Genomic DNA, 112630 nt, shown 5'->3' on the forward strand with positions numbered 1-112630 from the left:
GCGCGACCCTTTCCTTGCCGCCGCCGCGCTGAATGGCGTGAACCTGTCGATTGCGCTGTTCCTTCTGCCCGAGTCGCATCGGCCGGAGCGCAAGCCGTTCGATTGGCGGGCGCTGAACCCGTTCGCGCCGCTGCGCTGGGCGCTCACCTTTCGCGCACTCATCCCACTGCTCGCGGTGTTCTTGCTTGTTAGTCTCGTCGGCCAGACCTACAGCACGGTCTGGGTGCTTTTTGTCACAGATCGCTTCCGCTGGACCGGAACCGACATCGGCCTTTCGCTGGGCGTATTCGGCGCACTCGTGGTCATCGCGCAGGCTTTCGCCATTGGCCCGGTCACACGGTGGCTCGGCGAACGCGGCACGCTGCTCCTCGGCATCGCCTGCGAGACGGTCGCCCTCCTCATCCTCGCCTTCGCACAGGCGGGCTGGATCGCCTTCGCGTTGATACCACTGATCGCATTCGGCGGGATCGGCGTGCCCGTGCTGCGATCACTGCAGACGAACGCCGTCGATCGCGAGCGTCAGGGGCAATTGCAGGGCGTCATCGCCAGCTTCGTCAGTCTGGCGGCGATCTTCGGCCCACTTGTCTTTAGTTGGATTTACGCTCTGTCGTCGCCGGGCTGGACCGGACTTGTGTGGATCGTCGGGGTAGCGATCTACGCTCTCGCAGTGCTGATCGTGCTCACTGTTCCGAACAACGCCGGCCAGCGGCCATAGCGATCCAACAAAACGCTGAAGTAAACGAGATCGCTTCAGGCCGGCTTTGCGATGGGTCGACAATCTTCCAAGATGTTGGGCCTGGAAGGCCGAGCTAGTTGCCGAGCTTGATGCCGGCATCCTTGATCACCTTGGCCCACTCGGGCGTTTCTTTCTTGATGATCGCGGTAAACTCGGCCGGCGTGTTGCCGACCGGCTCGAGGCCAAGTTCGTCGAACTTCTTGCGCACCTCCGGCATCGCCAAGGCCTTGACGGTTTCTCCGTGCAATTTATCCAGAACATCCTTCGGCGTGCCGCTCGGCGCGATCAGGCCGAACCACGGCACGGCCTCGAAGCCGGGAAAGCCGGATTCCGCCATGGTCGGCAGGTCGGGCGCCAGCGCCGAGCGCTTGATCGAGGTGATGGCCAGCGCGCGCAATTTCCCTTCGCGCGCAAGCGGTAATACGTTCACGATATTGGCGAACGACATGCTGATTCGGTGGGCGAGCAGGTCCGGCATCATCGCCGTGGTGCCGCGATAAGGCACCGGTCTAATATCGACATGCGCCATGTATTTGAACAATTCGCCGGCCAGATGCTGTGACGTGCCCACGCCGGCATGGCCATAGGAAAGCTTGCCCGGCTCGGCTTTGGCGAGCGCCACCAGTTCCGCCACGGTCTTGACCGGCAGCTCGGGCGGAACGGCTAGCACGTTCGCCGCGATGAATACCTGCGAGATCGGTGCGAAGTCCTTGAGCGGGTCGAACGGCAGTATTTCATACAAGCTCGGATTGATGACCAGCGACGAGTTGCCGCCCATCAGCAGCGTGTAGCCATCGGCGGTCGCCTTGGCGACGCGATCGGTGGCGATGTTGCTGCCGGCGCCGGGAATATTCTCGACCACGAACGGCGTGCCCCAGACTTCCGAAAACCGGTCGGCAAGAATGCGAGCCACAAGGTCGGGAGCCGTACCGGGTGTGAAGCCGACCAGGATTTTCGTCGGCCGGTTCGGATAACTCGATTGCGCTGATGCCGTCTGCGCCGCGAGCAGCACAAGCAGGGCGGCGAACAGGTTCGCAGCGAGCTTCATCGTTTCCTCTCACGTCCCGCATGACCGTTTGCCCGGTCTTTGCTGTCGGACTTGACGGCAAGTGTGACACCGGCGAACAGCGCCCGCAAGGTGGCCCCCCGCGACATCGCATGAGCTTGCTTCGACGGCCCACAATTCGTTGCTTGCGTCTCTCGGTGTGCATCGAGGAACGGCAGCGTCCGGGTGAGCGATGCGTGGTGAATAGCTCGGCGCGACTTCTCTGAAAATCCTCTACCGGTCCGCGTTCTTGTCGGCGAACAATGAGGAGACCAGGGCTTTGCGCTGAACAGCCTTGCGAAGCTGGACGATAATCAGGCCGGCGACGCCAACTTCCATCATGACCGACATTAACGGAATCAGCGCGGCGGCTGACGTCGGGGCTACAGAGAAACGCAATCCGCTCAAGATTGAATCGGTGATGACGGAGCCAATCAACGGGCTCGCCGTCGCTACCGAAAGGAGCAGACAGAGATTCAACTGACGTTCATAGCCGCCGCGCAGCGTCGCCGAGACCCGGCGGCTGCCAATATAGACCCAGCCAAGGATGCCGACGACCAGCGCCACCATGAACCCATAACGATCGATCGCCGGCCCGATGGTGTTGAACCCGAGCCAATCCGCAGGCAACCGCCATTGCAACAGCTCGTACAACGCGCCACGTCCCTTCATGAGGACGAGAATCGCAGCGATCGCGAGGATCAAAATACCGCCGACCCGTCGCGCCTGTTGCAACAGGGACAATGGTGCATACTGCCGGGCGATCTCCCTGGGATCTCCGAACCTCGCTATCGCCGCGGCGTCCTTTGGGTCATCGCCTCCATCCTCACTGATGGCGTCCAGGAGATGATCCTCAACCTCTCTACGCACACGTCGCGACAACTCCGGGTCGAAGCTAAGCTCGCGGGTTAACTGGTCGAGATGATTAGTGACCAGGACGGACGGTTGCATGGCTGATTTTTCCTAACAGACCACCGATCGCCTCCGCAAAGCGCTGCCAGACCGCACGCTGATCGGCGAGCGCCCGACGGCCTCTGCGCGTCAGAGAATACACCCGTCGCTGCCTGCCCGATTCACCCGCGGTCCAGCGGCTGTTCAGCAAACCGCTTTGCTCGAGGCGATGCAGCGCGGGATAAATGGTGCCTTCCGGCAGATCGAATGCGCCACCGCTGCGGTGGCGAATTTCCTGAATAACGGCGTAGCCGTGGGCCGGCCCGTCCGCCAGCGCGGCGAGCACGATCATGTCAAGATGCCCTTTGAGCATTTCGCCTTCCATGAACTTGAGCTTATCCCAGTAAAGCGAGGCGTCAACGCTGACCCCTTTGTCCGTTAGGACGCCGGGCTGCCGCTAGACGCCGCGGAAAACTGGTGGGCGACCCTCGCGGAGCGCGCGTTGAGATTCCTTGAAATCCTCGGTCTGTTGCAGGCGAGAGAAAGTCGGTTGTACTGCTGCGAGGGCGGTCGTTTCCTCAGCGGCGAGCGCCTGGCGGGATGAAGCCAGTGTTGCGCGTACGCCAAGCGGCGCAACGGCGGCAACTTTCTTCGCCAGCTCGATGGCGACATCCAGCTGCTTGCCAGGCGGCGTCACCTCTTGAACAAGACCCATGCGGTGCGCTTCTTCCGCACCCCAGGTATCGCCAGTCAGCATGTAGCGCATCGCGTTGGCCCAACCTGCCTCGCGCGTGAAGCGGACAGTGGCGCCGCCGCCTGGAAAACTGCCGCGCGTGACTTCGGCCTGGCGGAACACCGTATCGCTCGCCGCCACGCGGATATCGGCGGCAAGAAAGTACTCGTGACCAGCGAATTGCGTGCCGCCCTGAACGGCGACCACGAGAGGCTTGGTGCGAATTGGCGGGGCCAGTTCGAGGATGCTGATAAAATCCGGATCCTTGACGGGGATGATACCCGCTTGCACGGCCGCGATGAACGCGGGTGGATCGATTCCCATGGAAAAATCGGGGCCGATGCCATGCAGGACGGCGACGCGGAGGCCATCGTCGTGCTCGAGCTGATACAAGGCTTTACCGACGCCGATGATGATCGCGGGATCGATCAGGTTTCGCGTTTGGGGCCGATCGATTCCAATCAACAGCACCGGGCCGCGTTGCTCCGTCCTGACCTTGCCGGCGCCGGCCGTCGGAGCGGGTGCTGTCGGGGTAGGCTGTACCTGCGTCTGGGTTTGCGCTTGCCCGCTGGAAATTCCGGCGGCCAGGGTGACGGCACCGAGACCGGCCGTCATCAGGTCGCGGCGATCGATACCGGGCAGAGGTCTGTTGTTGCGGGAGGTCGTCATGGCTCACCTCATCAGGACAAGGGAATGACGTCTCTACGATACCTCGTGCTTCGATACCTCGCCATACTAGGCTTCATCGTGTTGGGGTTCAAGCTGAACCGCCGCCGGCGGGCATTCACGTATTCGCGATTGGGTGACGATACGGACAGCCGGGGCAACTCACGCGGTAGAGGCAATTTCGTGCTGGAGCGATGATGGAGAATCGGCGGAATATTCCGCCCGAAAGACGGCGCTTGCGGCCGAGCACGCAGGTGCAATAGCGTCGGCGTATTGGACCGAAAGGCGATTGGATTGGCGGAATACGCTATCGCTGTTCCACCCCTACGGACTGGCAACCACCGAAACCGACATTCGCCGATAGTGGCCGTTTGACGAGTTCGCGCCCCTTGGGGCGGCTCACGAGACCTGACGATAGATCGGCCTTCAGCCGTGATACGCAAACAGCTCGATGGGGTCGTTGAAGCCGCGGACCGGATATTCGCCGACGCGTTCGAGATCGAAATCGCTTTTGACGAAGTCGGCGAACGCGCGGGACAGCAGCACCGTTCTGCCCAATTGCTTGGTGAGGGTTTCGAGACGCGAAGCCATGTTGACCGCAGGACCGATGACCGTGAAGTCGAGCCGGGTGCGCGATCCGATATTGCCGTACATGACGTCTCCGACGTGGACGCCAGTGCCGTAATTCAGCGGCGCGCGACCGGTTTCGCCATTCCGTTCGTTCAGCGCAACCATGGCCTGACGGGCTTCGGTCACCGCATGCAGCAGATTTGCGCAGGCCGACGGCTGGCTGAGCGGAAAAATGGCGAGCAGACCGTCGCCGATAAATTTCAATATTTCCCCGCCATGTCGCGCAATCGGCTCCGACATCGCGTCGAAATAGCCGTTCAGAAGATCAATGACGTCATCGCGCGGCCAGTTGTCGGAGATCCTGGTAAAATCGCGCAGATCGCAGATCATGATGGCGGCGCGTACCGTCGTCCCGCTTCCGCGCCTGGTGGCGCCGGCCAGAATGAGCTCGCTGGCGTGCGACCCGACATAGGTTTCGAGCAGCGTTCGCGCCAGCCGGTTCTTGATACGGATTTCGCTGACCAGCGCCAGAACCGGCAACAGTTTCGACAGGCCGGCGAGATGCGCGTCGTCGAAACCTCCGGGCCGGTCGGTTGCAAAGGTCACGATATGCCGCTTGCCGAGCGTATGATACAGCGGCCAGGCCACATAGTCGGTCAGGCCTTTTGCCCGCATCTCGTCATAGACGGCGTGCTTGCGACCCAGCGAGGGATCGCGTTCGAGATTCTCTCGCACCTCGGTCGCACCGTCATAAATTTCGTTGGCGGGACTGCCGATGTATTCGGATCGCTCCCTGACATCGTAGTCAACTCTCGCAAGCTCGGCCTCGCGCATCCCGTCGGCCCACATCATCCGGGCGCCAAGCCATTGCGGATGATGGATCAGGACATGCAGCGTCGCCCGCTTGACCGGAAAGCCCGCTCGCTGGAGCCGGACACACAGTTCGGCGAAAATATTGTCAATGAAGCGCTCGTCGCGCGTGTGGTTTGCCAGCCAGTGCATGACGTCGCTGTCAGAAGGCGCGGTGACGAGATCGATGTTCGGTGTCGCGTCCATATCTTGCTCCTGAGCGCTGGATCGATGGTACAGGATATGTCGTGTCCCGGCCCGGCGGCGTCAACCGAGTCCGCCCCCCAATCTGCCTGCGCGTATGGGGTTGGCCGTGGCTCGCCGCGCGTCAGGCGCGAGAGGGCGCAGCGGTGGCGCGTAGGGCGCAATCGCACCAGCGTATTGGGCCGAAAGGGCAGTGGATTGGCGGAATACGCTAGTACTACTGAGTCAGAAGGTCGCGGCCGTCTGATTTGAGAATCACTTAACGTAGAGCTTCCCATTGAGAAACAGGAGGTTGGGATGGCTCTTCGGGAAGCGAAGGGTGTTCAAGCGCGTTTTACGCGGTATATCGAGAGTCTTGTCAGCGTGATCGGCCACGCAGATCGGGCAGGCCCGTTGCGCGACTATTGCACGGGCCTAATTGTGTCGGAAGCACGCAAGAGCGTTGAGCCGATGGCGGCGATCACAGCGCCGGATCGAACGGGCGCACAGCATCAGTCCTTGCTGCATTTTGTCGGCCAAGGGCCGTGGTCGGACGAGGTGGTTCTGGCCAAGGTTCGCGAGATGGTGTTGCCACAGATTGAACGGCGCGGACCGATCACGGCGTGGATTATCGACGACACGGGCATTCCCAAAAAGGGGCAGCACTCGGTTGGGGTAGCGCACCAATACTGCGGACAACTTGGCAAGCAGGCGAACTGCCAAGTCGCCGTATCGTTGTCGATTGCCAACCACGCGGCGAGCCTTCCTGTGGCCTATCGGCTGTATTTGACGAAGGATTGGGCTTCGAACGAGGCGCGTCGGCTCAAGGCGAAGGTGCCAGAAGAGATCTGCTTCAAGACCAAGCCGGAGATAGCGCTTGAGCACATCCACTGGGCCTGTGAGACCGGCCTTCCTGGCGATGTGGTGCTATTGGACGCGGGCTACGGCCACGACTCCAAACTGCGCGCCGGCATCACAGCTCTCGGGAAGGCCTATGCGGCAGCTATACAGCCGCAGACCTTGGTGTGGGCGCCGGGCATACGGCCGGGCCGTGCCCCGAAGAAGGGCCGCCGGGATGCGCCTGATACGATCTCGGTCAAAGAGCTTGCCCTCGGGCTGCGTGCGAAAGCATGGCATACGATCGAATGGCGGGAGGGCACGAATGCACGGCTCCGCTCGCGGTTTGCCCGCGTACGGGTTCACGTTGCATCGAGCCATGAACAGGCTGAGAAGCCGGCAAAAGAGTGGCTGCTGATCGAATGGCCCGAGGGAGAGGATGCGCCGACCAAATACTGGTTGTCGACCTTGCCAAAAAGCATTCCGTTCCGCGATCTGGTCGACACGGCCAAACTGCGCTGGCGCGTGGAGCGTGACTATCAGGAACTCAAGCAAGAGCTCGGTCTCGGTCATTTTGAAGGTCGAGGATGGCCAGGCTTTCATCATCACGCCACGCTGTGCATCGCTACCTACGGGTTCCTGATCTCCGAACGGGAGACGATTCCCCCCTCAGGACTACGTAGCGCCCGGCTGTTCCCGGAGATTGTCGTATCCGACGGCTATCGACCCAGAGGATCCTCCATTGCGGCCTGAGCGACACATCCCGAACTCAATCGCAACGATGCGCCGTAGGCTCATCGACGCCATCGTTAAACGCCTGCCACGATGTCCCTGCTGCCACTCTCTCAACGCACCGTATGCAAGGCAGACCCGATAAATGACACAGTAGTACTAGCGCTATTCCGCCCTACAGACTGCATCCGCTTCCGCGGGATCGCGTTGCTGATTGTGTTCGTCAGGCCGGATTCTACATCGCCATCAAATGCACCTTTTCAACTAAAAACGAGTTTCGCTTTCTGAAACTCAATTTAGTGGTGCGGGCGCATTATGGACCTACCTTGTGCAAAGACCGGCATGCTGGAACTGCTGCTCTTAACGCCCTTCCGCGGCCATGTGGCGCAAACACAAGGTGAGGAATGAGTCATGAGCTGGATGTTCGACAATGTCGGACGTTTGATGGCCCGGTTGCAGAAGCCGGCCAACCGCAGCGAGCCGTTCACTCAAAACGATCCGAAGGCACTGCGCGACACCCTTCGACGCGGTGACGTTTTACTGGTTGAGGGAAAAAGTCGCATTTCCGGCGGCATCAAATATCTCACCCAATCAACATGGTCGCATTCGGCACTGTATGTCGGGCCGATGGCGAGCGCCGCAACCGAAGGCGAGCCGCACGTCCTGATCGAAGCCAATATCGACGAAGGCGTCGTGTCCGCGCCGCTGTCGAAATATCTGCATTGTCAAACCCGTATCTGTCGACCGGTGGGCCTGAGCCAGGCGGACTGCGAAGAGGTCTGCCGCTACGCCTGCGAACGCATTGGTCTCGGCTACGATTTCAAGAACGTCATCGACCAGATGCGCTATCTATTCCCATGGCCAGTGACGCAGCGTCGGCGCCGCCGGGCGATCGCGCTCGGCTCCGGCGATCCGAGCCGTATCATCTGTTCTTCGCTGATTGCGCAAGCATTCGACGCCGTGCGTTACCCGATCCTGCCCAAGATCACGCGCGTCGAGAGCCAAACGGCGCAGCGCGAGATCGCCGAGATCCGTCACTCGTCGCTCTATGCGCCGCGCGACTTCGATATTTCACCCTACTTCATGATCGTGAAGCCCACGCTCGCGCGCGGCTTCAACTATAAAGACATGGTTTGGGCCGACCTTCCCCAGGATCACACCGCACAGCTTACGCTCGCTCCAGAGATCGAAGTCCCAATCGCAGAAGCGGCCTGCGCCGGAGTTCCCGGATGAGGCACTGAGTTGCGCAACGCTTTTGCCGCGACGGCGAACCCGGCGGCCCAAGCGAGAGTCGTTGTCATTCCCCCCACGAAATCGAGGGCCGTTGAACGAGGCGGTCGCAGGGCCGCCGATCGCCGTCCTCTCGTCAAACACAAATCTGGAGATTGATATGTCCAAGCCGCGTCTACGATTGATCAATTGCTCGAACGGCGTCCGACTCGGAGGAAGGCCCCGGCATCACGGCCGCAGCTTCCGACCTTTGGTTATTCAGGGAGGCGCGCGAGCGAAATCCGCCCCCGGAGTAAGCGCATGGGAAGCTGCACTTGAACTGATGATTCTCAGCTTTTCTATTTACAATACAAATTGCCGTGCCTTCCTGCAGGCGAGTATCACAATGCTTGAGGCCTATGATCGGACTGATCCTGAAAAAGACCAGTTAAAATGACACCGCCCACCTGACTCGCGTTCGACCAGCCGTGGAGAACACGGAGTGGTCGGCCATGTTCGCTCGACGCGCCGCGATCAGGTTGTTAAGCCCGCCTCCGCAGGGAGACTTTGAGTCGAGCCATGACTGTTGCGATCGAGATGGGACACACGACGGCAGGCGCCCCGGCGACTCTAGACCTTGAGGAACTGCTGGCGACCCGCCTGCTGGTGCAGGGCAATTCGGGCTCCGGCAAATCCCACCTGCTGCGCCGGCTGCTGGAACAGAGTGCCCCCTGGGTACAGCAGACCATCATCGACCCCGAAGGCGACTTCGTGGCGCTTGCCGACCGTTTCGGCCACCTCCTGATCGATGCCGAGGACCATACCGAGCGGGGCCTGCAGGTCGCCGGCGAGCGAGCGCGCATCCATCGCGTCTCTACGGTGCTCAATCTCGAGGGGCTCGACGCCGAGAACCAGATGCGGCGCGCCGCCGCCTTCCTCGGCGGCCTTTTCGAGGTCGCCCGCGACCACTGGTACCCGATGCTGGTGGTGGTGGATGAGGCGCAGCTGTTCGCGCCGGCAGTCGCCGGCGAGGTTTCGGACGAGGCGCGCAAACTCTCGCTCGGCGCCATGACGAACCTGATGTGCCGTGGCCGCAAACGCGGGCTTGCGGGGATCATCGCCACCCAGCGACTGGCGAAGCTCGCCAAGAACGTCGCGGCCGAGGCGTCCAATTTCCTCATGGGCCGAACCTTCCTGGATATCGATATGGCGCGCGCCGCCGACCTTCTGGGCATGGAACGGCGACAGGCAGACGCCTTCCGGGATCTGGAGCGCGGGCAATTCATGGCGCTGGGACCGGCCCTCTCCCGCCGTCCGCTGGGGCTGCGCATTGGTCCAACTGATACCACGCCGCGCAACGCGACCCCGCGCCTGATGCCTCTGCCGGAAGCGACACTGGACGCACGCGCCATCATCCTGGCAGCGCCGCCGCCCGAGAATAATCGGCCCCAGCGCCGGTCGTCGCCGGACCTCCTCGGCCAGCTCATGGCGGCGAAAACCGCGGCGCTGGAGATCCGTCCCGAAGCGGCGGAACAGCCACTCAGCGCTGAGGAACTGGCGGAGCGGCATGAGCGAGTGGACCGTATTCTGCGCGCCGTCATGGCGGAACCCGACGCGGGATTCCGTGCCATCGGCGTCCTCTATCAGGAGTTCGTGGTCCGCTGCCGAATTGAGGGCCTCGGTTCGACCGTGCCGGACCTGGCCGACTTCCGTCGCATGCGGACGCGCGCCCGCGCCGGGCTCGGCTCCGATATGGCAGACGATGACGGGTGGCAGGATGTCTCGGTCCGCGCCTCACTTCTGCCGGAGGATATGCAGGGCGTCTTCATGATGATCGCCCGCGCCGCGAAGGAAGGGTGGCCCTGCCCGGGCGATGCAGCAATTGCCCGCGCCTACGGCTCGCATTCGTTGCGCCGCGCACGGCGTCTGCTGACCTACATCGAGGAGCAGGGCCTCATCGTTTGCCAGCTTGACGGTGCCGGTCGGCGGATCGTGACGCTCGTCGAACTGGCCTGGGCGACGGCACCTGGCGACCCCAATGCCGAGGAGCTGCCGGCGGAGCAAGGCTGCAGCAGTTCGCCTCTATGATGCAAAGGTCGAGCGCGCACTCAGAAAACACCACTCATCAAGCCGAGGCTGTCTGAGGCCGCGGGCGCCAGCCATATTGCGGCCGTGAGTTGTGGTGCGGGAACGACAGGCTGGCATGGATTTCCTCTAGGCTTTCAGATGATGAGGTGTTGCAGCCGGGTTCCCTGGAACGGACGGGCTTCCTCCGTTCCATATTGGAGCACTTCAGCTCTTTCCAGGGTAATGAGACCGCTCGACATCATGCCGTCCAGCACAGGCAGGAAACTGTCGATTTTTTCCTTGGAGTCGATGATCTCAACCACGACAGGCAGATCCTGCGACAGGCGCAAAAACTTCGTGGAATGAACACGGCTCGAATGGCCGAACCCGATATGGCCGCGCAGAACTGTTGCACCGCCGAGGTGCATCTCCCGCGCCTTCAGGACAATTGCCTCATGAAGAGGACGACGCTGAAATTTGTCGTTCTCTCCAAAAAAGATACGGAGCAAGACGGCTTCCCGCGGAATTTGCATTTTCCTCCCCCATTTCTGGTTGGTACGGCATTTTTCCGGTTATCCATTCCCACCCGCGTCCGAGCCTTCGCTAAAACGCCTCCCCCTTTTGCTATTTTACGACCCGAACGGGGCAAGATGCCAACGCTTTGAACGCAGGGCCGGAGCCATCGTTCGCGTTCAGTTTCACGCCGACCATGAAGGCCGAGCCAGTCCTGGAATCTGCTGCGTCCGGCGGTGCCGGCTAGGCATCGGCGGCCTTATCGAGGCCGTACTGCAGCACCTGGAGTTTCTCCAGCGTGACGAGACCGCTATCCATCATCCCGTCAAGGACAGGCAGGAATTCATTGATCTTCTCTTCGGAATCCACGATTTCAATGACCAGGGGCAAATCCAGCGAAAGGCGAAGAATCTTGTCGGTGTGGACGAGGCTCGATTTGCCGAAGCCCATCGGACCGCGCAACACGGTGGCGCCGGCGAGGTGCATTTCGCGCGCCTTCATCACAATCGCTTCATAGAGCGGACGATCGTCGAATTTATCATTTTCGCCGGTGAAAATCCGCAGCAGCACGGCTTGTTTCGGTAATTGCATTTTCGGTTTCCTCACAAACGATTGAGGCGCGACGCCAGCGCATGACCGATCCATACACCGGCTATCCAGGTGATGGCCGAGACCAGCAGATAAACGAATGCAGTCTGGACTTTGCCGGACTGTACAAGTCGCAGCGTCTCGAGACTGAACGCGGAGAACGTGGTGTAGCCTCCACAGATGCCAACCATGACGAACAGCCGCTGCCGCGCGCTGACAAACAACCTGCCGTCGGGGCCCGTCAGCGCAGCATAAAATCCGATGACGAACGAGCCGGTCACGTTGACGAACAATGTGCCCCAGGGAAAACCGTCGCCAAATTGGCTCACGAACAGAACGGACACCAGAAAACGTGCCACAGCGCCGACGATGCTTCCGAGCGCGACCGAAATATAAGAACCGGTCTTGTTCCAGAATAGTTGCCACCAGGAGGGACGTCGCATGCGAGAAGGCGGAGGTTTCCCGGTCTGGCCGCTCCCCGGCAAACTTGATGAAATGTTGTCCTGCATTGCCGAGTTGCCCTTCAGCCTAAAACGTGGACGCCGGCCGCAAAGCCGCCGGTGACGGCAAGCAGGCAAAGAGAAAGCGAGAGCGCCATATTCCCTGCGGCACGCATCATGTCGCCGTCGCGCGCGAGTGCCAGAGTTTGAAGGCTGAAGGACGATACCGTGGTGTAGGTTCCGAGGATGCCAATCGCCGCGAATTGCCAGGGCCTCACGGCCGCGAAAATCCCATGGCTGGCAGCCGATGCAGCGAGGATGCCAAGCAGAAAGGCGCCGCTCACATTGACGGCCATTGTTCCCCAGGGAAATGTCTCGCCGACACGCCGCGCAACAAGGCCGGACAGCCAGAATCTCGCTGTCCCGCCGACCACGCTGCCGATGGCAACCCACATCACTCCGTTGATAGTGTCCACCGCACGCCTCTGCTTTTTATCAAGTTACTCGCTGCTCAAACCTTGTGCCGGAATCTTCTCAATGGTTATTTCAAAGCGCATGATCGCATCGTCGTCTGCATTTTGTCGTCTGCATTCTGTCGTTTGCATTTTTCTTGCCAATGCTCGCTCGCCAACAACAAACACGCCCGCCCGTCGGCGCGCCATCTCTGGTTGGCACACGACGCAGCACTCTTACTTCGCGGTGAGACGGCCAAGGGGCCTGAGCGGACATACCACAACGGACTAACCCTCCGCATTCTCGACGCGGCAGGAGTCATCAGCCCTCAGGCGGTTTTGGGGAACCCCATCCCCTTTGATATGTAAATACTACTAAACGATGTCAAACCAGGGATCAATGTCCGCCAACAACACCCACACTTTTGTGGGGGGCGGTGCATCCGCCGGCAAGCGATCAACGAAAATTTGAGGTTAAATAATACGTCACGATCCCGGCGCACCAATACGCAAGACAGCGTATGTGCTGATCGCCGAAACGAACATTTCGACGAGCCTGGGGATGGAATGGTCCAGGACCAGGGCTTTCCTCAGGAAAGCCTCGGCCGATGAGAGGGGCTCTGCCGGATGACCATCACCGTTCGCTTCCAGCCACAGCCACCTACCTCACCCAAAACCCCGGCAGCGCCGGCTCCAGCCTTCCACCGATCCGCACCGGCGCGATCTTGAGCGCGAGGCCCGTCGCGTCGTCGGTCTCGACCGCGACACCGCTCAGCGTCGCTGCGCCGAGCGCCGGTTCGAATCTCCCCGAGGGAATGCCGGTGAGAAAACGCCGCAGCGGCTCGTCCTTCTGCATCCCGATGATCGAATCATAATCGCCGGTCATGCCGGCGTCGGTCATGTAGGCGGTGCCAGCCGGCAGGATCTGGTGGTCGGCGGTCGGCACATGGGTGTGGGTGCCGACCACGAGGCTGGCGCGGCCGTCGCAGAAAAACCCGATGCCCTGCTTTTCGCTGGTGGCTTCGCAATGGAAATCGACAACGATGGCATCGGCCGCGGCGCGCAGCGGACAGGCTTCGAGTTCGCCGTTGAGGACCGCGAACGGATCGTCGAACGGCGTCATGAAGACCCGGCCGATGGCGTTGATCACCAGCGCGCGCCGGCCGTTTCTGGTGTCGACCAGCGCGGTGCCGCGGCCCGGCGTGCCCTTCGGAAAATTCGCCGGGCGAATCAGCCGCGGGGCGCGCTCGATGAACACCAGCGCCTCGCGCTGGTCCCACGAATGGTTGCCGAGCGTGACGACATCGGCGCCGGCATCGATGAATTCCTGGTAGATCGCCTCGGTGATGCCGAAGCCGCCGGCGGCGTTCTCGCCGTTGACGATGACGAGATCGAGCGCCCAGTCGCGGATCAGGCCGGGCAGATGTTCTGAGATAGCGGTGCGCCCGGCCCTGCCGACCACGTCACCGACGAAAAGAATGCGCAAGTCATGAACTCCGGAAATCGTGCAGTTGGGTTTCCGTTAGCACATAATCCAGCGCCACGTCGTGCTGCAGCGCCGGCACGGCCTCGACTTCCTGCGCCGCGAAGGCGATGCCGATCGCCGTGACGGCTTTCGATTTGCGCAATTGCGCCAGCGTGCGGTCGTAATGACCGGCGCCGTAGCCGATGCGATGGCCGGTCCGGTCGAACGCCGCCAGCGGCACCAGCACGATGTCGGGAATGATTTCGGCCGCGGCGGGCGACGGCTCGAGAATGCCGAGCGGCCCGCGCAGCAGTTTGTCGCCGGCAAACCAGGCCCGAAATCGCAGCGACTGGCCGCGCGCTGTTATCGCCGGCAGCGCCAGTCGCGCGCCCTGCGCGGCGAGGGCCTGCATCAGGGAAGTCGGATCGATCTCGCTGCGGATCGGCGAATAGCCTGATACAACGGTGCCGTGCCTGATTTCAATCGGCAGTCCGCGCAACGCGATGACCTCGGCCGCGGCGGCGCGCTGCTCGCCGCTCAACGCATCGCGCCTCGCCAGTGCTGCGGCGCGGAGATCGGCTTTTTGCGGAGGGTTCGACATTCGCCACCGTCATGGCCGGGCTTATCCCGGCCATCCACGATTTACTTCATTCGCAGATTAAAGACGTGGATGCCCGGGACAAGCCCGGGCATGACGAAGACTAACAGAGAAAAGTGCGAAGCCGCGATGGCCGTTGGAGCGCTCGATCCCGGAGTTCCCTACGAAAGTAGGTGGGCACCATGTGACCAAGTCCACGGACCTGGCCAGGGACAGTTCCCTGAAGGATCGATAAGGCCCCGGGGATATATGGCTCCTGACGCGCGACGCAGCTTCGCCTGGTCAATGTAACCACGCTTGGATCAAACCGCCAGCGTTAAGGCGGGGCGATGTGCGGTTCAGCATCAGCCGATTGCGACACCGCCGCCGATGGTGCGGTTCAGGACCTGGGTGGTCTTCTCGATGCGATCGGCGGCGGAGTTCAGCGCATTGGTCACCGCGGTCTGCGTCGCCCTGGCGCGATCGGCCGCCGCCGCGCGGACGCCGCGCAGCGCCTCGAGTTCGTTTTCGAGGTTGCGGATGCGATTGCTGGCGTCGAGCAATTCGTCGCACGCCGTCAGCGCCGCCATCACAGTCAAGCGCGCGTCGCCGATCTCGCCGAACTTGCCGCGCAGACTTTCGACCCGCGATTCAAGACTCTCGGCGAGCTTCAACAGCCGCACCTCCTGCCCCTCCTCGCACGCCATCCGGTATTGCCGGCCGTTGATGGTGACGTTGATATGACTCATGAGGATTCTCCGGCATCGAGGACGGAGCGGATGGTGCCGATCGCCGCATCCAGCCGTTCGGCGATCTCGCGATTGGCGCGCTCGAGCCGGCGCGATTTCACCAGCGATCCGTCGAGTTCGTCGGCGAGCCGCGATCGATCGGCGCCGAGCGCCTGAATCCGGGTCGCCAGTTCATTCTCGTCGCGATCGGCTTCGCGCCGCCGCTCGACCGCGCTTTCCAACGCCTCAAGCGCCGCCATCAGCCGCCGCGTCGCGGCGTCTAGATCGGCGGTGGTTGGCTCGGGCATGCCGGAGCCGTTGGCGGAAGGATCGCTCATGAATGACAGCACGGACCTTGCTGGGCCGGCCGCACAACAAAATCCGCGGTCCGGCAACCGTTTAGGCGTCGAAATTTACGTGGCAAGCGAGGCCAGCGCAACGCCGCTGCAAAGCTATGCACCGCAAAGCAACTTTTTGGCCCCGCAGTGCGTTTCACTGCCTTGGACTCCGGGAATACAGGTGCTATCCAGCCCTGAGTTCCCGTTGCCCACCAAGGCCTGTGCCGCGGCAATCCGCCTCAACGGCGGATCGTCACCAAGCACCTCATTTCAGACGGATTTTCATCATGACGCGCGTCGATCATTCTCGTATGGCCAATGCGATCCGTGCCCTGGCGATGGACGCCGTCGAGAAGGCTAAATCCGGCCATCCCGGCCTGCCGATGGGCGCCGCCGACGTCGCCACCGTGCTGTTCACGCAATTCCTGAAATTCGACGCCGCCGACCCGAAATGGCCGGACCGCGACCGCTTCATCCTGTCGGCCGGTCACGGCTCGATGTTGCTGTATGCGCTGCTGTATCTCACCGGCAACACGGAAATGACGCTCGACGAGATCAAGCGCTTTCGCCAGCTCGGGTCCAAAACTCCCGGGCATCCCGAGAATGCCCTCACCTCCGGCGTCGAGACCACCACCGGTCCGCTGGGCCAGGGTGTTGCTTTCTCGGTCGGTTCCGCACTGGCCGAGCGGCTGCTGGCGGCGGAGTTCGGCGAGGATATCGTCGATCACTATACCTACGTGCTGTGTTCGGACGGCGATCTGATGGAAGGCGTCAGCCACGAGGCGCTGGCACTCGCAGGACATCTGAAGCTGTCCAAGCTGATCTTCCTGTACGACGATAACGGCATCACCATCGACGGCCCGATCACGCTGACCGACAATGTCGACCAGGTGGCCCGCTTCAAGGCCCATGGCTGGAACGCCGTACATGTCGACGGCCGCGACCAGAAGGCGATCGCCGAAGCGATCAAGCAGGCGCAATCGTCAGACCGCCCCTCGATGATTGCCTGCAAGACCACCATCGGATTTGGAGCGCCGACCAAGGCGGGCACCTCGAAGGCCCATGGCGAGGCGCTCGGCGCGGAGGAACTTGCCGGCGCCAAGAAGGCGCTGGGGTGGAATTACGGCCCGTTCGAGATTCCCGACGACGTGCTGCAGGCGTGGCGCGCCGTCGGCAAGCAGGGCGCCAGCGCCCATGCCGACTGGAACCGGCGCTACGAGGCGATGCCCGCCGCTCAGCGCGACGAATTCCAACGCCGCGTGATTGACCGCAAACGCCCGGCGGCGCTGCCTGACGCCATCCGCAAGCTCAAGGACAAGCTCATCGCCGAGCCGCCGACGGTAGCCACCCGCAAGGCGAGCGAACTGGCGCTCGACGTGCTGGTCCCCCTGATGCCGGAACTGGTGCTCGGCTCGGCCGATCTGACGCCGTCCAACAACACCCGGACCAAGGGTTTGAAGGAAGTGACGCCGGACGATTTCAGCGGCCGCTACCTGCATTACGGTATCCGCGAGATGGGCATGGCGGGGGCCATGAACGGCCTCGCCCTCCATGGCGGCTTTGCGCCGGCCGGCGGCACCTTCCTGTGCTTCACCGACTACGCGCGGCCTTCAATGCGGATCGCGGCGCTGTCGCATGCGCCGGTGGTCTACATCATGACCCACGATTCGATCGGACTTGGCGAAGACGGCCCGACCCATCAGCCGGTCGAGCACCTCGCCGCGCTCCGCGCGATGCCGAATTTGCGGGTTTTCCGCCCGGCCGACACCGTCGAGACCGCGGAATGCTGGCAGCTGGCGCTCGAAAACACCAGCGGCCCGACGGTGCTGGCGTTGTCCCGGCAAAACCTGACCCCGGCGCGCACGGTCGCCAGCGCCGACAATTTGTGCAGCCGCGGCGGCTATGAACTGATCGCCGCGCAGGGCGAGGCCAAGGTGTCGCTATATGCATCGGGTTCGGAAGTCGAGATCGCCATCGCCGCGCAGAAGCAACTCGCCGAGCGCGGCATCGCGACCCGGGTGGTGTCAGTGCCCTCGCTCGATCTGCTGCTGGAGCAGCCGAACGCGCAGCGCAAGGCGATCATCGGCAAAGCCCCGGTCAAGATTGCGATCGAAGCCGCGGTCCGGTTCGGCTGGGACGCGGTGATCGGGCCGGATGGCATCTTCATCGGCATGACCGGCTTCGGCGCCAGCGCCCCGGCCAAGGATCTTTATCCGCATTTCGGCATCACCGCCGCGGCGGTGGTTGACGCTGCGACAAAGGGCCTGCAAGAGGCCTGAATGCGCAGTAGCGCGACCGAGACCTATGGAACTATGATGCATTGCAGCGTTGAACTGTCGGGGGCTTGAAACCGGCCCTGAAACGGTGAAATACGCGCCAAAGATGGAATCATCGAACATTTAGGGAGAAATTGAATGGCAATCCGGGTCGCTATCAACGGATTTGGCCGCATCGGCCGCAACGTATTGCGAGCCATCGCCGAATCCGGCCGCACCGATATCGAAGTGGTCGGCATCAACGACCTCGGCCCGGTCGAGACCAACGCCCATCTGCTGCGTTTCGATTCAGTCCATGGACGTTTCCCCGGCACCGTCACGGTCGAAGGCGACTCGATCAGCGTCGGCAATGGCAAGATCAAGGTCTCGGCCGAGCGCGATCCTGCCAAACTGCCCTGGAAGGAACTCGGCGTCGACGTCGCGCTGGAATGCACCGGCATCTTCACGGCCAGGGACAAGGCCGCGCTGCATCTGACCGCCGGCGCCAGGCGCGTGCTGGTATCGGCCCCGGCCGAAAACGCCGATGCGACCATCGTATTCGGCGTCAACCACGACAAGTTGACCAAGGATCACCTCGTGGTTTCCAACGGTTCCTGCACCACCAACTGTCTCGCGCCGGTCGCGAAGGTCCTGAACGACACCGTGGGCATCGAGAGCGGCTTCATGACCACGATCCACGCCTATACCGGCGACCAGCCGACGCTCGACACCCTGCACAAGGACCTCTATCGCGGCCGCGCCGCCGCGATGTCGATGATCCCGACTTCCACCGGTGCGGCCAAGGCGATCGGCCTGGTGCTGCCGGAACTGCAGGGCAAGCTCGACGGCGTCGCGATCCGCGTCCCGACCCCGAATGTCTCGGTGATCGATCTCAAGATCGTGGCTTCGCGCAAGACCGACGTGAAGGAAATCAACGAGGCGATGAAGCGTGCTTCCGAGCAGCAGCTCAAGGGCATCCTGGGCTACACCACCGCGCCCAACGTCTCGATCGACTTCAACCACGATCCGCATTCATCCACCTTCCACATGGACCAGACCAAGGTGCAGAACGGCACGCTGGTGCGGGTGATGTCGTGGTACGATAACGAATGGGGTTTTTCCAACCGCATGGCGGATACCGCCGTGGCGATCGGGAAGCTGCTGTAAGAAAATTTACCGTCATGCCCGGCCTTGTGCCGGGCATCTACGTCTTGCTTTTTCGAGGCAAAGACGTGGATGGCCGGGACAAGCCCGGCCATGACGCGGGAAGCGCAGCATGACAAAGACATTCCGCACCCTCGATGACGTCGACGTGAAGGGCAAACGCGTGCTGCTGCGCGTCGACCTCAACGTGCCCATGGAAAACGGTCGCGTCACCGACTTGACCCGGCTCGAGCGTGTTGCGCCGACCATCACCGAGATATCCGACAAGGGCGGCAAGGTGATCCTGCTGGCGCATTTCGGCCGGCCCAGGGGACGCGACCCCAGGGAGTCGCTCAAGCCCGTCGCGGCCGCGCTGGCCGAGGTGATCAAGAGGCCGATCGGCTTTGCCGCCGATTGCATCGGGGACGTCGCCAAACAGGCCGTCGCCGCGATGAAGGACCGCGAGATTCTTTGCTTGGAAAATACCCGTTTCCATCAGGAAGAAGAAAAGAACGATCCGGCGTTCGTCGCCGAACTGGCCAAACTCGGCGATATCTGGGTCAACGACGCCTTCTCGGCGGCGCACCGGGCGCACGCTTCGACCGAGGGCCTCGGCCACAAGCTGCCGGCCTATGCCGGACGCACCATGCAGGCTGAACTCGACGCGCTCGGCAAGGCGCTGGAGGCCCCGACCAAACCGGTGATTGCGATCATCGGCGGCGCCAAGGTCTCGACCAAGATCGACCTTTTGGAAAACCTCGTCCGCAAGGTCGATGCGCTGGTGATTGGCGGCGGCATGGCAAACACCTTCCTGCACGCCCAGGGCGTTCCAATCGGCAAGTCGCTGGCGGAGAAGGATCTGGCGGCCACCGCGCTGCGGATTATCGAGAAGGCGGACGCCGCGAATTGCGCCATCATCCTGCCCGTGGACGCCGTGGTCGCATTTCACTTCGCGGCCCATTCGCCGTCCCATGCCTACGGCCTCGATGCGATCCCGCCCGACGGCATGATCCTCGACGTCGGCCCGCAGTCGATCGAACGGATTCGTGCCGCGATCGACGACGCCGCGACGCTGGTCTGGAACGGCCCGCTCGGGGCCTTCGAGATGCCGCCATTCGACCGCGGCACCGTGGTGGCGGCACGGCACGCGGCGGAGCGGACCAGGGCCGGCAAGCTGATCTCGGTGGCCGGCGGCGGCGACACGGTGGCGGCGCTCAACCAGGCCGGGGTGGCCGGCGATTTCACCTATGTCTCGACCGCCGGCGGCGCGTTTCTCGAATGGATGGAGGGCAAACCCTTGCCGGGCGTCGAGGTTTTGAAAATAACTTAGATTTGGCCTGAGCGGCCTCTGAAGCCCCAACGCGGAGAACAGAACACATGGCTCGAATTACGTTGCGTCAATTGCTCGACCACGCTGCGGAGCATGAGTACGGCGTGCCGGCCTTCAACATCAACAACATGGAACAGGCGCTCGCCATCATGGACGCCGCCTCCAGCCTTGATGCGCCGGTCATCATCCAGGCCTCGCGCGGCGCGCGGTCCTACGCCAACGACATCATGCTCCGGCACATGATGGATGCGGTCACCGAAATCTATCCGCAGATTCCGGTCTGCGTGCACCTCGACCACGGCAACGGACCCGATACCTGCATGACCGCGATCCAGGCCGGCTTCACCTCCGTGATGATGGACGGCTCGCTGAAGGCCGACGGCAAGACCGCGGCCGACTGGGATTACAATGTCGGGGTCACCAGGACGGTCACCGACATGGCCCATCTCGGCGGCATTTCGGTGGAAGGCGAACTCGGCGTTTTGGGGTCGCTCGAAACCGGGATGGGCGACAAGGAGGACGGCCACGGCGCCGAGGGTAAGCTGTCGCACGACCAGTTGCTCACCAATCCCGACGAGGCGGTCAAGTTCGTCAAGGAGACCAAGGTCGATGCGCTGGCTATTGCGATGGGGACGTCGCACGGCGCCTACAAGTTCACCCGCAAGCCGGACGGCGACATTCTGGCCATGAACGTGATCGAGGAAATTCACCGCAAGCTGCCCAACATGCATCTGGTGATGCATGGATCGTCCTCGGTACCGCAGGACCTGCAGGACATCATCAACGCCAATGGCGGCAAGATGAAGCCGACTTGGGGCGTGCCGGTTTCCGAGATCCAGCGCGGCATCAAGAACGGCGTCCGCAAGATCAACATCGACACCGACAATCGCATGGCGATGACCGGCCAGATCCGCAAGGTGCTGCGCGAGGACCCGAGCGAATTCGATCCGCGCAAATATCTCAAGCCGGCGATGGAAGCGATGGCCAGGCTTTGCAAACAGCGGCTGCAGGAGTTCAACACCGCCGGCCAGGCCAGCAAGATCAAGAAAGTGCTGACCACCGCCGAGATGGCGAAGCGCTACACCAAGGGCGAGCTCGACCCGCAAATCGCGTGACAGGCGGCCATTCCCGGGCCGGCCGCCAGCCTCCCGGCGCCGGGGTGGGCTTTGGCGCGGGTTTAGAGCAGGTTTAGAGTTCGTTTTCTTGGGGATTGCCTGAGAACGGTCTATTTTAACTCGCACAGAAACAGCGCTCTGGAGGAGGCATCGATGAATCTCGCCGATCTCAACAAGGTCGCTCGGGCCGTGGTCGCACCGGGCAAGGGCCTGCTCGCCGCCGACGAATCCACCGGAACCATCAAGAAACGCTTCGACGCCATCAATGTCGCATCGACCGAGGAGTCGCGCCGCGACTATCGCGAGATGCTGTTCCGCTCCAGCGAAGCCATGAACCGCTATATCTCCGGCGTCATCCTCTATGACGAGACCTTCTGGCAAAAGGCCGAGGACGGCACGCCGCTGGTGAAGCTGATCGAGCAATCGGGCGCGATCCCCGGCATCAAGGTCGACGAGGGCACCCAAGCCTTGCCGGCCTGCCCGGGCGAACTAGTCACCGTCGGGCTCGACAAGCTCGCCGAGCGTCTGAAGAAATATTACGAAGGGGGTGCCCGGTTCGCCAAATGGCGCGCGGTGATCGATATCGGGCCGCAGATTCCGACCATGACGGCGATCCGCGTCAACGCCCACGCGCTGGCGCGCTACGCCGCGCTATGCCAGGCCGCGCAGATTGTTCCGATCGTCGAGCCGGAAGTCCTGATGGACGGCGACCACGACATCGACCGCTGCTATGAGGTGACCCAGCGCGTTCTCAACAAGACGTTTCAGGAATTACGCGTTCAGCGCGTCGCGCTGGAAGGCATGATCCTGAAACCAAATATGGCCATCCCCGGCAAGAAAAGCGCGAAGCAGGTGTCCGCCGAAGAGATCGCGGAGAAAACCGTCCGGCTGTTGAAGAACTGCGTCCCCGCGGCGGTGCCCGGCATTGCCTTCCTGTCCGGCGGGCAGTCCGACGAGGAGGCCACCGCGCATCTCAACGCCATGAACCGGATCGGCGGCCTGCCGTGGCCGCTCACCTTCTCCTATGGCCGCGCGCTGCAGGCGGCGCCGCAGAAGGCGTGGGCGGGCAAGGCCGGGAATGTCGCCGCGGGCCAGCGGGCGTTTACCCATCGCGCGCGGATGAATTCGCTGGCCAGCAAAGGTGAATGGCAGGCCGATCTGGAAAAGAAGGCGGCATAGATTTGGCCACCAAACCCGTTCCGCGGCGCCCCGTGCCGCGTCTCTATCTCGCGACGCCTGAGGTGGACGATCCCGCGCTGTTGCTCGCGAGCCTGCCGGGCTTGCTGGCCGGCGCCGATGTCGCCGCCTTGCTGCTGCGGCTGAAACCGACCGACCAGCGCACCATGATCTCGCGGGTCAAGGCGCTGGCGCCGGCGGTCCAGGGCAGCGGCGCCGCGCTCTTGCTCGACGGCCATGTCGAACTGGTCGCCCGCGCCGGCGCCGACGGCGCGCATCTGACCGGTATCGCGGCCATGGAGGATGCGCTGCCGACATTGAAGCCCGACCGCATCGCCGGCGTCGGCGGATTGACGACACGGCACGATTCGATGGCCGCGGGCGAAGCCGGCGCGGATTACGTGCTGTTCGGCGAGCCCGATGCGCGGCAACAGCGGCCTTCGGTGGAGGCGATCGCCGAGCGCCTGCAATGGTGGGCCGAACTGTTCGAGCCGCCATGCGTCGGCTTTGCCGCCTCGCGCGAGGAGGCTTACCAATTCGCCGCCGCCGGCGCTGATTTCGTTCTGGTCGGCGATTTCATCTGGAATGATTCGCGCGGCGCGGCGGCGGCATTGATGGACGCGGAGCAGACGATCAGGCAAGCCTACGCCGCCATGCCCGGAACCGCCAAAGTCGAACAGGAATGACGCCGGAAATGAAGATCCTGCGTCCCGTACTGATCCTCGCGAGCTGTCTGCTGTTGACGGCAAACGCGGCGGCGCAAATCTCGCTGACGCCGCCGGCCGCGCAACCGCCGCCGGCAGCAGGCAAACCGGAGCCGAAGGTGAAACCGCACACCATCGCCAGGAAGCCCGCCGCTTCCGCCGCGACGGCGAAGCCCGCGGCAGCTCCGGTGGCGCCGGCCGCGACGGTGACGCCTGCGCCTGTGCCCGACAACCCCAATGTCGATCTGGTGTACGGCGCCTATCAGCGCGGGCAATACAAGACCGCGTTCGATCTCGCGACCAAGCGCGCGCAGGAAAACGGCGATCCGAAGGCGATGACGATGCTCGGCGAACTCTACGCCAATGCAATGGGCATCAAGCGCGACTATGCGAAGGCGGCCGAGTGGTACAAGCGCGCCGCCGACGGGGGCGACCGCGAGGGCATGTTCGCACTGGCGATGCTTCGTCTCGGCGGCCGCGGCGGCCCCGTCAACCGCGAAGAGGCGGTGAAGCTGCTGGCATCATCGGCGAAACTTGGCGAACCGAAGGCGGCGTACAATCTGGCGCTGCTCTATCTCGACGGACAGACGCTGCCGCAGGACCTCATGCGCGCCGCGCAACTGCTGAGCATGGCCGCCGACGCCGGCAATCCGGAGGCGCAATACGCGCTTGCAACCTTCTACAAGGAGGGCACCGGCGTCGCGAAGGACGTCGAGAAGTCGGTCCAGCTGCTGAAGGCGGCTTCGCTGGCCGACAACGTCGACGCCGAGGTCGAATATGCGATCGCGCTTTACAACGGCACCGGCACGCCGAAGAACGAAGCCGCCGCGGTGGCGCTGCTGCGCAAGGCCGCCCGGCAAAACAGCCCGATCGCCCAAAACCGTCTCGCGCGGGTGCTGGTGACCGGACAAGGCGCGCCGATGGACAAGATCGAGGGCCTCAAATGGCACCTGGTGGCGAAAACCGCCGGGAAGGGCGACCCCATGCTCGACAAGGCGCTGGCCGATTTAAGCCCCGAGGACCGCGCCAAGGCCGAGGCGGCCGCCCGCAAATGGCTCGGCCTCAAATGATCCGTCTTGACGCCACCCCAACCGCAGGGCACCCACTGGGAGCGTGATCAGCGGCGTCCGATCGCGTTCAAATGATTAGAGAATTCCATCCAACCCGATCCTGACCTGACGCTCAGGTCGCCTTGAGCCGAGATCATGCTGCATTCAGCCCTTATCAACGTCATGGTCAAAGCCGCGCGCCGCGCCGGCCGCAGTCTCAAGCGCGACCTCGGCGAGGTCGAAAATCTCCAGGTATCGCTGAAGGGGCCGGCCAACTTTGTCAGCCTTGCCGACAAGCGGGCCGAACAAATGCTTCTCGAGGACCTCACCAAGGCCCGGCCGGGTTACGGCTTCATCGGCGAGGAAGGTGGAATCCGCGCAGGCGACGACAAGACCCATACCTGGATCGTCGATCCACTCGACGGCACCACGAACTTCCTGCACGGCATTCCGCAATTCGCGATCTCGATCGGCCTGCAGCGCGAGGGCACGATCATTGCCGGCGTAATCTACAACCCCGCCAATGACGAGCTCTACATCGCCGAACGCGGCAAGGGCGCCTTCCTCAACGAGCAGCGGCTGCGTGTCGCCGGCCGCCGCAAGCTCGGCGACTGCGTGATCGCCTGCGGCCTGCCGCATATCGGCCGTGGCGACCATGACCTTTCGCGCCGCGAGATGACCGAAATCCAGAACCGGGTGGCCGGCCTGCGCCGGTTCGGCGCCGCCTCGCTCGACATGGCCTTCGTCGCTGCGGGCCGGCTCGACGGCTATTGGGAGCGCAATCTGCAGCCATGGGACATGGCGGCGGGGCAGATCATGGTACGGGAAGCCGGCGGCACCGTCAGCGGCATGGCAGGCGACGACGACGCGCTGAAGTCCGGCAACGTGATCTGCGGCAACGAATTCATCCACGCCGAGCTGGTGAAGATTCTGAAGCCGCTAGGGAAGTAAGTTTGGTTGATTAACGAAACCGTCATGCGCGGGCTTGACCCGCGCATCCATCAATCTTCACGAAAAGCATTTTCAAAAGTGGATGGATTGCCGGGTCAAGCCCGGCAATGACGAATTGACTTAGCTATACCGCCCTCATCCGGTAATGGCTGACGCCCCATTCGCTGCCGTCGGCGTAGCCGAACAGCCCGGCCGTGGCGAGGAAGAACCAGCGCCAGCGCCGCATCCATAACGCGGTGTCGCTGCCGTAGACGTTGCGCAGAACGGCTTCGATCTCCTCGCGGTGCGAATCGAAATTGCCGAGCCAGTCGAGCGCGGTGCGCTGATAATGTGTGCCGCTCCAGCGCCATTCCTTCTCGACCTCGAACAGGTCGGCATATTGCCGGATCAGATGATGGCTCGGCATTACCCCGCCGCTGAAGAAATGCTGCGCGATCCAGTCGTCGCCGTCGGCGCGATCGAACCGATAGGCGCCGGACCGATGGGTGAAGATGTGCATGAAAAAACGGCCGTCCGGCGCCAGCCATGAGTTCACCCGCGTCATCAATTCACGCCAGTTCATGACGTGCTCGAACATTTCGACCGATACGATGCGGTCGAACCGCCGCTGCGGGTCGAACACATTCTTGTCCGACGTGACCACGCGGATATTTTTCAATCCGCGCGCCATAGCCTCGCGCTCGATATACTCGCGCTGCGAGTGCGAATTCGACAGCGCGGTCACTTGCGATCTCGGAAACTGCCGCGCCATCCACAGGGACAGCGAGCCCCAGCCGCAGCCGAGTTCGAGGATCGATTGCCCGTCGGCCAGATCCGCATGTTCGACGGTCTGGCGCAGCGCTTCTTCCTCGGCCTCCTGCAGCGTCGACTGAGGCTCCTTGTAGAAGCACGACGAATATTTGCGGTTCGGACCGAGCACGGCCGCAAAGAACGCCGCCGGCACTTCGTCATGCCGGGTCTTGGCCTCATCGCCGTGTTCGGCGATGGCGCGCGCCGCCATTTCGTCGGCAAACAAGGCGTCGCGGTCGGCGCTGTCATGGGCCAGCCGGGTCGCTGTCCGCGAGCACAGCCGCTGGATCGCGGCGCGGATCACGAGGTCGGGCAGCGGCACCCGTTCGGCGGTGCCGATCATCGTGGAGATGAAGCTCATGTGACCACTCCCTTTCGCGGTGGCAGCGGGAAGAACATGCTGGTGCGCGACTGACAGTCGTGAGAGCGCGCGCCGCGCGAGCGCACCATCTGCCGGATCGCCATCAGGGCCGCGACCAGCCACTGCGGTGGGCCCGGCGCGCCGCGGGCATCGGTCACACCGCGCTGGCCGCACCGACCAGCCCCCACCGAAAAGGTCCAGATGGTATCGACCCGGCCGGAATTGCCGGTGCGCTGCTGGACAAGCCAGGCAATGGCCATCAGGATCGAAAGCGACAGCGCGATCCCGGCCAGGGCTTCGAGGTACAAAACCGTCATACGAAAATCCCGCTAAAAGCTTCAGGCGCCAAACATTTATGAAATACGCCTTAGTCTAAGCCCGGTTTGAGGCCGAAGTTCCATGTTTCCGACGGGGGACGGGGCGCAACTGGCCTTTTCTCCCGCCGCTGCTGTGCCATATTGGTCGAAATCGTTTCCCGCCCCAACAGGTGACAATCAGCCCAATGCCTTCAGGCCCGTCTTCCCGCTCCGCGATGGAGCTCGAGCTGACCAAGCTGTCCTCGCCACGGATTTTCCTGGTGCGGATGCTGGTTTTCCTGGTGCTGTGCGCGCTGGTGATGATCGTGCTCTACAAGCAGATCGTGCTGGCTTTCTTCGCCAATCCCGGCCTCAACGCGCTGATCGGCGCGGTGCTGGCAATCGGCATCATCCTGTCGTTCCGCCAGGTGATCCGGCTCTATCCGGAAGTCGCCTGGGTCAACAATTTCCGTATCGCCGATCCCGGCCTCGCGATCGACCGGCGCCCCACTCTGCTGGCGCCGATGGCGGCGATCCTCGGCGGCGAGCGAACCGGGCGGATGACGATCTCGCAGCAGACCATGCGGCATCTATTGGATTCCATCGCCACCCGGCTCGACGAAGCCCGCGACATTTCCCGCTACATGACGGGCCTGCTGGTGTTCCTCGGGCTGCTCGGCACCTTCTGGGGCCTGATCGAAACCGTCGGCTCGGTCGGCAAGGTGATCGACAGTCTCAAGGTGGGCGGCGACGCCGGCGCATTGTTCGAGACGCTCAAGGAGGGTCTGGCCGCGCCGCTCGGCGGCATGGGCATTTCGTTTTCGTCGTCGCTGTTCGGCCTTGCCGGTTCGCTGATTCTTGGCTTCCTCGACCTGCAATCGAGCCAGGCGCAGAACCGGTTCTACACCGACCTCGAAGACTGGCTCGCCTCCACGGTGCGGGAATATTCCGGCGAGACCGCTCCCGGTTCGAGCGGCGAACTCCAGGCGATGGTCGACCGGCTGCGGCTGACCCTGGAAGAAGGCGGCACGAGCCGCGGCACCACCGTGGCGATGGCCAATCTCGCCGAGGCCATTCAGGGCCTGGTCGCGCATATGCGGACCGAGCAGCAGATGATCCGCGAATGGGCCGACGGCCAGGGCGAACAAAACCGTGAGATCAAGAAGTTACTTGAGCGGATCGCGCGCCAGCCGGAGAAGAATTAGTGGGACAATATCGTGCCCCTGCGGAGCAGCGTGAAGAACGCTGCACCGCATCCGGGAAACGAGTTAGCGGAGAACTTTCAAATGGCCCTCGCCCGTGCTCGCCGCAACGAATCCGGATTCAACTACTGGCCGGGCTTCGTCGACGCGTTGTCGACGCTGGTGCTCTCGATCGTGTTTCTGCTGTCGGTGTTCCTGGTGGTGCAGTTCTTCCTGTCGCAGGAAGTCACCGGCAAGGACAAGGCGCTGGAACAGCTCAACGCCAAGATCGCGCAGCTGAACGACCTGTTGTCGCTGGAAAAACTCGGCAAGCTCAATCTCGACGACCAGGTCTCGCAGCTGCGCGCGGGGTTGGCGTCAGCGGAGGCCGACCGCGATCGCATCAAGGGACTCTATGAAGGCCTCGCCGGCGCCGGCAATGACGCCGCCGGCCGTGACACCGAACTCAACAAGGCGCTGGATTCCGAGAAACAAGTATCGGCGCGCGCGCTGGCGCAGATCGAGGTGCTGAACCAGCAGATCAGCGCGCTGCGCCGCCAGCTGGCGGCGCTTGAGGAAGCGCTCAACGCTTCGGAAAATCGCGACAAGGAGTCGCAGGGCAAGATCGCCGATCTCGGCCAGCGCCTGAATGTTGCCCTGGCCCAACGGGTGCAGGAATTGTCGCGCTACCGTTCGGAATTCTTCGGCCGCCTGCGTACCATTCTCGGCAACCGGCCGGACATCCGGGTCGTCGGCGACCGTTTTGTCTTTCAGTCGGAGGTGTTTTTCGACACTGGACAGGCGCAATTGCTGCCCGAGGGCCGCGCCGAACTCGACAAGCTTGCAACCGCGCTGATCGACCTCGACAAGCAGATCCCGGCTGAGATTGCCTGGGTGCTCCGGGTCGACGGCCACACCGACGTGCGCCCGATCAACAGCCCGATCTTCAAGTCGAACTGGGAATTGTCCTCGGCGCGCGCGATCTCGGTGGTGCAGTACCTGGTTTCGCTCGGCGTGCCTCCGCAACGGCTGGTCGCCGCCGGCTTTGCGGAATTCCAGCCGCTCGACACCGCCGCGACCGAAGAGGCCTACAAGCGCAACCGGCGCATCGAGTTGAAGCTGACGGAACGGTGAGGATGGTAAAGCGCCATCGATTCGTCATTGCCGGGCTTGACCCGGCAATCCATCAAGAAAGATTGCTACGAAGTGGATGGATGCCCGGATCAAGTCCGGGCATGACGGCGTTGCTTTGATGGGCACTCCCTATCAGTTGCGCCCCTACCGCGCCGAGGACGAAGACGCCGCGATCGCGTTGTGGCAGCAAACCTGGCAGCAGGCCTATCCCTCAATCGACTTCGCCGCGCGTGTAACATGGTGGCGCGAGCGCTGGCGCCAGGAACTGGTGCCGAATGCGGCGATCGTGGTGGCTGAACAGGCGAGCGCGCTGGTCGGGTTCGTGACCATCGATGGGACAGGCTACCTCGATCAGCTGGTGGTCGCTCCCGATCGCTGGGGTTCGGAAGTCGCCAACGCGCTGGTCGATGAATCAAAGCGCCTGTCGCCCGAGCGCATCACGCTGCTGGTCAACAAGGACAACGCCCGCGCCATCCGCTTCTACGAGCGCAACGGCTTTGCGCGAGCTGGTGAGGATATCAATCCGACTTCGGGACGGCCAGTGCTGAAGATGGAGTGGAAGGGGTAGCTGCTCTTTCTTCCCTTCTCCCCTTGTGGGAGAAGGTGGCGCGGACGAAGTCCGTGCCGGATGAGGGGTAACGGCCTATCGAGAGACCGAAACCCCTCACCCGTCTCGAATTCGCTACGCTCATTCGAGCCACCCTCTCCCACAAGGGGAGAGGGGAAGAAACTACACCCCCTCGAACTGCAATCTCGCCAGCCGGGCATAAAGCCCGTTGGCGGCGACCAGCGAGGCGTGGGTGCCCTGCTCGACGATGCGGCCCTGGTCCATCACCATGATCCGGTCGCAGGACAATACCGTGGCGAGGCGATGGGCGATCACCAGCGTGGTGCGGTGGCGCATCAATTCCTCCAGCGCGGTCTGCACCAGCGTTTCGGATTCCGCGTCGAGCGCGGAGGTTGCTTCATCGAGCAGCAATAGCGGCGCGTCGCGCAGGATCGCGCGCGCAATGGCGATGCGCTGGCGCTGGCCCCCCGACAGCGTCACGCCGCGCTCGCCGAGCTGCGACTCGAAACCGCCCGGCAGGCGGCGGATGAACTCGCTGGCGTGGGCAAGATCGGCGGCGCGCTCGACCTCGGCGTCACTGGCATCGGGCCGGCCGAAGCGGATGTTCTCGCGCGCGCTGGTGGCGAAAGCGACCGAATCCTGCGGCACCAGCGCGATGCGCGCGCGCACCTCGCGCGGATCGGCGGAGTGGATCGGCACGCCGTCGAACGAGATCGTGCCGGACAAGGGATCGTAGAACCGCAGCAGCAGGTGAAACAGCGTGCTCTTGCCGGCGCCGGAGGGGCCGACGATGGCGACCTTCTCGCCGGCGCGCACGGTGAGCGAAACGCCGTCGACCGCCATCGTGCCGGGCCGGGTCGGATAGGCGAAGCTGACATTGTCAAAACTGACGTCGCCGCGCGCCGGGACCGGCAAGGCGCGCGGCGATGCCGGCGCTGTGATCGCCGACTTGACGCGAAGGATTTCGAACAATCGCTCCGATGCGCCGGAGGCCGCCGAAACCTCGCCCCAGACCTCGCTGAGCTGGCCGAGCGCGGCCGCGGCGAAGGCCGCATACAGGACGAACTGACCGAGCCGGCCCGGGCTGATGGTCCCGGTCAAAACGTCATGGGAGCCGACCCACAGGATCGCCACGACGCTGGTGAAGACGATGAAGATGATGATGGCGGTCAAAACCGCGCGGGCGCGGGTCGAGGTGCGCGCCGCCTCATAGGCCTGTTCGACTTCGCCGCCGTAGCGCGCATTGGCCAGCGGCTCGCTGGTATAGGCCTGCACGACGCGGATGGCGCCGACCAGTTCGGAAGCATAGGCGCTTGCCTCGGCAAGCGTATCCTGGGCATTGCGTGACAGCCGCCGCACCCAGCGCCCGAACGCCACCAGCGGCAGCACGATCAACGGTATCGCCAGCAGCACGAAGCCGGAAAGCCTGGGGCTGGTGATGACCATCATCGCGGTGGCGCCGAAGAACAGCATCAGGTTGCGCAGCGCGACCGATACCGAAGCGCCGGCCGCCGATTTGATCTGGGTGGTATCGGCGGTCAGCCGCGAGATCAGTTCGCCGCTGCGCGACAAATCGAAGAATGCCGGCGACAGCGAGATCAAATGTGCGAACACGTCGCGCCGGAGATCGGCGACGATGCGCTCCCCGATGGTCATCACCAGATAGAACCGCGACGCGCTGGCAAGGGCCAGTACCGCGACCACCGCGATCATCACGCTGAAATAGCTGTTGATCATGGCGATGCCTTCGGGCGTGAAGCCGAAGTCGATCATCCGCCGCACCGCGACCGGCACCACAAGGGTCGTGATCGCGGCGATCGTCAGCGCGATCAGGGCCAGGAACGCGCGGCCGCGGTAACGCGCGACGTAAGGCGCCAGCGCCAGCAGCGGACGAAGCCGGGCGGTGCGCTTCGCCGGGGAAACCAGCTGCGCACCGTCTGGGGAGGCCGCCGCCAGTTCCGACGGCGTTTCGCCATGCCGGTCGTCAAGCCGTTCAACTGCGCTCATGAGATCTGGACCAATCGTTGTTACCACCCAGATAGGCCCGGCTGCCACCGCTGGCAAATCCGGAACATACTTGGCTTGTTTTAGGGGCTTTGCTGCGCTATAGAGCGGCCCAAATCCGCCCCCACAGCCATCGAAATACAGGCGCCGGCGCGCCGAAGGATCTGCCATGAAAGCCGCAATTCACCCGGAATATCATATGATTACGGTCGTGATGACCGATGGCACCGAATACCAGACGCGTTCGACCTGGGGCAAGCAAGGCGACAAGCTGAACCTCGACATCGACTCCAAGTCGCACCCGGCCTGGATCGGCGGCGCCCAGCAGCTCCTCGATCGTGGCGGCCGCGTGTCGCGGTTCCAGAAGAAGTTTTCCGGGTTCCTCAAGAAGGAGTGATCGGCCTCAAGACTTCTTTCTTGAGCCGCCAGATTTCTTGAGCTGCTTGTCAAAACGCCCCCTGCTCGATCGGGGGCGTTTTTGTTTGTCCCGTCATGGCGAGAAGCAGCACGAGGAAGTGATCCGGAGACCGAAAAGGGTCTCGATCGCTCCGTCACTCCCTTCCTCGCGACGACAGAGTCGACAAAAGGCGGAATTATCGCTCGAACGCCGCCTTCAGGCGGTTGAGCTGCGGCACCAGCGGATTGCCGATCGCGGCGCGCTCCGCCGCCGGCGCGTGGATGGTGGTGTCGAGGCGACGGACTTTGGTCTGCAGCGTCATCGAGCGGGCGATCAGGTCCTGCAATTGCTGGGGCAGCTTTTCCAGCATTTCCTCCGCGCCGGGTTCGGCGGCGCTGAGCTTGACCTTGGTCTTTTCGCGATTGGCTTGGGTCAGCGTCATCTCGCCTTCCTTGACCGCGCGGTGCAGCAGCAGCCACGATGCCAATTGCATCAGGCGGGTGGTCAGCCGCATGCTTTCGGTCGCATAGGTGAGGCTGACGGAGCGGTCGAGCGCCTTGGCTTCGGCGCGGCCGGCGCCGTCGAGATAGGCGGCAGTCTCCTCGACCAGGTCCATGCCTTCCCGGAACAGGGTGCCGAACGCCGCGGAATTGGTAAGCCGTTCGCTGAACTGCAGAAGAGCGGCCTCGCCTTGCGAACGGTCCGACATAGTTAACGCCTCACACAACTGTTAACGCCGCCGGCCGGAAACCGTGGCGGCTTATGATGAACAAATCATTGCGCGGCCGTGGACGAGAGTCCAGCCGCAAGACTTTTTATGGTTTCCAGCTGGTGCGGCGACGGGCGGAAAACGCCCAAAAAAAGAGCCGCCGTTTCCGGCGGCTTTTGAAGTTGATAACAGGGAGGCGTCAAACAGAGTGGACAGGAGCCACTCGGTGTCCAAACCAGGACAATGCAGTCATAACTGAGAAAGCTTAATCGATCGTAAACGAACCATTTTTTTCAGGTTTCGTTTGCCATGTCGGCCATTGGCCGAGTGCATAACGATACGAAAAGAGCGCACCGCCTTTCCCCGTCGTGCCCGGGCTCGTCCCGGGCATCCACGTCTGTTGTAACTGGAAAAGAGAATACGTGGATGGCCGGGACAAGCCCGGCCATGACGGCGGTGGTTGCAAAGCAATCCCCGAATGTCAGATAGCCTTCACGATTTGAAAAAGCTGTTGGCCGCGTCCTTCGATGCGCGCTTTTTGGTCATGGCCAGTTGCAGCCGCTCGATCTCCGACGTCAGCAGCGCGATGCGTTCGGTCAATTCCTCGACCGAGAGCAACGACAGGTCCTGCCCGATCTCATGGGTGACTTTCTTCCTCGGCTTGTCGTCTTCCTCGATGGCCATGTATCCTCCTCCGTGTTCAGCGGACCGTGAAACGGTTGCCAGCCCGAGCCCGGCTGGCTAATCAGATGCCTCTTCAAATTCTTAGCGTTTGGCCGAGGAAAAATCATGGAAAAGCTGCCCGCGCAAATGACCGTTGTCGGCATCAGCAAGCCCGGCGGCCCGGAAGTGCTGTTGCCCGAGACCCGCAGCGTGCCCGCGCCCGGGCCGAACGAAATCCTGATCAAGGTCGCGGCCGCGGGCGTCAACCGGCCCGACGTCGCGCAGCGATCAGGCTCCTATCCGCCGCCGCCCGGCGCCAGCGATCTGCCGGGCCTTGAAGTCGCGGGCGAAGTCGTCGTGGTCGGCGCCGATGCCAAAAAGCACAAGCTTGGCGACAAGGTGATGTCGCTGGTCGCCGGCGGCGGCTACGCGCAATATTGCATCGCGCAGGACGCGCAGGCGATGGCGGTGCCAGCGGCGTTGTCGATGCTGGAGGCCGGCGCCATTCCGGAAACGCTGATGACGGTCTGGCACAATGTGTTCGAGCGCGGCGGGCTGAAGGAAGGCGAGACCATCCTAATCCATGGTGGCTCCTCCGGCATCGGCACCATGGCGATCCAACTCGCCAAGGCATTCGGCTCCAGGGTGATCGTCACCGTCGGATCGAAAGAAAAGGCCGACGCCTGTCTCAGGCTCGGCGCCGACCACGCCATCAATTACAAGACCGAGGACTTCGTGGCCGAGGTCAAAACCGCCACGTCAGGCGCCGGCGCCAATGTCATTCTCGACATGGTCGGCGGCGACTATGTCGAGCGCAATTATGACGCCGCCGCGGTTGATGGACGCGTCGTCCAGATCGCGCTGCTCGGCGGCGCCAAGGCGACGGTCAATGTTGGCAAGCTGATGGTAAAACGGCTGCACCACACCGGTTCGACCCTGCGCCCCCGCAGCAACGCCGACAAGGCGGCGATGGTCGCCGCCATCGAGGCCAAGGTGATGCCGCTGCTGCGCGAAGGCCGCGTCAAACCCCTGATGGACAGCACATTCCCGCTGCAAAAGGCCGCCGACGCGCACCGGCGGATGGAAAGCAGCGAACATATTGGCAAAATTGTGTTGTCGGTTTAACGCCCGCCAACGATGGGCGGCGGGAAACCCTTTGATTTCCCTCGCTTTCATGTCATTTAATCCGCAGCCTGGGCGGTTCGCCTCGTCCGGAAACGTTCGTTCATCGCGGAGAACCGACATTGCGTCTGATCAGGTGCCTCGCGCCCATCGCGCTGGGCCTCATGATGTTTGCGGCCGCGCCGCCGGCGCGCGCCCTCGACGCCGTCAGCGTCCGCGGTGACGCGCCTGCGATCGATCTCACCGCGGTGCTCGATCACCGGCGCAGCGACACCGACCGCATCCAGGTCTCCACCGCACCCGGCACCGACGGCATCGTCCGCCGCATCGAAGTCCGCGCCCGCGAGGGCGGACAGAACTGGGTGGTGTTCGCGCTTGCCAACAACACCGACGACCAGCTCGATCGCCTGATCGTTGCACCCCACTATCGCGTCGTGTCGTCGGGGCTGTTGTGGCCCGACCTTGGATTGTCCCGCATCGCGACCATCACGCCGTCGACCGGCGACCGCCCGGAACGGCAAGAGAGCGCGACCGCGGACATCTTCCGCATCACGCTCGATCCCGGCGCCGTCATCACCTTCGTCGCGGAATTGCGCACCGATAAATTGCCGCAGCTCTATCTGTGGGAGCCCGACGCCTACAAGGACAAGGTCAACTCGTTCACGCTGTACCAGGGCATCGTGATCGGCATCTCCGGCCTTCTGGCGCTGGTGCTGACCATCCTGTTCGTGGTCAAGGGCAGCATCATGTTTCCCGCCGCCGCCGCACTGGCGTGGGCGGTGCTGGTCTATATCGGCGTCGATTTCGGCTTCTGGGGCAAGGTGCTCGACATGTCGAACAATGCCGAGCGGGTCTGGCGCGCGGCCGGCGAGGCGATCCTGGCGGCGACGCTATTGGTATTTTTGTTTGCCTATCTCAATCTCAGCCGCTGGCATGTGCGCTATTCCCATATCACCGTCGGCTGGCTCGCCTTTCTCGGCTCGCTGGTGGCGCTGGCGCTGTTCGATCCGGCGGTGGCCTCCGGCATCGCGCGGATGTCGCTGGTGCTGATCGCCTTCGCGGGCTTCGCGCTGATCGTCTATCTCTCGACCCACGGTTTCGACCGTGCGGTGCTGCTGATCCCGACCTGGTTCCTCCTCGTGGTCTGGGTGATCGCGGCCGGCATGACCGTCGAAGGCAGCGTCACCAACGACATCGTCGGGCCCGCCCTGCTCGGCGGCCTGGTGCTGATCGTGATGCTGATCGGATTTACCGTCATGCAGCACGCCTTCGCCGGCGGCGGCGCCACCACCGGCGTCGTCTCCGACGTCGAGCGCCGCGCACTGGCGCTGACCGGCTCGGGCGACCTGATCTGGGACTGGGACGTCTCCGCCGACAAGGTGTTCACCAGCCCCGAGACCGAGAGCCTGCTGGGCCTGAAACGCGGCACGCTGGAAGGTCCGGCCGCGAAATGGCTCGAGGTGCTGCATCCGCTCGACCAGGACCGGTTCCGCGCCGCGCTGGACAGCGTGCTCGACCAGCGCCGCGGCCGGCTGGTGCAGGATTTTCGGCTGCGCACGCCGGACGGCCATTTCATGTGGTTTGCGCTGAAGGCGCGCCCGGTGGTCGGCTCCGACGGCGAGGTTTCCCGCGTGGTCGGCACCCTGACCGACGTCACCGAGAGCAAGAACGCCGAGGAACGCCTGCTGCACGACAGCGTGCATGACAATCTCACCGGCCTGCCGAACCGTAAATTGTTCATCGACCGGCTGGGCGCGGTCGCCAATTTCGCCAAGACCATGCCGAACCTGCGGCCGACGCTGATGGTGATCGATCTCGACCGCTTCAAGCAGGTCAACGATTCCGTCGGCATCGCAGTCGGCGATTCCATCCTGCTGACGCTGGCGCGGCGGCTGACCCGCATCCTCAAACCGCAGGACACGCTGGCGCGGCTTGCCGGCGACCAGTTCGGCCTGATCCTGATGTCGGAACAGGACCCGGCGCGCATCACCGCCTTCGCCGAGACCATTCGCAAGACGATCCGTGCCCCGATCGCCTTCAACGACCGAGAGATTTTCCTCACCGCCTCGATCGGGCTTGCGCTCTCCGATCCGCAGACGCAATTGTCCGACGAGATCATCAAGGACGCCGAGCTGGCGATGTATCATTCCAAGCGGATCGGCGGCGACCGCATCGATGTCTACAAGCCGGCGATGCGCGCGCGAAAAACCGACCGGCTGACGCTGGAATCCGAATTGCGCCGCGCCATCGAGCGCGAGGAAATCACCATCCTGTACCAGCCGATCGTGCGGCTGGAAGATCGCTCGATCGCCGGCTTCGAGGCCCTGGCGCGCTGGGACCATCCGAAATTGGGCCGGATGTCGCCGGTGGAATTCATCTCGATCGCCGAGGAAATCGGCCTGATCGTCGATCTCGGCATGTTCGTGATGGACCAGACCGCCAAGCAGCTCGCGATCTGGCAGCGCGCGATGCGGTCGCGCGAACCGATTTTCGCCAGCGTCAACGTCTCGTCGCGGCAATTGCTGCGGCACGACCTGATCCACGACATCCGCACCGTGCTGTCGCGCTCCTCGGTGGCGCGCGGCACGCTGAAGCTTGAATTGACGGAATCGCTCGTGATGGAGAACCCGGAGCACGCGGCGCAGATGCTGACCCGGATCCGCGAACTCGGCACCGGATTGTCGCTGGACGATTTCGGCACCGGCCATTCGTCGCTGGCCTATCTGCAGCGCTTTCCGTTCGACACCATCAAGATCGACCAGTCCTTTGTGCGCACCACCAGCCGCGGCACCCGCCCGGTGATCCTGAAATCGATCATCGCGCTGGCGCACGACCTCGGCATGGACGTGGTCGCCGAGGGCGCCGAGACCGATTCCGACGCGGTGGAGCTCTATCAGTTGGGCTGCGAATACGCGCAAGGTTTTGCGTTCGGCGAGCCGATGGATGCCGACGCCGCGATGCGGCTGCTCACCGAAGAGCGGCTGGAAGCGGCGAGCTAGCTAGCTTTCGTCGTCCCTGCGAAAGCAGGAACCCATAACCCCCGGCGGTTATTGTAGCGACAGATAGTCAATTGCCACTTTTCAAAACATCAACGGCACGGCGTATGGGTCCTGCTTTCGCAGGGACGACGCATGTTTGAGTTATCAGGCGAAGCTAGTCGCCCCTACTTCATCCGCTTGAACCGCACACTCTTGCCGTCCGTCAGCCTTGTCGCGATGTAGCCGCCGGCGAGGCAGGCCTCGCGCTGCGGCATCTTCTCCTGCGGGCTGCGCAGGGTTTCCCACCATGACGCGCGGTGCGAGGCGCGCGGCAGCGCCGCGTCGATGATCTCTTCGATCTGCTCGAAGCTCAGCACGAACTCGGGCAGCTTCTGCTTCTTGAGATAATCGCGCAGCGCGTCGTAATCGTTCACTTCTTTTCCCCGGGCCTCAAGATAGCGGCTCACATCATCCAAGATTCGCGCTTCGCACGCCCCGGAATGACTTCGTCACTTCTTCAGATACTTCTTCATCTCGTCGCGCAGACCGTCGCGCAGGTCCGCGCGCGTCATGGCGAAGGCGATGTTGGCGCGGAGGAAGCCTGCCTTGGAGCCGCAATCGTGCCGCTCCCCCTCGAACTCCACGCCGTAGAAGCTCTGGCTTTTCGAAAGGCCGATCATGGCATCGGTGAGCTGGATTTCGCCGCCAGAGCCGCGCTCCTGGGTTTCCAGGATTTTGAAGATTTCCGGCTGCAGGATGTAGCGCCCGGTGATCGACAGATTCGACGGCGCGGTGCCCTTGGGTGGCTTTTCCACCATGCCGTCGACCTCGAACATGCGGCCGTGCGGGTGGCGTTTGCCGACGCCGCAGATGCCGTATTGATGCGTCAGATGCGCGGGCACTTCTTCCACCGCGATCAGGTTGGATTTATCGCCGAGCTTGCCTGCGGCCTCGATCATCTGCGCAAGACAGCCCGGCGTGTTCAGCACCAGTTCGTCCGGCAGCACCACCGCGAACGGTTCATTGCCGACGATGTCACGCGCGCACCACACCGCGTGGCCGAGGCCGTGCGGCGCCTGCTGGCGGGTGAAACTCATGGCGCCGGCCTCGGGCTGGTCGCGCGCCAGGATCTCCATTTCGGCCTTCTTGCCGCGTGCGGCCAGCGCGGCGTCGAGTTCGTACATCCGGTCGAAATGGTCCTCGATCACGCCCTTGTTGCGGCCGGTGACGAAGATGAAATGTTCGATGCCGGCTTCTTTGGCCTCGTCGACCACATACTGGATCAGCGGCTTGTCGACGATGGTCAGCATTTCCTTCGGCATCGCCTTGGTGGCGGGCAGGACGCGGGTGCCGAGGCCGGCGACCGGGAAAACGGCTTTGCGAATTTTCATGGGACTATCGGGGTGCCTGTGGGAGAGCCTGCGGTGATGCGTTCGATCGCATGTGGTAGCCGGTTTGCAGCCGGGAACAAAGGCGGATGTATGAACAGTGAACTTCTGAAGCTGAACGGTAAATCGGCGCGCTCAAGTCCGTTCCCTCCGCCCAGGCGGGGCAGGTCAAAGCGGGGACAAAATTCCGGCAACAAAACCTCGCCATTGTTAATCCATTCGCAACCGTGACAAGGCCTCCTGAAACCGGGATAATTCAGACGGGTGGAACATGACGCAACGGACCGGACTATTGGCGAGCAAGCGAAGCGGCGCAGTCATCCTGGCGGCAGCGCTGTTGCTGAGCGGCGGGGCGCGCGCGCAGTCGACCGGTGGGCCCCTGAGCTTCCTCGACAACATCTTCACCGGATCGAAAGGCGGCCAGTCCGCTCCGGCGGCCCAGCCGCCGGGCACTTCGGCGCAGGGTGCGCCAGCCGTCAGCGGCGCGCCGTTGCCATGGAGCGGCGAGGACGGCGCCTCCGGCCATCCGCTGATGACCGCGAGCGCGATCCGCGAAGCCGCGGCGAATTTCGACAATTGCGTCGCCTCGATGTGGCCCGACGCCGCCCGCCGCAACATCTCGCAAGCCAATTTCGAGCGCTTCACGGCGGGGCTCACGCCCGATCTGCGCATCATGGATCTGATGGATTCGCAGCCGGAATTCACCAAGTCGATCTGGGATTACCTCGACATCCTGGTGAGCGACGCCAGGCTCGCCAGGGGCCGCGAAATTCTCGCCAAATACAAACCGCAATTCGACGCGACGGAAAAAGCCTACGGCGTCGACCGCTATACCATCGCGGCGATCTGGGGCATCGAATCGAATTACTCCACCCAGATCGGCGATCGCAGCGTATTGCAGTCCACCGCGACGCTGGCCTGCATCGGCCGGCGCCAGAAATACTTTCGGGATGAATTTCTCTCGGCGCTCGAAATCCTGAACCACGGCGATTTGCGCCCAGAGCAGATGCGCGGCTCCTGGGCCGGCGCGTTCGGCCCGACGCAATTCATGCCGACCGCGTTCAAGCGCTATGCCGTGGATGCCGACGGCGACGGCCGCCGCGACGTGGTCGACGATCCAGCCGATCTGATCGCCTCGACCGCCAACAACCTGAAAAAGGACGGCTGGCAGCCCGGCCAGACCTGGGGCTACGAGGTCGTGGTGCCCGCAGGCTTCAACTACATGCTGGCGGATCGCGCCCAAGCGATGACGATCGCGCAGTGGGAACATCTCGGCCTCAAGCGCGCTGGAATCCAGCCGTTCCCGCATCCGGCCGAAAAAGCCTATCTGCTGGCGCCGGCCGGGGCCGAGGGCCCGGGTTTCCTGATGCTGCAGAATTTCCGCGTGATCATGAAATACAATCCGGCGGAGGCTTATGCGCTGGCGACCGGCCACTTCGCCGACCGCTTGCGCGGCGGCGCCCCGTTCGTGCAGCCCTGGCCGCGGCAGGAACGCGAATTGTCCCGCGCCGAGCGGCTGGAACTGCAGCAGCTTCTGGCGCAGCGCGGGTTCTATCGCGGCACCCCGGACGGCCAGTTCGGTGGCGAGACGCGGGAGGCCCTGCGCGGCTTCCAGGCCTCGATCGGGGCCCCCGCGGACGGATTTGCCTCCTCCGATGTGCTGGAGCGGCTGCGGGGGCGGTGATGCGAGGCTTCGGACCCCGCCGCTAACCCTAAACACGACATTTCCGCAGCGCCCTTGACGGCGGCAGCCGACGCCCGGTTTATGGCGCAAAATCTGCCCGCTTGCGGTCAGATTCCGCTATTATATCAGTTGTGACACGATTGATTTCATTGCGACCGGGCCGCATGCTGAAACCGAAGACCTTTTTGCGCGTGTTCACCGAGACCGGCCCGCTGATCGCGCTGGCGGTGGCGGTCGCGCTATTGGTCGGGATCGCCGCACCGGCGTCGGCGCAGTTTTTCAATTTCGGCGGACCGCCACGGCCGCAGCCGCAGCCGCGCGCCAACAGCGGTGGTGGATTCGGCGGCTGGTTCGGCGGCGACCTGTTCGCGCCATTCCAGCAGCAGGCGCCAAGGCGGATCATCCGCGAGGATTTTTCCAAGGCACCACCGCCGGAGAAGCGCGAGGCCGTGGCGGAGCGCAACGTCATGGTGCTCGGCGACGGCATGGCGGACTGGCTCGCCTATGGGCTCGAGGAGGCCTATGCCGAACAGCCCGACATGGGCGTGATCCGCAAGCACAAGACCGTCTCCGGCCTGATCAAGTATCAGCCCAAGGGCGATCCGGCCGACTGGGCCGCCGCCGCCAAGGGCATCCTCGCCACCGAAAAGCCGGACGCTATCGTCGTCATGCTCGGGCTCAATGACCGCGTCGCGATGCGGGAGCCCGCGGCCGAGAAATCCGACGGCAAGTCTTCGGACAAGAAGAGCGACAAGAAAGACGCCCGCGTCAAACCGGAGGCCAAGCCGGCGGACCCGAAATCAGGGACCACCGCGCCTGGCGCGGCCGACGCCGCGAAGCCCGACGACAAAGCGGTCGATACCGAATTGCCCCCCGAGGATGCCGCCGACAACGACGCCCCGCCGACCATCACCCCGGAGAAGAGCACGCGCTCGCCGAACGGCATCTATCAGTTTCGCGAGGAGCGCTGGGTCGAACTTTACACCAAGAAGATCGAAGAGATGATCGGGGTTCTGAAGTCCAAGGGCGTGCCGGTGCTGTGGGTCGGCCTTCCCGCCGTATACGGCGCCAAGGGAACGGCGGACATGCTGTTCCTGGATTCGCTCTATCGCGACGCCGCCGGCAAGGCCGGCATTACCTATGTCGATGTCTGGGACGGCTTTGTCGACGAGGCCGGGCGCTTCCTGCAGAAGGGTCCGGACTTCGAGGGCCAGCCCCGCAAGTTGCGCTCCGACGACGGCGTGTACTTCACCAAGTACGGCGCGCGCAAGCTTGCGCATTATGTCGAGCGCGAAATCACCCGGCTGTTGGCGGCGCGTTCCGCGCCGATCGAGCTGCCGACCGAACCGGCAACGCCCGACGCCAATGCGCAGCCCGGCCAGCCGGCGCCGCGTCCGCTGGCGGGACCGATCCTGCCGCTGGTGGCGTCCTCGGTCGGTACCGATCAATTGCTCGGCGGTCCCGGCTCTCGCCCGGCTGCGGTCGACGCGCTCGCCGCGCGCACGTTGGTCAAGGGCGAGCCGCTGGCGCCGCCGGCCGGCCGCGCCGATGATTTTGTCTGGCCGCGCCGCGAAGTGGGACGCGAACAGATCAAGAGCGAGACCCCGGTGGCATCGGTTTCACCGGACGGAACGGTTGCGGCGCCGACGACGCCGCCGAAGCCGAAGAAACCTCGTCCGATTCAATCCGCCACGCCGTCGCTGCCGATTCAATCCGGCACACCGTTGCTGCGGGACTTTTTCAGCTTTGGCAACACGCCGCGCCAGCCGCCGCGTGCACCCGCGGTGCCGCGCCCGCCGGGCAATGTCGGACGTTCGGCCTCGACCCCAGGCTTCTTCACGTGGTAATTGAATCCGGGTCAGGGCGTGCGCAGGCGCGAACCCGGAATCTCGGCTACGCTAACCTCTCGATTCCGGTACACGCGAAGACGCGCGTCCCCGCAATGACGTCAGCCCCTAATAGCGCCAGCGCGGCGGCGGCCGGCGTGGCGGACGCGTCATCAGCATCGCCAGCGCAAAGCCGATGCCGCCCGCGATCAAAAGCGCGCCGAGCGGATTGTCCTGCACTTTTTTCGCCACGGCCTGCGAGCCGTCGCGGAGGGTGTCGCCGCTGTTCTCATAGGCATCCCTAGCATAGCTGGCGGCGGCATCCGTAGCATCACGCGCCGCATCCTTCGCCTGCCCATACAGATTTTGCACCGTGCCCGTGGCCTCACGTGCGTGTCCCGCTGCCTGGGTTTGGGCATTGCCGGCGATATCGCCGACAGCGCCCTCGAGCTTACCGGCGATATCCTTTGCCGAGCCGGCGATCCGATCCTTGTCCATCGCAGTCGCTCCTTGTTGTACGCATTCCGGTCGAAATCGGTTCCGTCGCCGAGTCACGTCCGGCACCTGCTTTTGCGAAATGCGCGTGTTGAGATGATTCTCACCGAGCTAACCGGCGAGGTCCGTTCCAGTTCCGGAATACCTTGCGGCAGTGCCCGGCAAGCGTTGAAGCCGCACACGGCGCGGGAAGCCCGCCACCTGCTCGTTGAAAACGATCGAATTCGACCGGCCGTCACACTCCCGCCGTAAGCAGCAGGTCTCTTTCAACAGTGGCTTCACGATCATTTTTCCGTTGCGCCGGCCCGCGAGAAGGCCCTGGCGACTTCAACGGGCGGCAAAAAGCTCGATCCCAAAACTGACGCATTACCGAAGCGGTATTTCCCGACCGAATTTTAGGTAATTGATGACAGACCGTTCTATTGGCCTTGAAGGCGATGGGGCCGGATCGGAAAGCAATCAATCCCCTGGCTACGACCGCGCACCGGCCGGAGAGCGAACAGATTTCGACCCTGTCAGGCTGGGATCAACGGTGTCCCGCGCGCTGCTATTGCTGGTCTTCGTGGGACTCTTCTTTGTTTCGCTGATGATCGTTTCGAACGTCGCGATAAATTTCCACATCAGCACCTACGGCCGAAAGGAAGGCGTCGCTGCGATGCTGGTCGTCACCGTGGTAATCGCCGGCGCCTTCGTATTTTCGCGATTCAGCTTCGGATATCTGGCTGGATTTTATCTTTTCGCGATGATGGCCGGCTATTTCTGGTTCAACATCTTTGGAACGTTGGGGTATGACCGGCGCGTCGCGCTGATATCGGCTATCGCATCGATTGTTCTCTTTTTGGCGCCGGTGCTTTTGATCACAAGGCCGGCGAGGAGATTTTTCACACTGCCTCACGCCGTGCTCGACCTGCTTCCGGCCTGCATTTTCCTTTTGTCGGCGGTGGTATTTCTGCTGACCGCGTTAAACGGGGTTCGCCTGGCGGGGCTGACCGACATGTACAAATACCGGGCTACGCTCCATCATTCCCAATTATTCGAATATTTTGTCGGCATTTTTTACGGTGCCCTGCTGCCGTTCACGTTCGCATGCTCGCTCGCGCGCAAACGATGGCTGATGCTGCTGGCGCTGTGTGCGTTGTCGCTGCTGTTTTACACCGTAACGCTCACCAAGGTATCCTTGTTCGTTTCGTCGCTTTTGATTTTCTTCGCGATCCTGAGCGCATATTTCGAGGCGAGAGCTGCCGTGATTCTCTCGCTGCTTCTGCCCACGGCCGTCGGCCTGCTCGCGCGACAATTCAATTCGGATATTGCGTTCGAGGTGTTCGGGTTTCTGAGCTTCCGAATGCTGGCCATTCCATCGATCTCGCTCGATCACTACTACGTCTTTTTTGCCGATCACCCGCTGACCCACTTCTGCCAGCTCTCGTTCATGAAGGGGATCACGGACTGCCCCTACTCGGATCAACTCGGTGTCGTACTGGCGAACTGGTTTCGTTTGGGCAATTTGAATGCGTCGCTGTTTGCGACCGAGGGGGTCGCATCGGTTGGTGCGCTGTTCGCGCCGATTTCCGCGCTGGTCTGCGGCCTGATACTTGCGATCGGCAACAACGTCAGCGCCGGCCTCCCGAAACCGTTTATCTTTGTTTCGGCCGCCACGATCCCCCACATTCTGCTCAACGTGCCGCTTGCGACGACATTGCTGTCGCACGGATTGGGCCTTCTTTTCCTGCTCTGGTACGTCACCCCGCCAGACTATTTCGAACAGCCCGCGGTTCCCGTTGCCCGCCAAATCTGGCGCCGGTTCGGGCGGGGGCCACCGAATAAGTTCACCGGCAGAAACGTGTTGCCGGCGGCGGCGGAGCAAGCGGGGTCCTTCAGAGAATGAGGCCGCCGTCGACCACCAGCGTTTGCCCGACGATATAGGACGCCAGCGGCGATGCCAGAAACAGCGCGGCGCCGGCCATGTCGGCCGGCGTCCCCAGCCTTTTCAGGGGTATCCGCTCGATCGCGCCCTCAAGCCGCTTCGGATTTGATGTCGTCACCCTGGTCATCTTGGTATCGACGAGGCCGGGTGCGATGCCGTTGACGCGGATGCCATCCTCGGCCCACGCTTGCCCAAGCGTTCGAGTAAGCCCGACGGCGCCGTTCTTCGAGGCATTGTAGGCCGGGTTGCCCTTGGTCGAATGATAGGCCGCGGTCGAACTAACGATGATAAGCGAGCCCTTGGCCGTCTTCAGCAACGCATGAAATCGAGTCGCGCAGGCCATCAGACTGATCAGGTTGACCTCGAGGACGCTTCGAAATCCCGCCATTTCGAATTCGCCGCGCCGGTAGATCACCGCGCCCTGCGCCAGCACCAGAACGTCAAGCCGTTCGAACGAGGGTTTGAAATTCTCGATGGCGCTGGCATCGCCGACATCGAGTTGCGCGTAATCGAGGCCTTCGAGATGCGATCCCTCGGCCGGCGAATAGTCGGCGGCCGCGGCGCGGGTGCCGCAGACCTGCACGCGCGCGCCGTTCGCCCGAAACGCTTGCGCGATGCCGTTGCCGATGCCGCTGGAGCCGCCGACCACGAGAACCTGCCTGCCGCTGAAATCCAGTTCGTTCATCGCGCCCTCGATCGTCTTTGGCTACGTTCAACCAAGCCGCCTATGTCGCACGCGGCCGGTTGACATCGCAATGTCACGGAGTAGTTTTTTACCAAATGGAGCGGAGCAACCGCTCATCTCGACCAGGAGAAACGCCATGACGGTCTCGATCCGGCAGCTTCATCCGCATTTTTTCGGCGAGGTCTCCGGGGTGGATTTGCGACAGCCGCTGACGCCGCAAGAGGCCGCCGATATCGAAGCCGGCATGGACAGATACGCCGTGCTGCTGTTCCGCGATCAGGACATATCGGACGAGCAGCAATTGGCCTTCGCGCGCAATTTCGGCAAGCGTGAGAATGCGCGCGGCGGCACCGTAACCAAGGAGGAAGATTACCGGCTCACCTCCGGCCTGAACGACGTCTCCAACCTCGGCAAGGACGGCAAGCCGCTGCCGCGCGATCACCGCACCCATTTGTTCAATCTCGGCAACTGCCTGTGGCATTCCGACAGTTCGTTCCGCCCCATTCCGGCGAAATTCTCGCTGCTGTCGGCGCGCGTGGTGAACCCCAAGGGGGGCAATACCGAGTTCGCCGACATGCGCGCCGGCTATGACGCGCTCGACGACGAGACCAAGGCCGAGATCGAGGATCTGATCTGCGAACATTCGCTGATGTATTCGCGCGGCTCGCTGGGCTTTCTCGATTACACCGAGGAGGAAAAGCAGATGTTCAAGCCGGTGCGGCAGCGGCTGGTGCGCACGCATCCGGGGCACGGCCGCAAGTCGCTGTATCTGTCGTCGCATGCCGGCGGCATAGTCGGCATGACGGTGCCGGAAGCACGGCTGTTGCTGCGCGACCTTACCGAGCACGCCACCCAGCCGGAATTCGTCCACGTCCACAAATGGACGCTGCATGACCTCGTGATGTGGGACAACCGCCAGACCATGCACCGGGTCCGCCGTTACGACCAGTCGCAGCCACGCGACATGCGCCGCGCCACTGTGGCCGGCACCTCGCCGACGGTGGCACAGCAGGCGGCGGAGTAAAGGCTCTCGTCATACGCGGGCTTGACCCGCGTATCCATCAATCCTGATGAGGGGGTTTCTCGAAGTCGATGGATTGCCGGGTAGCGCAGACAAGCTTACGTAGTCTGCGCAAAGCAGACTACTATGCCCGGCAGTGACAAGTCAGGCATGCCCGGCTTCGTTCGACAGCATGCCCGGATCGATCCCGATCTTGCGCAGTGCCCGCTGGTATTTTTCCTCGACGTCGCCGCCGAAGATCAGGTCCGCATCGGCGTCGCAATGCAGCCAGCCATTGTCCTGAATTTCGGTTTCGAGCTGGCCCGGCGCCCAGCCGGCATAACCCAGCGCGAGGATCGCATGCTTCGGCCCGGCGCCCCTCGCAATCGCCTTGAGAATGTCGACGGTTGCGGTGAGGCAAATTCCGTCATCGATCCGAAGCGTCGCGTCCGCAATGAAGAAATCGCTCGAATGCAGCACAAAGCCGCGGCCGGTATCGACCGGTCCGCCCTTCAGCACCTTCATGGTCTCGGCGTTTTCCGGCAGCTTGATCTGGTCGGCCTTCTTGATGATGTCGAGTTGCACCAGCAATTCGGGAAAGTCGATACTGCCCGCCGGGCGGTTGACGATGATGCCCATGGCGCCTTCGGAGGAATGCGCGCAGAGATATATCACCGAACGCTCGAAGCGCGGGTCACCCATGACAGGCATGGCGATCAGCAACTGACCGTCGAGGTAGCCGCGGCCGGCCGAATTGTCGCCGGCGCCGGCAGCCTTGCGGCGAACAGTTTTCGCTTTTTTGCCTTCAGGGCCCATCCGCAAGGCACTCTCGGTTTGATGCATCCTGATATTGGGTTTCGGTTCTGTCAATCAAGCTTCCTGCCGCCTTTAATCATCACAAGCAATTCAATGGTTTGCGCTGCAACCTGGCTGTAAAGACACCTCATGATGGTCATAGTTCCCATGCGTGCCGCGCTCGGCTTTGCCGCAACTTTGGTTGCGTCGTCCCTCGCCATCGAGGCGCGCGCCCAGGATGCATCGCCATGGCAGCGGGATGGACACTCCGCGGTCCGGCTGCTGGCGGGATCGCGCAGCGGCGCGGTGCTGCTAGGCGGCATCGCCTTTCAGCTTCAGCCGGGATGGAAAACCTACTGGCGGACCCCCGGCGATTCCGGCGTGCCGCCCCGCTTCGACTTCTCCAAATCGGAAAATATCGAGGCCGTGACGGTGCTGTGGCCGGCCCCGACGAAATTCGACGACGGCGCCGGCGGGCATTCGCTGGGTTATCACGACCAGATCGTGCTGCCATTGCGCATCGTCGCGAAAAATGCCGACAAGCCGGTGACGCTGCGCGCCGACATCAACTACGCGGTCTGCGAAAAACTGTGCATTCCCGTTGAAGCCAATACCGAAATCCCCATCGCCAGCGCGGCCAGCGCCGAGGACAGCGCGCTGTTCGCGGCGCTGGATACCGTGCCCAAGCCGGCCAATGTCGGAGATCCCAATCCGCTGACCATCCGCGACGTCAAGCGCGAGGGCAAATCCACGGTGCTGGTCGATGTGGTGACGCCCGACACCAGGGCGCTCAGCCTGTTTGTCGAGGGGCCGACGCCGGACTGGGCGCTGCCGGTTCCGAAATTGCTCGAGCACAGCCCGCCCGGGGTCAAGCGCTTCGCCTTCGAACTCGATGGCCTGCCTCCGGGCGCCAGTCCCGAGGGCGCGGCGCTCAAATTGACCCTGGTCGGCGGCGAGCACTCCTACGAATTCAATATCAATCTGGAGTAAGTCCCGGCACGCCGGGACTCGTATCGCGTGATGTCGCGGTTCAAGCACACTGACAGATGCCTTCTGCAACAAGTAACGCCGAAGGCTATGGACGACGTGGAGAGGCGACGACGCCCCACCCAACCGAATCTTAACGAATAGTTGATAGGCCGATCACCGCCGCCGTATTCAGCGGTTGCCTTTCGAGGTTTGCCGCTGTGGCCGTGATGGACGCTCAATCCGAAACAGCTCTGTCCCGAGGAGTGATCGCGCGGGTGCGATCGATGCTCGGCGGCTTGCTTGGCGGATCCAGCGAAGCTTCGGTCACCAGACGGCTTGCCGGCATCATTTTCATGATCCGCGTCATCAGCGCGGCACTGGCCTATCTTTCGCAAATCCTGCTGGCGCGCTGGATGGGCGGTTCGGATTACGGCGTCTATGTCTATGTCTGGACCTGGGTGCTGCTGCTCGGCAGCATGATGGATTTCGGCATCTCGGCTTCGGCGCAGAAAATCATTCCGGAATACCGCACCCGCGGCGAACACGCCCTGCTGCGCGGCTTTCTCTCCGGCAGCCGCTGGATGACTTTTGCCGTGTCGGTGGCCGTCTCGCTGTTGCTGGCGGGCGTCGTCAAACTGCTGTCGCCGTGGATCGACGCCAACACGATCCTGCCGCTTTATATCGGCTGCATCACGCTGCCGGCCTTCGTGGTGGCCAATACCCAGGACGGCATCGCGCGCTCGCACGACTGGATGCGGCTCGGATTGATGCCGCAATTCATCGTCCGGCAATCACTGATCATCGGCTTCACCGCGGGCGCCTTTGCGCTCGGCTTTCATCTCGGCGCCACCGCCGCGATGCTCGCCAGCGCCGCCGCGGTGTGGATCGCCATGATCGGGCAAATGATCGTGCTGAACCGCCGCCTCGGCGGCCACATGGAGTCCGGTCCGAAAGCTTACGATTTCCGCGGATGGCTCGCGATTTCGCTGCCGATCCTGCTGGTCGAGAGTTTTTACCTGCTATTGTCCTACACCGACGTGCTGGTGCTGCAGCAATTTCGCTCGTCGGAAGAGGTCGGCGTCTACTTCGCCGTGGTGAAGACGCTGGCGCTGGTGTCCTTCATTCATTACGCGATGTCGGCAACGACGGCGCACCGCTTTGCCGAGTACCACGCCCTCGGCGACAAGGCCCGGCTCTCGGCCTACGTCGCGCATGCGATCAAGTGGACGTTCTGGCCGTCGCTCGCGGCGACCATCCTGTTGCTGGCATTCGGCAAGCCGCTGCTGTGGCTGTTCGGACCGCAATTCGTCACCGGCTACGACATCATGTTCGTCGCGGCGATCGGGCTCGTGGTGCGGTCCGCGATCGGCCCGGTCGAGCGGCTGCTCAACATGCTCGGCCATCAGCACATCTGCGCGCTGGCCTATGCGCTCGCGTTTGTCATGAACGTAGCGCTCTGCATCGCGCTGGTGCCGCGTTTCGGCGGTCACGGCGCGGCAGCCGCGACCTCGATCTCGCTGGTATTCGAGACCGTGCTGCTGTTCTGGATCGTGCGGCAGCGGCTGGGGCTGCACGTGCTGGCGTTCGGGAAGCGGGACTAAGATCTCTCCGCGTCATGCCCGGCCTTGTGCCGGGCATCCACGTCCTTCTTCCTTCACCGCAAGCAAGACGTGGATGGCCGGGACAAGCCCGGCCATGACGAGTGCAAGTATCGAAGAAGCAACGGTTTAGCTTTACTCCGCGGTCCAGCCGCCGTCGATCGAGAGGTTGGCGCCGGTGATCTGCGCCGCGTCGTCGCCGCAGAGAAACAATGCCAGTGCTGCGACCTGCTCGGAGGTGACGAACTCCTTGGTCGGCTGGGCTTCCAGGAGCACGTCCTTGATGACCTGCTCCTTGGTCATGTTACGCGCCTTCATGGTGTCGGGAATCTGCTTCTCGACCAGCGGCGTCCAGACATAACCCGGACTGATGCAGTTGCAGGTGATCTTGAAGGTCGCAAGCTCCAGCGCCACGGTCTTGGTCAGGCCGGCGATGCCGTGCTTGGCCGACACATAGGCCGACTTGAAGGGCGAGGCCACCAGCGAATGCGCGGAAGCCGTATTGATGATGCGGCCCCAGCCGCGCTTCTTCATGCCCGGCACGGCGGCGCGGATGCCGTGAAACGCCGACGTCAGGTTGATCGCGATGATGGCGTCCCACTTGTCGATCGGGAATTCCTCGATCGGCGAAACGAACTGGATGCCGGCATTGTTGACGAGAACGTCGACCGAGCCGAACGTCTTTTCGCCCAGCGCGACCATATCAGCGATCTCCGCAGGCTTGGTCATGTCGGCCGGCGAATGGACCGCCTTGACCTTGAAATCCGTCTCGATGCCGGCGCGTTCCTTCTCGATGTCGGCGGGCGCGCCCATGCCGTTGAGGACGATGTTGGCGCCGGCGCCTGCAAAGGCGCGGGCATAAGCGAGCCCGATGCCACTGGTCGAGCCGGTCACAACGGCGGTCTTGCCTGTCAAGATACCCATTCACTACTCCTGTTTGCCTTCGAGGGTTTCGGCGCCGTCGCCGGTGAGATCGTAAGTCACCATGGTTTCGCCGGATTGCGGCCGCTCCAGCCAATCCTCGTGGCGCATCGACCGATTTACGTCGCGCTCGCCCGCGGCCCAGTGCTCGACCATGCCGACGTGCGAAAAATCATAATCCTTGGAGGACGACTCGTAGTTCTTGCTGCGATAGATCAGGTGCACCACGGTGACGGTGTTTTCCCTGGCGGCCTTGCGCAGGATCTCGACCGACGGATCGTTCTTGAGATCGTCGGGCAATTTTTCGATCAGTTCGCGCAGCGCCATGCGGGCGTTATGGATCTGCCTGTTCTTGTCGGTATTCATCCGGGTGCGGCTGGAATAGCGGATGTCCTTCTCGCGCTCCGCGGCCGCGAGCAGCGAAACCGGCAGCGGACCGCGCGCGCTGAACAAATCGACCTGGAAGATCAGGAGGTCGTTGTTGACTTCCGCATCCAGCACATAATCCAGCGGCGTGTTGGAGGCGAGACCGCCGTCCCAGAAGTGCTCGCCTTCAATCTCGATGGAAGGGAAGCCCGGCGGCAACGCGCCGGAGGCCATGATATGTTCCGGCCCGATCTTCTTGCCCTGCTCCCTGAATTCGAAATTATCGAAATATTTGAAATTGCCCGTGGTCACGCTTACCGCGCCGACGCTGAGCCGGGTCGTCAGATCGTTGATCCGGTCGAAATCCACCAGCCGTTCCAGCGTCGCGCGAAGCGGGGCGGTGTCGTAATAGCTCTGCGACTGCGGGGTGCCCTGCGGCCAGAGCGGCGCCGGCGGGAAACGCGGCTGGAAAAACCCGGGAACGCCGAAGGTGGCGATCAGGGCGGCGCTGGCTTCGTTGAAAACGGAACGCCCGCGGTCGCCCGATGTGACGGGATTCCAGGGCACCGGCGCCGACACCAGGTCCCAGAATTCCTTGAGCCGCCCCACCCGCTTTTCGCGCGGGTTGCCGGCGATGATCGCGGCATTGATGGCGCCGATCGAGATGCCGGCGATCCAATCCGGCTCGAAATCATGATGGCACAGCGCCTGATAGGCGCCGGCCTGGTAGGAGCCGAGTGCGCCGCCGCCCTGCAGGACAAGCACGCGCTGGGCCCTCGCAGGCGTCTTTTCCGGCGCCGGATTGGAAGTATCCATGATGACCGTCGATCAATTATGAAAATGCCGCTTCACCGTGGCGCCTGTTCGAGATGGCGTCAATCGGCGAGGCGGGAACGAGCGGTCACGCCAAGTTTATCGCGGATCCGATGATGCCAGAATGAGCGTCCAGAACACCTTGTATTTGGTATTCGGAGCATAGCTCGCCGCGATGCCCAATTTTGTGACACCGTTTTTCAGCATATTGGCCCGGTGCGGGGGCGAGTCGCGCCAGCCCGAAAACGCTTCCGCCAGGGTGTGATAGCCGGCGGACACGTTTTCCACCGCCAGGGTCGCCGGATATCCCGAGGCATTCAGGCGTTTCTCCAGCGGCGCCTTGAGGTCGTGGTCGAGCTTGTTGTGGCTGGCCATGGCCTGCGACTGCGATTCCGCGAGCTTCGTGAGTTCGGGGTCGACCACCACGGCACCCAGCCCGTTGTTCTGCCGGTAGAGCGAGATCATCGAGGCCGCAGCCTGGGAATCAAGCTTGGCCCCGGCATCGGCCATGCTGAGATACATCGACGGCTGCTCGATCGGCGCCTCCGCCGCACAGCCGCCCAGTGCCAAAAGCCCGATAACCGCGAACGCCCCGCGCATGATCCAAAGGTTCCCCAAGTTGCATGCGGTTGTTGCATACCAACCGTGGCTGAATGGTGAACGGCCGCCCAAATTCGAACGTGATTCCGGGGCGCGCGTTACTCCCGTGCGGCGAAAATCCGGTAGCGCCGGGGCTGCAATCCCACGATATCGCCGGGGCGAAGCTCCCGTTCACGGGGGGCATCGATCTCAATCACGGTCTTGCCCCCGGACAACGCGATTTCGGCGCGCTGGATCGGCCCGAAACTCCGGACATGCCGCACCGCGCCCTCGAGCGCGCCGCTGCCGGCCGGCCCGACCTGCATGTCGTGGCGGCGGACAAATAATTTCGAGGCGCCGGAAGCCGCACCTTCGGCCGCGATATTCAGCGCCTTTCCGCCGAGCCGCACGCAACCGTCGCTGATATCCACCGGCAGCACGATCGATTCGCCGATGAAGCCGTGCACGAACGCGGTGGCGGGATTGTCATAGACTTCGCCGGGCGTGCCGATCTGCTCGATACGGCCCTTGTCCATCACCACCACCCGGTTTGCGACTTCGAGCGCCTCTTCCTGATCGTGGGTGACGAAGATCGAGGTCACGTGGATTTCGGAATGCAGCGAACGCAGCCATTGCCGCAGTTCCTTGCGCACCTTGGCGTCGAGCGCGCCGAACGGTTCGTCGAGCAGCAGAATGCGCGGTTCGATCGCCAGCGCGCGCGCCAGCGCAATCCGCTGGCGCTGGCCGCCGGACAGCTGGCTCGGATAGCGATCGGAAAGCCAGTCGAGTTGCACCAGATCCAGCAATTCCCTGACCCGCGCACGGATGCCGGCTTCATCCTTGCGAACCGCGCGCGGCTGCACCCGCAGTCCGAAAGCGACATTCTCGAACACGGTCATGTGGCGGAACAGCGCATAGTGCTGGAACACGAATCCGACATGGCGTTCGCTGGCGCCGCGGGCGAGCGCGTTCTCGCCGTCGAACGAAAGTTCGCCGGCGTCAGGCCAATCCAGCCCCGCGATGATTCGCAATAGCGTGGTCTTGCCCGAGCCCGACGGCCCGAGCAGCGCCACCAATTCGCCATCGGCAACTTTCAGATCGACATGGTCGAGCGCGGCGAACGCGCCGAACCTCTTCACGATATTCTTGACTTCAATCGCCACGCGGGAATTGCCCTTCGTCCAGATGCCGTTCGAGAATGGTTTTCGCCACCAGCGTGATCAGCGCCAGCATCGCAAGCAGCGACGCCACCGCGAACGACGATACGAACTGGTATTCGTTGTAAAGAATTTCAACCAATAGCGGCATGGTGTTGGTCTCGCCGCGAATATGCCCCGATACCACCGACACCGCGCCGAATTCACCCATCGCGCGCGCGTTGCACAGCAGCACGCCATACAGCACGCCCCATTTGATGTTCGGCAGGGTAACGCGGAAGAACGTCTGCAGGCCCGATGCACCCAGCGAGATCGCAGCTTCTTCCTCCTGCGTGCCCTGTTCCTGCATCAGCGGAATCAGCGCGCGCGCGACGAACGGAAAGGTGACGAAAATGGTGGCCAGCACAATGCCCGGCATCGCAAACAGCACATGGACATTATGGCTTTGCAGCCATGGCCCCCAATAGCCCTGCGCGCCGAACAAGAGTACGAAGACCAGACCCGAGATTACCGGACTGACCGAGAACGGCAGATCGATCAGCGAGATCAGGAAGGTCTTGCCGCGAAAGTCGAATTTTGCAATCGCCCATGCCGCGACCAGGCCGAACGCCAGATTGAGCCCGACCGAAATCGCGGCCACGCCCAGCGTCAGCTTGATCGCCGCGCGCGCTTCCGGATCTGACAGCGCCGAGAAATACGCACCGATCCCCCTGGAAAAGGCTTGCGCGAACACCACGACCAGCGGCAGCACGACGAACACGGTCAGGAAGATCACGGCGATCGCGATGATCACAAGGCGAATGGCTCGGGGCTCGGTACGCAGGTCGTCCCGTGCCGAACTCAATGAGGATTGCGGCAGGTTCATTTCGTCAGCCTTTCAATGCGCGGGAATGCGCACTTGCGCCCAGCGCTGCAGGCGATTGACCGCGAAGATGATCAGGAACGACGCCACCAGCATCACGACCGCGATCGCGGTGGCGTCCGCATAACGAAATTCCGAGAGCCGGATCACGATCAGAAGCGGCGCTATTTCCGACACATTCGGCAGATTGCCGGCGATGAAGATGACCGAACCGTACTCGCCGACGGCGCGCGCGAAAGCCAGCGCAAAGCCGGTCAGCAGCGCCGGGATCAGACTCGGCAGGATCACTTTGGAGACGGTATGCCAGCGGTTGGCGCCGAGGCTCGCGGCGGCCTCCTCGATTTCGACGTCGAGGTCGATCAGCACCGGCTGAACCGTCCGCACCACGAAGGGTATACCGATAAAAATCATGGCGACGAAAATGCCGACCGGCGTGAACGCCACCTTGATGCCGAGTTCGGCAAGCGGCGCGCCGAGCCAGCCTTTCTGCGCGAACAGCGAGGTCAGTGCGATTCCGGCGACGGCCGTCGGCAACGCAAAGGGTATATCGACGATGGCATCGAACAGCCGCCGACCCGGAAACCGATACCGCACCAGCGCCCAGACGATGATCGTTCCCATCACGAGATTGACGGCGGCGGCGGCAAAGGCGAGCCCAAACGATATCCTCAACGCATTGAGGGTGCGGCGGCTGGTGACGATGCCCCAGAATTGGTCGAGGCTCAGTTCCGAGGTCTTGAGAAACAGGCCGGCGAGCGGGATCAGGATGATGACGGAGAGCCACGTCAGCGTCAGCCCCATGGTGAGACCAAACCCCGGCAATGTGCTGCGTCGTGCCGCCGCTGCGCTCACATTGCCCTCAGCTTCCCGCTTCGCAAATCAGTTCTTGTAAATCTGGTCGAAAATGCCGCCTTCGCTGAAGTGTTCCTTCTGCGCCCTGGCCCAGCCGCCGAACACGTCGTCGATCGTGAACAGTTCGACTTTCGCGAACGAGGTTTCGTATTCCTTGGCGACCTCTGGATCGCGCGGACGATAGGAATTACGTGCGGCAATTTCCTGACCTTCCCTGGAATACCAGTATCTCAGATAGGCCTCGGCCACCGCGCGCGTGCCCTTCCTGTCGGCAACCGCATCGACGACCGCCAGCGGCGGCTCGGCGAGGATCGACAGCGGCGGCGACACGATCTCGAATTTGTCCTTGCCGAATTCCCGCTGCGCGAGGAACGCCTCGTTCTCCCACGCCAGCAGCACATCGCCGACGCCGCGCTCCACGAAGGTGACGGTCGAGCCGCGCGCACCGGTATCCAGCACCGGCACGTTCTTGTAGAGGTCGCCGACGAATTGCCTGGCCTTGTCGGCGGAACCGAATTTCTTCAGCGCATAGCCCCAGGCCGCCAGGTAATTCCAGCGCGCGCCTCCGGACGTTTTCGGATTGGGCGTGATGACGCTGACATCGGGCTTGACCAGGTCGTCCCAATCCCTGATGCCCTTGGGATTGCCCTTGCGCACCAGGAACACGATGGTCGATGTGTAGGGTGAGGCATTCAGCGGCAAACGCTTCTGCCAGTCCGCGGAAATCAGGCCCCTGCCGGTGATCGCGTCGATATCATAGGCAAGCGCGAGCGTGACGACATCGGCCTGCAGGCCGTCGATCACGGCGCGCGCCTGCGAACCGGAGCCGCCATGCGACTGCTTGATCTCGACGCTCCTGCCGGTTTCCTTTTGATAGGCTGACGCGAACGCCTTGTTGAAATCGACATAGAGCTCGCGGGTCGGATCGTACGACACGTTGAGCAGCGTCACGTCGGCAGCGAACGCCGCGCCGGTCCAGAGCAGTGCCGCGGCGACGGCCAGAACACGACGGATCATCTCGATCTCCATTCGGCTTGACGACGGCATTGTCGTTACAAGAACGAGGGACATAACTCAGGATGAACCGGCTCCAAGTCAACGAAACCGCATTTCATTGTTGACGGCGGCGCAGCGTCCTTTTGCTATGAAGTCCTGGCGGTATGGATGCCGCATTCTGTCTTGGCCCTGCCGCGCCAGCGGCCGGCGCGCGCATCTTCATCCGGCGAGGTCCGGCTGGTGCAGGGCATGCAACCGACCGACAGATAACCCAATGCTGCGAGCGGATGCGGCGGCAGGTTCGCAGTCGCGTAGATCGCCTGGATCTGTTCGCGCGAAACGTTGGCGAATGGATTGAATTTCAGCCGGGCGCCGTCATCCTCGACGACGGCAATCGCGGCGCGGACGCCGCCCTGAAAACGCTTGCGCCCGTTGATCCAGGCGCTGAACGGCGCCAGCGCCCGTGCCAGCGGCTCGACTTTGCGGATCCGGCAGCAGGCATCGGGATCGGAGAACCACAATTCGCGATCCGGATCCTGTTGCGACAGCGTGTCCTCGAGCGGTTTGATCGACCGGACATCGCGCAGGCCAAGCGTCGCGATCAGGGTGTCGCGATAGGCGAGCGTTTCCTCGAACAGCCATCCGGTGTCGAGAAAGATCACGGGGATCGCCGGATCGACGTCGGCCATCACCTTGAGCAGCGCCGCCGATTCGGTTCCGAACGACGACACCACCGCCAGATGCTCCCGACCGACGGTATGCAGCGCGGCAGCGACTACCTCCGCAGGCGAAGCGTCGCGAAGCGCACGATCGAGTCCATCGGCCGCCGGCAAGGCATCGGCTGCACGCTCCGGCAACAACTGATGGACAAGTGCATTCATCGGCCGGCGCTTTCCGAATGACGCAACTGCATCCGTCGGTGCAATGCGGTGATGCGGCCGTCGCCGGTCGGCTGGTAGAACACCGAATAGCGCTTTACGGTGGCGGCGAACGCTTCCGCGTCGCTTTCCTTCTTGACCTCGAAGACGTCGAAGCCGGCGCGCAACATGAATACGAACTGGTCGCGCAGCACCTGGCCTGTGGCGCGCAGCTCGCCCTTGAAACCGTGGCGTTCCCGCAACAGACGCGCCTGGCTATAGGCACGGCCGTCGCGAAAGGTCGGAAATATCAGCGCGACGACCGCGAGCCGGTCGAGATAAGGCACGAGATCGTCGACGTCGCGATTGTTCGGCCAGATCACGCCGGTTTTCCCGACGCGGCGTGACAGAGCCTCGGGATCGGCAAGAAATCGCGCGGCCGAAATCAGGATCGCGTCATTGCCCGGAAGTTCGGCATCATCGGCGACATGGACGAACGCGTCGCCCGATATTTTTCCGTTCTTAACGAGTGGCATAGACGCGTTCCCTGAATGGTTCGACGCCGAGCCGCTGGACGGCGTCAATGAAAAGCTCGTCGGGCCGCGCGCGCAGCGCAAGGTAGGCCTCGACAATATCCTCGACCACGTCGGCGACTTCGCCATAGGGCACGGCGGGTCCGATCAGGGTGCCGACCGCGGCGTGTTCATCGGCGCGGCCGCCAATCGTGATCTGGTAAAATTCCTCGCCGTTCTTCTCGACCCCGAGAATGCCGATGTGACCGACGTGATGATGGCCGCAGGCGTTGATGCAGCCGGAAATATTGACGTGCAGCCGTCCGATCAGGTTGGCGGTGTCGTGATTGGCGAAGCGCCGCGTCAGTTCCTGCGCGATCGGAATCGAGCGCGCATTGGCCAGCGCGCAATAATCCAGCCCCGGGCAGGCGATGATGTCGGACACCAGGTTGACGTTCGGGGTCGCCACGCCGATCTTGTCCAGCGCTTTCCACAGCGTCGGCAGGTCCCGCCGCGCGACATGGGGCAGCGCCAGATTCTGCTCGTGGCCGACGCGAATTTCGCCGAAGGAATATTTGTCGGCGAGATCGGCGATCGCGTCCATCTGGTCGGCGGTGGCATCGCCGGGCGGGCCACCGACCGGCTTTAACGACAGCGTCACGATCGCATAGCCCGGCACCTTGTGGGGAAAGCTGGAATTCTTGCGCCATGCCTCGAACTGCGGGTCGTGCGCCGCCTTTTTCAGCTCCTCCGGCATATGCGGCAGTTTTTCGTAAGCCGGATAGCTGAAGCGCGAGCGGATGTCCTCGATCACGGAATCATCGATCGCCAGCGCGCTGTCGCGCATCTGCAGCCATTCATCTTCGACTTCCCTTGCGAACTTCTCGATGCCGAGCTCATGCACCAGGATCTTGATGCGCGCTTTGTAGATATTGTCGCGACGGCCGTACTGGTTGTAGACGCGCAGGATCGCCTCGACATAGCTCAACAAATCATGGCCATGCACAAACGGTTTTATGGTCTTGCCGATGAACGGGGTGCGGCCGAGGCCGCCGCCGACCAGGACCTCGAAGCCGGTTTCGCCGGCTGCGTTTTTGTGCAGGCGGAGGCCGATATCGTGCACCTTGATGGCGGCGCGGTCATGTTCCGACGCGGTGATCGCGAACTTGAACTTGCGCGGCAGAAAGGAGAACTCCGGATGCAGCGTGGTGTACTGCCGCAGCAGTTCGGACCAGATGCGGGGATCCTCGATCTCGCCGGGCGCCACACCGGCCCACTGATCCGAGGTGACGTTGCGCGTATTGTTCCCCGAGGTCTGCATGGCATGGATGCCGACCTCGGCGAGATCTGCCAGCGCATCCGGCAATTCGGCGAGCTTGATCCAGTTGAACTGGATGTTCTGCCGGGTGGTGAAGTGGCCATAGCCGCGATCATAGCGCCGCGCGACATGCGCCAACGCGCGCAATTGCTTCGACGACAGCGTTCCGTACGGAATCGCCACGCGGAACATATAGGCGTGCAATTGCAGATAAACGCCGTTCTGCAGCCGCAGCATCTTGAATTCGTCTTCGGTGAGTTCGCCGGACAGCCGGCGCTTCACCTGATCGCGGAATTCTTCGACGCGCTCGTTGATGATCGTGCGGTCGAGTTCGTCATATGAATACATCGGAGAGCCTTATGCCGGAACCGGAAGATCGATGGTGACGCCCTTTGACCGGATGAATTCGCGCAGATTGCCAGGCTTGATCGCACCGCTTTCCCTCACTTCGACCGGCGCGATATAGGCGCCGACCGCGCCGACATCGTCGGCGACCGATTCGGCGAGCAGCGCGCGGGCTTCGTCGGAGGTGCGAACGACCGCCGCATCCGACAGCTCCGGCGACCAGCCCTGTTGCGAGGTGCGATAGATCACGACACCATCCCGGGTGCGGTTGGCGGTCACCATTGACGGCCCGGTGATTCTGATTTTCTTCTGTTCAAGGGGGAGGTCATTCGGCAGCTTCCAGCAGTTGTGAGATCACATGATTGAGATTCTGGTGACGCCATGGCGCGGAGTGCGCGACCACGTCGCCGATGATGAGGATGGCGGGTCCGCCGTCGATCTTTTCGATCAGATCGGGCAGTTCATCGAGCGTTCCAACCGCCGCCTGCGCATCGCTCCGCGTCACCCGCGCGAACACGCCGACCGGGGTCTGCGGCGAGCGCCCCGCGGCCAACAGGCCGGCGCGGACATATGGTGCCGCGGTCATGCCCATATAGACGACGACCGTCATTTTCTCGTCGGTCAGAACCGACCAGTCGACGGTTTCGGCGTCCTTGGCCTTGTGCGCGGTAAGGAAGGTGATGCGCAGCGCCTCGTGCCGCAAGGTCAGCGGCACTTCGAATTGCGCGGCGGCGCCAAGCCCCGCGGTAATTCCCGGTACCACCGAATAAGCGACGCCGGCCTGCCGCAACGCTTCCACTTCCTCGCCGCCACGGCCGAACACAAAGGGGTCGCCGCCCTTCAGCCGCACCGCGCGCTGTCCCGACCTCGCCGCCTCGATCATCAGCTTGTTGATCGCGGGCTGGCCGATACCGGGCTTGCCGACGCGACGGCCCACCGGCACGCGCGCAGCATCGCGACGGGCGCGATCGAGAATTTCCGGCGACACCAGTTCATCGTAAAAAATAATATCGGCGTCCTGCAGCGCGCGCAGCGCCTTGACGGTGAGCAAGTCCGGATCGCCCGGACCGGCGCCGACCAGCGTCACCCTGCCGTCGACCCCGCCTGACGCCTGCGCGCCCGCAAAGCCGGACGGATCTGAAATATCTTTCAGCGCGGCTTCCGCTTCTCTCTCGCGTCCCGCGAGCACCAGCGCACCGATCGGACCGTCGACAACGCGCTCCCAGAAACGGCGGCGCAGCGGAAACTCGGGAATGCGGTCATGAATTGTCTTGCGCCAGCGCCCGATGAAGCCGGCGAGATCGCCGATTCGAGCAGGCAGCACGGCCTCGATGCTTTCGCGGACACGGCGCGCCACCACCGGCGAGGTTCCCCCGGTGCCGACGGCGACCACCACGTCACCGCGGTCGACGATGGCTGGAAAAATAAAAGTCGAATGGGCGAGATCGTCCATCACGTTCACGGGCAGCCCGACCGCCTTCGCCCGCGCCGACATCGCAGGTCCAACGTCGCCGGCGCCCGCGCACAGGACCGCAATCACACCACCGAGATCGGCAGCCAGCGGATCGCCCTTGGCAAGCTCAATCCGCGCTGCGTCGGCGGCCGCTAGCCCGCTCACATCATGGTGACCATCGGTCGCGTGCCACCGAACGCGTGCGCCCGCCGCTGCCAGCAGCCGCAACTTCGCCCGCGCCAGGTCGCCGGCGCCAACCAGCAGCACCGGACCGACTTGCAGATCGAGAAATACCGGCAGGAATCGCATGCGACACTCGCTTGCCCCACTTGCGGGGTTGACTGGAATTATTTTCTATATATGTCTCGCTCAGCGCCTGCAAAGGGAAGATTTTTTCTTCTCTGTTGCACTGCAACTATGGAATTATCGCCTTCATAGACCAAGGGGCAGAGATGCATCTTCTCGACAACGACCAAGCAGAAGACCGGCTGGGTCGGGCGGACCCGACCTGGGAATATTCGGTCCCGGATATTGCGACCCATGGGCGCTTCGATCAGCCCACCATGGATCACCTCGACTCCCTCGAAGCCCAGAGCATCTACATTTTCAGAGAAGCCTTCGCGCGGCTGAAGAAACTCGCGCTGTTGTGGTCGCTGGGCAAGGATTCCAACGTGATGATCTGGCTGGCGCGCAAGGCCTTTTTCGGCCGCGTGCCGTTCCCCGCCTTGCACGTCGATACCGGCAAGAAATTTTCGGAGATGTATGAGTTTCGCGATCGCTACGGCAAGGAATGGGAACTCGATCTCAAGATCGAACCCTGCCCGCCGCTGGAAACCATCGATCCGACCTTGCCGCCGGCCGCGCGATCCGCCGCACGCAAGACCGAAGGGCTCAAACTCGCACTCGCCAAATATGGCTTCGATGGATTGATCGCCGGGATTCGCCGCGACGAAGAGGCCACCCGCGCCAAGGAGAGGGTATTCTCGCCGCGCGGCACCGAAGGCGGATGGGACGTGCGCGATCAGCCGCCGGAATTCTGGGACCAGTTCAACGCTTCGCCGCCGCCGGGCGCGCATTTGCGCATTCACCCCATCCTGCATTGGACTGAGGCCGATATCTGGGCCTACACGCAGCGCGAAAACATCCCGATCATTCCGCTTTATCTGGCGAGGGACGGCAAGCGCTATCGTTCGCTGGGCGATCAGGACATCACCAATCCCGTGGCTTCGACCGCTTCGAGCATCGAGGAAATCCTGATCGAGCTCGACGGCACCAAGGTGCCGGAGCGGTCGGGCAGAGCGCTCGATCATGAAACCGAAGATGCCTTCGAGCGGCTGCGTGTCGCCGGCTATCTCTGAACCGACATTGAGTTGAGTGATCAGATGAACATGCTCGTTCCAACAGCGACATCGGCGACGCCCAACGGCACCACCCGCCCCCAGGTCCGCATCGTCATTGTCGGCCATGTCGATCACGGCAAGTCGACACTGGTCGGGCGTCTGCTGCACGAAACCGGCAGCCTGCCCGAGGGCAAGCTCGAAATGCTCCAGGCCGTCAGCGCGCGACGCGGCATGCCGTTCGAATGGTCGTTCCTTTTGGATGCACTGCAGACCGAACGCGACCAGGGCATCACCATCGACACCACGCAAATCCGATTCCGCACCCGGTCGCGCGACGTGGTGCTGATCGACGCCCCCGGTCACGCCGAATTCCTGCGCAACATGATCACCGGCGCCTCGCAGGCAGACGGCGCGGTCCTGATCATCGACGCGCTGGAAGGCGTGCGCGATCAGACCCGGCGCCATGGCTATCTGCTGCATCTTCTCGGCGTCAAACAGGTCGCCGTCGTCGTCAACAAGATGGACCGGGTCGATTTCAGCGCGGCGCGATTTGACGAGATAAGCAACGAGATTTCCGCGCATCTCATCGGTCTCGGCCTCACGCCGTCGGCGGTAATTCCGATTTCGGCGCGCGACGGCGACGGCGTCGCGGCGCGCACGCCGCGGATCGGCTGGTACAAGGGGCCGACCGTGGTCGAGGCACTCGACGCGCTGGAGCCGGCGCGGCCGCAGGAGCGGCTTCCGCTGCGGCTGCCGGTGCAGGCGGTCTATAAATTCGACGACCGCCGCATTGTCGCCGGCCGCATCGAATCCGGCAACCTTGCCGCCGGAGACGAGATCGTCATCATGCCCGCGGGCAAGGTCGCAAAAATCAGGACTGTCGAGGGCTGGCCTGCCACGGCCGTCAGGGAACGCCAGAGCGCCGGACGATCGGTCGGCATTACGCTCGATCGCGAACTGTTCCTCGAACGCGGCGATGTGATCGCCCATCTCGGAAACAGCCCGCGCGACACCAGCCGAATGCGCGCGCGTATTTTCTGGCTGCATGACAAGCCGCTGACGGCAGGCGCCTCCATCCTGGTCCGGCTCGGCACGCGGGAGACCCGCGCCACCGTGGTTGCGATCGAGAAGGCCGTCGATCCCGGCGAACTGACGAGCGTGGAGACAAAGTCGATTGCGCGAAATCATGTCGGCGAAATCGACATTGCGCTGGCGCACCCCACAGCCGCCGATCCCTATACCGACAATCCCCGGACCGGACGGCTGGTGATCGAGGTCAATGGCCGCATCGCCGGCGGCGGCCTTGTACTGTCGGTCGATGCCGGACAACGCGCCCTTCCGGTCGATATCGTGCCGGTGGAATCCGCGCTGCGCCCCGACGAACGCTCGGCGCGCTATCGCCACAACGGCGCGGTGGTCTGGCTGACGGGATTGCCGGGCTCGGGCAAATCTACGCTGGCGCGCGCGCTGGAACGCAGGCTGTTCGGCAATGGCGGCTCGCCGATGCTGCTGGACGGCGATACGCTGCGCGCCGGACTCAACAGCGATCTCGGTTTCTCCGCCGCCGATCGCAGCGAGAATATTCGCCGGCTGGCCGAAATCGCGGTTCATCTCGCGCGCAACGGGCACATCGCGATCGTCGCTGCGGTCTCGCCTTCGGCCGAAGACCGCGCTGCGGCGCGCCGCATCGCCGATACCGCGTTCCGTGAAATCTATGTCGCGACCCCTGCGCAAGTGTGCGAGAGCCGCGATCCCAAGGGCCACTACGCCAAGGCGCGCGCCGGCACGCTGCAGGCATTCACCGGAATCGGCAACGATTACCAGCCACCGGCACACAGTGAGTTGACGATCGACACCTCGGCGCGCTCGGTCGCCGATGCGACCGACGAAATCGAGCGGATGCTGGCGAGATCGGGCATTCTGTTCGACGAACTGGTCGATCTTGCCACCAACATCTGAAGCCTTATTTGAACCTTTCTTCCCTGCCCTTGTTATGGGCAATCGAGGGCTGCCAAGGGCCTTCTCAGGGGCCCGGCTTTAGCGCTAAAAGGCCTCCGAACATGGCCCTTTACGGTGCCACTTTACCATTTTGACCCCAAAAACTGCGCTTGGTCGCCGTTTCCCGCGAGAAATCTCAACATGAATCGTATCGATGCCCATGGACTGAAAATCGCTCCCGTTTTGTTCGATTTCATCGCCAGGGAGGCGACCCCCAAAACCGGAATTTCCCCCGACGCGTTCTGGGCCGGTCTCGCCGCCATCGTCCAGAATCTCGCGCCGAAAAATCGTGAGCTGCTCGCGGTCCGCTACACCTTGCAGGCGAAAATCGACGGTTGGCATCGCGCCAACAAAGGCAAGCCGTTCGACATCAATGCGTATACCGCGTTTCTCAGAGAGATCGGTTATCTGCTGCCGGAGCCGGCGACCCACAAGGTCGAGACGTCAAATGTCGACGAAGAGATCGGCAAGCTCTGCGGACCGCAGCTGGTCGTGCCGCTCACCAATGCGCGCTACGCGCTGAATGCCGCCAACGCGCGCTGGGGCAGCCTCTACGATGCGTTCTATGGCACCGATGCGATTCCGCACGAAGCCGGTGAAGGTGGCAAGGGTTTCAACAAGGCCCGCGGCGCCAAGGTGGTTGCGAAAGCAAAGAGCTTCCTCGATTCCGCCGTCCCGCTGGCGACCGGAAGCCACACCGACGTGACTTCCTATAGCATCATCGCCGGACAGCTCGCGGTCAAACTGAAGAGCGGCAACGCGACGACGCTGAAATCGAATGAGCAGTTCGCCGGCTATCGGGGCGATGCGGCCGCGCCGGCCGCCATCCTGCTGGTCAACAACGGCATGCATATCGAGATCAAGATCGACCGCGGCCACATGATCGGCAAGGACGATCCGGCCGGCGTCGCCGACATGATCCTGGAATCGGCTGTCAGTACGATTTTGGACATGGAAGACAGCGTCGCGACGGTCGATGCCGAAGACAAGGTGCTGGTCTATCGCAATACGCTGGGCCTGATGAACGGTACATTGTCGGCCGATTTCGAGAAAGGCGGCAAGACGCTGACGCGCGCGCTCAACGCCGACCGCGTCTACAAGACGCCGGACGGCAAGGAACTCACGCTGCATGGCCGCAGCCTGCTGCTGATGCGCAATGTCGGCCATCACATGTTCACCGACGCCGTGCTCGACTCAACCGGCGCCGAAATTCCCGAAGGTATTCTCGACGCCGCCGTCGCCGCCCTGCTCGCGATCCACGATCTCAAGGGCGGCTCGAAAACCCGCAACAGCCGCACCGGCTCGGTCTATATCGTCAAGCCGAAGATGCATGGCCCCGACGAGGTTGCGTTGACCTGCGAGTTGTTCGGGCAGGTCGAGAAGATGCTGTCGTTGCCTGAAAACACCATAAAGGTCGGCATCATGGACGAGGAGCGCCGCACCACGGTCAATCTCAAGGCCTGCATTCAAAACGCCACCAGGCGCATCTGCTTCATCAACACCGGCTTCCTCGACCGCACCGGCGACGAGATCCATACCTCGATGGAAGCCGGCCCGATGATCCGCAAGGACGACATGAAGGGCAGCGCCTGGATCAAGGCCTACGAGGACAGGAACGTCGACATCGGCCTGATCGACGGCTTGCCCGGCCATGCCCAGATCGGCAAGGGCATGTGGGCCGCCCCGGACAAGATGGCGGACATGCTGGCGCAGAAGATCGCGCATCCGCAGGCCGGCGCCACCACCGCGTGGGTGCCATCACCGACCGCGGCGACCCTGCACGCGCTGCATTATCACCAGGTCAACGTGCAGGCCCGCCAGCAGGAACTGGCCAAGGGCGGCCCGCGCGCCAAGCTGTCCGACATCCTCACCATCCCGGTGTCGCAATCGAACTGGGCGCCCGGCGATGTGAAGCAGGAAATCGACAACAACTGCCAGGGCATTCTCGGCTATGTGGTGCGCTGGATCGATCAGGGCGTCGGCTGCTCCAAGGTGCCCGACATTCACGACGTCGGCCTGATGGAAGACCGCGCCACCTTGCGTATCTCGAGCCAGCATCTGGCGAACTGGCTGCATCAGGGCGTCATCACCAAAGACCAAGTGATGGAATCGCTGAAACGGATGGCGGTCGTGGTGGACGGGCAGAACAAAGGCGATCCGCTGTACCGGCCGATGGCGCCCGGTTTCGACGGCGTCGCTTTCCAGGCGGCGTGCGATCTCATTTTCAAGGGACGCGAGCAGCCGAACGGCTACACCGAATACATCCTGACGGCGCGGCGCAGGGAAGCCAAGGCGGCGGGCTGATCATTCAACACGAATGTTCCCGCGGAACGTTTGAATTGCCAACCCGTTGGAAGGCCATCTCAACTCCAGAGGAGATGACGATGGATTGGAACCGGGTTGAAGGCAACTGGAAGCAGTTCAAGGGCCTCGCCAAGGAAAAATGGGGCAAGCTCACCGACGACGATCTCAACGTGATCGAGGGTCGCCGCGAGCAGCTCGAAGGCAAGCTGCAGCAGCGCTACGGCTTCGCCAAGGATCAAATCCACAGGGACGTGGATGACTGGTTCAGGACGCTGAAATAGGTTTCCCGGATCGGAACGGGTCATTGCGAGCCGCCGGCTCGCAATGACGGGAAGCCTCCGCTGCCTAGAATACCGCTATGTATTTCAGCAATGAGATCACGCCGAGGATGATCACGATGATCCTCGCGATCTGCTTGGCGCGGCCGTCGATCGGCAACATGTTGATTAGATAAAGAACGAGAATAACGACGAGAAATGTAATCAATACGCTGATCAGCATCCGGAAATCCCCCTGTCATCGAAACCGTGCAGTCCTGCTTCAACGCGCATCGTGCCCCTGGGTTCCAGACATGGAACCCGCGCTTTGACAGATCGACAAAGTCACGCAATTTCCGGGAAAAATCCGCGCCCGCCTACTGATCACTCCGACTCCACCTGCGGCCCGCGCTGATAGCGCGCGCGGACCTGTTGCGAGGCGGGCGAGAAATTCAGCGATGCGCCGCGTCTGTCGGCGCCCTGGCCGGCAGCCAACGTCCCGCCGGCGCCCACCACGATGTCACCCTTGCGCAGCGTCGGATCGTTCTCGATCTTGACCGGCGCCAGACCGATCTGGTCCTTGCCGTTGCAGGTGCATCCGGCGACGATCTCGTTGCGGTAGCGAAACGCGTTCGGCAATTCGGAATAGGGCTTTCCGGTCTCGGTAGCGGCATCGTCGATATTACCGCCGTAGACGACCTTGGTTTCGCTCGCCGGGCAGAAGCTGTTGCAGGAGGCGGCCCGGCTTTGGTTGTCGGGGGCCGAGATCGGGAAATAGCGCCCGTCGCAGGTGCGCACGCAATAGGCCTGACCGCCGCCGGAATAGGCCGCGCGCGCACGGGCTTCATCCTGCGGGCCGGCTGGATTCCCAAACGGCAGGCGGATCAAGGGCGCATGCGACCGGCCGCCGGTGAACGCACCGAACAGCGCGGAGAGAAAATCTTCGGCGTGAGCAACCGGCGCCAGCGCCGAGGCGCACACCAGCGCGGCCGTACCCAATGCCAGTCTGCCTGATCTTCCGACCATGTTCGCCTCCGGCAACGAGGTTGCCAAGTTCAGTACAGCGCCGCCGCCGAAAGGTTCATCGCCTGACGGCCCGAGGACAATGTCGTCACCACGGGACGCGATGCCGCCGGCGTCGGCCGGACATTGATCGTGCCCGCGACGGTTCCAGTGCCCGTTCTCCTGGCTTCGAGATGCGGCGCATTCTTCGGCAGCACCACGACCTTGGCGCCGACGTTGACGCGGCTGAACAGGTCGGTGACGTCTTCATTGGTCAGGCGGATGCAGCCCGAGGAGACGAACTTGCCGATCGTCGAGGGATCGTTGGTGCCGTGAATGCGATAGTCGCTGGAGCCGAGATACATGGCGCGCGCGCCCAAGGGATTGCCGGGGCCGCCTGCCATGAAACGCGGCAGATAAGGCTGGCGCGCGATCATCTGCGCGGGCGGATGCCAATCCGGCCATTCCGCCTTGCGGCTGATGGACTGCACGCCGGACCAGGTGAAGCCCTCGCGGCCGACGCCGACGCCGTAACGAATGGCGCGGCCCTGGCCGAGCACGAAATACAGCGCGGTGTTGCCGGTATCGATGATGACGGTGCCGGGCGCTTCGCGAGTGTCGAACGCGACGACGGCGCGCCGCAGCCGCTCCGGAACCACGCTTCCATCGCCGCCTTGATGTGTCAGCGCGGGATTGACCGGCGCGGCCATGATATTGTCTGACGGAAATCCGTTTTGCGATGTGGAAGCGTAGCCCAGCACCTGCGCGCACGCCGTGCTGGCGAGAAAGGTGGGCGCCAGCAACAGAGCGCCTGCGAAGATCAGCGCGTTGGTCACGCGCGGCGATGGCCTCCGAATGCCTGCGAAGGTCTGTGTCATGAGCTGCCCCGTTCGATGATGCGCATCGTGTTGATGCTCTGCAAAATCAAACGCGACCGATGCTCCACGGTTCCGTCTCGATTCAAATACAGCGGAACCTGTCAAGAACGCCCCGCTTCACGTTTCCGCGATGGAACTTTTTAGGCTGGCGCCGGTTATGGCGGCCAGAGGTCGGTTCGGTGCGCGATGTCGCGGCTCCCGTCAGATGTCGCTGTAGCGCGGGGAGAGCGAAGTGCGTGTCCTTCCCAATGACGCGGTGGGTACGCCGCTGCCTGACAGCAAAGCCGAACTGCCGCCGGTGATCCGCCGCGCCGAGGTGGTCGCCTTCGCGCTGGTCGCGCTGCTGGTGATCTGCGTCGTCGTCGTTCTCTATGTCGCCAAGGCATTCTTTCTTCCCGTGGTAGCGGCCTTCGTGGTCGGCACCATGCTGTCGCCGGCCGCCGGATATCTGGAGCGGCATCATATTCCCAGGGCGGTTTCGGCGGTTTTGCTCGTGTTCGGGGTCTGCGCGGGTGCTGCCTTCATCGTCGGCCTGATCTCTTCACCCCTGATGGAATGGACCACGAAACTGCCGGAGCTGGGATCGCGGCTGAAGGATAAGCTGCACGTCTTCGACCGGCCGCTGGCGCTGTGGCAGGAACTGCAGAACTCGCTCGGCGGATCAGACACGCTCTCGACCTTCCAGATTCCTAAATTCGACTGGGTGCAGCCGACGCTCGAATTTCTGTCGCCGACCTTCACCGAATTCCTGCTGTTCTTTGCGACGCTGGTGCTGTTCATCGCGAGCTGGCGCGACCTGCGCCGCGCGCTGATCATGAACTTCGCAGACCATGCGGCGCGGCTGCGTACCCTGCGGATTCTGAACGAGATCGAAGGCCAACTTGGCGGCTATCTGCTCACGGTGACCATGATCAATCTCGGCGTCGGCGCCGCCACCGGCATCATCTGCGCGGTCACCGGCATGCCCAACCCGGCCGGGCTCGGGGCGCTGGCCGCGACCTTGAACTTCTTTCCGATCATCGGCCCGGTGGCGATGTTCGTGATTTTGACGGTGGTCGGCGTGATCGCGTTCTCGACGCTCGGCGGCGCCGTGATCGCGCCTCTGGCGTTTGTCGGGCTGACGTTCCTCGAAGGTCATTTCGTCACACCGGCCATCATCGGCCGCAGGCTCGAGCTCAACGCGCTCGCGGTGTTCATGGCACTGGCGTTCTGGACCTGGCTGTGGGGACCGATGGGCGGCTTCCTGTCGTCGCCGCTGTTGATCGTGGCGCTGATTTTCAAAGAGCATCTGATGCCGGTCGAATCGCCGCAGCTGCCGCCGGACTGACCCGTTTGGCGTGACGGAACTTCCGGGAAACCCGGGCGTTTGTGCGTTACCTGACTTCAGTATTTTGGGAGCTTTTGATGTCGAGTACGGATGGCGAAGCCGGAATGCGAAACCTGACGGATAAAGCAACCTATGAACGCCTCGAAAAGGATGTAGCAGCCGTGAAAAACGATATCTCAGCCCTGACCGACCAGATCACCGAGGTGCTCAACTCGTTCGCCGGCACCGCCAAGAAGCAGGCGCGGCGCGGCTACAAGCAGGCCCGCGCCAATGTCGATTCGGCGGTCGACGATATGTCGGAGCGCGGCAGCGCCATGATGGATGCCGCGCAGGACGCGGCCTATTCGATCGAGGAATCCCTGGAAGACGTCATCACGCAGCGGCCGCTCGCGACCGTCGGCCTGGCGCTCGGCCTCGGCTTCCTGATCGGCGTGACGTGGCGCCGCTGACGTCAGGCGCCTCGCTCGCAATGGCCGTCGCGGCCGGATGAATTTCCTTGATTCGAACGGCGGCGCGGCAAGCGCTGTCGGTTTTTCTGCCAGCATTATTTTGAACGGGCTTTCAGATGTTTCAGCGCATGATCGATGATTTCAAGGACTCGACCGGCACTGCCTTGCGCCTGACGTCGCTGGCGGCCGTGGCGGCAGTGGCGCTGTTCGTTACCGCGTCGTTTCTGTGCGCCGCCGCCTTCGTCTACGTGCTGCAGAATTATGGACTGATCCAGGCCTGTCTCACCGGCGCCGGGATTTTCCTTGTCGTGACCCTGATCGCCGCCGGCGGCTACATGGTACGCAAAAACCGGGTCAAGGCCCACGCCAAAGAGACCGCGAAATCCGCGGTGCAGACCGCATTGGCCGATCCCATGCTGGTGGCCGCCGGCATCCAGCTGATCCGCGCCATCGGCATCAAGAAGCTGATCCCGATTCTGGCGGTCGGCGGACTGGCACTGGGATTGATGGCCAGCCGCAACGCCGCCGCCGATCAAACGGACGAAGCGCCGGCGGAGTGATCGCGGGAGATGGGCTCTCAACGTTCCGCGCATGCAGGGACTCCTTTTGCTCCAAGGTCGTCATCCCCGCCACCGGGTCTCGCCTTCGGCGAGCCCCGGTGGCGGGGACGACCGTTGAGAGTATGGTTGGCCGTCATTGCGAGCGAAGCGAAGCAATCCATGGAGCAACAAGAAAGAAAGAGTGGATTGCTTCGCTTCGCTCGCAATGACGGCAGGACACAACTTCGCGATCTCGCCGCATGTTGTGCGCGAGGTTTGGCCTGCTCGTTCCGCCCTCTTCAATCAGAGGGCGCAGGGAATGCCGGGCGCCCGATGCACCCGCAGCCTCGTGTGCGCTAGGGTAGTAAGTATGCACACGAGTATTCACAGCGAGTCACCGGAATCATCCGGCATTCCCCGCGCAATGGTTTACGGCTTATACCGTGCTCTCCCCGGTGATCGGCTTTCTTGCCACCGTCGCCGGCGGAGTTGCCTCCACCGACTTGACACCAGCGTCGGGGTGTCAGGACCACACGTCTTCGCCGTCCGCGTTGGCAACGCCCGTCAAGCGCGCCGTCGCGTCCACCGCCCCCCGCCCCGCGTCCGTGACGTTCGCGAAACGCCCCTCTGAGTGGAACAGGATGGCGGGGGATATAGAGGTGATTTGGGTCGGGCGTCAAGAATGATTTCTGAAAATCAGAAGCGGATGGGAGGGGCAGCGGAGACCGGCGCCTCGCCGGTGATGGCGAAGCGCAGATGCAGCCCCCGTCATTCCGGGGCGATGCGAAAGCATCGAACCCGGAATCTCGAGATTCCGGGTCTGGTGCTAACGCACCATCCCGGAATGACGGAGTCTGCCCGGAATCTCGAGATTCCCCGATGTGCAATGGCACATCTGAGGTCTGGTGCTAACGCACCATCCCGGAATGACGGAGTCTGCCGGAATCTCGAGATTCCGGGTTCGCGCTAACGCGCGCCCCGGAATGACGGGGGAAATTCTACAGCACCGGGAAACCGGCAAAGCCGCTCAGGTGACGCAGCGGCCGGGCTCGAGCTGCCTGGCGGCTTCGGTCAGCACGCTGGCCACGGGCTCGCAAGCCACCGCCATCTTCCGGTCCAACCACTTTGTCACCGGCGGCCCCGAAGACCCGTTGCGGGCCTGGACGACCGGGAGGCGGATCAGGATCGAGGTATTGGAAATACCCTGCAGCCGAAGCTGGATCGTCCGCATCGGTATGGCCGGTCCGGCCACGGCGGCGGCGCGATCGGTCTTGGTGGCGCGATTGATGGTAGTGGGGGCCGTGCCCTCGTCGACCTGCAGGCCGCCCGAGAGATCGCGGCCGGACGCGAGTTGCACCGCGCCAAGGCTCAGCGCCACGGCGAAAACACCGAAAATTGCTTTTGAAATCTGTGGCATGTTCTGCCCGCCGTCCAAACTATCGCCCCACGGCGATCAGCGACACAACGCAAGCGGAACCGCCACGGTTCTCCCGGCGCGCGATCACTTAACCGTGTTTAAAAAAATTTTGCGGAGCCGGGAACGACTCCGGGGGCCTGGGAGTCATCCCGGCAGCCGGTCTTCCCCCCTGCCCCATTGATCGGCGATGTAGGGCGCGGCTGTGGTGATGCCAGTCGCGCCCTGCTTTTATTTGCGTAATCAGCGCAAAAACCACTGAACCGCCCCACCCTTAGTTCTCCGCACGCACCTCGACATCGAACGGCTTTACTTTCTTTCCTTTGGGCAAAACCTTCCCGGCCTTTCTTTTTTGCTTTTCGAGCGCCGCCTGGCAGAGCGAACGCACGTGCGCGCACCCGCGAGCGGCACTGGCCGCGCATGCTCTGGATCCAACTTGTTGGGCGATTATTGGTAGGCGCGGGCGGCGACCTATGTCGACGACATCCCGGCGCCGTGCACCGCCGGAGCGAGTGCAACTCCTGTAAATCTCACGGGCTCATCCTCGCTATGTGCCGGCGAAGCCGACAACTGCGGTCAGGACGATTTGTCGCACCGAACGGTTCTACTTTCTTCCCTTTGGATAAAAACCTTCCCAGCCATTCTCTCTTTCGGGCGACCCAGCCGATAGGGCTACCGACCGCTTGCGGACGCACTGTCGACACCCGCGAGCCGCAGTGGCAGAGGTATGTTCCGACCCAAATTGTAGGCCGATTTGCCTACGCGCGCGAAGCGCGGTTTCAAAGCGGTATGCCCGCAGGGGATCGGGCGCCAGACATAGACTACGGTATCGAAATAAGCAGCCCCAGGCTCACGCCAAGCGATTGCTCATGCCCCCTGCTAAATGAGTAACTGTAGGACGGCTCCAAAAACCAACCGTACTTTCGATCCGAGGTGGGCCAAAACATGAAGTCGAGCGCGAACTCGCCGGCAATTTTGGTTCCCTCCGGCGAGAACGTCCATTGTGGTCCAACGCCGACCATAAACTCAACTTTGTCTGAAAGGGTGAACGGCTTCTTGAATAGCAGATCCGTATCCCATTCGCTGCGCCCACCGCGGAACATGGGAGCAACACCTCCCTCGATTTCGAGCCATTCCTTGATGGGAGTGAACTCAACGGCAAGCGAAGGGCCGAAGCTGGAAGCGCCGGGCAGTCCCCATTCACCGGCAGCGCCAAGTTCAACGATAGCGGTCGGCTCCTTGTCCTCGGCTTGCGCGCTCGCCGTGAACAGGAGTGGTGCAAAAATTAGCAACAACTTTCGTCGCCAGACCATGCTTCGTATCTCTCAGGATCATAAGCCAAACGACGCCAACAAATTACGCAGCGAAAGCTACGACGGCCGCGATGGCGTCGGCGCGAAGCGCAGTTCGTGCATGCCCGACGTTACCTTCTCCAAAGCCATCATCGAACCTTGACACCGCTCAGCTGTGCGCGTGCCACCATCACGCCGCCCGCCGCGATGGCGAGTGCGGCGGATACGACGAGAAAGCCGCCGGTGAAACTGCCGGTCGAGTCCCTGATGCGGCCGATCACAACCGGAACCAGCGCGCCGCCGATACTGCCGACCATTCCGATCAGACCAATTGCGCCGGGAGCGCTGTCGCGAGAGAGGTAGGATTGCGGGATGGTCCAGAATACCGCCTGGGTCCCGTACACCCCGACGTTCGCGACCATGAACCCGATGATGATCAGGACGGGGTTCGGCGCGAACGCGGCGATGGCGAAGCCGGACGCCGCCAGCAGCAGGGTGCAGCAGCTGTAGATGAACCTTTCGCCGAGACGGTCGGAGTGGCGGCTCAACAGGATCATGCCGACAAGTCCCGCCAGCGGAGGAATCGCCGTCACCATCCCGACCTGGGAATTCGGCAGGCCAAATGTCTTTATGATCTGGGGGAGCCAGGAAAACAGCGAAGCCAGGCCGCAAAACAGTCCGAAATTGCACAGCGCGAACAACAGCACCATCGGCTTCAGCAGGGTCCTGAGCAGGCTTCGGTCATGGATGACGCCCCGGTCCCGGGCGTCACGTTCGATCTCCGCCGCCAGCCAGGCTTTCTCTTGCGGGGTGAGCCAGTTCGCCTGGCGCGGCCGGTCCGTCAGATAGAAAATGCCGATCACCCCGAGCAGAATCGTCGGGGCACCCTCCAGAATGAAAAGCCACTTCCAGCCGGCAAGGCCGAGCACACCGTCGAGATCCAGAATTGCCCCTGAGATCAACGAACCGAAAATATAGGAGATCGGCACGGCATAATTGAACATCGCGTTGTAGCGGGCGCGATAGGCGAAAGGGAACCAGAGGCTGAGAAACAGCATCACCCCGGGAAACAGCCCCGATTCCGCAAAACCGAGGAACGCCCGGAACGCGTACAGACTCCACGGGCCCTGCGTGAAGGCCATCAGGACTGTGGCAATTCCCCACAGCATGGCGATTCTGGTCAGCGTCACCCGCGCGCCAAAGCGCCCGAGAATGAGATTGCTCGGAATCTCGAACATCGAATAGGTGAAGTACATCACCCCAACCGCGATGCCGAACATCTGCGCATTCAGGCCGAGGTCCCTGTTCATCGAAATGGCGGCGAACGAAATGTTGCCGCGATCCAGAATCGCCAGGAAATAGAGCGCCATGACGAACCACATCAGGCGCCACGCGACTTTTCGCACGACGGCGTGCCCGACGACGTCAGACTTCGGCTCGCTTGAGTCTTGAGCCGCTACCGCCAGATCGGACACATCGGTTTCCTCTGTCGTCGTTATCAGGCGCCGGGCTCGACGTTCGCTCGGATTTTTCGGATCAGATACTGTAGAAATCGAGGACGGCCGGAACCTTGTCATTGACGAGAATGATCTTCTTCTTCGCGATCCGCCACGTGTCCCCTTCTCTGGAAAGGACATGTTCATAGCGCCCAAATCGCGTGTGTTCCTTCGCCGTCCGCGGATCGTAGACGTGCACCGCGAAAGTGGCTTCCGTCTCGACATACGCCGGCCCCCCGGCGCGCAGCTCCACATTGCCGATCTGGTGCAGCGTGCGCGGTAGCGGCAGGGCCGTGATCGACTTGCGGGATTCGATACGGGCGATACGCTCCTCGAGCCCCAGACGGGTGCTGTGAAAGATCAGCGAGACTTCGGTCTGGGGATCCGCAGTGGTTTCGTACTCATCGCGCCAGGCCGGCAGCCAGTAAACCGCATCCTCCCGGTACATTGCGACCCACGCGTCCCATTCGTGCCTGTCGAGGTGGCGCGCTTCCTGGAACAGGAAAGCCGCGGCTTGCTCAAGGTCTCCCATCAGATGGCTTTCGCAGCGGCGCGTTCCATGAGACGGCGCCATTCCCGATACCCGGCGTAGAAGTTCGTCTCACCGCCAAAGGAAACCGATCCGAAGGCCGACTCCGCCGGGGAAACGCCGAGTTCCGCCGCATGCCGTCCATTCTCCATGCCGGCATCAGCCGCGCCGCGGAGATAGCCTTGCGTGCAGCCCGCCTGCTCGGCCTCGTACCCCGACTGGCAGAATTCGTACATGACATTGTCGTCCGAACCCGCAAGGCCGGTGGGATTGAAGAAATCCTCGTAATTGCGAATGCGAAGTGCGCGCGCGGCCGCCGGCTCTCCCACCGGCGCGAGGCAGTGCGATACCATTTCGGTCTTGTTGGCTGCGAGAGGACGCCAGGTGCGAATCTGCGCCGACGAGATATCGATGACCTGAAGGTTCGGAAAAATGGTCAGATTGCGCTGTCGCAGCATCCACTTCACGCGCTCCGGCCCGACGCGCTTTCGCACCGCGTCCAAAATCGCCGGATCCGATGCCAGCGGCCGGCCATACAGCGCCGTCTGCTTGATCGACCAATTGACGGCGTGTCCATGGTCGAAGTTGAAGCTTCCCTGTCCCTCGCCTTCGGACGGATCTTCTTTGCTGAAGCCTGCCTCCGAACCGGCACCCGCCGCGCGTTTCTTCAGGATGTCGACATAGGAGGCGTGGGTAGCTCCGAAGTGGTAGTAATCCAATCCGTTCTCGAATTGCAGCTTCCAGTTCGCATCGAAGGTGTAGGTAAATTCACCCGGCACCACTTCAACCTGTCCGGTCGGGCTTTGATCGATGACGAGATCAAGAAACGGTCTTGTCTCGCCGAGAAAATCATCGAGATCGGGAACGTCAGCCGAAAGGCTCGCAAATATGAAACCACGGTAACTGTCGAGCCGCGCCACGCGTATCAGGTCGTGATCGGCATCGTCGAATGCTGGGGGATACTGACCGGCCGCGCGTTCCGGAATGGCAACGTTGCGGCCGCCGCTGTCGTACGACCATGCATGGTAGCGGCAGACATGCAATTTCCTGTTTCCGCGCCTGAACGGGCACACCAGCGTGCCTCGATGGCGGCAGGTGTTGAGAAGGCAGTTGATCTTGTTGTCCTGATCCCGAGACAGCAACACCGGATGCCGGCCGATATGGGTGGTGATGAAGTCGTGCGGATTCGGTATCTGGGATTCAAGGCCGACGAAAACCCAGGTCGCCTCGAAGATGTGCTTCATCTCCGCTTCGTAGACTTCAGGATCGACAAAGGCGCGACGGTTGATCTGGAAGATATGTTCGGCGGGCCGATCATCGACCAGCCCGGCAATGGCCTGCAGGTTGCTATCGTGGCGCATGCGTAGATTCATGACTTCCCCCACCTGGCCCTGTCCCGCGCCGCGCGGTCTTTTGCCACGCTGCCTCCAACGACGGAGAAGCACCGCCGCTTTCCCGTGTTTCACTGCGGACTATCACATCATTTCGCCGCCCACTCCAACTGTCGGAGCAAGCCCAACATGCGCCAGGCGAAGGGCTCGGCATTTCATCCGCGCATGATATCCGCCGCCAGGCGGATTTGCGTGGGCGAAGAACCGTGACGCGCGCGCCGCCTTGCCCGGCCATTTTTCGCCGTGGTATAATCAGTAACCATGTGAACGGCGCTGGGTCGTTTGCGTGGCGCAGCAGCGCCAGATCGGAGACATGGCGATGCGTGCTAGATTTTCCCTCTCATTCGAAGATGCCCGGACGGTTGCGGCGGCTTGTCTGGAAGCCGCGCGGCAGCATGACGCGGAGGTCAGCGTCGCGGTGGTCGACGACGCCGGGGTCCTGCTTCACTTTTCCCGCATGGACGGCGCGCGGGCCTACACCGTCGAGCTTGCCTCCCGGAAAGCCCGCAGCTCCGCCAGCGTCGGCGTTCCAACCAGCGTGATCAAAGCGATAGATGCTGGTGGCGGTGGTTTCCCCGTCCTGCACGAGGGACACTGCGCCGGGGCGGTCGGCATATCCGGCGCGAAGCCGGAAATCGACGAGATCATTGCTCAGGCCGGGATTGCGGTGCTGGCCGCCTGACGTTGCGCAAAAAAATCCGGCGCGCCATCAGGCACGCCGGATTTGTCTTATCGCAAATAGCCTGTCGGATCAGGAAGCCGCCGCCCTTGGCGAGCGGTTGCGGGAGTTGCGCTGGAAGAACAGCGCCTGGCTGGCGACCGCCGACACCATCGCCGGCTGGAACGGCTTCGAGATCAAAAACGCCGGCTCGGGACGCTCGCCGGTCAGGAAGCGCTCGGGATAGGCGGTGATGAACACCACCGGCACCTCGAACACCCGCAGCAGCTCGTTGACGGCGTCGAGGCCCGAACTGCCGTCGGCGAGCTGGATATCGGCGAGGATCAGGCCGGGCTTCTTGTTCTTGGCAAGCGCAACCGCGTCGGAATGGGTGCGGGCGACGCCGATCACGTTATGGCCGAGGTTCCGCACCAAGGCCTCGAGATCCATCGCGATGAAGGTCTCGTCCTCGATGATCAGCACGTCGGTGGCGATTTCGGCCGCCATCTCGCGCCCGGCGGTATCGGCCAGTTTTCGGGTCTCGGCGACGTCAGTGCCAAGGATATAGGCTACCTCCTCCTCTGAGAAGCCTTCCAGCGACAGCAGCAGGAAGGCCTGGCGCGGCAAGGGGGTGATGTTGGAAAGCCGGCGTTCCGGCGGCATTGGCAGGGTCGTCACCTCGGAATCGTCGTTGAGGGAGACCGAATTCCAGATCTGGGTAAACAGCCGGAACAGCCCGGCGCGGGGGCCGTGCTGCTCGTCGAGCAGCGAGCTATCCTGCAGCAGGGCCTCCAGCATGGCTCCGACATAGGCGTCGCCCGACGACTGGTTTCCCGTCAAGGCGCGGGCATAGCGCCGCAGCAACGGTAAATGTTCAGCAACGAGCTGTGATCGGGTCATCCCCACTCCATGATTGTCTTGGGTCAAAACATCCTGTTGGGGTGACCCGGTTCCCCTGACAAGCTGACTACGTCCCAGCCCGACAAAAGTTCCATCATCTGGCGGAACTTTCCGGCGAAGTTCGAATTAGCCCCCGTGACAGATGCGGCAAAGGCTTCAAAATCGAAGATAATTCTGGAGCCACAGGGACTTAACTCTCGGGGAAGCGTGGAACAGGTCATGAAAGATGTAAAGTCTCAAGCCAGCAAGAGTGCGGCACCGGGCAAGCAGGGCGGCCTCAACGCCGAGATTCAGTCCAGAATCGGCCACCAACTACGCGCCATGTACGACGATGTCGTGCGCCAGGGGGTGCCGGACCGGTTCGCGGAGCTGATCCGCAAGCTTGATGTGGCCGAGCCCGACACCCAAATAGGACAAGCGGGCGATCAGGCGATCAAAAATGACGGGAGGGATTAATGCCTCTCACCGATACCCTTCGCGACGACATCCTGGCGTCGGTCCCGAGCCTGCGTGCGTTCGCGATCTCGCTTTCCGGCAATGGTGACCGCGCCGACGATTTGGTGCAGGAGACCCTGCTCCGCGCGCTCGCCAACATCGACTCGTTCCAGCCCGGCTCGAACCTGCCGGCGTGGCTGTTCACGATCCTGCGCAACCTGTTCCGCTCGGACTACCGCAAGCGGCGGCGGGAGGTGGAGGATGCCGACGGCAGCTATGCCAAGACGCTGAAAACCCAGCCGGCCCAGAACGCGCATCTCGAATTCGAGGAGTTTCGCGCGGCGCTCGACAAGTTGCCGCAGGACCAGCGCGAAGCGCTGATCCTGGTGGGCGCCTCCGGATTTTCCTATGAGGACGCGGCGGCGATCTGCGGCTGTGCGGTCGGCACCATCAAAAGCCGCGTCAACCGCGCGCGCTCGAAACTCAGCGCGCTGCTCTATGTCGACGGCGCCGAGGATTTCGGCCCCGACGAAACCGTGCGCGCCGTGATCGGCGGCAGCGGCGGGTAATACTCGATCATCGCACTCGACGCGCGTTCAGCACGCACACCAGAATCCGTCATGCCCGGCCTTGTGCCGGGCATCCACGTTTTGGCACCCAGGCAGGAAAGACGTGGATGGCCGGGACGAGCCCGGCCATGACGATTATTTTCAAATTGCCGGGCGAGTGTCTGAACACGGGCGATTGATTTTCAACTACCGCGCCGGCTTCAGCGGCGCCGAGAATTGTTCGGTGCGGTCGCGCTCGCTCATGTCGATCACGGTCTCCATCGGCGCGGTCAGCTCGTAGACGTAGCTGACGTCGGTAAAATACCGCTTCGATACGCCGCCGAGCGCTTCCGGCGCGACGCGGTCGAGCAGGATGACGCCGAAATCGCTGTCCTCGCGGCGCGTCGCCGCACTGGTGTTGAATTCTTCCCAGCGAAAATGAAACGTGGTGTCGTTATCCTCGCCGTTCACTTCCCAATGCGCGACGATGTGGGGGTGCTTGCCGACCAGCGACAGCCCTTCGTCGGAATGCGACGCCAGTTCGAAGAACAGCAGCGACAGGCTTTGCGCGGCCCGCGCGCTGACGGCGATATCGGGACCGCTCACCGCGATGCGCTCGGCGTGCGGGATCGCGCGCGCCTCGAACAGCCCCTTCAGTTTCACCCCCTGCCACTGGCTTTCGCTGAGCAGCGAGACCACGTTCGACATGGCGTGGATGCGGCCGATCAGGAGTTCGCGGGCGACGTCGATGTCGGACCCGTGGCGCAGCGTGCGCGTCACGATCGACTGGATCACCGCGAGGATGTTCTTCACCCGGTGATTGAGTTCGTCGATGACAGCGGTCAGCCGGCGTTCGAAGCCGATCCGCACCTGGATTTCGCGGCTGAGCCGCAGATTATTGTAGGCGACATATCCGAACAGCCCGCAGACGATGCCGGTCAACGCCAGGCCAATCGCGGCCACGACGGCGGCGGTCTGCTCGGCGCGCTTGGCGGCGTTGGTCTTGGCGTAATAGACGAGCGACCAGTCGCGGTCTCCGAACGTCACCGTCCGTGTCATCGACGGAGGGGGCCCTTCCGGCGACGCCGATCTCAAGGTGACGACACCCCGATGGTTGGCGATCAACTCGTCGTTGGGATTGCGGGGATCCTTCAGCACCACCGCGAACAGCGACAGGTCGTCATTGGTCAGCATCAGCGATGCCAGATCATAGGAAAATGTCACGAAGCCTGCCGGGGTGGTGTCGCCTTCCGGCTGCACGGGCGCGGCAAGAACCAGGCCGATCGGCCCGTCCGGACTCAGCAACGGAACCGGATCGGACGCCACCGGTTTTCCCTCGGCCATGGCGTGGTCCAGCATCGCCCCCAGGATCGGCTGCTGATCCAGCGAACGGCCCGCGAAAGCCATGGTCTCGGGATTGCGGGGCTCGACGTCCATCAACACATCGACCGGCTTGTCGAGGGACTTTGTATCCAGGGGATGATCGTCGAAGCTGCGGATTGTCGGATTGGGAAATCCCGCGCGGGCGAGCTCGGCACGCGCGGCATCCAGTTCGCTCGGCTTGATCCGCGCGATCCAGCTTGCGACCACGAAATCGGTCTTGAAGGCATAGATCGAGGCGCGCAGCGGCTGCAGCATATTGGCCTTGATCACGGAAGGCGTATGGAACAGGCCGGAGGCGACGCGCGCGAGCAGTTCGCGCTCGGTCAGCCGGTCCTGCACCAGGCTGGCGTGAACGTCGATCGCGCGCGCCAGCGCGATGCCGTCGACGGTGAGCTCCTGATCATGGACACGGTACGCCGCAAGACCGGAGAGCAGTACTCCGATGAGCGCGATAAAACCGATGATGAAACCCAGCCGAACCACTCGCTTACTCGAAAATGAGGAGTTGGCGAACAAACAAACGAAGCATCGGAGGCCCGCCGCAGCGGCAACGAATCGAAACAGTATGATGACCAACCGTCTGACATATTGGAGGAGCAAGCATCAGTACGCAACTGCGGTTGGCGACGAGGATGAACAGGGTTTGGCTACAAGTGTTGTTCTGGCAAAGGCAGAGGGTGTTAATCACAGCCGATCGACTTTGTTCCACCCAGGGCCAAAGTTTCTGGAAGTGCTCACGCCCGCCGCGCTGCCCGCCACAAGTGTTAACGAATCCGTCAGCCGGCCTTGGCGCGCGCCGGCGGGCTGAGACCACCCTTGGCCTCGATAAAGCCGATAATGCGGTCGAGGCCTTCGCTTTTCCGCAGGTTGGTCATGACGAACGGCCGCTCGCCGCGCATCCGTCGCGCGTCGGTGTCCATTTTTTCCAGCGAGGCGCCGACATGCGGTGCGAGGTCGATCTTGTTGATGACGAGAAGGTCGGACCTAGTGATGCCGGGGCCGCCCTTGGAGGGGATCTTGTCGCCGGCCGCGACGTCGATCACGTAAATCGTCAGGTCGGCCAGTTCGGGCGAGAAGGTGGCGGCGAGATTGTCGCCGCCGGATTCGATCAGCACCAGATCGAGATCCGGAAATTTCGCGCGCATGTCGGCGACCGCGGCGAGATTCATCGAGGCGTCCTCGCGGATCGCGGTGTGCGGGCAGCCGCCGGTCTCGACGCCGGCGATGCGGTCCGGCGTCAGCGACCCCGAGCGCACCAGGAATTCGGCATCCCACTTGGTATAGATGTCGTTGGTGATCGCGGCGATGTCGTAGCGCTCCCGCATCGCCTTGCAGAGCAGGTCCATCAGCGCGGTCTTTCCCGATCCGACGGGACCGCCGATGCCGATGCGAAGCGGACCGTGTGTGTTGGACATGTCAACGGTTCTTTCTATTTTGTCGTCCCTGCGAAAGCAAGGACCCATATCCACCGGCGGATCTGATGAGCGAGGGTCTCTGCCACCGCGCCAAACCGATAAGGCACGGCGTATGGGTCCCCGCTTTCGCGGGGACGACCAAATAAATAATGCGCAGCGCCATCATGACCGAAACAATCTCGTGTACTGCGTCTCGTGCCGCATACCCGCGAGATCGGCGCGGAAGGTGGCGCTGCCGAGATCGTCGAGCGAGGCCTCCAGCGCCCGTTTCGCGGTGGCGACCACGACCGGCTCCAGCAAAGCGAGCACGCGCTGGCTGTCGGTCTGCCCGAGCGGCACCAGCCGCGCGCCGGCGGAGATCCAGTTCGACGCCAGCGCGTGAAAGAATGCGTGCATCGTCGGCGCCAGCGGGATCGCATGCGCGGCGCTGACGACGCCGACCGCGACCGGATAGACGATGGCACCGTCGCAACGCGCGATCATCGGCTCGAGGCCATCGCAATTCCACGCCGCGCGCGCGATGTCGATGAAGGCGCGGCCCTGCGCCGAGGTTTCCAGCTGACGCTCGCGCGAGGGCACGAAGGCGGCCGCAAGCTCAGCGACGTCCCGCAGTCCCGCCGCATCGTCGGACGACGCGGCCCGGTGCGCGTGCGCCAGAAACACCCCGTCGCAAAATCCCGTTCCATCGGCGAGCATCGATGCCAGCCAGTCACGCAACGAGGCGGCATCGCCGATGTCGCCGGCTTCCACCGCCCATTCGATGCCGCTGGAATAGGAGAACGCACCGACCGGAAAAGCCGGCGACAGCCAGGTCATCAGCCGGTACAGCGCCGCCGCCTCGCTCGCGTTCATGGCGCTTCGATCAAGGGTCGGCAGTACCGGATCCTGGCTTTTAGCGTCCACCGCGAGGCGCCGCCGCGGCCGGGGCGGCGGCTTACTTGTGGTCATGAGCATGGGAATGGCCGTGATCATGGTCATGCCGGTGGTCGTGATCGCAATGCCCGTCATGGTGATGGTGCTCGCCATGATCATGCGATGAATGACCGTGCGCGGCGTGGTCGTGGGGATCGTTGTCCGGCGCGTGCGCATGACCGCCGCCGGCATAGGCGCCGCCTTCCGGATCGAACGGCGCTTCGATCTCGATCACGCGGGCGCCCAGCCCCCTGACCATCACCTCGATCACGTGATCGCGCCGGATCCGCAGGGCTTTTGCCATGATCTGGGTCGGCAGATGCCGGTTGCCGAGATGCCAGGCCACCCGGATCAGATGGTGCGGGTCGGCGCCCCTGATCTCGATCAGCGACTCGGGTGCGGCGACCACCTCGATCAGCCTGTTATCCTCGAGCACCAACGCGTCGCCGCCGCGCAGCGCGACCGCGTTTTCGAGGTCGAGCAGAAATTCGAGCCCGCGCGTGCCGGTCATCGCCATCCGCCGCCGGTGACGATCGTCGAAATCGAGCACCACGGTATCGGCGGCTGGCTCGCTCCAGCGATACTGCGCGTGGACTTTTGTGGCGCGGATCATGCCGACATGCTCACAGCTTCTCGACCTTGCCGTCGCTGATGATCTCGATCACGGTCGGCGATACTTTCAGCGGCGCTGAATATTCGCGCCAGACTTTCATGTGCGGCGCCCGGCCGTGCGCATTGAGATCCTCGCGGGTTTCCCAGCGCTCCACCACCACGAACAGATTGGGGTCGTTGATGCTGGTATGGCTGTCATAGGAAAGGCAGCCTTTTTCCTTTCGGGTGGCGGCGATGCATTCCTGCGCGCCCTTGATGAAAGCGTCCCGCGATTCCGGTTTTACCTGGCTGGTGGCGACGACATAAATCATGACATTTTCTCCCGGTTCTTTTTTGATCAGCGGACGTCGACTTTGGCCGGCGTAATGATCTCGATCTTCGGCGGCGCGGTCAGGCAGTTTGCGGCGACGCGGCCGAACGCCTTCATGTGATCGGCGGCGCGGTGCGGCACCAGCGCCTCGGCGCTTTCCCACTGCTCGACGAACACCATTTTGGCCGGATCGGTGACGCTTTCATGCATGTCATAGGCGATATTGCCGGGCTCCTTGCGGGTTGCCTCGATGCAGGCGGTGGCGGCCGCAATGAATTCGGCGCGCGTTTCAGGCTTCACGGTCAGTGTGGCGACGACGTAGATCACGAAAATCCTCCCGGTCTTTTTTGGCTTGAAGCGCCGGGGGCGACCTTAGCGCAGAAGCGCGACCAGACGCAAAACCGGTACCCGCTTTTGCTGATCGCGCTCTAGAACATGAAATAGCGCTGCGCCATGGGCAGTACCTCGGCCGGGGCGCAGGTCAGCAGTTCGCCGTCGGCGCGGACCTCGTAGGTTTCGGGATCGACCTCGATTTTCGGCGTGGCGCCGTTATGAATCATGCTCTTCTTGGAAATGCCGCCACGGGTATTTTCCACCGCATAGAGCTTCTTGTCGATGCCGAGCTTCTTCGCCAGTCCCGAGGCCACCGCCGCCCCGGAGGAGAACACCACCGAGGAGGCCGTCAGCGACTTGCCGTAGGCGGCGAACATCGGCTGGTAATGCACCGGCTGCGGCGTCGGAATCGACGCGTTGGGATCGCCCATCGGAGCCGCGATGATCGAGCCGCCCTTGATGATGCAGTCGGGCTTGACGCCGAAGAAGGCCGGCGACCACAGCACGAGATCGGCAAGCTTGCCCTTTTCCACCGAGCCGATCAGTTTTGAGACGCCGTGCGCGATCGCGGGGTTGATGGTGTATTTGGCGATGTAGCGCTTGACCCGGAAATTGTCGTTGCTGCCCTTGTCCTGCGGCAGCGAGCCGCGCTGCTTCTTCATCTTGTCGGCGGTCTGCCAGGTCCGGATGATGACTTCGCCGAGCCGGCCCATGGCCTGCGAATCCGAAGACATCATCGACAGCGCGCCGAGGTCGTGCAGGATGTCCTCCGCGGCGATGGTTTCCTTGCGGATCCGGCTTTCGGCAAACGCGAGATCCTCGGCGATCGAGGGATCGAGATGGTGGCACACCATCAGCATGTCCAGATGCTCGTCGATGGTGTTGCGGGTGAACGGGCGCGTCGGATTGGTCGAGGACGGCAGCACGTTTTTCAGGCCGGCGATCTTGATGATGTCAGGCGCGTGGCCGCCGCCGGCGCCTTCGGTGTGGAAGGCGTGGATGGTGCGGCCCTTGAACGCCTTGACGGTATCCTCGACGAAGCCCGACTCGTTCAGGGTGTCGGAATGGATCATCACCTGGATGTCGTGATCGTCGGCCACCGAAAGACAATTGTCGATCGCGGCCGGCGTGGTGCCCCAGTCCTCGTGCAGCTTGAGCGCACAGGCGCCGGCGTTGATCATCTCCACCAGCGCCGCCGGGCGCGAGGCGTTGCCCTTGCCGGAGATGCCGAGATTGACCGGAAACGCATCGAACGACTGGATCATCCGCGCCATATGCCAGGGGCCGGGCGTGCAGGTCGTCGCAAAGGTGCCGTGCGACGGCCCGGTACCGCCGCCCAGCATCGAAGTGACGCCGGACATCAGGGCGTGCTCGATCTGCTGCGGGCAGATGAAATGGATGTGGCTGTCGAAACCGCCGGCGGTGAGGATCTTGCCCTCGCCCGCGATGACGTCGGTGCCGGGGCCGATCACGATGGTGACGCCGGGCTGGATATCCGGGTTGCCCGCCTTGCCGATGGCACTGATAAAACCTTCCTTGATCGCGACGTCGGCTTTGACGATGCCCCAGTGGTCGACGATCAGCGCATTGGTGATGACGGTATCGGCCGCACCCTGCTTGTTGGTGACCTGCGACTGGCCCATGCCGTCGCGGATCACCTTGCCGCCGCCGAATTTCACCTCCTCGCCGTAGACGGTGAAATCCTTCTCGACCTCGATGATGAGGTCGGTGTCGGCCAGCCGCACCCGGTCGCCTGTGGTGGGTCCGAACATATCGGCGTAGACGGAACGTTTTATCTTGACGGCCATCATCGGGCTCCATCGGCGGAAGGAAGATCGAAAGGCGCGCCAACCAAATTAGAAACGAACGGAGCGCTCACAGCGTGCTCCTTGCCAGCTTGACGGTTTCCTCGAAGGTCCGATCGAGCATCGCATTGACGCCGAAGCATCCCGCAACGACTTTCTCGGCGAAAGCGACGTAATCGCAGAGATCATCGCGCTCGTCCTGCGTGGGCCGGGGCAGGATCCGCGCGCGAATGTTGCTGATCTTGTCGGCGATCTTGATCAGTTTGGCGCCGGGCGATTTGTGCGGGGCATCGGCGATCTGCCTCTGCCGGCGCTGGCCCTTCGGCAGGGTCATATCGTCGGTCACCTCGACCACTAGTGCTGCGACACGTTGCCCGAATTTTTCAGCCAGTTCCTGCTGCGTGGTTGGCGTGTCCTCGATGGTGTCATGCAGCCAGCCGGCGGCGACGAGTTCGGCATCCGCGCCTTCGGTCGCTATCGCCAGCAAGTTCGCGACCTCGGCGAGGTGGTTGATATAAGGCTCGTTGCCGCGTCCCTTCCGCTGCATGCCGCTGTGACGGCGCGCCGCGAGATCGGCAGCTTCGGAAACCAGACGCAAGCCCGTGAGCATGACTTCACAGCTTCCCCATCACGTCACCACGAAAACCGTAGACGACACGCTTGCCGGCGAGCGCGACCAGCTGCACGTCGCGGGTCTGTCCGGGCTCGAACCGCACCGCGGTGCCGGCGGCGATATCGAGCCGCATGCCGCGGGTTTTCTTCCGGTCGAACTTCAGCGCCGGGTTGGTTTCAAAGAAATGGTAATGCGAGCCGACCTGGATCGGACGGTCGCCTGAATTGGCCACGGTCAGCGTCACGGTCTTGCGGCCGGCGTTGAGCTCGATCTCGCCGTCCTGGATGAATAGTTCGCCGGGGATCATGTTTCCTCCTCCGTCATTCCGGGGCGCGTGTTGGCGCGAACCCGGAATTTCGCGCTGATTACCTCTGGATTCCGGGTCCGGCGCTCCGCGCCGTCCCGGAATGACAGCATAAACCTCATCGGATCGGCTCGTGCACGGTGACGAGTTTTGTCCCGTCCGGGAACGTCGCTTCGACCTGGATGTCGTGGATCATTTCGGCGATGCCATCCATGCACTGCGCGCGGCTGATGACCTGCGCGCCTGATTGCATCAGCTCGGCCACGGTGCGGCCGTCGCGCGCGCCCTCGACGATGAAATCGGAAATGATCGCGACGGCTTCCGGATGGTTGAGCTTGACGCCGCGCTCGAGCCGCCGCCGCGCCACCATCGCCGCCATTGAAATCAGAAGCTTGTCCTTTTCGCGGGGAGTAAGATTCATGCGGGCACTCTGAGCATTTGAACGACCTAATTGAGCCACAGCCGCGGCAGCGCTGCAGCAGAGGCGCGGCCGAGCACCGCCATCATGTCGGCGCGAAGCCGGGCCGCATCTTGTGCACAGAAGCGGGCCATTGCAAACCCATTCCAGGCGGACACGCCGACTTCGCCGCCGAACCTTTCGGAGAGCTCGCGAATCCGCTCCACCAGCGCCGCATCGCCCGGCACGATCAACGCGGTGCCGACGGCCACGCCGCCTTTTGCGATCGCGGGCCGCCCAAGCTTCTCGCCTATATCGCCGTCGAGCCGAACGGTTTCGGCGAACACCAGCCTGCCGCCGCGCCGGAGCCGCCAGCGGTCGACGAATTCGCCCTGCCGCATGCGTTCGCCCATCGCCGCGCGGCCGAACACCACGATTTCGCAAAGCAGGAGCGAAGCGCCTTCGGCGAGGTCGATATCGATCCGGCGCGACACCCGCGCCCGGTCGAACAGAATGGTCTCCTGCGGCAGCCAGCTCAGGTGCGCGCCGTCGGCGGCCTTCAAGGCGATGTTGAGTTGCGCGGCCGGGCCCTGGGCCCGGTAGACTTTTTCCGCCGCCGCCGTCGTTACCGTCAGGCGCGATTCTTCGCCGGCCGCGATATCGATGTCGAAGCGGTCGCCGCCGGCGACGCCACCGGCGGTATTGACGAAAACCGCCGAAAGGCCCTCCGCCTCCGGCGAAGGGAAGCGGACGCGCAATGAGCCGGATTCATGCAGATGGCGGCGGCGGGTGAGGCCGTCGACATGCTGCACGTCGAACGTCACCGTGCCTCGGGCACGGTTGGCCGCAAAGATCGCCGCAGCCGCGCGCGTGGTATCGGTCCGCATCCGCCCCGCACTCTCTCCCCCGGAAGGGTGCGCGACCTCCGCGGTCGCGCCACAAACCCTGTTATAGCGCCATCTCGCGGCTGATCTCGCCGGGATCGAGGTGAGCGCGATCGCAGGCGTATTTGACCGCGCCCCGGTCCATGACCACGAAATTGTCGCCGAGCTCGCAGGCAAAGTCGAGATATTGTTCGACCAGGACGATGGCGATGTTGCCGAGGCTGCGCAGATAGGAGATCGCGCGCGCGATGTCCTTGATGATCGACGGCTGGATGCCCTCGGTAGGCTCGTCGAGCAGCAGCAGCTTGGGCCGCATCACCAGCGCGCGTCCGATCGCGAGCTGCTGCTGCTGGCCGCCGGAGAGATCGCCGCCGCGGCGTCCCAGCATCGACAGCAGCACCGGAAACAGCGAGAACACGTCATCCGGAATATTGCGGTCCTCGCGCTTCAACGGTCCAAAGCCGGTCTTGAGATTTTCCTCCACCGTGAGCAGCGGAAAGATCTCGCGGCCCTGCGGCACGAAGCCGATGCCGCGCCGCGCCCGCTCATAGGGCTTCAGCCCCGAGATGTCGGCGCCATCGAAGGTGATGGAGCCGCCGGCGATCGGGTACTGGCCGACCATCGCGCGCAACAGGCTGGTCTTGCCGACGCCATTGCGGCCTAGCACGCACATCACCTTGCCCGGCTCGGCCGAGATCGAGACGCCGCGCAGCGCCTGCGCCGCGCCGTAATAGAGGTTGATGTCTTTGACCTTGAGCATGTGGTGCGTCCCTCAGAGGGCGAGTGGCGAATGGCGAATAGCGAATGGTTAAACAGCAATTTCCATTCGCCATTCGCTACTCGCCATTCGCCCCTTACCTCCCCAAATACACTTCGATCACCCGCTCATTCGACGAAACCTGATCGATGGTTCCTTCGGCCAGCACCGAGCCTTCGTGCAGGCAGGTCACCTTGACGCCGAGTTCGCGGACGAAGGTCATGTCGTGCTCCACGACCATGATGGTCTTCTCGCGGTTGATTTCCTTCAGGAGTTCGGCGGTCTGGTGGGTTTCGACGTCGGTCATGCCGGCAACCGGCTCGTCGACCAGCAGCAGTTTCGGATCCTGCGCCAGCAGCATGCCGATCTCCAGCCATTGCTTCTGGCCGTGCGACAGGCTGCCCGCCAGGCGGTTGCGCGCGTCGGTCAGACGAATGGTTTCCAGCACCCGCTCGATGCGTTCGGACTCGTCCCTGGTTTCGCGCCAGAACAGCGTATCCTTGACGCGATGATCGACGTTGAGCGCCAGCAGCAGATTGTCCTCGATGGTCTGGCTCTCGAACACCGTCGGCTTCTGGAATTTCCGGCCGATCCCGAGTTCGGCGATCCGGGTTTCGTCGAGCCGGGTCAGGTCGGTGACGCCGTCGAACAGCACCTCGCCCTCGTCCGGCTTGGTCTTGCCGGTGATGATGTCCATCATCGTGGTCTTGCCGGCGCCGTTGGGGCCGATGACGGCGCGCATCTCGCCGGGAGCCAGCGTCAGCGACAGATTGTTGATGGCGTGAAAGCCGTCGAACGAGACGTGCACGCCGTCCAGATAGAGCAGCGCGGATGTGGCGCGGGAGTCCATGACGTTCATGCGCTCACTCCGCCGGATTCCGGTTCGCTGATGCCGTCTTCGCGCGCCGCACTCTCCGCATTGGCCGACAGGCGTTGCGCCTTCCACGGCTCATACCAGGCATTGAAGGTGCCGATGATTCCCTTCGGCAGCAGCAGCGTCACCAGGATGAACAGCGCACCCAGCATGAACAGCCAGTACGGCGCCAGCGGGCCGGAGGTGAATACGGTTTTCGCGTAGTTGACCACGATGGCGCCGAGCGCCGCGCCGATCAGCGTGCCGCGGCCGCCGACCGCGACCCAGATCACCGCTTCGATCGAGTTTGCCGGCGCGAATTCGCCGGGATTGATAATGCCGACCTGCGGCACATAGAGCGCGCCGGCGACACCGGCCATGCAAGCCGACAGCGTGAACACGAACAGCTTGTAGGATTCGACGCGGTAGCCGAGAAACCGGGTGCGGGATTCCGCGTCGCGGATCGCGATCAGCACCTTGCCGAGCTTCGATGTCACCACCGCCCGGCAGATCAGGAATCCCACGATCAGCGCCAGACAACTCAGCGCGAACAGTGCCGCGCGAGTGCCATCGGCCTGGACGTTGAAGCCCAGAATATCCTTGAAATCGGTGAGGCCGTTGTTGCCGCCGAAGCCGAAATCGTTGCGGAAGAACGCCAGCAGCAACGCATAGGTCATCGCCTGCGTGATGATCGAGAGATAGACGCCGGTGACGCGGGAGCGGAACGCCAGCCAGCCGAAGCAGAAGGCGAGCAAACCCGGAACCAGCAGAACCATCAGGGCGGCGAACCAGAACATGTCGAAGCCATGCCAGTACCACGGCAGCTTCGGATAATTCAGGAACACCATGAAGTCCGGCAACACCGGATTGCCGTAGACGCCGCGGCTGCCGATCTGGCGCATCAGGTACATTCCCATCGCATAGCCGCCGAGCGCGAAGAACGCGCCATGGCCGAGCGAGAGAATGCCGCAATAGCCCCAGATCAAATCGATCGCGAGCGCGAGAACGGCGTAGCAGACGTATTTTCCGAATAGCGCCACCAGATAGGTCGGCACCTGAAAGAACGAGCCGGCCGGCAGCAGCAAATTCGACAGCGGGATCAGAACGCCGAACGCGGCGACCACGATCAGGAACACGGTGGCGCTGCGATCCAGCGAGCGCGTGAGCACGTGCGGCATCATTGGCGACACGCTCCCGCCGACGCCCGCGGAGAGACCCCCACCGCGGCCCTCCCCCGCAAGCGGGAGAGGGAGTCGAGCTGCGATGCGGCGCGAGTTCTGCTTACAAAAATCGGCGTCATGCTTCCACCGCCCGCCCCTTGAGTGCGAACAGGCCGCGTGGGCGCTTCTGAATGAACAGGATGATTAGGACCAGAATGGCGATCTTGCCGAGCACGGCGCCCGCGACCGGCTCCAGGAACTTGTTGGCGATCCCAAGCGTGAACGCGCCGACCAGCGTGCCCCAGAGATTTCCGACGCCGCCGAACACCACCACCATGAAGGAGTCGATGATGTAGCTCTGGCCGAGGTTGGGGCTGACATTATCGATCTGCGACAACGCCACGCCGGCAATTCCGGCGATGCCCGAGCCCAGACCGAAGGTCAGCGCATCGACGCGCGAGGTCGCGATCCCCATCGATGCCGCCATCCGGCGGTTTTGCGTCACCGCGCGCATCTCGAGGCCGAGGCTGGTATAGCGCAGCATCGCCAGCAGGATGACGAATACCGCCAGCGTGAAGCAAAGAATCCACAGCCGGTTGTAGGTGATGGTGATCTGTCCGAGCTCGAACGCGCCGCTCATCCAGGAGGGATTGCCGACCTCCTGGTTGGTGGGGCCGAACATGGTGCGCACGGCCTGCTGCAAAACCAGCGACAGGCCCCATGTCGCCAGCAGCGTCTCCAGCGGGCGGCCGTAGAGAAAGCGGATAATGCTGCGCTCGATCAGGATACCGATCGCGCCGGCGACGATGAAGGCCATCGGCACGGCGATCACCAGCGAATAGTCGAGCAATCCGGGAAAGCTGCTGCGGATGGTTTGCTGCACCACGAAGGTGACATAGGCCCCGATCATGACCATCTCGCCATGGGCCATGTTGATGACGCCCATCACCCCGAAGGTGATGGCAAGGCCGATGGCCGCAAGCAGCAGCACCGAGCCGAGCGACAGGCCGTACCAGGCATTCTGCACCATCGACCAGAGCGCGAGGTTGCTTTGAATCGCCGAGGTCGCATTGGCCGCGGCGTGCGCGATCGCCGGCGGCTGGTCTCCGGTCAACCCGGTCAGCAAAGCGAGCGCTTCCTGATCGCCGCGCGCCTTGATGGTGGCGATGGCCTCGAGCTTCTCGGCGTCGGTGGCGTCCTCCTTGAACAGCAGGATCGCCGCGCGCGCTTCGTTAAAGGCCAGCTTGGCGCCCTTGTTGGTCTCCTTCTGCAGCGCACTGTCGATCGCCGGCAGCATGGCTTCGTCATGGGTCTTGAAAACCGATTGCGCGGCCTGGATTCGTTTGGCGGGATCCGGCGACTGCAGCGTCAAACTGCCGAGCGCGGCCTCGACGTGGCGCCGCAGCTTGTTGTTGAGGCGCACGGCGGCGGCGCTGTCCGGAATGCTGGCGACCGGCGCGCCGGTCAAGGCGTCGATGATCGTGGCGTCGGGTTGCGTGACGTAGATTTTTTTGGTGTCGGGATCGGCCATCAACCGGCCGTCCTGGAGCGCGCTGACGATGGTATAGGCCAGCGGATTACTGCTGGTCGCGAGCACATCCACGGCATCTTCGGTATCGGAAAACTCGTCGTTTGCGAACTTGCCCACCGCGTCTTCGAACGGCCCCGCCATCGCAGGCAGCAGGGCGGCGAAAATCAGCAATATGGCGAGCGGGAGCGCACGGAAGTTTCTAAAAAAATTGGCAAGCACTGGACGACCCCGGCAGCAGCAGAAGGAAGGCGGCGGATATCGCCGCCTTCCCTGGTTTGTTGGGAGTAGAGGATCGTATCAGGAGCCCTGACCGCCGCACTTGTTGGTCTTGGTGTTGTAGTTGCCGCACTTCTTGCCGACCCAATCGCCGATCAGATCCTTGGAATCCGGCAGCTCCTTCGACCACGCATCGCCGGCGACCAGACCGGGCGTCTTCCACACCACGTCGAACTGGCCATTGCCTTTGATTTCGCCAATGAACACCGGCTTGGTGATGTGATGGTTCGGAAGCACCTCGGCCACGCCGCCGGTGAGGTTCGGCGTCTTGGTGCCGGGCAGCGCGTCGATCACCTTGTCAGCATCGACCGACTTGGCCTTTTCGACCGCCTTCACCCACATGTTGAAGCCGATATAGGTCGCTTCCATCGGGTCGTTGGTCGTGCGCTTCGGGTTCTTGGTGTAGGCCTGCCATTCCTTGATGAACTTCTCGTTCGCCGGGGTCTTGATCGACTCGAAGTAGTTCCAGGCGGCGAGATGGCCGAGCAGCGGCTTGGTATCGATGCCGGCGAGCTCTTCCTCACCCACCGAGAAAGCCACCACCGGAATATCGGTGGCCTTGATGCCCTGGTTGCCGAGTTCCTTGTAGAAGGGAACGTTGGCGTCGCCGTTGATGGTCGAGACCACGGCGGTCTTCTTGCCGGCCGAGCCGAACTTCTTGATGTCGGCGACGATCGTCTGCCAGTCGGAGTGACCGAACGGCGTGTAGTTGATCATGATGTCTTCGTCCTTGACGCCCTTCGACTTCAAATAGGCTTCAAGGATCTTGTTGGTGGTGCGCGGATAGACGTAGTCGGTGCCGGCGAGCACCCAGCGCTTCACCTTTTCTTCCTTCATCAGGTAGTCGACGGCAGGGATCGCCTGCTGGTTCGGCGCCGCCCCGGTATAGAATACGTTGCGCTCGCTCTCCTCGCCTTCGTACTGCACGGGATAGAACAGGATCGAGTTCAGCTCCTTGAACACCGGCAGCACGGATTTGCGCGACACCGAGGTCCAGCAGCCGAACACCACCGAAACCTTGTCCTTGGTAATCAACTCCCGGGCTTTTTCCGCGAACAGCGGCCAGTTCGACGCGGGGTCGACGACCACGGCCTCGAGCTTCTTGCCGAGAACGCCGCCCTTCTTGTTCTGCTCATCGATCATGAACAGAACGGTATCCTTCAGCGTGGTTTCGCTGATGGCCATGGTGCCGGAGAGCGAATGAAGGACACCGATTTTGATGGTGTCATCGGCTGCCTTGGCGGAAGTAAATGAGGCCAGGCCGAGAACCAGCCCGGCGGTCGCCGCCAGCCAGCGGCGGCGGCTCAGAGGCGTCGCTATATCGAGTTGAGTAAGCATGAGGTGTAATCTCCCTGACGCAGGCGTTCAAACGCTGCGAAACGGCCCCACGGCCGCCTGCATTAACGGAATCGCAAGAACCATGCCACGGGGCGGTCACGGGTTAACCGGATGGGTTCGTTGAGGAATTTCGTCTTATGGCGCGAATGGCAGGCGCTCCTGCCTAATATTTGCACTGAAAAAATGTATGCGTAATCAGCATTATGTATAAAAAATAAGCGAATCTGATCGGTTGTCTAAATTTACGGCACTCGTTCCATTGCCCTACAGCGCGCGGCTTGGGCTCTCTGGGACTAAAATGGCCGTTTCGGGGCTAATTCTTAACCGCGCCGACGCCTCATTGACAATTCACCTTGAAAGCGCCGCGTTCATGTTCCATATCAAGCCCACGACCCAGGGAATCACCGGGTCACTGCGAGCCGCGTGTTCTGAGCCCGTCCAACGGTTTCTGGCTTGCCCCTTCAGCTAACCAAAACCGACGCCCCCAACACGCGGGTGTCTCCGACACCCCTCGCGCGCTCCTGGCGGACAATGCCGGGCGCCTGCCTTTTATAATGGAAAGAACCCGCCTTTTGACCTCCTTTCAGGATTTCGGCCTCGCCGATGCCATCTCGCGTGCGCTCAAAGAAGAGAATTACCTCACGCCCACGCCCATTCAGGCTCAAACCATTCCCATCGCACTCACCGGCCGTGACGTCGTCGGCATCGCCCAGACCGGCACCGGCAAGACCGCAGCCTTCGCGCTTCCGATCCTGCATCGCATTCTGGAAAATCGCATCAAGCCGCAGCCCAAGGCCTGCCGCGTGCTGGTGCTCAGCCCGACCCGCGAATTGTCCGGCCAGATTCTCGAAAGCTTCAATGCCTACGGCCGTCACATGCGCCTGACTTCGTCGCTGGCGATCGGCGGCGTCCCGATGGGACGTCAGGTCCGTTCGATCCTGCAGGGCGTCGAAGTCATGGTCGCCACGCCCGGCCGCCTGCTCGATCTCGTGCAGAGCAACGGCTTGAAGCTCGGACAGGTCGAGTTTCTCGTGCTCGACGAGGCCGACCGCATGCTGGACATGGGCTTCATCAACGACATCCGGAAGATCGTCGCCAAATTGCCGGTCAAGCGGCAGACGCTGTTCTTCTCGGCGACGATGCCGAAGGATATCGCCGAACTCGCCGAACAGATGCTGCGCGACCCGGCGCGGGTGGCGGTGACGCCGGTCGCCTCGACCGTCGAGCGCATCACCCAGCGCATCATTCAGGTCGATCACTCGGCCAAGCCGACCTTGCTGGCGCAGCTGTTGAAGCAGGAGACGGTCGATCGCGCGCTGATCTTTACCCGGACCAAGCACGGCGCCGACAAGGTGGTGAAAGGCCTCGCAAGGGCCGGCATCACCGCGGACGCCATTCACGGCAACAAGTCGCAGAACCATCGCGAGCGGGTGCTGGCGGCATTCCGCTCCGGCGAGATCCGCACCCTGGTCGCCACCGACATTGCCGCCCGCGGCATCGATGTCGACGGCATCAGCCATGTGGTAAATTTCGACCTTCCCAACATCCCCGAGACCTATGTCCATCGCATCGGCCGCACCGCGCGCGCCGGCGCCGACGGCGTTGCGATCTCGCTGGTGGCGGGCGCCGAGGAGATGACGTATCTGCGCGACATCGAAAAACTGATCCGCATCGCATTGCCCCGGGAAGACCGCCGCACGCCGGGTCATCGCGACACCGCGCCTGCGCCCGCGCAGCATCGAGGTGCGCGATCCGGGCCGCGCGCGCACGCCGCCCGAGGCAATGAAGCCGCGCCTGGTTCGAAAGGGCCTCGCCGTCACCGCCGTCCCGGTGGTAATAATGGCGGCGTTCCGCCAACCGGCCGGCACGAGGTCAACCGGCCGGAGCAACGTCCGCCGCAGAGCAGCGGCAAGGCTGAGGGGATGCAGGGCGTCGCCTTTTTGCATCGCGAAAGCCGTCCGAACACCCGACCCAACCGCACCCAACGGCCGCGCTAGCCGTCGATCGATCTGGAGATAAACATGGCTAAAGAAGAGCTGATCCAGTTCGAAGGACTGGTGACCGAAATCCTTCCCGACGCACGTTACCGCGTGCAGCTCGATGCCGGGCACGAGATCGTCGCCTACACCGCCGGCAAGATGAAAAAGAACCGGATCAAGACCCTGGCGGGTGACCGGGTGACGATCGAGATGTCGCCGTATGACCTGGAAAAAGGCCGGCTCATCTTCCGCCACAAGGACGAGCGTCCCAGTGGCGGAGCCCCGCGTGGTGCCCCGCCGCGCGGCCAATTCCGCCGCAGATGAGCGCTCCGGCGACTGCTTCAGAATCGCGCGCGACAGAACGTCTCATGCGCGAATCACGGCGTTACGATGGCGAAACTGCGCCGATCAAAATATCGTGCATGCCAGCATTGTTTTGGGGGCCGGCTTCGAATAATATAGTGTTTATCGATTTTCGGCTGGACGACATTAGCTATCCACCGGTACAGCCGGTTTAGACGCTGACGACCCTTCCAAAAATTCGATCTCACCAGCCCATCGCAAAGTGGGCTTCTATATTGTCTATCTTGAGAAGGGACTATCCCGTGAGCATGGGAACCGTGAAGTGGTTTAACGCAACCAAGGGCTTCGGCTTCATTCAACCGGATGACGGTGGCAATGACGTGTTCGTGCACATCAGCGCCGTCGAACGCGCCGGACTTGGAACACTGCGTGAAGGCCAGAAGATCAGCTACGAAATCGTGGCGGATCGTCGCTCTGGCAAGTCTTCGGCCGACAATCTGCGCGCCGCTGGCTAAGCGAATTTCATTCAGTCCCGAAAGCGGGGCTGACGGAATTCGATCTGCACCAAATAAAAAAGGCCGTGCTCGCAGCGCGGCCTTTTTCTGTTTGCGTCTTCTGTTCGCGACAGGCGCGATCCGGTTTAAAGCGTCGTGCAGGCCGTAGCGGGGCTGTAAAACACGCAGGTCGACTGACGCGGCCGCGAGTAGGAGACATCGCTCAGATTGACTCCGGCTTTCCCCATCACATAGCCGATCGTCGGCGTATAGAGGTAGCTGACCTCGCTGAAGATCAAATACGAGCCGCCGACCGCGATCGCCGTCGGTATCGAAACGGAGGACCTGACCGCCCGCGCCGTCCCTCCTTGACAGGAGTAGCTCCATTGTACTCGCGCCTGGAGCGTGGCGGGATCGACATACAGTTCCGAGATCGTGGCTTTGGTTGGCGTTGCGGAATACGGCGTCAGAATCGCCGCGCTGGCGGCGCAAAAATTGGCTAAATCGGGATTGGCGGCGACCGTGGTCGACTGCGCGGTCAGATCGGACAGGGTTTGCGCCACCAGCGTGACCTTGCGGTCTACGGCCACGGCGGAAGAAAACTCCACCGTACCGAAGAACATCACCAGCATGATCGGAACGACGATGGCAAACTCTGTCGCCGCGATGCCGCGGCGATCTTTCAACAGGCTGATCGCGGAGTACCGCGCGCGAAGCCACATCCTCTTCGATATCGATTTCATCGCTCTGCCCTAGTTAGGGTAAGGCTCGTTGCGAAACGCCGCGGTGGCGGTCAACAACCGTTTGCTGCCTGCCAAATTCGAAATGTTGTAGCCGAGCCCGGTGACGAACAGCGGCCATTGATAGAACAGGCGCACCACGACGATGTCGCCCGGACCGCCGGGATTGTACTGCATGTTGTTGATGAAGTTGTTGCTGGCGTCGATCTGGCTGTTGATGGTCACGTTGGTGAATGCCGGATACCTCTCGACGTCGACATAGACGTTGGCGCAGCTGAACAGCGCGGAAATCTGGCTGCAGACGTAGGATTGAAACTGCGCCTGCGTGTAGGAGGCGGTCTGCGCCTGTCCGGTCTGGATCATGCGCGCGGAATCCTGGGTGATGGTCTCCAGCACCTGGCTGGCGAAGAACATTAACCCGGTCTCGATGATCGCGAACAGCAGCGCAAAGAACACCGGTGCGACCAGGGCGAATTCAACGGCGGCCGAGCCCCGGCGATTGCGGCGAAACCGGTAAAAAATGGTTCTGACGGAGGCTGTCGAAACAGCGGGCGGCGGCATCGTGGAATCCCCAGGCGGCAGCAATAATCTTGCCTGCGAGATTTACCCGAAACTGATTGTTGAAGTGTTTCGCCGCATCGAAGCAGGCCGGGCCGCACCGTTAACCGCGTATTGACCGTCTTAACCGGTTTAGTTCGTCGGCTTGGCTGCCGCGCTGGCGCTGCCGCTGGCCTGGCCGCTGAGCGAGCCGGCCTGGTCGATGGTCGATTTGAAGTAGCTCTCGCCGTCGCCAAGGGTCACGCGCCGCTGACAGATCGGCATGCAGCTATAGGACTCGCGGTCGACGCCGCGATAGATCGTGACGAGCTGATCGGTGGGGCCTTCGACCTGAATGATGCGGTCCACCAGCACCTCGCCGCTGCGGTCCATGGCAATGAAATTGGTGGCGCCGTAGCCCTTGCCGGTAACGACGACGATGCCGCCGGTCTGCAGCGTGACGTCGGCGATCAGCGGGTTTCCGACCACGATGGTGGCAACACGGGTGGGCAGTCTGACCAACTTGGCCTGATCGACATTGACCGCGATGGCCTCAGCCGTAGGCTCGGCAAAAGCAACTGCCGGCCAAACAAGCATTCCGACCGCCAGCGACCGGACGACCAAAGACGCGCGCATGCGCGTACGCAGGGACCACAACGACATACTATACCTCGGGGCGTTGACAAGCCGGCTAAAGCGATACGCAGCAGAACCGGCGCCCGACCGGGCAAATCTGACGCCAATTCATGAATGAACTGCAAACGGGGCTTAAGAAACCGGCCCTGAAGTCCATTGCCGAAACGGGTAGGCCAATTGTCCGACAATCTCGGACGGCATCTGCTCGTCCTTGCCGTAATTCTCGGGCAGCCTGTTTTCCGGCATCCGGAAAGTCCCGAACAGGATATCCCAGATCGGGAACGTGCCGGCAAAATTGGTATCGCCGCCCTCTTCGAGCGCCGTGTGATGCCAGCGGTGAAACACCGGCGTCGCCAGCACGTATTTGAACGGGCCCAGCGTCCAGTTGAGATTGGCGTGGACGAACGCCGAATGGAATGTGGTGAAGGGCCCGACCCAGAGCATGATGTTGGGCGAGATCCCCGCCATCAGCAGGATGACGTCGATCAAGATGGTTCCGAGGAACAGGTTAACGGGATGAAAACGCGCCGCCGAAATCCAGTCCAGTTCTTCGGACGAATGATGGATCGCGTGATACTTCCAGAAGCCGCCGCCGTGAAACAGGCGGTGCAGCCAGTACGCCATGAAGTCAGACGCCGCCAGGAACAACAGGCCCTGGAGCCAGAGCGGCAGATGGGACAGCGGACCGTGGCCGTTGTCGTAGAAGGCGATCAGCTCGTCGGCGTCGTAAATCTTGAAGACAACGCCGGCGCCGAGCACGAGCAGCCCGATCCGCAGCACCCGCGCGAACAACGGCACGAAGAACCAGTAACAGATGTCGGTGACGAGTTCGCGCTTGCGCCACCAGGGCGTTCCGGGGTTGCAGGCCCAGAATTGGGTCAGCACCGAGAATAGGAGGGCCAGTCCGATCGTGATCGGTACGACCTTGGCGATCGTCTGGCCCAGCATCTCGACGACTTCCAGGGGCAGGTTGGACATACTGGCCTCATCTGATCGGGGATCTCAGGGTTACCCCGCCCATGTTTAAAGAGCCATGAATCCGGGCCAATGACGCCTCGCGCGTCACCCTGACAAAGACGATCGCCTTTTGCCGACTGGCTTAATTTTAAATTTACTCTGCTCAACAACAGCCGGTTCCAGTCGTGTTTACGCGATCGAATTAACCGCGCCGCAATTTCCCGATCCTAGGGTAACGCCATGGTCACGGTGCTGAGAACGCCGTTGAGACCAAACGTTAGTTCGACCAGCCACGTGTACACATGGAGTTTACCTATGAAGAACCTGATTGCGCGTTTCGTGAAGGATGAATCCGGCGCCACCGCCATCGAATACGGTCTGATTGCGGCCGGCATTTCGCTCGCGATCATCGCCGTGGTCAACGGCCTCGGCAGCAACCTGAACAACAAGTTCACGTCGATCAATTCCTCGCTGAAATAAGCGACGGTTACGAGCCAGCATCAAAGGCCTCGGCGATTCCGGGGCCTTTGTTGTTTCCCTCCGATAGCGATAGCGTAAATATGCGTAAACCTGCGGTGGTCCCGGTTGCGGCAACAGAAGCGTCCCCCTCCGCCGGCAGGCGGGGCGCGGTGGAAATGGTCTGCCTCGCGCTGGCGCTGGCGCTTGTCACCCTCGCCTCCCGGATCGCAAGTATCTGGTAAGCCGCCGGCCGTTTCCCGATTGTTCATCTCTGGCCGCTAGACTCGGGACTCGATGCTGCGACCCCGCGTCAGCCACACGGGCTGTATAACCTCATGATCCTCGACATCGCGCGCCTTCTGCTGTTTCCGGCCCTGATGGCGTTCGCGGCCGCGAGCGATCTTTTCACCATGACGATTTCGAACCGGGTGTCGCTGGCGCTGGCGGCGGGCTTCCTCGCGCTCGCGCCGTTCAGCGGCATGGGACCTCACGACATCCTCTCCCACCTCGGCGCCGGCGCAGCCGTGCTCGCGGTGGCATTTGCCTGCTTTGCCATGGGCTGGGTCGGCGGCGGCGATGCCAAGGTCGCGGCCGCCGCGGCGCTCTGGTTCGGCTTTGGCCATCTCCTGAACTATCTGCTTTATGCCTCGCTGTTCGGCGGCGCCCTGACATTATTGTTGCTGCAGTTCCGGCAATGGCCGCTGCCCTACTTGTTCGCCGGCCAAGCCTGGCTGCTCAGGCTGCACGCCAAGGAAAGCGGAATTCCCTACGGCATCGCGCTCGCGATCGGCGCACTGACGATTTACCCCGAGACCGACTGGATCAAGGCGGTCGACCTGGCCCACTTCACCCTTCCCTGATCGGGCCTGAGTAAACCCGGCGTTAAGTTGATTTAGATACGCCTCATTAACCATGCTTTGACGAATAGCTGGTCAACTCCCATCACGGCGGCGGAAGCGTCGCGGCGTAATGTGGAAAGTGAAGCGTATGAATACCGCACGCATTGTGGTCCTGACCATCGCTGTCGGCGCCGGTGGCATTGCCGCATATCTGGCGAGCGGGTCCGACAACAAGGCTGCCCCGACCGCGCCGGTTGCCCAACTGCAAACCGTGGACGTACTGGTGGCGAAGTCCGACATCGGCCTTGGCCAGACCGTGACGCCCGAGGATATGCAGTGGCAGACCTGGCCGGCCGCGACCGCCAGCAACAGCTTCATTCGCCGCAACGAACGCCCCGATGCAACGACCCAGGTCGCCGGATCGATCGCGCGCGCGCCGTTCATCGCCGGCGAACCGATCCGCGAACCGAAGCTGGTCAAAGCGCCCGGCTCCGGCTTCATGGCGGCGATTCTGCCGACCGGCATGCGCGCCGTTTCCACCGAAATCTCGCCGGAAACCGGTGCCGGCGGCTTCATTCTGCCGAACGACCGGGTCGACGTCATTCTTTCCAAGCACGAGAAGAACCCGGACCACGCCGGCCCATCCGACGTCGTCAACTCGGAAATCATCCTGAGCAATGTTCGCGTGCTCGCGATCGATCAGGCCCCGAAGGAAAAAGACGGCCAGAATGCCGTGGTGGGCAAGACGGTCACGCTTGAATTAAAGCCCGAGCAATCCGAGACGCTCGCCCGCGCGCGCCAGAGCGGCACGCTGTCGCTGGCGCTGCGCAGTATTGCCGATCTCAACGCCGTCGAGACCAGGTCCGACGACGAGGGTCCCAAGCGCGGCGACAGCATCAATGTAGTTCGCTACGGCGTCTCAAGCCCGACCACGACACAGAAGTGACCATGAGGACGTACGACATGAAATGCCGGGGAAATCAGCTGCTGATGCGGGCCTTCGTGGTCCGCGCCCTGTCGTTTTCGGCGGTCGCGGCGCTGACGCTCAATCCGGCTTTGACCCCGGTGGTGGCGAGTGACTATCGCGCCGTGGCACCGGTCGCCGCCGACGGCCAGATGAATGCGCGGTTTCTGGCACTCGGCGTCGGCAAATCCGTCGTGATCGATTTGCCGCGTGACATCAAGGATGTCCTGGTCGCCGACCCGAAAATCGCAAACGCCGTGGTGCGTTCCGCGCAGCGCGCCTACATCATCGGCGCAACGGTTGGCCAGACAAACATCGTGTTCTTCGATTCCGCAGGCCAGCAGATCGCCGCCTATGACATCGCGGTCAAACGAGACCTCAACGGCCTTCGCGCCGCGCTGAAGGCGACGCTGCCCAATGCCGATATCCAGATCGAAGGCGTCGGCGACGGCGTGATGTTGACAGGCACGGCGGCAAGTCCGATCGAGGCCCAGCAGGCCGGCGATCTCGCCGCACGGCTGACGGGCGGCCCGGACAAGGTCGTCAACTCGATCGCGGTCCGGGGCCGCGACCAGGTGATGCTGAAGGTGACGGTCGCCGAGGTGGCGCGCTCGATCATCAAGCAGATGGGCATCGACCTCAGCGGCAGCCTGAATTACGGCACCACGGTCGTGAATTTCAACAACAGCAACCCGTTCACGGCCTATGGCCGCTCGCTGGTCTCCGGCAACAGCGCGAGCGCGTCGTTCGGCTCTACGCCGTCGGTCCAGGCCACGTTGCGTGCGATGGAGAGCGCGGGCGTGGTGCGAACGCTGGCCGAGCCCAACCTGACGGCGATTTCCGGCGAGTCCGCGACGTTCATCGCAGGCGGCGAGTTTCCGATTCCGGCCGGTTATTCCTGCGATCCCACCACGCATGTCTGTACCACCCAGATCACCTACAAGAAGTTCGGTATCTCTCTCAACTTCACGCCGGTCGTGCTGGCCGAGGGCCGGATCTCCTTGCGGGTGATGACGGAAGTGTCCGAACTGTCGAACGACAACTCGATCACGCTGTCGCAGGCGGTCACCGCCAGCACGGTGAATTCCTTGACCATTCCCTCGATCAAAACCCGCCGTGCCGAGACCACGCTGGAAATTCCCTCCGGCGGCGCGATGGCGATGGCCGGCCTGATCCAGGAACAGACCAAGCAGGCCATCAACGGCTTGCCCGGCCTGTCGCAATTGCCGGTTCTCGGCGCGCTGTTCCGCAGCCGGGATTACGTCAACAGCCAGACCGAACTGATGGTGCTGGTGACGCCTTTCATCGTGCGTGCGGTCGCGCAGAAGGACCTGTCGCGTCCGGATGACGGCTTTGCCAACGCCTCCGATCCGCAGGCCGATCTGCTAGGCAGCATCAATCGCATCTATGGCGTGCCGGGCCAGACCGAACCGGCCCGGAATTATCGCGGCACCTATGGCTTTATTACCGACTGAGGCGGGACGAAGACGATGACAGCCCAAACACCCGTCGATCGCAAGCGCGCCGCCCTCCGCACGGCGGGAGCGCTTGTCGGCCTCGCCCTCGCGCTGGGCGCCTGCACGCACACGGACGACGCGTTGACGGCGAGCGTTCCCGACGATTATCGCCTGCGTCATCCGATCGTGGTCCAGGAAGCCGACCGGTCGGTCGTCATTTTCATCGGTCATGCGCGCGGCGGCCTTTCCGCTTCGCAGCGCGCCGACGTGATGGGGCTGGCGCAAACCTGGCTCGCGGAGGGAACCGGCGCGATCACCGCCGATGTGCCGATCGACACCCCCAATGCCAAGGCGGCCGCGGATTCGTTCCGGGAAATTCAGGCGATGCTCTCGGCGGCCGGCGTGCCGCCGCGCGGAATCGTCGTCCACCAGTATCATCCGGAAGACCCGCGCCAGATGGCCGCGATCCGGCTGAACTATCCGAAAATCTCGGCCGTGGCCGGTCCTTGCGGCTTGTGGCCTGAGGATCTCGGATCCTCGATCAAGAACAAGAGCTATTTCGAAAACAAGTCCTACTACAATTTCGGCTGCGCCTATCAGCGCAACATGGCGGCGATGGTCGACAATCCGTCGGACCTGGTGCAGCCGCGGTCCGAAACGCCGCCCTACACGACCCGGCGCTCAGAGGCTTTCGAGAAGTATCGCAGGGGTGCCCCGACCGCGACCGTCTATCCCGATGGCGAAAAAGCCAAACTCAGCGATACAGGCAAATGATCAGCTACGCCCGTCAAAACCCCGAAGCGCCGCCGGACGCCACATCGCACCCGGTGGACGACCATATCGCGCCGGCGCCGCGCGTGTCCGTGCAGGCCTTTTGCGAGACGGTGGAAACCGCAGCCGCCGTGCAGTCGGGCGGCGAGGACCGCCGCCTCGGCAAGGCCCATCTCAAGATTCAAATGGGCGGCATGGCGGCCGCCATCGAAGCCTATCGCACCGCGCCCACCCCGAACGTGATCATCCTGGAAACCGAGGGCCGCAGCGATATTCTTGCCGGCCTCGATCAACTTGCAACCGTGTGCGATGCCGGAACCCGCGTGGTGGTGATCGGCCGTGTCAACGATGTCACGCTGTATCGCGAACTGGTGCGGCGCGGCGTCAGCGACTACGTGATTTCGCCGGTCAACGCGCTCGACGTGGTGCGGTCGATTTGCGGGCTGTTCTCGGCACCGGAGGCGAAGGCGGTCGGCCGGATCATCGCGATCGTCGGAGCAAAAGGCGGCGTCGGCGCTTCCACCATCGCGCACAACGTTGCCTGGGCGATCGCGCGCGATCTCGCGCTGGATTCCGTCGTTGCCGACCTCGACCTCGCGTTCGGCACTGCCGGTCTTGATTACAATCAGGACCCTCCGCAGGGCATTGCCGACGCGGTGTTCTCGCCCGATCGCATCGATACCGCGTTCATCGATCGCCTGTTGTCGAAATGCACCGACCATCTCAGCCTGCTGGCGGCGCCGGCCACGCTCGAGCGGGTCTACGACTTCGGCGCCGATGCGTTCGATTCGATCTTCGACACGCTTCGCTCGACGATGCCGTGCATCGTGCTCGACGTTCCCCATCAATGGTCGGGCTGGACCAAGCGCGCCCTGGTCGGTGCGGACGATATTCTGATCGTCGCGGCGCCGGACCTCGCCAACCTGCGCAACACCAAGAACATATACGACCTGCTCAAGGCATCGCGGCCCAACGACCGGACGCCGCTGTATTGTCTCAATCAGGTCGGTGTGCCGAAGCGGCCGGAAATCAACGCCAGCGAATTCGCCAAGGCAATCGAGAGCCAGCCGGTAGTCACCATCCCGTTCGACCCGCAGATATTCGGCTCGGCGGCCAACAATGGCCAGATGATCGCGGAAATCTCCGCCAGCCATCGCACCACCGAGATGTTTCTGCAGATCGCGCAACGGCTGACAGGCCGCGGCGAGACCAAAAAGCCGAGGGGTTCGTTCCTGTCGCCCCTGATAGAGAAGCTGCGGGCGAAGTAAGCAGCCCGCGTGGAGTACGGTCGTGTTTGGTAAGCGTAGCGGAGCTGAAAACGATTCCCGGGCCACGAGGCCCGCCGGAGGCGCGCCGGAATTATCTTCCGGCGCCGCGCCTGCCGTTTCGCGCAGCGTATCTCCGCCCACGGTTTCCTCGCCGCCGCTCTCCCCGGCCAAACCGGCACCTGCGCCGACCATCGAAGCCCGGCGCTCGGACACCTATTACCAGGTCAAGGCGACGATCTTCGGCGCCCTGATCGAGGCGATCGACCTTGCCCAGCTCGCCAAACTCGACGGCGAGTCGGCGCGCGAGGAAATTCGCGATATCGTCAACGAGATCATCGCGATCAAGAACATCGTGATGTCGATCGCCGAGCAGGAGGAGCTGCTCGACGACATCTGCAACGACGTTCTCGGATACGGCCCGCTGGAACCGCTGCTGTCGCGCGACGATATCTCCGACATCATGGTCAACGGTGCCGGAACGGTGTTCATCGAAGTCGCCGGCCGCATCCAGCGCACCGGCATCCGCTTCCGCGACAATCAGCAGCTTTTGAATATCTGCCAGCGTATCGTCAGCCAGGTCGGCCGCCGCGTCGACGAATCCTCGCCGATCTGCGACGCGCGGCTTGCCGACGGCTCGCGCGTCAACGCCATCGTCCCGCCGCTGGCGCTCGACGGCCCCGCATTAACGATCCGCAAGTTCAAAAAGGACAAGCTGACCCTCGACCAGCTGGTCAAGTTCGGCGCGATTTCGCCCGAGGGCGCCGAGATCCTGCAGATTATCGGGCGCTGCCGCGCCAACGTCCTGATCTCCGGAGGCACCGGCTCGGGCAAGACCACGCTGCTGAATTGCCTCACCCAATTTATCGAGGACGACGAACGCATCATCACCTGCGAAGACGCCGCCGAACTTCAGTTGCAGCAGCCTCATGTGGTGCGGCTCGAAACCCGCCCGCCCAACATCGAGGGCGAGGGTCAGATCACCATGCGCGAACTGGTGCGGAACTGCCTGCGTATGCGTCCCGAACGCATCATCGTCGGCGAAGTCCGCGGACCGGAGGCCTTCGACCTGCTGCAGGCCATGAACACCGGTCACGACGGATCGATGGGAACGCTGCACGCCAACAATCCGCGCGAGGCGCTGTCGCGCTGCGAATCGATGATCACGATGGGCGGATTTTCGCTGCCGTCGCGGACCATTCGCGAGATGATCTGTGCCTCGATCGACGTCGTCATCCAGGCCGCCCGCTTGCGCGACGGCTCCCGGCGCATCACCCACATCACCGAGGTGATGGGAATGGAAGGCGACACCATCATTACCCAGGACCTGTTCCTCTACGACATGATCGGCGAGGACGCCAACGGACATATCATCGGCCGGCACCGCTCGACCGGCATCGGACGGCCGCGCTTTTGGGACCGCGCGCGATATTACGGCGAAGAGAAGCGGCTTGCCGCAGCACTCGACGCCGCCGAAGTCGTCACGGAGGTCTAGGGAAGCCCGCCATGAACATACAACCGCTCGCATTGTCCTTTCTCGCGGCCACCGCCATCGGCGGTTTGGCGTGGGTATTCGTGTATCCGTTGCTGTCGGGGGAAAAAAAGGCCGAGGCTCGCCGTGCGTCGGTCGCAAGGCCGGAGCCGTCCGGCCGGCCGATCGACAAGAACCAGCGTTCGCGCCGCGAGCAGGTCGAAGGATCGCTCAAGGACCTCGAGGCGCGCCGCCTGAAGGAAAAGAAGATCCCGCTGAGTAGCCGCCTCACCCAGGCCGGCCTTTCCTGGACACCTCAGAAATTCATGATCATTTCCGGGGTTCTCGCCGCCGTCGCCTTCGCAATCGCGATGCTGTTCAAGGGTGGATTGATCGGGGCCGTCGGCCTGGCGTTCGCCGCCGGCTTCGGCCTGCCGCGCTGGATGCTGAGCTACCTCAAGAAGCGCCGCGAAGCGAAATTCCTCAAGGCGCTGCCGGACGCCGTCGACGTGATCGTGCGCGGCATCAAGGCCGGCCTGCCGTTGTTTGAATCGATCAAGGTCGTCGCCGCCGACGCTCCGGAACCGCTCAAGAGCGAATTCCTGGCCATCATCGAGACCCAGGCGATCGGCATGCCGCTCGGCGAGGCCTGCGCGCGGCTGTTCGAACGGATGCCGGTGCCGGAGGCGAACTTCTTCGGGATCGTGATAGCGATCCAGCAGAAATCGGGCGGCAACCTGTCGGAAGCCCTGGGCAATCTGTCCAAGGTGCTGCGCGACCGCAAGAAAATGGCCGAGAAGATTCAGGCGATGTCGATGGAAGCCAAGGCGTCCGCGGGCATCATTGGTTCGTTGCCGCCGATCGTCATGCTGCTGGTTTACCTCTCGACCCCCCAATACATCTCGTTGCTGTGGACGCACCCGACCGGCCAACTGATGCTCGTTGGTTGCGTGATCTGGATGTCCATCGGCATCTTCGTGATGAAAAGAATGATCAACTTCGACTTCTGATGGTGCAGCATGATTGAATTTCTTGTCGACAAAATCCACGACGCGCGGTTCATGACCATGCTGCTCGCCGCTATCGCGGTGAGTGCGACGGCCTACACGCTGATCATGCCGCTGTTCGCGGGCGAGGGACTGGCCAAGCGCATGAAGGCGGTCGCGAGCGAACGGGAACGGCTCCGGCAGCGCGAGCGCGATCGTCTGGCCAAGACCGAAAGGGTATCGCTGCGGCAGACCCCGAAACAGCTGGTCTCCAAGGTGGTGGAGGACTTCAACCTGGGAAAATGGCTGGCCCAGGAAGCCGCGCGCGAAAAGCTGGTTATGGCCGGCTATCGCGGACAGGCGCCCTACGTCACATTCCTGTTCTTCCGGCTGGTGACGCCCATCGTGCTGTTCATCGCGTCGGTGCTGTATGTCTTCGTGATCTCGCATATGGAGAAGTCGTTTCCGATAAAGGTGGGCATCTGCATCGTCGCGGCCTATTTCGGGTTGCAGGCGCCGATGCTGTTTTTGAAAAACGCGATCACGAAGCGCCAGCTCTCGATCAGGCGCGCATTCCCAGATGCGCTCGATCTGCTGCTGATCTGCATCGAGTCCGGCATGTCGATCGAAACCGCCTTCCGCAAGGTCTCGACCGAAATCGTGACCCAGTCGGTTGCGCTGTCGGAGGAATTCATCCTGACCACGGCCGAACTGTCCTACCTGCAGGATCGCAAGGTGGCTTACGAAAATCTGGCCAAGCGCACCGGGCTCGAGGGTGTGAAATCGGTCTGTCTGGCGCTGCAGCAGTCGGAACGTTACGGCACGCCGCTCGGTCAGAGCCTGCGCGTGATGGCGCAGGAAAATCGCGACATGCGCATGAACGAGGCCGAGAAGAAGGCAGCCGCCTTGCCGCCGAAGCTGACCGTGCCGATGATTCTGTTCTTCCTGCCTGTGCTGTTCGTCGTCATCCTCGGGCCGACCGGCATCAAGGTCGCGGCGATGCAATGAGCCTGTCGACGCGGCCCCCTGCGTTTCAGTCCGGACGGTTGAGTGCCGCCACCGGCATGGTCCCGGCATGGGCACCCGGACCGTCCTTGCGGCTCAGCATCTGCTTCAGATAGGCGACATTGGCGGCCGCCTCGTCTTCCGGCAGGTCGGCTCTCACGATGCTTTCCGCCTCGGCGAAGCGGCCCTGCAGGCCCACCACCAGACCGAGATTCTGCCGCACCCGCGCGTCGGCCTTGGTGCTGGCGTAAGCCCGGCGAAGAATTTCTTCCGCCTTCGGCAACTCCTTGGAAAGCACATACGAAAGGCCGAGATTGGACAACACCGACGGTTCGTCGGGCGCGATCTTCAAGGCGCTGGCGTAATACTGGCGCGCTTCGTCATGCCGGCCAAGCTGATCGAGCGCAGTTCCCTGCACCGAAAGAATCCGCCAGTCGGGATTGTCGGGCGAATGGGCGTGCGACAGCACGTCGAACGCCTGCTGGAAATTGCCATTGTCGGCGAGCGCCCGGCCATAGCCGGCGAGCAGCGGCTTGTTGCCGGGATGGGCGAGGGTAGCCTGTTCGAGCACGGCGACGGCCTGGGCGCGCTGCCCGGTGGCGCGCAGCGCCTGGCCATAGGCCAGCGCGGCGTCGGTATCCTTGGGATCGGCGCGATAGCGCTCGCCATAAACTTCAACCGCGCGCCGCGGATCGGCATCGGGACCGGGCTCGGATTTTGTCGTCAGCGATCCCGTAATATCGGACATGGTCTGGCAGCCGCCGAGCCCGGTGGCCAAAATCGCCGTCACGGCTGCGGACGCAAGGAGCCGGGCAAGGCTGGAGTGCTGACGCATGGCACTGTAGCTCACGATAGCAGGGATTGATCGAGCCGAATTGCGCCAGCAATAGACTGTTAACCCTAACGACCGGTTAACTGGCGCCGCCGCGAAGGCCGCTCTCACCGACGTAAGAGGGCGTTCCCGTATCTCCACAACGTCGTTGTCGGCTGGCCCGGCATCTGCAACCTTTTTTATCGGCAAATGAGGTCGATTAAAATTTTGATCGAGCTTCAGAAGGAAACAGCGGGCGCAAAAAGGTGGATGATTTCCAGCCCGCCGCAGCTGACTGGTAACAATTTCAACATTTGGAAACACAGATGCAGCGATCGATTCGATACCAACAACTCCTTCAGTTGATATCGAAGGATTTACCCCACGCTCAGGCAAACCGGCCGTAAGGTGGCGGACTGCCAACAAACGGAACGGGACGGCCCCTCGATGTTACGAAATCTCTCCGGTCTTATTGCGATTGCAGCCGTGCTGCTGTCGACCACGACAGTCTTTGCGGCGCCGGCGCCGGCGAAGCGCCATGTCGCGCGCCGCTGGCACGGCTACGGCTTTTTGCCCGGCTACCGCTCCCCCGAACGGATCGAATGGGAACAGGCACAGAACAGATCCCGGGGCTACTGGTACGGCGGCCCGGGCTTTTATCGCGGACGCTGGACCGGCGGCGGCTTCGGCCCGTGCTGGACCGAGACCCCGATCGGCGAGGTCTGGAATTGCGGTCGATAATGGATCGCGACCGGCCGCCGGCGACGGACTACTCGCAGATCGAGACCCGGCGGATTCCCCAGCCGTGGCGCGTCTTGACGCGCTGCCGGACCGCGTAGCAAACGCCGATGTCGCCCTCGTAGGGATAGTATCCGTCATAACCGTAGGGTCCGTAATAGCCCGGTCCCCAGCCGAACCCGCCGCCGCGGAAACCACCACCGCGGAAACCGCCGCCACCGTGACCACCCCCATGGCCGCCAAAGGCAAGCGCTGAAGTGCTGGATGCTCCCAACAACAGCGCCGATGCGCCGAGGATACTGAAGCTGTAGATGCAGAGCAAAGCCGTCACGGCCAGACCGCGTGCCAGGATTTTGCGGAAGGTCGTTCTGTTGTAAGCCATCGAGGTCCCCGGTTAAGCGCCCCACTCAAGCGCAGGCAGCGAACGTGTAGGTTTTTGTCGCGCGCGCGGTCAAGTCACCTCGACGTCATCGCCGCTGCGCTCACTCCGCGCGTGCAGGAGACCGCGATATTCGCCACCGGTTCGGTCTGGTTTGAAATGGTCAGTCATTGTAGAAAGACAAAACAGAGGGGCTAAAGCCTGCGCCGTCCGGCCAATTGACGTATCCGCCGGCGTTGCTCCTGCCCCGTTTCACGCGAAGACCGAGACAAGCATGGATTCCGTGTTCGAGACCGCGCCCGCCACGCCGGCCATTCCCATCATGTTTGCAACAAAGGCGACGTGGGAGGCGATTTGCGACGAGCTTCCCGCCCAGGCCCGGCAGTTCTCGCAAGCAAACGGCTTCAAGGCCAAGCCCGGCGCCTGCCTCACCCTGCCCTCCGCCGACGGGAAGATCGCGCGAGTCGTGTTCGGCCTCGAGGAGGCGACCAGCAAATTCCGCGATCTGTTCAGGCCCGGCCTGTTGCCGGGACTGCTGCCGCCGGGCGTCTATCGTTTTGCCAACGCGCCGCATGATACGCGCCTCGCGACACTTGCCTTTGCACTCGGAAGCTATCGCTTCAGCCGCTATCGCAAGGCGGATGCGCCCGGCGTCAGACTGGTGCCGCCCGAAGGCATCGACGTTGCCGCCATCACGCGCATGGCGGAAGCCGTTCACCTGGCCCGCAATCTCATCAATACGCCGGCCAACGACTTGGGACCGGAAGAGCTGGAGTTGGCCGCGCGAGAGCTCGCAACGCGCTTCGGCGCCGACTTCAACTGCATCGTCGGCGACGAACTGGCGCGACAGAATTTCCCGCTGATTCACGCGGTGGGGATGGCGTCGCCGCGCGCGCCGCGGCTGATCGATCTGGCCTGGGGCGATCCTGACCATCCCAAGGTGACGCTGGTCGGCAAGGGCGTCTGCTTCGATACCGGCGGGCTCGATCTGAAGGCGTCCAGCGGCATGCTGATCATGAAGAAAGACATGGGCGGGGCCGCCAACGTGCTGGCGCTGGCGCTGATGGTGATGGACGCCAAACTGAAGGTGCGCCTGCGGGTCCTGATTCCCGCGGTCGAGAACGCGGTCGCCGGCAACGCCTTCCGCCCGCTCGATATCTTTCCCTCGCGCAAGGGCCTGAGCGTGGAAATCGGCAATACCGACGCCGAAGGCCGGCTGGTGCTGGCCGATGCGCTGGCGCTGGCCTGCGAAGACAAGCC

At 62.9% G+C, this 112630-nt stretch carries 115 protein-coding genes, 1 other RNA gene, 2 pseudogenes and 1 riboswitch (2 of these 119 running past the window's edge); of the genes and pseudogenes, 49 read left to right on the forward strand and 69 right to left on the reverse strand.

All coding sequences use genetic code 11. The features are described from left to right. Positions 1-715: the 3' portion of a TCR/Tet family MFS transporter gene (locus tag B5527_RS34895; protein WP_079607742.1), read on the forward strand. 470 nt of this gene lie to the left of the window's left edge; 715 of the gene's 1185 nt are visible here — the last part of the coding sequence; its start codon lies beyond the left edge, outside the window; its stop codon occupies positions 713-715. A 94-nt stretch (positions 716-809) separates the two neighbouring features. On the opposite strand, the gene B5527_RS34900 is transcribed toward B5527_RS34895, so the two are convergent. From B5527_RS34900 to B5527_RS34925, 6 genes and pseudogenes are all read right to left on the reverse strand, one after another. Continuing rightward, entirely contained in the window at positions 810-1784 is a 975-nt protein-coding gene (locus B5527_RS34900) for a Bug family tripartite tricarboxylate transporter substrate binding protein (protein ID WP_079605543.1), read from the reverse strand. A gap of 231 nt (positions 1785-2015) precedes the next feature. Continuing rightward, positions 2016-2486: a hypothetical protein gene (locus B5527_RS34905; protein ID WP_154072688.1), complete on the reverse strand. Its 471-nt coding sequence runs from the start codon at positions 2484-2486 to the stop codon at positions 2016-2018. Positions 2487-2546: 60 nt separating this feature from the next. Continuing rightward, positions 2547-2732 (reverse strand): annotated as a pseudogene (locus B5527_RS47915) (HAAS signaling domain-containing protein); the annotation flags it as partial. Then, the gene (locus B5527_RS34915) at positions 2707-3057 is read right to left on the reverse strand and encodes a PadR family transcriptional regulator (protein ID WP_079605546.1); all 351 of its coding nucleotides are present in this window, start codon (positions 3055-3057) and stop codon (positions 2707-2709) included. The gene B5527_RS34915 and the pseudogene B5527_RS47915, both read right to left, overlap by 26 nt. Before the next feature lie 72 nt (positions 3058-3129). Continuing rightward, positions 3130-4020, reverse strand: coding sequence for a crotonase/enoyl-CoA hydratase family protein (locus tag B5527_RS34920; RefSeq protein ID WP_079607743.1), 891 nt, complete (start codon positions 4018-4020; stop codon positions 3130-3132). Between the two features lie 477 nt (positions 4021-4497). After that, a complete protein-coding gene (locus tag B5527_RS34925; RefSeq protein ID WP_079605547.1) occupies positions 4498-5697 on the reverse strand; it encodes an adenylate/guanylate cyclase domain-containing protein in 1200 nt (399 codons plus the stop codon). A 294-nt stretch (positions 5698-5991) separates the two neighbouring features. On the opposite strand from B5527_RS34925, the gene B5527_RS34930 reads away from it, so the two are divergent. The 3 genes from B5527_RS34930 (at position 5992) to B5527_RS34940 (ending at position 10539) form a co-directional block, all read left to right on the forward strand. After that, on the forward strand, positions 5992-7263 hold the full coding sequence (locus B5527_RS34930; protein WP_079602812.1) for an IS701 family transposase: 1272 nt from the start codon (positions 5992-5994) through the stop codon (positions 7261-7263). A gap of 390 nt (positions 7264-7653) precedes the next feature. Next, complete coding sequence (locus tag B5527_RS34935; protein ID WP_079605548.1) at positions 7654-8475, forward strand: YiiX/YebB-like N1pC/P60 family cysteine hydrolase; 822 nt, start codon at positions 7654-7656, stop codon at positions 8473-8475. A 555-nt stretch (positions 8476-9030) separates the two neighbouring features. Next, positions 9031-10539 (forward strand): ATP-binding protein, encoded by a 1509-nt coding sequence (locus tag B5527_RS34940; protein ID WP_079605549.1) that lies wholly within the window; start codon positions 9031-9033, stop codon positions 10537-10539. Between the two features lie 134 nt (positions 10540-10673). Here B5527_RS34940 and B5527_RS34945 read toward each other — a convergent pair whose 3' ends face one another. The 10 genes from B5527_RS34945 to B5527_RS34985 all read right to left on the reverse strand — a co-directional run bounded on the left by B5527_RS34945 (position 10674) and on the right by B5527_RS34985 (position 15619). Beyond that, positions 10674-11051 carry a DUF190 domain-containing protein gene (locus B5527_RS34945; RefSeq protein WP_079605550.1) on the reverse strand — a complete coding sequence of 126 codons (378 nt, stop codon included), beginning with the start codon at positions 11049-11051 and terminating at the stop codon, positions 10674-10676. Between the two features lie 223 nt (positions 11052-11274). Beyond that, the gene (locus tag B5527_RS34950; RefSeq protein ID WP_079605551.1) at positions 11275-11622 is read right to left on the reverse strand and encodes a DUF190 domain-containing protein; all 348 of its coding nucleotides are present in this window, start codon (positions 11620-11622) and stop codon (positions 11275-11277) included. Between the two features lie 11 nt (positions 11623-11633). After that, positions 11634-12128, reverse strand: coding sequence for a fluoride efflux transporter CrcB (crcB, locus tag B5527_RS34955; RefSeq protein WP_338065059.1), 495 nt, complete (start codon positions 12126-12128; stop codon positions 11634-11636). 14 nt (positions 12129-12142) lie between these two features. Beyond that, positions 12143-12535 (reverse strand): fluoride efflux transporter CrcB, encoded by a 393-nt coding sequence (gene crcB, locus B5527_RS34960; RefSeq protein ID WP_276329292.1) that lies wholly within the window; start codon positions 12533-12535, stop codon positions 12143-12145. 24 nt (positions 12536-12559) lie between these two features. Continuing rightward, positions 12560-12736 carry a hypothetical protein gene (locus B5527_RS44820; protein WP_154072689.1) on the reverse strand — a complete coding sequence of 59 codons (177 nt, stop codon included), beginning with the start codon at positions 12734-12736 and terminating at the stop codon, positions 12560-12562. 81 nt (positions 12737-12817) lie between these two features. Beyond that, positions 12818-12877, reverse strand: a riboswitch (Fluoride riboswitch). A gap of 295 nt (positions 12878-13172) precedes the next feature. Beyond that, positions 13173-13997, reverse strand: a complete 825-nt coding sequence (locus B5527_RS34965; protein ID WP_079605554.1) for a TIGR00282 family metallophosphoesterase — start codon at positions 13995-13997, stop codon at positions 13173-13175. 1 nt (position 13998) lies between these two features. After that, positions 13999-14577: a 5-formyltetrahydrofolate cyclo-ligase gene (locus B5527_RS34970; RefSeq protein WP_079605555.1), complete on the reverse strand. Its 579-nt coding sequence runs from the start codon at positions 14575-14577 to the stop codon at positions 13999-14001. Between the two features lie 114 nt (positions 14578-14691). Next, a non-coding RNA gene (gene ssrS / locus B5527_RS34975) (6S RNA) lies at positions 14692-14852 on the reverse strand. A gap of 66 nt (positions 14853-14918) precedes the next feature. Beyond that, on the reverse strand, positions 14919-15302 hold the full coding sequence (locus tag B5527_RS34980; protein ID WP_079605556.1) for a cell division protein ZapA: 384 nt from the start codon (positions 15300-15302) through the stop codon (positions 14919-14921). Then, positions 15299-15619 carry a DUF4164 domain-containing protein gene (locus B5527_RS34985; RefSeq protein WP_079607744.1) on the reverse strand — a complete coding sequence of 107 codons (321 nt, stop codon included), beginning with the start codon at positions 15617-15619 and terminating at the stop codon, positions 15299-15301. Before B5527_RS34985 ends, B5527_RS34980 begins: the two co-directional genes overlap by 4 nt. A gap of 287 nt (positions 15620-15906) precedes the next feature. On the opposite strand from B5527_RS34985, the gene tkt reads away from it, so the two are divergent. The 8 genes from tkt to B5527_RS35025 all read left to right on the forward strand — a co-directional run bounded on the left by tkt (position 15907) and on the right by B5527_RS35025 (position 25342). Then, the gene (tkt, locus tag B5527_RS34990) at positions 15907-17898 is read left to right on the forward strand and encodes a transketolase (protein ID WP_079605557.1); all 1992 of its coding nucleotides are present in this window, start codon (positions 15907-15909) and stop codon (positions 17896-17898) included. 135 nt (positions 17899-18033) lie between these two features. After that, positions 18034-19041: a type I glyceraldehyde-3-phosphate dehydrogenase gene (gene gap, locus B5527_RS34995; RefSeq protein ID WP_079605558.1), complete on the forward strand. Its 1008-nt coding sequence runs from the start codon at positions 18034-18036 to the stop codon at positions 19039-19041. Positions 19042-19150: 109 nt separating this feature from the next. Continuing rightward, complete coding sequence (locus B5527_RS35000) at positions 19151-20347, forward strand: phosphoglycerate kinase (RefSeq protein ID WP_079605559.1); 1197 nt, start codon at positions 19151-19153, stop codon at positions 20345-20347. A gap of 47 nt (positions 20348-20394) precedes the next feature. Then, positions 20395-21462 carry a class II fructose-bisphosphate aldolase gene (gene fba / locus B5527_RS35005; protein WP_079605560.1) on the forward strand — a complete coding sequence of 356 codons (1068 nt, stop codon included), beginning with the start codon at positions 20395-20397 and terminating at the stop codon, positions 21460-21462. 153 nt (positions 21463-21615) lie between these two features. Then, positions 21616-22641 carry a class I fructose-bisphosphate aldolase gene (locus tag B5527_RS35010; protein WP_079605561.1) on the forward strand — a complete coding sequence of 342 codons (1026 nt, stop codon included), beginning with the start codon at positions 21616-21618 and terminating at the stop codon, positions 22639-22641. A gap of 2 nt (positions 22642-22643) precedes the next feature. Further along, the gene (locus B5527_RS35015) at positions 22644-23324 is read left to right on the forward strand and encodes a thiamine phosphate synthase (RefSeq protein ID WP_079605562.1); all 681 of its coding nucleotides are present in this window, start codon (positions 22644-22646) and stop codon (positions 23322-23324) included. 8 nt (positions 23325-23332) lie between these two features. Further along, positions 23333-24412 (forward strand): tetratricopeptide repeat protein, encoded by a 1080-nt coding sequence (locus B5527_RS35020; RefSeq protein WP_079607745.1) that lies wholly within the window; start codon positions 23333-23335, stop codon positions 24410-24412. Positions 24413-24547: 135 nt separating this feature from the next. Next, a complete protein-coding gene (locus B5527_RS35025) occupies positions 24548-25342 on the forward strand; it encodes an inositol monophosphatase family protein (protein ID WP_079605563.1) in 795 nt (264 codons plus the stop codon). A gap of 124 nt (positions 25343-25466) precedes the next feature. Here B5527_RS35025 and B5527_RS35030 read toward each other — a convergent pair whose 3' ends face one another. Both B5527_RS35030 and B5527_RS35035 read right to left on the reverse strand, forming a co-directional pair. Next, on the reverse strand, positions 25467-26492 hold the full coding sequence (locus tag B5527_RS35030; RefSeq protein WP_079605564.1) for an SAM-dependent methyltransferase: 1026 nt from the start codon (positions 26490-26492) through the stop codon (positions 25467-25469). Between the two features lie 95 nt (positions 26493-26587). Further along, a pseudogene (locus B5527_RS35035) lies at positions 26588-26809 on the reverse strand (DUF1295 domain-containing protein); the annotation flags it as partial. A 185-nt stretch (positions 26810-26994) separates the two neighbouring features. Here B5527_RS35035 and B5527_RS35040 point away from each other — a divergent pair. The 3 genes from B5527_RS35040 (at position 26995) to B5527_RS35050 (ending at position 29671) form a co-directional block, all read left to right on the forward strand. Beyond that, on the forward strand, positions 26995-27993 hold the full coding sequence (locus B5527_RS35040) for a flagellar motor protein MotA (RefSeq protein ID WP_079605566.1): 999 nt from the start codon (positions 26995-26997) through the stop codon (positions 27991-27993). Positions 27994-28074: 81 nt separating this feature from the next. Beyond that, on the forward strand, positions 28075-29103 hold the full coding sequence (locus B5527_RS35045) for a peptidoglycan -binding protein (RefSeq protein ID WP_079605567.1): 1029 nt from the start codon (positions 28075-28077) through the stop codon (positions 29101-29103). A 76-nt stretch (positions 29104-29179) separates the two neighbouring features. Beyond that, positions 29180-29671 (forward strand): GNAT family N-acetyltransferase, encoded by a 492-nt coding sequence (locus B5527_RS35050; protein WP_245332374.1) that lies wholly within the window; start codon positions 29180-29182, stop codon positions 29669-29671. Between the two features lie 162 nt (positions 29672-29833). Here B5527_RS35050 and B5527_RS35055 read toward each other — a convergent pair whose 3' ends face one another. Then, entirely contained in the window at positions 29834-31678 is a 1845-nt protein-coding gene (locus B5527_RS35055; protein ID WP_079605568.1) for an ABC transporter ATP-binding protein/permease, read from the reverse strand. Positions 31679-31844: 166 nt separating this feature from the next. Between B5527_RS35055 and rpmE the strand changes: the two genes are divergently transcribed. Beyond that, positions 31845-32072, forward strand: a complete 228-nt coding sequence (gene rpmE, locus B5527_RS35060) for a 50S ribosomal protein L31 (protein ID WP_079605569.1) — start codon at positions 31845-31847, stop codon at positions 32070-32072. Positions 32073-32268: 196 nt separating this feature from the next. Here rpmE and B5527_RS35065 read toward each other — a convergent pair whose 3' ends face one another. Both B5527_RS35065 and B5527_RS35070 read right to left on the reverse strand, forming a co-directional pair. Continuing rightward, complete coding sequence (locus B5527_RS35065) at positions 32269-32781, reverse strand: DUF1465 family protein (protein WP_079605570.1); 513 nt, start codon at positions 32779-32781, stop codon at positions 32269-32271. A 492-nt stretch (positions 32782-33273) separates the two neighbouring features. Then, on the reverse strand, positions 33274-33465 hold the full coding sequence (locus tag B5527_RS35070) for a DUF1192 domain-containing protein (RefSeq protein WP_079605571.1): 192 nt from the start codon (positions 33463-33465) through the stop codon (positions 33274-33276). 105 nt (positions 33466-33570) lie between these two features. On the opposite strand from B5527_RS35070, the gene B5527_RS35075 reads away from it, so the two are divergent. Together B5527_RS35075 and B5527_RS35080 are read left to right on the forward strand one after the other, a co-directional pair. After that, positions 33571-34569 carry an NAD(P)H-quinone oxidoreductase gene (locus B5527_RS35075; RefSeq protein WP_079605572.1) on the forward strand — a complete coding sequence of 333 codons (999 nt, stop codon included), beginning with the start codon at positions 33571-33573 and terminating at the stop codon, positions 34567-34569. Positions 34570-34688: 119 nt separating this feature from the next. After that, positions 34689-37565: an EAL domain-containing protein gene (locus B5527_RS35080; protein ID WP_079605573.1), complete on the forward strand. Its 2877-nt coding sequence runs from the start codon at positions 34689-34691 to the stop codon at positions 37563-37565. A 164-nt stretch (positions 37566-37729) separates the two neighbouring features. Here the strand turns inward: B5527_RS35080 and B5527_RS35085 are convergent, their stop codons facing one another. Continuing rightward, complete coding sequence (locus B5527_RS35085) at positions 37730-37978, reverse strand: DUF7662 domain-containing protein (protein ID WP_079607747.1); 249 nt, start codon at positions 37976-37978, stop codon at positions 37730-37732. 75 nt (positions 37979-38053) lie between these two features. Continuing rightward, on the reverse strand, positions 38054-38935 hold the full coding sequence (locus B5527_RS35090; RefSeq protein ID WP_079605574.1) for a UTP--glucose-1-phosphate uridylyltransferase: 882 nt from the start codon (positions 38933-38935) through the stop codon (positions 38054-38056). Positions 38936-39203: 268 nt separating this feature from the next. Between B5527_RS35090 and B5527_RS35095 the strand changes: the two genes are divergently transcribed. Next, entirely contained in the window at positions 39204-40616 is a 1413-nt protein-coding gene (locus B5527_RS35095; RefSeq protein WP_079605575.1) for a lytic murein transglycosylase, read from the forward strand. A gap of 164 nt (positions 40617-40780) precedes the next feature. After that, a complete protein-coding gene (locus B5527_RS35100; RefSeq protein ID WP_079605576.1) occupies positions 40781-42463 on the forward strand; it encodes an SGNH/GDSL hydrolase family protein in 1683 nt (560 codons plus the stop codon). Between the two features lie 108 nt (positions 42464-42571). Here the strand turns inward: B5527_RS35100 and B5527_RS35105 are convergent, their stop codons facing one another. Beyond that, positions 42572-42940 (reverse strand): CsbD family protein, encoded by a 369-nt coding sequence (locus B5527_RS35105; protein ID WP_079605577.1) that lies wholly within the window; start codon positions 42938-42940, stop codon positions 42572-42574. A gap of 529 nt (positions 42941-43469) precedes the next feature. Between B5527_RS35105 and B5527_RS35110 the strand changes: the two genes are divergently transcribed. Further along, a complete protein-coding gene (locus B5527_RS35110; RefSeq protein ID WP_079605578.1) occupies positions 43470-44822 on the forward strand; it encodes a hypothetical protein in 1353 nt (450 codons plus the stop codon). Here the strand turns inward: B5527_RS35110 and B5527_RS35115 are convergent. After that, complete coding sequence (locus B5527_RS35115; RefSeq protein ID WP_079605579.1) at positions 44812-45546, reverse strand: SDR family NAD(P)-dependent oxidoreductase; 735 nt, start codon at positions 45544-45546, stop codon at positions 44812-44814. The genes B5527_RS35110 and B5527_RS35115 overlap by 11 nt on opposite strands. A 136-nt stretch (positions 45547-45682) precedes the next feature. Here B5527_RS35115 and B5527_RS35120 point away from each other — a divergent pair, with 136 nt between their 5' ends. Then, positions 45683-46570, forward strand: coding sequence for a TauD/TfdA dioxygenase family protein (locus B5527_RS35120; protein WP_079605580.1), 888 nt, complete (start codon positions 45683-45685; stop codon positions 46568-46570). 141 nt (positions 46571-46711) lie between these two features. Here the strand turns inward: B5527_RS35120 and B5527_RS35125 are convergent, their stop codons facing one another. Further along, positions 46712-47362, reverse strand: a complete 651-nt coding sequence (locus tag B5527_RS35125; protein ID WP_079607748.1) for a YqgE/AlgH family protein — start codon at positions 47360-47362, stop codon at positions 46712-46714. A 129-nt stretch (positions 47363-47491) separates the two neighbouring features. Between B5527_RS35125 and B5527_RS35130 the strand changes: the two genes are divergently transcribed. Together B5527_RS35130 and B5527_RS35135 are read left to right on the forward strand one after the other, a co-directional pair. Next, positions 47492-48331: a protein-disulfide reductase DsbD domain-containing protein gene (locus B5527_RS35130; protein ID WP_079605581.1), complete on the forward strand. Its 840-nt coding sequence runs from the start codon at positions 47492-47494 to the stop codon at positions 48329-48331. A gap of 197 nt (positions 48332-48528) precedes the next feature. Next, the gene (locus tag B5527_RS35135) at positions 48529-49911 is read left to right on the forward strand and encodes a flippase (protein WP_079605582.1); all 1383 of its coding nucleotides are present in this window, start codon (positions 48529-48531) and stop codon (positions 49909-49911) included. A 132-nt stretch (positions 49912-50043) separates the two neighbouring features. On the opposite strand, the gene B5527_RS35140 is transcribed toward B5527_RS35135, so the two are convergent. From B5527_RS35140 to cysG, 12 genes are all read right to left on the reverse strand, one after another. Beyond that, entirely contained in the window at positions 50044-50832 is a 789-nt protein-coding gene (locus B5527_RS35140; protein ID WP_079605583.1) for a 3-hydroxybutyrate dehydrogenase, read from the reverse strand. 3 nt (positions 50833-50835) lie between these two features. Further along, positions 50836-52011, reverse strand: coding sequence for a DUF3734 domain-containing protein (locus tag B5527_RS35145; protein ID WP_079605584.1), 1176 nt, complete (start codon positions 52009-52011; stop codon positions 50836-50838). Between the two features lie 96 nt (positions 52012-52107). Further along, the gene (locus B5527_RS35150) at positions 52108-52608 is read right to left on the reverse strand and encodes a CAP domain-containing protein (protein ID WP_172842758.1); all 501 of its coding nucleotides are present in this window, start codon (positions 52606-52608) and stop codon (positions 52108-52110) included. Positions 52609-52706: 98 nt separating this feature from the next. Continuing rightward, a complete protein-coding gene (locus B5527_RS35155) occupies positions 52707-53750 on the reverse strand; it encodes a sulfate/molybdate ABC transporter ATP-binding protein (RefSeq protein WP_079605585.1) in 1044 nt (347 codons plus the stop codon). Then, positions 53740-54609, reverse strand: a complete 870-nt coding sequence (cysW, locus tag B5527_RS35160; protein ID WP_079605586.1) for a sulfate ABC transporter permease subunit CysW — start codon at positions 54607-54609, stop codon at positions 53740-53742. The genes B5527_RS35155 and cysW overlap by 11 nt, the downstream gene beginning before the upstream one ends. A gap of 12 nt (positions 54610-54621) precedes the next feature. Next, positions 54622-55458 (reverse strand): sulfate ABC transporter permease subunit CysT, encoded by an 837-nt coding sequence (gene cysT / locus B5527_RS35165; protein WP_079605587.1) that lies wholly within the window; start codon positions 55456-55458, stop codon positions 54622-54624. Positions 55459-55485: 27 nt separating this feature from the next. Continuing rightward, positions 55486-56475: a sulfate ABC transporter substrate-binding protein gene (locus B5527_RS35170; protein ID WP_079607750.1), complete on the reverse strand. Its 990-nt coding sequence runs from the start codon at positions 56473-56475 to the stop codon at positions 55486-55488. A 125-nt stretch (positions 56476-56600) separates the two neighbouring features. Next, complete coding sequence (locus tag B5527_RS35175; protein ID WP_079605588.1) at positions 56601-57335, reverse strand: phosphoadenylyl-sulfate reductase; 735 nt, start codon at positions 57333-57335, stop codon at positions 56601-56603. Next, complete coding sequence (locus B5527_RS35180) at positions 57332-57847, reverse strand: DUF934 domain-containing protein (RefSeq protein ID WP_079605589.1); 516 nt, start codon at positions 57845-57847, stop codon at positions 57332-57334. The genes B5527_RS35175 and B5527_RS35180 overlap by 4 nt, the downstream gene beginning before the upstream one ends. After that, positions 57834-59489, reverse strand: coding sequence for a nitrite/sulfite reductase (locus tag B5527_RS35185; protein WP_079605590.1), 1656 nt, complete (start codon positions 59487-59489; stop codon positions 57834-57836). Before B5527_RS35185 ends, B5527_RS35180 begins: the two co-directional genes overlap by 14 nt. Before the next feature lie 9 nt (positions 59490-59498). After that, positions 59499-59768 carry a DUF2849 domain-containing protein gene (locus tag B5527_RS35190; protein ID WP_079605591.1) on the reverse strand — a complete coding sequence of 90 codons (270 nt, stop codon included), beginning with the start codon at positions 59766-59768 and terminating at the stop codon, positions 59499-59501. Positions 59769-59811: 43 nt separating this feature from the next. Further along, the gene (gene cysG / locus B5527_RS35195; protein ID WP_079605592.1) at positions 59812-61248 is read right to left on the reverse strand and encodes a siroheme synthase CysG; all 1437 of its coding nucleotides are present in this window, start codon (positions 61246-61248) and stop codon (positions 59812-59814) included. A gap of 254 nt (positions 61249-61502) precedes the next feature. Here cysG and cysD point away from each other — a divergent pair, with 254 nt between their 5' ends. The 4 genes from cysD (at position 61503) to B5527_RS35215 (ending at position 66862) form a co-directional block, all read left to right on the forward strand. Next, on the forward strand, positions 61503-62297 hold the full coding sequence (gene cysD, locus B5527_RS35200) for a sulfate adenylyltransferase subunit CysD (protein WP_079607751.1): 795 nt from the start codon (positions 61503-61505) through the stop codon (positions 62295-62297). A gap of 24 nt (positions 62298-62321) precedes the next feature. After that, on the forward strand, positions 62322-64238 hold the full coding sequence (gene cysC, locus B5527_RS35205) for an adenylyl-sulfate kinase (protein ID WP_079605593.1): 1917 nt from the start codon (positions 62322-62324) through the stop codon (positions 64236-64238). Between the two features lie 180 nt (positions 64239-64418). Next, positions 64419-66581 (forward strand): malate synthase G, encoded by a 2163-nt coding sequence (locus tag B5527_RS35210; RefSeq protein WP_079605594.1) that lies wholly within the window; start codon positions 64419-64421, stop codon positions 66579-66581. Positions 66582-66661: 80 nt separating this feature from the next. Next, positions 66662-66862, forward strand: a complete 201-nt coding sequence (locus B5527_RS35215; RefSeq protein ID WP_079607752.1) for a CsbD family protein — start codon at positions 66662-66664, stop codon at positions 66860-66862. 64 nt (positions 66863-66926) lie between these two features. Here the strand turns inward: B5527_RS35215 and B5527_RS44825 are convergent, their stop codons facing one another. From B5527_RS44825 to B5527_RS35225, 3 genes are all read right to left on the reverse strand, one after another. Next, positions 66927-67082 carry a Thivi_2564 family membrane protein gene (locus B5527_RS44825; RefSeq protein WP_154072691.1) on the reverse strand — a complete coding sequence of 52 codons (156 nt, stop codon included), beginning with the start codon at positions 67080-67082 and terminating at the stop codon, positions 66927-66929. A 140-nt stretch (positions 67083-67222) separates the two neighbouring features. Further along, positions 67223-67864: a DUF2865 domain-containing protein gene (locus tag B5527_RS35220; protein WP_079607753.1), complete on the reverse strand. Its 642-nt coding sequence runs from the start codon at positions 67862-67864 to the stop codon at positions 67223-67225. A 29-nt stretch (positions 67865-67893) separates the two neighbouring features. Next, positions 67894-68718, reverse strand: a complete 825-nt coding sequence (locus B5527_RS35225) for a L,D-transpeptidase (RefSeq protein WP_079605595.1) — start codon at positions 68716-68718, stop codon at positions 67894-67896. Positions 68719-68950: 232 nt separating this feature from the next. Here B5527_RS35225 and B5527_RS35230 point away from each other — a divergent pair, with 232 nt between their 5' ends. The 3 genes from B5527_RS35230 (at position 68951) to B5527_RS35240 (ending at position 71054) form a co-directional block, all read left to right on the forward strand. Continuing rightward, positions 68951-70045, forward strand: a complete 1095-nt coding sequence (locus tag B5527_RS35230) for an AI-2E family transporter (protein WP_079605596.1) — start codon at positions 68951-68953, stop codon at positions 70043-70045. A 77-nt stretch (positions 70046-70122) separates the two neighbouring features. Then, positions 70123-70494, forward strand: coding sequence for a DUF883 family protein (locus B5527_RS35235; protein ID WP_079605597.1), 372 nt, complete (start codon positions 70123-70125; stop codon positions 70492-70494). 116 nt (positions 70495-70610) lie between these two features. Then, on the forward strand, positions 70611-71054 hold the full coding sequence (locus B5527_RS35240) for a hypothetical protein (protein ID WP_079605598.1): 444 nt from the start codon (positions 70611-70613) through the stop codon (positions 71052-71054). Between the two features lie 1006 nt (positions 71055-72060). On the opposite strand, the gene B5527_RS35245 is transcribed toward B5527_RS35240, so the two are convergent. The 5 genes from B5527_RS35245 to B5527_RS35265 all read right to left on the reverse strand — a co-directional run bounded on the left by B5527_RS35245 (position 72061) and on the right by B5527_RS35265 (position 77137). Beyond that, positions 72061-72450 carry a hypothetical protein gene (locus B5527_RS35245; RefSeq protein WP_079607754.1) on the reverse strand — a complete coding sequence of 130 codons (390 nt, stop codon included), beginning with the start codon at positions 72448-72450 and terminating at the stop codon, positions 72061-72063. An 818-nt stretch (positions 72451-73268) separates the two neighbouring features. After that, positions 73269-73760 carry a hypothetical protein gene (locus tag B5527_RS35250; RefSeq protein ID WP_079605599.1) on the reverse strand — a complete coding sequence of 164 codons (492 nt, stop codon included), beginning with the start codon at positions 73758-73760 and terminating at the stop codon, positions 73269-73271. Between the two features lie 128 nt (positions 73761-73888). Then, complete coding sequence (locus tag B5527_RS35255) at positions 73889-75214, reverse strand: MFS transporter (protein ID WP_245332375.1); 1326 nt, start codon at positions 75212-75214, stop codon at positions 73889-73891. A gap of 61 nt (positions 75215-75275) precedes the next feature. After that, positions 75276-75767: an aromatic-ring-hydroxylating dioxygenase subunit beta gene (locus tag B5527_RS35260; RefSeq protein WP_079605601.1), complete on the reverse strand. Its 492-nt coding sequence runs from the start codon at positions 75765-75767 to the stop codon at positions 75276-75278. Next, positions 75767-77137 (reverse strand): aromatic ring-hydroxylating oxygenase subunit alpha, encoded by a 1371-nt coding sequence (locus B5527_RS35265; protein ID WP_079605602.1) that lies wholly within the window; start codon positions 77135-77137, stop codon positions 75767-75769. Before B5527_RS35265 ends, B5527_RS35260 begins: the two co-directional genes overlap by 1 nt. Positions 77138-77441: 304 nt before the next feature. On the opposite strand from B5527_RS35265, the gene B5527_RS35270 reads away from it, so the two are divergent. Then, positions 77442-77837: a GlcG/HbpS family heme-binding protein gene (locus B5527_RS35270; protein WP_079605603.1), complete on the forward strand. Its 396-nt coding sequence runs from the start codon at positions 77442-77444 to the stop codon at positions 77835-77837. A 69-nt stretch (positions 77838-77906) separates the two neighbouring features. Here the strand turns inward: B5527_RS35270 and B5527_RS35275 are convergent, their stop codons facing one another. Next, a complete protein-coding gene (locus B5527_RS35275) occupies positions 77907-78713 on the reverse strand; it encodes a response regulator (RefSeq protein ID WP_079605604.1) in 807 nt (268 codons plus the stop codon). Between the two features lie 219 nt (positions 78714-78932). Between B5527_RS35275 and B5527_RS35280 the strand changes: the two genes are divergently transcribed. Continuing rightward, positions 78933-79169, forward strand: a complete 237-nt coding sequence (locus B5527_RS35280) for a NepR family anti-sigma factor (RefSeq protein WP_079607755.1) — start codon at positions 78933-78935, stop codon at positions 79167-79169. After that, the gene (locus B5527_RS35285; protein ID WP_079605605.1) at positions 79169-79717 is read left to right on the forward strand and encodes a sigma-70 family RNA polymerase sigma factor; all 549 of its coding nucleotides are present in this window, start codon (positions 79169-79171) and stop codon (positions 79715-79717) included. The genes B5527_RS35280 and B5527_RS35285 overlap by 1 nt, the downstream gene beginning before the upstream one ends. Positions 79718-79903: 186 nt before the next feature. Here B5527_RS35285 and B5527_RS35290 read toward each other — a convergent pair whose 3' ends face one another. The 16 genes from B5527_RS35290 to urtA all read right to left on the reverse strand — a co-directional run bounded on the left by B5527_RS35290 (position 79904) and on the right by urtA (position 94579). Next, positions 79904-81562, reverse strand: a complete 1659-nt coding sequence (locus B5527_RS35290; protein WP_079605606.1) for an HWE histidine kinase domain-containing protein — start codon at positions 81560-81562, stop codon at positions 79904-79906. Positions 81563-81855: 293 nt separating this feature from the next. Then, positions 81856-82494 carry an urease accessory protein UreG gene (ureG, locus tag B5527_RS35295; protein ID WP_079605607.1) on the reverse strand — a complete coding sequence of 213 codons (639 nt, stop codon included), beginning with the start codon at positions 82492-82494 and terminating at the stop codon, positions 81856-81858. Between the two features lie 162 nt (positions 82495-82656). Beyond that, positions 82657-83346, reverse strand: a complete 690-nt coding sequence (locus B5527_RS35300) for an urease accessory protein UreF (RefSeq protein ID WP_245332784.1) — start codon at positions 83344-83346, stop codon at positions 82657-82659. Positions 83347-83428: 82 nt separating this feature from the next. Next, a complete protein-coding gene (locus tag B5527_RS35305) occupies positions 83429-84019 on the reverse strand; it encodes an urease accessory protein UreE (RefSeq protein ID WP_079605609.1) in 591 nt (196 codons plus the stop codon). Between the two features lie 10 nt (positions 84020-84029). Continuing rightward, positions 84030-84329 (reverse strand): putative quinol monooxygenase, encoded by a 300-nt coding sequence (locus tag B5527_RS35310; RefSeq protein WP_079605610.1) that lies wholly within the window; start codon positions 84327-84329, stop codon positions 84030-84032. A gap of 26 nt (positions 84330-84355) precedes the next feature. After that, positions 84356-84655 carry a putative quinol monooxygenase gene (locus B5527_RS35315; RefSeq protein WP_079605611.1) on the reverse strand — a complete coding sequence of 100 codons (300 nt, stop codon included), beginning with the start codon at positions 84653-84655 and terminating at the stop codon, positions 84356-84358. Between the two features lie 101 nt (positions 84656-84756). Next, positions 84757-86469 carry an urease subunit alpha gene (ureC, locus tag B5527_RS35320; protein WP_079607756.1) on the reverse strand — a complete coding sequence of 571 codons (1713 nt, stop codon included), beginning with the start codon at positions 86467-86469 and terminating at the stop codon, positions 84757-84759. A gap of 67 nt (positions 86470-86536) precedes the next feature. Beyond that, on the reverse strand, positions 86537-87076 hold the full coding sequence (locus tag B5527_RS35325) for an HD domain-containing protein (RefSeq protein ID WP_079605612.1): 540 nt from the start codon (positions 87074-87076) through the stop codon (positions 86537-86539). Between the two features lie 4 nt (positions 87077-87080). Beyond that, the gene (locus B5527_RS35330; RefSeq protein ID WP_079605613.1) at positions 87081-87386 is read right to left on the reverse strand and encodes an urease subunit beta; all 306 of its coding nucleotides are present in this window, start codon (positions 87384-87386) and stop codon (positions 87081-87083) included. Between the two features lie 115 nt (positions 87387-87501). Beyond that, on the reverse strand, positions 87502-87804 hold the full coding sequence (locus tag B5527_RS35335) for an urease subunit gamma (RefSeq protein WP_079605614.1): 303 nt from the start codon (positions 87802-87804) through the stop codon (positions 87502-87504). 26 nt (positions 87805-87830) lie between these two features. Beyond that, positions 87831-88667, reverse strand: a complete 837-nt coding sequence (locus B5527_RS35340; RefSeq protein WP_079605615.1) for an urease accessory protein UreD — start codon at positions 88665-88667, stop codon at positions 87831-87833. A 61-nt stretch (positions 88668-88728) separates the two neighbouring features. Beyond that, on the reverse strand, positions 88729-89424 hold the full coding sequence (gene urtE / locus B5527_RS35345) for an urea ABC transporter ATP-binding subunit UrtE (RefSeq protein WP_079605616.1): 696 nt from the start codon (positions 89422-89424) through the stop codon (positions 88729-88731). A 94-nt stretch (positions 89425-89518) separates the two neighbouring features. After that, a complete protein-coding gene (gene urtD / locus B5527_RS35350; RefSeq protein ID WP_079605617.1) occupies positions 89519-90280 on the reverse strand; it encodes an urea ABC transporter ATP-binding protein UrtD in 762 nt (253 codons plus the stop codon). Continuing rightward, the gene (gene urtC, locus B5527_RS35355) at positions 90277-91455 is read right to left on the reverse strand and encodes an urea ABC transporter permease subunit UrtC (RefSeq protein WP_079605618.1); all 1179 of its coding nucleotides are present in this window, start codon (positions 91453-91455) and stop codon (positions 90277-90279) included. The genes urtD and urtC overlap by 4 nt, the downstream gene beginning before the upstream one ends. A gap of 115 nt (positions 91456-91570) precedes the next feature. Beyond that, positions 91571-93106: an urea ABC transporter permease subunit UrtB gene (gene urtB, locus B5527_RS35360; protein WP_079607757.1), complete on the reverse strand. Its 1536-nt coding sequence runs from the start codon at positions 93104-93106 to the stop codon at positions 91571-91573. 156 nt (positions 93107-93262) lie between these two features. Beyond that, on the reverse strand, positions 93263-94579 hold the full coding sequence (gene urtA / locus B5527_RS35365; RefSeq protein ID WP_079605619.1) for an urea ABC transporter substrate-binding protein: 1317 nt from the start codon (positions 94577-94579) through the stop codon (positions 93263-93265). Positions 94580-95133: 554 nt separating this feature from the next. Here urtA and B5527_RS35370 point away from each other — a divergent pair. The 3 genes from B5527_RS35370 to B5527_RS35380 all read left to right on the forward strand — a co-directional run bounded on the left by B5527_RS35370 (position 95134) and on the right by B5527_RS35380 (position 97376). Further along, on the forward strand, positions 95134-96576 hold the full coding sequence (locus B5527_RS35370; RefSeq protein ID WP_079605620.1) for a DEAD/DEAH box helicase: 1443 nt from the start codon (positions 95134-95136) through the stop codon (positions 96574-96576). A gap of 24 nt (positions 96577-96600) precedes the next feature. Further along, complete coding sequence (infA, locus tag B5527_RS35375; RefSeq protein WP_079605621.1) at positions 96601-96882, forward strand: translation initiation factor IF-1; 282 nt, start codon at positions 96601-96603, stop codon at positions 96880-96882. 281 nt (positions 96883-97163) lie between these two features. Further along, the gene (locus B5527_RS35380) at positions 97164-97376 is read left to right on the forward strand and encodes a cold-shock protein (RefSeq protein ID WP_011474122.1); all 213 of its coding nucleotides are present in this window, start codon (positions 97164-97166) and stop codon (positions 97374-97376) included. A gap of 125 nt (positions 97377-97501) precedes the next feature. Here B5527_RS35380 and B5527_RS35385 read toward each other — a convergent pair whose 3' ends face one another. The 4 genes from B5527_RS35385 to B5527_RS35400 all read right to left on the reverse strand — a co-directional run bounded on the left by B5527_RS35385 (position 97502) and on the right by B5527_RS35400 (position 100246). Next, on the reverse strand, positions 97502-98098 hold the full coding sequence (locus tag B5527_RS35385) for a TadE/TadG family type IV pilus assembly protein (protein ID WP_079605622.1): 597 nt from the start codon (positions 98096-98098) through the stop codon (positions 97502-97504). Positions 98099-98107: 9 nt separating this feature from the next. Continuing rightward, a complete protein-coding gene (locus B5527_RS35390; RefSeq protein ID WP_079605623.1) occupies positions 98108-98656 on the reverse strand; it encodes a TadE/TadG family type IV pilus assembly protein in 549 nt (182 codons plus the stop codon). Between the two features lie 129 nt (positions 98657-98785). Further along, a complete protein-coding gene (locus tag B5527_RS35395) occupies positions 98786-99229 on the reverse strand; it encodes a pilus assembly protein N-terminal domain-containing protein (protein WP_154072694.1) in 444 nt (147 codons plus the stop codon). Positions 99230-99400: 171 nt separating this feature from the next. Beyond that, positions 99401-100246 (reverse strand): sterol desaturase family protein, encoded by an 846-nt coding sequence (locus tag B5527_RS35400; protein ID WP_079605625.1) that lies wholly within the window; start codon positions 100244-100246, stop codon positions 99401-99403. A gap of 294 nt (positions 100247-100540) precedes the next feature. On the opposite strand from B5527_RS35400, the gene B5527_RS35405 reads away from it, so the two are divergent. The 10 genes from B5527_RS35405 to B5527_RS35445 all read left to right on the forward strand — a co-directional run bounded on the left by B5527_RS35405 (position 100541) and on the right by B5527_RS35445 (position 109445). Next, on the forward strand, positions 100541-100705 hold the full coding sequence (locus tag B5527_RS35405) for a Flp family type IVb pilin (RefSeq protein WP_079605626.1): 165 nt from the start codon (positions 100541-100543) through the stop codon (positions 100703-100705). 80 nt (positions 100706-100785) lie between these two features. Next, a complete protein-coding gene (locus tag B5527_RS44830) occupies positions 100786-100926 on the forward strand; it encodes a hypothetical protein (RefSeq protein ID WP_154072695.1) in 141 nt (46 codons plus the stop codon). 93 nt (positions 100927-101019) lie between these two features. Next, positions 101020-101544, forward strand: a complete 525-nt coding sequence (locus B5527_RS35410; RefSeq protein ID WP_079605627.1) for an A24 family peptidase — start codon at positions 101020-101022, stop codon at positions 101542-101544. Between the two features lie 127 nt (positions 101545-101671). Further along, the gene (cpaB, locus tag B5527_RS35415) at positions 101672-102469 is read left to right on the forward strand and encodes a Flp pilus assembly protein CpaB (protein ID WP_079607758.1); all 798 of its coding nucleotides are present in this window, start codon (positions 101672-101674) and stop codon (positions 102467-102469) included. Between the two features lie 2 nt (positions 102470-102471). Further along, on the forward strand, positions 102472-103962 hold the full coding sequence (locus B5527_RS35420) for a type II and III secretion system protein family protein (RefSeq protein WP_154072942.1): 1491 nt from the start codon (positions 102472-102474) through the stop codon (positions 103960-103962). A 15-nt stretch (positions 103963-103977) separates the two neighbouring features. After that, the gene (locus B5527_RS35425; RefSeq protein WP_079605628.1) at positions 103978-104718 is read left to right on the forward strand and encodes a CpaD family pilus assembly protein; all 741 of its coding nucleotides are present in this window, start codon (positions 103978-103980) and stop codon (positions 104716-104718) included. Then, positions 104715-105983, forward strand: a complete 1269-nt coding sequence (locus tag B5527_RS35430; protein WP_079605629.1) for an AAA family ATPase — start codon at positions 104715-104717, stop codon at positions 105981-105983. The genes B5527_RS35425 and B5527_RS35430 overlap by 4 nt, the downstream gene beginning before the upstream one ends. Before the next feature lie 22 nt (positions 105984-106005). Beyond that, entirely contained in the window at positions 106006-107475 is a 1470-nt protein-coding gene (locus B5527_RS35435) for a CpaF family protein (protein ID WP_079605630.1), read from the forward strand. Between the two features lie 11 nt (positions 107476-107486). Then, positions 107487-108461, forward strand: coding sequence for a type II secretion system F family protein (locus B5527_RS35440; protein ID WP_079605631.1), 975 nt, complete (start codon positions 107487-107489; stop codon positions 108459-108461). 9 nt (positions 108462-108470) lie between these two features. Then, positions 108471-109445 carry a type II secretion system F family protein gene (locus tag B5527_RS35445; RefSeq protein ID WP_079605632.1) on the forward strand — a complete coding sequence of 325 codons (975 nt, stop codon included), beginning with the start codon at positions 108471-108473 and terminating at the stop codon, positions 109443-109445. Positions 109446-109470: 25 nt separating this feature from the next. Here the strand turns inward: B5527_RS35445 and B5527_RS35450 are convergent, their stop codons facing one another. Beyond that, positions 109471-110277: a tetratricopeptide repeat protein gene (locus B5527_RS35450; protein ID WP_079605633.1), complete on the reverse strand. Its 807-nt coding sequence runs from the start codon at positions 110275-110277 to the stop codon at positions 109471-109473. A 423-nt stretch (positions 110278-110700) separates the two neighbouring features. Between B5527_RS35450 and B5527_RS35455 the strand changes: the two genes are divergently transcribed. Further along, positions 110701-110994 (forward strand): hypothetical protein, encoded by a 294-nt coding sequence (locus B5527_RS35455; protein WP_172842759.1) that lies wholly within the window; start codon positions 110701-110703, stop codon positions 110992-110994. A gap of 28 nt (positions 110995-111022) precedes the next feature. Here B5527_RS35455 and B5527_RS35460 read toward each other — a convergent pair whose 3' ends face one another. Further along, a complete protein-coding gene (locus B5527_RS35460; RefSeq protein WP_245332376.1) occupies positions 111023-111373 on the reverse strand; it encodes a hypothetical protein in 351 nt (116 codons plus the stop codon). Between the two features lie 271 nt (positions 111374-111644). Here B5527_RS35460 and B5527_RS35465 point away from each other — a divergent pair, with 271 nt between their 5' ends. Continuing rightward, positions 111645-112630 carry the 5' portion of a leucyl aminopeptidase family protein gene (locus tag B5527_RS35465; protein ID WP_079605635.1) on the forward strand. The gene runs 397 nt beyond the window's last position, so the window shows 986 of its 1383 coding nt (coding positions 1-986); it begins with the start codon at positions 111645-111647; its stop codon lies off the right edge, out of view.

It is taken from the genome of Bradyrhizobium erythrophlei, assembly GCF_900129425.1.
In the GTDB taxonomy this organism is placed as follows: domain Bacteria; phylum Pseudomonadota; class Alphaproteobacteria; order Rhizobiales; family Xanthobacteraceae; genus Bradyrhizobium; species Bradyrhizobium erythrophlei_C.

What these genes read in the sequence shown, in the direction of transcription:
- B5527_RS35335 (WP_079605614.1), bottom strand. Translation starts at nt 87,804, where the DNA reads ATGAATCTTACTCCCCGCGAAAAGGACAAGCTTCTGATTTCAATGGCG.
- B5527_RS35065 (WP_079605570.1), bottom strand. Translation starts at nt 32,781, where the DNA reads ATGTCGGACCGTTCGCAAGGCGAGGCCGCTCTTCTGCAGTTCAGCGAA.
- B5527_RS35250 (WP_079605599.1), bottom strand. Translation starts at nt 73,760, where the DNA reads ATGGTCTGGCGACGAAAGTTGTTGCTAATTTTTGCACCACTCCTGTTC.
- B5527_RS35215 (WP_079607752.1), top strand. Translation starts at nt 66,662, where the DNA reads ATGGATTGGAACCGGGTTGAAGGCAACTGGAAGCAGTTCAAGGGCCTC.
- B5527_RS35185 (WP_079605590.1), bottom strand. Translation starts at nt 59,489, where the DNA reads ATGTATTCATATGACGAACTCGACCGCACGATCATCAACGAGCGCGTC.
- infA (WP_079605621.1), top strand. Translation starts at nt 96,601, where the DNA reads ATGGCTAAAGAAGAGCTGATCCAGTTCGAAGGACTGGTGACCGAAATC.
- B5527_RS35455 (WP_172842759.1), top strand. Translation starts at nt 110,701, where the DNA reads ATGTTACGAAATCTCTCCGGTCTTATTGCGATTGCAGCCGTGCTGCTG.
- B5527_RS35210 (WP_079605594.1), top strand. Translation starts at nt 64,419, where the DNA reads ATGAATCGTATCGATGCCCATGGACTGAAAATCGCTCCCGTTTTGTTC.
- B5527_RS35095 (WP_079605575.1), top strand. Translation starts at nt 39,204, where the DNA reads ATGACGCAACGGACCGGACTATTGGCGAGCAAGCGAAGCGGCGCAGTC.
- B5527_RS35235 (WP_079605597.1), top strand. Translation starts at nt 70,123, where the DNA reads ATGTCGAGTACGGATGGCGAAGCCGGAATGCGAAACCTGACGGATAAA.
- B5527_RS35115 (WP_079605579.1), bottom strand. Translation starts at nt 45,546, where the DNA reads ATGAACGAACTGGATTTCAGCGGCAGGCAGGTTCTCGTGGTCGGCGGC.
- B5527_RS34945 (WP_079605550.1), bottom strand. Translation starts at nt 11,051, where the DNA reads ATGCAAATTCCGCGGGAAGCCGTCTTGCTCCGTATCTTTTTTGGAGAG.
- B5527_RS34915 (WP_079605546.1), bottom strand. Translation starts at nt 3,057, where the DNA reads ATGGAAGGCGAAATGCTCAAAGGGCATCTTGACATGATCGTGCTCGCC.
- urtD (WP_079605617.1), bottom strand. Translation starts at nt 90,280, where the DNA reads ATGAACGTCATGGACTCCCGCGCCACATCCGCGCTGCTCTATCTGGAC.
- B5527_RS35075 (WP_079605572.1), top strand. Translation starts at nt 33,571, where the DNA reads ATGGAAAAGCTGCCCGCGCAAATGACCGTTGTCGGCATCAGCAAGCCC.
- B5527_RS35410 (WP_079605627.1), top strand. Translation starts at nt 101,020, where the DNA reads ATGATCCTCGACATCGCGCGCCTTCTGCTGTTTCCGGCCCTGATGGCG.
- B5527_RS34940 (WP_079605549.1), top strand. Translation starts at nt 9,031, where the DNA reads ATGACTGTTGCGATCGAGATGGGACACACGACGGCAGGCGCCCCGGCG.
- cysC (WP_079605593.1), top strand. Translation starts at nt 62,322, where the DNA reads ATGAACATGCTCGTTCCAACAGCGACATCGGCGACGCCCAACGGCACC.
- B5527_RS35395 (WP_154072694.1), bottom strand. Translation starts at nt 99,229, where the DNA reads ATGCTTGTTTGGCCGGCAGTTGCTTTTGCCGAGCCTACGGCTGAGGCC.
- B5527_RS35020 (WP_079607745.1), top strand. Translation starts at nt 23,333, where the DNA reads ATGAAGATCCTGCGTCCCGTACTGATCCTCGCGAGCTGTCTGCTGTTG.
- cysG (WP_079605592.1), bottom strand. Translation starts at nt 61,248, where the DNA reads ATGCGATTCCTGCCGGTATTTCTCGATCTGCAAGTCGGTCCGGTGCTG.
- B5527_RS34985 (WP_079607744.1), bottom strand. Translation starts at nt 15,619, where the DNA reads ATGAGCGATCCTTCCGCCAACGGCTCCGGCATGCCCGAGCCAACCACC.
- B5527_RS35285 (WP_079605605.1), top strand. Translation starts at nt 79,169, where the DNA reads ATGCCTCTCACCGATACCCTTCGCGACGACATCCTGGCGTCGGTCCCG.
- B5527_RS35425 (WP_079605628.1), top strand. Translation starts at nt 103,978, where the DNA reads ATGACAGCCCAAACACCCGTCGATCGCAAGCGCGCCGCCCTCCGCACG.
- B5527_RS44830 (WP_154072695.1), top strand. Translation starts at nt 100,786, where the DNA reads ATGCGTAAACCTGCGGTGGTCCCGGTTGCGGCAACAGAAGCGTCCCCC.
- B5527_RS35430 (WP_079605629.1), top strand. Translation starts at nt 104,715, where the DNA reads ATGATCAGCTACGCCCGTCAAAACCCCGAAGCGCCGCCGGACGCCACA.
- B5527_RS34980 (WP_079605556.1), bottom strand. Translation starts at nt 15,302, where the DNA reads ATGAGTCATATCAACGTCACCATCAACGGCCGGCAATACCGGATGGCG.
- B5527_RS34970 (WP_079605555.1), bottom strand. Translation starts at nt 14,577, where the DNA reads ATGTCGAACCCTCCGCAAAAAGCCGATCTCCGCGCCGCAGCACTGGCG.
- B5527_RS35145 (WP_079605584.1), bottom strand. Translation starts at nt 52,011, where the DNA reads ATGGATACTTCCAATCCGGCGCCGGAAAAGACGCCTGCGAGGGCCCAG.
- B5527_RS35180 (WP_079605589.1), bottom strand. Translation starts at nt 57,847, where the DNA reads ATGCCACTCGTTAAGAACGGAAAAATATCGGGCGACGCGTTCGTCCAT.
- B5527_RS35390 (WP_079605623.1), bottom strand. Translation starts at nt 98,656, where the DNA reads ATGCCGCCGCCCGCTGTTTCGACAGCCTCCGTCAGAACCATTTTTTAC.
- B5527_RS35040 (WP_079605566.1), top strand. Translation starts at nt 26,995, where the DNA reads ATGCCTTCAGGCCCGTCTTCCCGCTCCGCGATGGAGCTCGAGCTGACC.
- B5527_RS34925 (WP_079605547.1), bottom strand. Translation starts at nt 5,697, where the DNA reads ATGGACGCGACACCGAACATCGATCTCGTCACCGCGCCTTCTGACAGC.
- B5527_RS35130 (WP_079605581.1), top strand. Translation starts at nt 47,492, where the DNA reads ATGATGGTCATAGTTCCCATGCGTGCCGCGCTCGGCTTTGCCGCAACT.
- B5527_RS35280 (WP_079607755.1), top strand. Translation starts at nt 78,933, where the DNA reads ATGAAAGATGTAAAGTCTCAAGCCAGCAAGAGTGCGGCACCGGGCAAG.
- tkt (WP_079605557.1), top strand. Translation starts at nt 15,907, where the DNA reads ATGACGCGCGTCGATCATTCTCGTATGGCCAATGCGATCCGTGCCCTG.
- B5527_RS34935 (WP_079605548.1), top strand. Translation starts at nt 7,654, where the DNA reads ATGAGCTGGATGTTCGACAATGTCGGACGTTTGATGGCCCGGTTGCAG.
- B5527_RS35340 (WP_079605615.1), bottom strand. Translation starts at nt 88,667, where the DNA reads ATGCGGACCGATACCACGCGCGCGGCTGCGGCGATCTTTGCGGCCAAC.
- B5527_RS35010 (WP_079605561.1), top strand. Translation starts at nt 21,616, where the DNA reads ATGAATCTCGCCGATCTCAACAAGGTCGCTCGGGCCGTGGTCGCACCG.
- B5527_RS35140 (WP_079605583.1), bottom strand. Translation starts at nt 50,832, where the DNA reads ATGGGTATCTTGACAGGCAAGACCGCCGTTGTGACCGGCTCGACCAGT.
- B5527_RS35440 (WP_079605631.1), top strand. Translation starts at nt 107,487, where the DNA reads ATGAACATACAACCGCTCGCATTGTCCTTTCTCGCGGCCACCGCCATC.
- rpmE (WP_079605569.1), top strand. Translation starts at nt 31,845, where the DNA reads ATGAAAGCCGCAATTCACCCGGAATATCATATGATTACGGTCGTGATG.
- B5527_RS35150 (WP_172842758.1), bottom strand. Translation starts at nt 52,608, where the DNA reads ATGCGCGGGGCGTTCGCGGTTATCGGGCTTTTGGCACTGGGCGGCTGT.
- B5527_RS35450 (WP_079605633.1), bottom strand. Translation starts at nt 110,277, where the DNA reads ATGCGTCAGCACTCCAGCCTTGCCCGGCTCCTTGCGTCCGCAGCCGTG.
- B5527_RS35125 (WP_079607748.1), bottom strand. Translation starts at nt 47,362, where the DNA reads ATGGGCCCTGAAGGCAAAAAAGCGAAAACTGTTCGCCGCAAGGCTGCC.
- B5527_RS35385 (WP_079605622.1), bottom strand. Translation starts at nt 98,098, where the DNA reads ATGAAATCGATATCGAAGAGGATGTGGCTTCGCGCGCGGTACTCCGCG.
- B5527_RS35275 (WP_079605604.1), bottom strand. Translation starts at nt 78,713, where the DNA reads ATGACCCGATCACAGCTCGTTGCTGAACATTTACCGTTGCTGCGGCGC.
- B5527_RS35070 (WP_079605571.1), bottom strand. Translation starts at nt 33,465, where the DNA reads ATGGCCATCGAGGAAGACGACAAGCCGAGGAAGAAAGTCACCCATGAG.
- B5527_RS35170 (WP_079607750.1), bottom strand. Translation starts at nt 56,475, where the DNA reads ATGATCCGTCGTGTTCTGGCCGTCGCCGCGGCACTGCTCTGGACCGGC.
- B5527_RS35300 (WP_245332784.1), bottom strand. Translation starts at nt 83,346, where the DNA reads ATGAACGCGAGCGAGGCGGCGGCGCTGTACCGGCTGATGACCTGGCTG.
- B5527_RS35460 (WP_245332376.1), bottom strand. Translation starts at nt 111,373, where the DNA reads ATGGCTTACAACAGAACGACCTTCCGCAAAATCCTGGCACGCGGTCTG.
- B5527_RS35045 (WP_079605567.1), top strand. Translation starts at nt 28,075, where the DNA reads ATGGCCCTCGCCCGTGCTCGCCGCAACGAATCCGGATTCAACTACTGG.
- B5527_RS35310 (WP_079605610.1), bottom strand. Translation starts at nt 84,329, where the DNA reads ATGATTTATGTCGTCGCCACCAGCCAGGTAAAACCGGAATCGCGGGAC.
- B5527_RS35050 (WP_245332374.1), top strand. Translation starts at nt 29,180, where the DNA reads ATGGATGCCCGGATCAAGTCCGGGCATGACGGCGTTGCTTTGATGGGC.
- B5527_RS34900 (WP_079605543.1), bottom strand. Translation starts at nt 1,784, where the DNA reads ATGAAGCTCGCTGCGAACCTGTTCGCCGCCCTGCTTGTGCTGCTCGCG.
- B5527_RS35055 (WP_079605568.1), bottom strand. Translation starts at nt 31,678, where the DNA reads ATGAGCGCAGTTGAACGGCTTGACGACCGGCATGGCGAAACGCCGTCG.
- B5527_RS35240 (WP_079605598.1), top strand. Translation starts at nt 70,611, where the DNA reads ATGTTTCAGCGCATGATCGATGATTTCAAGGACTCGACCGGCACTGCC.
- B5527_RS34930 (WP_079602812.1), top strand. Translation starts at nt 5,992, where the DNA reads ATGGCTCTTCGGGAAGCGAAGGGTGTTCAAGCGCGTTTTACGCGGTAT.
- urtC (WP_079605618.1), bottom strand. Translation starts at nt 91,455, where the DNA reads ATGATGCCGCACGTGCTCACGCGCTCGCTGGATCGCAGCGCCACCGTG.
- urtB (WP_079607757.1), bottom strand. Translation starts at nt 93,106, where the DNA reads ATGGCGGGGCCGTTCGAAGACGCGGTGGGCAAGTTCGCAAACGACGAG.
- cysD (WP_079607751.1), top strand. Translation starts at nt 61,503, where the DNA reads ATGGATCACCTCGACTCCCTCGAAGCCCAGAGCATCTACATTTTCAGA.
- B5527_RS35420 (WP_154072942.1), top strand. Translation starts at nt 102,472, where the DNA reads ATGAGGACGTACGACATGAAATGCCGGGGAAATCAGCTGCTGATGCGG.
- cpaB (WP_079607758.1), top strand. Translation starts at nt 101,672, where the DNA reads ATGAATACCGCACGCATTGTGGTCCTGACCATCGCTGTCGGCGCCGGT.
- B5527_RS35245 (WP_079607754.1), bottom strand. Translation starts at nt 72,450, where the DNA reads ATGCCACAGATTTCAAAAGCAATTTTCGGTGTTTTCGCCGTGGCGCTG.
- B5527_RS35265 (WP_079605602.1), bottom strand. Translation starts at nt 77,137, where the DNA reads ATGAATCTACGCATGCGCCACGATAGCAACCTGCAGGCCATTGCCGGG.
- fba (WP_079605560.1), top strand. Translation starts at nt 20,395, where the DNA reads ATGGCTCGAATTACGTTGCGTCAATTGCTCGACCACGCTGCGGAGCAT.
- ureC (WP_079607756.1), bottom strand. Translation starts at nt 86,469, where the DNA reads ATGGCCGTCAAGATAAAACGTTCCGTCTACGCCGATATGTTCGGACCC.
- B5527_RS35400 (WP_079605625.1), bottom strand. Translation starts at nt 100,246, where the DNA reads ATGTCCAACCTGCCCCTGGAAGTCGTCGAGATGCTGGGCCAGACGATC.
- gap (WP_079605558.1), top strand. Translation starts at nt 18,034, where the DNA reads ATGGCAATCCGGGTCGCTATCAACGGATTTGGCCGCATCGGCCGCAAC.
- B5527_RS35260 (WP_079605601.1), bottom strand. Translation starts at nt 75,767, where the DNA reads ATGGGAGACCTTGAGCAAGCCGCGGCTTTCCTGTTCCAGGAAGCGCGC.
- B5527_RS35190 (WP_079605591.1), bottom strand. Translation starts at nt 59,768, where the DNA reads ATGGTGACCGCCAACCGCACCCGGGATGGTGTCGTGATCTATCGCACC.
- crcB (WP_338065059.1), bottom strand. Translation starts at nt 12,128, where the DNA reads ATGCAGGACAACATTTCATCAAGTTTGCCGGGGAGCGGCCAGACCGGG.
- B5527_RS35330 (WP_079605613.1), bottom strand. Translation starts at nt 87,386, where the DNA reads ATGATCCCCGGCGAACTATTCATCCAGGACGGCGAGATCGAGCTCAAC.
- B5527_RS35225 (WP_079605595.1), bottom strand. Translation starts at nt 68,718, where the DNA reads ATGACACAGACCTTCGCAGGCATTCGGAGGCCATCGCCGCGCGTGACC.
- ureG (WP_079605607.1), bottom strand. Translation starts at nt 82,494, where the DNA reads ATGTCCAACACACACGGTCCGCTTCGCATCGGCATCGGCGGTCCCGTC.
- B5527_RS35025 (WP_079605563.1), top strand. Translation starts at nt 24,548, where the DNA reads ATGCTGCATTCAGCCCTTATCAACGTCATGGTCAAAGCCGCGCGCCGC.
- B5527_RS35175 (WP_079605588.1), bottom strand. Translation starts at nt 57,335, where the DNA reads ATGAATGCACTTGTCCATCAGTTGTTGCCGGAGCGTGCAGCCGATGCC.
- B5527_RS35000 (WP_079605559.1), top strand. Translation starts at nt 19,151, where the DNA reads ATGACAAAGACATTCCGCACCCTCGATGACGTCGACGTGAAGGGCAAA.
- B5527_RS35100 (WP_079605576.1), top strand. Translation starts at nt 40,781, where the DNA reads ATGCTGAAACCGAAGACCTTTTTGCGCGTGTTCACCGAGACCGGCCCG.
- B5527_RS35405 (WP_079605626.1), top strand. Translation starts at nt 100,541, where the DNA reads ATGAAGAACCTGATTGCGCGTTTCGTGAAGGATGAATCCGGCGCCACC.
- B5527_RS35305 (WP_079605609.1), bottom strand. Translation starts at nt 84,019, where the DNA reads ATGATCCGCGCCACAAAAGTCCACGCGCAGTATCGCTGGAGCGAGCCA.
- urtE (WP_079605616.1), bottom strand. Translation starts at nt 89,424, where the DNA reads ATGCTCAAGGTCAAAGACATCAACCTCTATTACGGCGCGGCGCAGGCG.
- B5527_RS35120 (WP_079605580.1), top strand. Translation starts at nt 45,683, where the DNA reads ATGACGGTCTCGATCCGGCAGCTTCATCCGCATTTTTTCGGCGAGGTC.
- B5527_RS35030 (WP_079605564.1), bottom strand. Translation starts at nt 26,492, where the DNA reads ATGAGCTTCATCTCCACGATGATCGGCACCGCCGAACGGGTGCCGCTG.
- urtA (WP_079605619.1), bottom strand. Translation starts at nt 94,579, where the DNA reads ATGCTTACTCAACTCGATATAGCGACGCCTCTGAGCCGCCGCCGCTGG.
- B5527_RS35105 (WP_079605577.1), bottom strand. Translation starts at nt 42,940, where the DNA reads ATGGACAAGGATCGGATCGCCGGCTCGGCAAAGGATATCGCCGGTAAG.
- B5527_RS35090 (WP_079605574.1), bottom strand. Translation starts at nt 38,935, where the DNA reads ATGAAAATTCGCAAAGCCGTTTTCCCGGTCGCCGGCCTCGGCACCCGC.
- B5527_RS44825 (WP_154072691.1), bottom strand. Translation starts at nt 67,082, where the DNA reads ATGCTGATCAGCGTATTGATTACATTTCTCGTCGTTATTCTCGTTCTT.
- B5527_RS35370 (WP_079605620.1), top strand. Translation starts at nt 95,134, where the DNA reads ATGGAAAGAACCCGCCTTTTGACCTCCTTTCAGGATTTCGGCCTCGCC.
- B5527_RS34950 (WP_079605551.1), bottom strand. Translation starts at nt 11,622, where the DNA reads ATGCAATTACCGAAACAAGCCGTGCTGCTGCGGATTTTCACCGGCGAA.
- cysW (WP_079605586.1), bottom strand. Translation starts at nt 54,609, where the DNA reads ATGAACCTGCCGCAATCCTCATTGAGTTCGGCACGGGACGACCTGCGT.
- B5527_RS35220 (WP_079607753.1), bottom strand. Translation starts at nt 67,864, where the DNA reads ATGGTCGGAAGATCAGGCAGACTGGCATTGGGTACGGCCGCGCTGGTG.
- B5527_RS35445 (WP_079605632.1), top strand. Translation starts at nt 108,471, where the DNA reads ATGATTGAATTTCTTGTCGACAAAATCCACGACGCGCGGTTCATGACC.
- B5527_RS34920 (WP_079607743.1), bottom strand. Translation starts at nt 4,020, where the DNA reads ATGACGGCCGGTCTCGGTGCCGTCACCCTGGCCGCCGGAATTTCCAGC.
- B5527_RS35325 (WP_079605612.1), bottom strand. Translation starts at nt 87,076, where the DNA reads ATGCTCACGGGCTTGCGTCTGGTTTCCGAAGCTGCCGATCTCGCGGCG.